The sequence below is a fragment of the Pauljensenia sp. OF14-1SRA genome (assembly GCF_027694595.1).
Taxonomy (GTDB): Bacteria; Actinomycetota; Actinomycetes; order Actinomycetales; family Actinomycetaceae; genus Pauljensenia; species Pauljensenia turicensis_B.
On the sequence record NZ_JAQEVQ010000009.1, the window covers coordinates 1 to 84,020 of the forward strand.

The following is an 84,020-nucleotide window of genomic DNA, read 5'->3' on the forward strand; positions in this document are numbered from 1 at the left end:
GCTTATAGGCCAAAACGTGTTGGTTTCGGTTTAGTAGGTTTCGTGCCAGGTTCCGCTGTGGTGGAAGTCGGTCCAGTTAACTGCAGTTCCCCACCTGTCGATCTCGGCTTGTGCTTGGGCGCGGTGGCTGGCCTTGTCGAATTGGTCAATGATCTGTTGGTCGGTGATCGTGGTCCTGAGGATGTGTGCTGGGGTGGCAGGGAACTCGGTGTGCAGGTAGCACCACCACAACACTGTCTTGACCTGGTGATTAAGACTCATGCCACGGTGGGCTCGTAGCACGCAGCGTAGTTGGGTATTAATCCCGCCCTCGATCAGGTTCGACGTCTTGGCAATGGGGTCACCTTCAAGGTCAAGGGCGGGATCGAGGTAGGTAAACAGCGTGCCTTGTTTGACCAGCGTGTTCAGGGAGCTCTTGGCCTGGATCAGCCGGGCATGGGTGGCAACCCAACGTCCGTCTGGTAGCCGGGTGCGCTGGGCTAGGAATTCCTTGTAGGTGGTGTTCCAGGTGGCGAGTTTGCTCATCCATGCCACTGCCTGGTCAAAGGTAGTGACCTCGAGCAAGGCCTGAGCAAGACTGTAGAGATCAACACCTGCCTGAGTGCGTGGCCGGGTGGTGGTCTTACGCTTGACCGCGCTATAGGCGTGAAAGACACAGCGTTGGATCCGGGTGGTAGGCCAGGTGGTCTTCACCGCGCTGGCGATGCCTTGCCCACCATCACACACGACAACATCTGGGGGCGCGATCCTAGACATCAGTGCTTGCCAGGCGCGGGTGGTCTCACCCTTGGCCACGTACCAGCCAAGCACATGGGTCTTGGTGCAGGCAATAAGAACCACCAGCTTGTGGGACAGGTAGATTCCGTCAACAAAGACCACATGGTTAACCTCGTCAACCAATGGAGAAACTGGCCATAGATGCCAAAATGGTTCGTTACGCCGTCGTATGGTGCGCCCCTTGGGCCCGTAATCGGCCAAGGTGTATTTGCCGGTGACGAAGTCTAAAAACGCACTGAAATGCCGGGCACGGGTATCGTTACGCCGAGACTGGCTTGCCCTACACGCAAGACAGCGGAACCTTGGCCTACCTGCTCGAGTTGAGCCCCATTTTTGCGTCGTGCCACCACAGATTTTGCATCGAGGATTTCCCATCCCCCAATCCAAGCCGATTCAAACCCCGACCTTACCGCGGAATATCAATCAAAAACCGGGATAAAACCAACACGACCTGGCCAACCAAGAACTCAAGTCACAACGAGTCCAACCCCCACTTTTCGGCTTTGTAGCAACAAAAGACAGCCCAAAAACCAACACAACCTGACCTATAAGCCGAGTTTGATGCTTCTCAGCACACCACGATCAGCGAAATGAAAAGTGCCACGGTAGTACGAAAACTACCGTGGCACACTTCGAAAGTACCCCGAGTGGGATTCGAACCCACAACAAGCCGGGTTTGAGCCGACCGCCTCTGCCAGTTGGGCTATCGGGGCGTCGCCGTAATTGGCGCCGTTTAAGTTTATGATAGAGCTAGCAAACCTACAAACCGAGGATCAATTATGACCACTGAAGTTCAAAACGAACCACGCCGCGTTCTTGTCGCAGAAGATGAGGGTCTGATTCGTCTGGATATCGTTGAAACCCTCACTTCTGCCGGGCTTGAGGTTGTTGGTGAGGCCGCAGACGGTGAAGAAGCCGTCCAGCTTGCACTTGAGCTCGAACCCGATCTCTGTGTCATGGACGTGAAGATGCCTCGCATGGATGGCATTACCGCCGCTGAAAAGATCCTTCAGGAGCTTTCGTGTGCTGTCGTCATGCTGACCGCGTTTAGCCAAACAGAGCTTGTTGAACGCGCACGCGATGCGGGGGCAATGGCGTATGTTGTCAAGCCCTTCAGCCCCGCTGATTTGATTCCTGCCATTGAGATTGCCCTTTCGCGTCATCAGGAAATCGAATCTCTTGAAGAGGAGATCGCCGATCTTTCTGACCGTTTCGAAACCCGTAAGCGCGTTGACCGCGCGAAGGGCCTGTTGCAGAAAAACATGGGCATGACCGAGCCCGAGGCCTTCCGCTGGATCCAAAAGACGTCAATGGATCGGCGTCTTTCAATGCGCGAGGTCGCTGACGCTGTTATCGATCAGGTTGACGACTAAATCCGCAGGATGACACAAACGGTGGCGGGCAGTTCGTAGGAACTGCCCGCCACCGTGAGTTTGTACTGGTCACAGCTTCATCATCATTTGAGTGAGGTCACTGCAACGTTCAGGTCATGCTGCTTCAATCAGCTCAAGGCCGAGGAAGTCAGCTGCGCGTCCGCGTGAACGCGGATTGGAAAGATCCGAAATTGCGCGAGCAATATTCGCATCATTCATTTCGTCAAACCAAGGCTTGACTGCATTGGCCAGCTGGTCGATTTCCAGGTTGTTTGCCTGACGATCCAGTGCCTGAGAATGGACTGACACAGTCCGGGTACGTTTATTCATTTTTCTTCTCCATCATTCATTCATCAGACCGTATGCAGGTATGCGCGTTGTTCGCGCAGGCAACCTCATACGGTAGGTCGTATGTGCCGAAAGCAATCTCAAATACCCTCATCGGCATTCTTACTCGCCGTGGCACTCTCACTACCCTACACGGTTTGACGTATTCCGCCACCTAAAACGCGTCTTCGTGTTGCACGCAATGAAGCCCCTAGTCCGTCAAGAACAATCAAAGTGTTTGTGTCACGAATAAAAATGGCCAGACTACCGAAGCAGTCTGGCCACCTTCACATGCTGGTGTCAGCGAAGTCCGCCACCGATTGAGTAGTCGATCTCATCGCCCACCTTGTGCAAGCGAAGCATGTTCGAGGAACCTGCGGTCCCCGGTGGCATACCTGCAACGATCACGAGTTCGTCACCAATTTCAGCGAGGTGCGACGACTGCGTAACCTGGTCGACCTGCCACACCATGTCATCGGTGTGACGGACCTCAGGAACGCGGTAGGTCTGAATACCCCACGTCAATGCCAGGCGACGACGCGTTGATTCCAACGGAGTAAATGCGAGCATTGGAATCGGGCGACGCAGACGCGACATCATGCGAGCCGAAGCACCGGACTGAGTGAAAGTCACCAGGTAGCGAGCATCAAGATGCTCGGCAATCTGAGCGGCAGCTTCACAGATAACGGCCGCACGGTCGTTGACGAAGAAACCGTTCAGTGCGGCGATCATTTCGCCACCGTTTTCTTCGGTGGACTCGATAATACGAGCCATCGTGCGAACAGCTTCGATCGGGAACGCCCCCACTGAAGTTTCGCCGGAAAGCATAACCGCATCGGCACCGTCAAGGATGGCGTTTGCACAGTCAGAAGCTTCAGCGCGGGTCGGGCGAGGATTCTTAATCATGGAATCCATGACCTGGGTTGCGACGATAACCGGCTTCGCAGCACGGCGAGCCAATTCAATGGCGCGCTTCTGAACCAGCGGAACGGACTCGAGTGGCATTTCAACGCCAAGGTCACCGCGGGCAACCATGATCGCGTCAAACGCATCGACGATTTCCTGGAGTGCTTCGACAGCCTGTGGCTTTTCGATCTTGGCGATCACCGGAAGACGACGACCGTATTCGTCCATGATCGCGTGGACATCGTTGATGTCCTTTGCATTGCGGACGAACGACAGAGCGATGAAGTCTGCGTCGTTTTCCATTGCCCAACGCAGGTCCTCTTTATCCTTCTCGGAAAGAGCAGGAACGGACACCGCGACGCCGGGAAGGTTCAAGCCCTTGTGGTCAGAAACCACGCCGGGGACCTCAACCTTGGTGATGACGTCGGTATCGGTGACCTCGACAACGCGGACTGCGACGTTTCCGTCGTCAATCAGCAGGCGATCGCCGGGAGCACAGTCACCGGGCAAACCTTTGAAGGTCGTACCAACGAGTTCCTTAGTTCCAGGCACGTCGCGGGTTGTGATGGTGAACGTGTCACCAACAGTGAGGACCTGGGGTCCTTCTTCGAACGTCTCCAGGCGAATCTTCGGCCCCTGCAGGTCGACAAGAATTGCAATGGCACGTCCTGAAGTCGCAGAAGCGCGACGGACCTTTTCAATGACAGCTTCGTGCTCTGCAGCCGTGCCGTGTGATCGATTGATTCGGGCGACGTCCATACCGGCGTCAACCAGTGCTTGGACTTGCTCCGAAGAATCAGTGGCAGGGCCGAGAGTACATACAATTTTTGCTCGGCGCATAGGCTAAGCCTACCGCGATTGGGCTTCAGAACTCTTATTCAGGGATTCAATTTCAAGGTGATCGTTCCCATGTTCAGCGATTTCCGAAACGTTTTCGTCGGTTTCAACAGGCACGAAACGTTCGTCGCCCTGCAAGATAGTGGATCGTCCCAGCTTGCCAGCAACGGAGTAGACGAGGAGGCCTAGCGCCAAAATGGCGAGCGATGTCCATACGTTCAAGCGCATTCCGAGGAAGGTGTGAGCCGTGTCGATGCGCATCATTTCAATCCAGCTTCGTCCAAGTGGATATGCGATCAGGTAGAGCGCGAACACCTGTCCAGAGGCGAAACGGAAACGACGATCGCACCACACGATGATTGCTGCCATCGTCAGATTCCACAGGCACTCGTAGAGGAATGTTGGGTGAAACAGGGTTCCCGAGGCAAAACCATCGGGCAGATGCGCGTCGTCGATCTGCAAACCCCACGGCAACGTCGTGGGGCCACCGAAAAGCTCTTGATTGAACCAGTTCCCCCAGCGACCAATGGCCTGGGCGACCAGTAATGCTGGTGCAAGCGAATCAGCAAGCGGGCCGAGGCGCTTCCCGGAACGTTTCACTGCAATCCAAGCGCCGAGCGCACCCAGAGCGACGCCGCCCCAGATGCCCAAGCCACCTTCCCAGATTCGGATGATTCGAGCCGGATCACCGTTTGGACCAAAGTAGGCTTCGGGGGATGTGATGACGTGGTACAGGCGAGCTCCGATAAGGCCGATCGGGATCGCCCAAAGGGCCACGTCATACATCAGTTCCGGGTCACCGCCACGTTTTGCGTAGCGTTTGGCCGTCCAGTAGACGGCGATAAACATGCCGATAACGATGATTAATCCGTAGGCGCGTAGCGGTAGCGGACCGATGTACCAGACGCCCTGCGACGGCGAAGGGATGGAGGCACTGATCACAATCGGGCTCCTTTCACTCCTGAAACCAAGTCTTGAGCACGTTCTTCAAGAAGACGAAGGCCGCGGTCAATTGGCTCGTTAAACAGTGTCTTCACCAGTGCGGAGCCCACGATAACGCCGTCGGCGTACGCACCGATTTCTTTTGCCTGCTGGCCGTTCGAAATACCAAGACCAACGCACACGCGCTGAGCCCCGGCATCTCGCGTGCGTTCAACGAGGTCTTTGACATGCTCGCCCACGGATGCGCGAGCACCGGTAACACCCATCGTCGAGGCAGCGTACACCCAACCTTCACTATGCGCACTGATCAGTTCCAACCGGTGCCTCGGAGACGAGGGGGCAACAAGGTATGTGCGCTCCAAGCCGTATTTTTCTGCGCTTGCTTCCCACTGCGCCCCTTCTTCTGGAGGAAGGTCGGGGGTAATCAGACCGGAACCACCCGCAGTGGCAAAATCACGGGCAAAGCGATCCACACCCCACCACTCGACAGGATTCCAGTAGGTCATCACCGCGGTGGTCAGCCCATAGCTGGTCAGTTCTTCAACAGCTCGAAACAGATCTTCAAGGTGAGTACCGCATTCAAGAGCAGCAACTGTTGCCTTCTGAATCGTGGGTCCATCCATTCCTGGATCGGAATAGGGGAAGCCCAGTTCTAGTACGTCAAGACCACAATCTGCAAGGACTTTGCCCGCTCGAATGGAATTATCCACCGACGGAAAACCAACGGGAAGGTATCCGATGAGAGCTGCGTCGCCTCGTGAATGAGCTTCGTCGATGCGACGCCCAGCTTTCAATTCTTTGCTCACTTGCCCGCCTCTTCGTCATCGTCAAACTGGGAAATGCCAGTCGAACCGGCACTAGGGTCAATCACTTGACGAGTCGCATGCCCCAAGTTGAACCATTTCGATGCCGTGTCCACGTCTTTATCTCCGCGTCCCGACACGGTGACAATGGCAATCGGACCTTCATCTTCAGCAAAGGGACCGCCGTTTTCGCGAACCTTCTGCGTGGCCCACTGGCGGATACCAGCAAGAGCATGGGAAGACTCAATTGCGGGAATAATACCCTCGGTGCGTGATAGCAACATGAAAGCATCCATCGCATCGGCATCGTTGATGGGAATGTAGCGAGCGCGACCGGTCGCAGCGAGCCACGAATGTTCGGGGCCAACACCCGGGTAGTCGAGACCCGCCGAAATCGAATGTGATTCCTTCGTTTGGCCGTCTCGTTCTTGAAGCAGGTACGTGCGGGCTCCGTGAAGAACCCCGGTTTCATTCGCGGTAATCGAGGCAGCATGACGACCGGTCTCAACCCCGTCTCCACCAGCTTCGCACCCGAGTAGTTCAACATCGGGATCATCGAGGAATGCGGTAAAAGTACCGATTGCGTTCGAACCACCACCGATACATGCGCAGACGATGTCCGGCAAACGGCCTTCCATTGCCAGAAGCTGTGCTCGAGCCTCATCACCAATCACTCGCTGTAAATCACGAACAAGTTCCGGGAATGGATGAGGACCAGCCGCGGTACCGAAGATGTAGTTGGTTGTAGCTTCGTTCGTCACCCAATCGCGGAATGCTTCATTGATTGCATCCTTCAGAGTCTTCGAACCGGATGTTACGGCGACAACTTCCGCCCCAAGCATCTGCATTCGAGCCACATTCAGTGCTTGACGTCGAGTGTCTTCTTCGCCCATGTAGACGGTGCACTCCAAGCCAAGAAGCGCCGCTGCAGTGGCGGTCGCAACACCGTGTTGCCCGGCGCCGGTTTCAGCGATGACTCGGGTTTTGCCCAGTTCCTTCGTCAAAAGAGCTTGGCCAAGCACGTTGTTGATCTTGTGTGAGCCCGTATGGTTCAAGTCTTCGCGCTTCAAAAAGACGCGCACTCCCCCAAGCTCGCGGGAGAAACGAGGTGCCTCGGTCAGCAAAGACGGACGACCCGCATACCCAACAAACAGGTCACGAAGACGCTTCTGAAACGCAGGATCGGGCCACAGGCGCTTCCACTCACGTTCAATAACCTCGAGTGGTCCCATCAACGATTCGGCGACAAACCGTCCACCGAATTGGCCAAAGTACGGCCCTTGAACGTTTGACAGTGCCACGTTACTTCTCCTCTAGAGCGGCGCGGACGCGCGCCTTACGGTCGGTCAGGAGAGCCGGATGAGAGCCGGCACATACCATGTCGCGAATGGATGACAACGGATCACCACTGGTCACCAGAGCCTCGCCGACGAGAACAGCATCAGCACCCCACTTGGCGTATTCGAAAACGTCGTGGGGGCCTCGTACGCCTGACTCTGCGACGGCGACAACGTCAGCTGGAATCACATCAATCACCTGGTTAACGGTGTCGCGGTCAACTTCAAGGGTCTTCAGATCCCGAGCATTGACCCCGATAATCCGTGCTCCTGCTTCGAGTGCTCGCAACGCCTCAAGACGCGAATGCGTTTCAACCAGAGCGTTCATCCCCAGCGAATGGACGCGTTCCAGAAGCGAGACAAGTGCCGGCTGTTCAAGTGCGGCGACGATCAAGAGGACGAGGTCCGCTCCATGTGCCCGCGCCTCGTGAATCTGATATGGAGTAACAATAAAATCCTTGCGGAGCACTGGAATATCCACTGCTGCACGCACTGCATCCAGGTCAGCGAGGGAACCAGAGAAACGACGTTTTTCCGTGAGAACAGAAATGGCGGTTGCGCCACCTTCTTCGTAGATCGACGCAAGACGCGCAGGATCAGGAATATCAGCAAGAGTGCCCTTTGACGGAGAGGAGCGCTTCACTTCGGAAATGATCGATACGGCGCCTTCGCGTTCCTTGAAGGCAGCGAATGCGTCATGGGCGTCGGGGGCACGCAGTGCACGTCGCTTGATTTCGTCCATGGGGACGTGGGCCTCGCGCAAGGCAAGATCTTCACGGACACCTGCGATGATGTCATCTAAGACTGTCATGATTGCGCTCCTTCGCCACTACCGTCGTCAATTCGATGCTAGTGGGTACTAGTAGAGATACGGAAATGGGCTCATCATGTGGGCTCATACGTCACCTCGCTGACCGATGACTGCACCAAGGTCACCGCCTTCTTCGAAACAGGAACGCTTCCCCGTGTGACAGGCAACCCCAACCTGGTCCACTTCGATGAGCAACGCATCGCCGTCACAATCAAGACTGACAGCCTTCACAAATTGGAGGTGTCCGGACGTATCACCTTTGCGCCAATACTCTTGGCGACTTCGCGACCAGAAGGTCACTCGCCCTGTCGTCAGCGTCCGATGAAGAGCCTCGTCATCCATCCACCCGAGCATTAAAACTTCACGGGTATCCCACTGCTGAACGACAGCAGCAACAAGACCGGCAGAATCACGCTTTAAACGCTGAGCAATCGAAGGATCTAAAGTCATTCATCTATCTTGACACGAACAGTTCAACACGACCTCTGCCGTTCATTCTCCGGCTATAACGCCATCGCACACATCGAAGTGACCGGCCTCGTACCCCCAAAAAGAATGCGGTCAACTGCGTAGGCGAAAGAACCGCCTACTGCCACTGAAGAATCGCACCCCAGCCGATATACCCACCGGCAGCACCAAGAATCAGCCACGGTCCAAGAGGTATCCGCGCCCCGGTCCCCGCATTGCCGACGACCAATCGCCACAACGCGGCGCCGCCGGCCAAAACGAAGGAAATGATCAAACCACCGTAGGCAGCTTGGATACCAACGCACCCAAGCAACGCTCCAAGGACAGGAGCAATCTTCACGTCGCCAAAACCGACACCGCCCGGGATTCTAGAAAGAATCCACAAGGGAACCGCCCAAATTGCCATCGACAGAGCAATACGCAAGATCACTTTCAAGGGCGTTTCCGAGTGGAAAATCATGCCGAGCGCACCGAAGGTCACCCCGATCGCCATCGTAGCCGTGTATGCGTTGGGAAGCTTGTGCGTTCGAGCATCAACCAAAGCAGAGAGCGCCCCGATCATCGCAACCGACACAATCGCCGGTGCCGACGGTTTCAGTTGCAGCGTCACAATCGTTGCAGCCCCAAACAAAGCGGAGGTCCACACGATACCCGTGCGCTTATACGGTGTCAGCGTCGCTTCAATGAAATATCGGCGTTGGACACGCCAGCCGTAGCGCCACAGCCAATAGATGATGATCAGCCATGTTGCGAGTGCTAACGCAAGCGACAAGTCCTGGACTGTTGTTGCTTCACGGACGCGCAGAAGACTTAAAAAATCGCTCATTGAGGAATCACCTGACGCATCGCCTCCACATCAGCGTTCTTCCCCGTCATTAGCTGAACCTGAAGATGCGCTTGATGAAGAAGCATCTCGACACCGTAGGCAACGCACGCGCCATTGGCTTCATACACCTGTACAAGCTGCGTGTCACGAGGCGAATAAATGACATCAAGCAGACACTGATCGGTGCTCGGGCTCAATTGCTTGGCAATATCATCGCCAATATGTGCGGGCAACGTAGAAATGAGGATGTCTGCCGAAGCGATCTCACGCATCACTCGTTCATGATCGGCGAAGAGAACCTGGTCAATCTCAACACCCAACCGCATTGCGGCCACAACAATCGAACCCGGTCCACCAAAACGACGCGCAATCACAGTTGTGCGAGTGATACCAAGCGTGCCCAAGGCTGCAAGGGACGAGGCCGCCGTCGCTCCACTGCCCAAGATCACTGCAGAATGCGGCGCATCACACCCCCTGCGCGCTCGAGCCTGATCGATAGCCATCACGATCCCATGCACATCGGTGTTAAAACCGGTCAACACGCCTGCCGATGGGACAACGGTATTCACACTTCCAACCGCTTGGGCCAAAGGATCGCAGACATCAATCAAAGACATGATGTCCTGTTTGCACGGCATGGTCACGGAAAGACCAAGACACCCTGAATCGAGCGAGGACAGGAAAGAAGGCAACGTTTCTTTCGTGACCTCGATTGTGCGATACGTCCAGTCAGAACCCACGCCGACAGAATCCCACGCTGCCCTATGCAAAAGAGGCGATAGTGAGTGCTCAATGGGTGAGCCGATTACGCCAGCCCAACTCATTGTGTCAGCACTTCCCGGGGTTAGCTTTGCAGTAGTCCTTGAATTTCTGCTGATTGGCTTCGTGATCGGCCAGCGTTGAAGCAAACACTGTCTCACCCGTATCCAAATCAATGGTCACGTAGTACAGCCAGTCGCCATCCGCAGGATGCATCACGGCCTTGATTGCTGCCTCACTGGGCTGAGCGATCGGGCTCGGAGGAATCCCCTTATGAAGGTATGTGTTGTACGGGTTCTCATCCAGCAGATCGGAAGCGGTTGGTACGCCACCGGTTTTACCAACTCCGTAAAGAACCGTTGAGTCCATTTGGAGCAAGCCACGAGTCTCGTTTTCAGTATCAGCAAGGCGATTTTCAATCACTCGAGCGACCTTGGGCAGGTACTCGTCGAGATTCACTTCACGTTCGAGAATTGAAGCCTTGTTCAAAACAATTTCGCGCTGGTCTTCAGCGACACCGGCACTATCGAGCGTGGAAATCGTAGTGGCAACCATCTGGGCAACCAGAGTCACCGGAGTATCCGAAGACGCCACTTCGTATGAACCCGGAGCAAGCCACCCCTCAACGTTTCCCCCAGCAACATCGGGCAAACCAATAGCGCTGGCATCTTCAAATGCTGCGGTGACATCATCAAAGCTGAAATCGGTGACAGATGAAATACGCTCGGCAATTTCTGCCTTGGTTTGACCCGGAGTGACAGTCACCGTGTTATCAGACCTATTAGCGTCATCAAGCAATGCGGCAACCGCATCAGACGCCCTCATCTGCATTTTCAGCGTGTATGTGCCCGGACGGATCATTACGGCTGCTTTATTCGCGTCATACGAGCGGATAAAGGCTGCAACGCTCTTGACGACGTCAGCATCAACCAGTGACTGACCGATTTCGGCACCTGTTTCGCCGACATCGATCGTCACTTCAACAGAGCCTGAACCCGGACCGGGATAGTCATCGTCCAATTGCGAGAAGGAAGATGAAGACGCGGTCAGTTGGCGTACGGCATACACTGCTGCACCGCCAAGAAGAGCAATAACGATTGCCAGGATAATGAACGCGCGGATACGACGATTACGCTTACGACGGCGGGCTCGACGACGTTCTACTTCTAGGCGTCGAGAACGCATGCCGGTCGTTTCACTACTCACGGTTTTAAAAAGAGGAAGACCATTCGACTGTGGCGTTGCGGGCGGTGTCTGCGCGCGCTGATGCGAAGCCTGAGTGCCTGCTCGTCCCTGTATATCTCGTCGTCGAGGAAATGGAGGGCGTTGCGAGTTGGGCGTCGTCACGAAAGATCCTTCCCTTCAATGATGATCTCGAGCCCTGGGGCTCGATCGCTCATTCGTTCCGCTTCAAGTGCTTGCTCAAGAATGATTTGAGCAGCCACCTGATCGACAACCGCTCGGTGTTCCCTCTCTGGAACGCCTGACTGTCGTAAGCGCGCATGCGCTTGATTTGAGGATAGCCTCTCATCAACCAATGCGACACGAACATGTGGCCTAGCTAGCTTAATTCGTCTGCCGTAGCGCCGAGCGCCTTTTGCTGAAATTCCTTCTCCACCTTTGAGATGTTTCGGCAGGCCTACGATGACTTCGAAGGCATCGTATTCGTCGATGATTGAGCAGATACGCTCAACGTCAGAACCGTCATCAGCTCGGATAACAGTTTCAACGGGCATTGTGAGTATGCCGTCCGGGTCGCAGCGACTCACTCCAACCCGGACAGTTCCAACATCAACACCGATGCGCGTTCCGCGACGAAGACTCACGAATGAGCAACCTCGCGACGGATCGCGTCAAGCGCTTCCTTGATCGCGTCGAGCTTGGTGCCACCGCCCTGTGCGATGTCATCACGGCCACCGCCGCCACCACCAAGGTGCTGGGCGACAGCGCGAACAAATGCGCCTGCCTTAGCCTTGCGCTCGCGCGCCTTCTCGTTTGTCACAACGACGATCGACGGCTTGTCGTTCACTCGGCCGATGAGAGCGACAACAACCGGATTCGCATCGCCAAGACGATCACGAACTTCAAGAGCCAGAGTGCGCAACGCGTCAGCGGACGGCATAACGCCTGCATCATTGGCGACTACAGCAATGCCATTGAGCGACTGTGCCGTATCAGCAAACGTCTGCGCCTGAGCCAGTGCTTGCTCAGTGCGCATGCGCTCGAGTTCCTTCTCAGATTCCTTCACTCGAGCAAGCAACGAAGCAATACGATCCGGAAGCTCTTCGCTACGGCCCCCCACCATGGTCGACAGCTGGGAAACTAAAGCGTGTTCCTTTGCTTGGAATGAATACGCGCCATTACCGACAAGTGCATCAATGCGTCGCACGCCCGAACCAATGGATCCTTCACCCAAGATCGCGATACGACCAATGTGGCCGGTCGTAGGAACGTGGGTGCCACCGCAGAGTTCCTTATCGAAACCGTCACCGATGGTGACAACTCGGACCTCGGCACCATACTTTTCGCCGAAAAGTGCAATCGCGCCGGAAAGCCGGGCCTCTTCGATCGACATCACGTCAGTCTTGACCACGAGGTCCTCGGCAAGCTTTTCATTGACGAGGGCTTCAATGTCGTTAATCTGCGAGCCCTCGAGAGCCGAGGAGTGACGGAAGTCGAAGCGTAGACGTGACGGTGAGTTCTCAGAACCAGCCTGATCGGCGTCTTCGGCAACGATTCGACGCAGACCCGCGTAGACCATGTGGGTTGCGGTGTGAGCGCGGGCAATCGCCAGACGACGCTCAGAGTCAACCTCCGCCCATGCCTTCGCACCAACCGTCACTAAGCCTTCAGTCAGCGTGCCACGGTGAACCGACAGCCCCTTAATCGGAGCTTGGACATCGTGGACCTCGATAATGCCTCCGTCTGCAAGGCGAATCTGGCCGTGGTCAGCGAGCTGGCCACCCATCTCAGCATAGAACGGAGTGCGGTCAAGGATGACCTCGACCTCAGCAGGCGCCTGCGCGACGGAAGCGGGAACGGAATCAACAAGAAGAGCGGTGATCGTCGCTTCGGAGCCAAGATCGGTGTAGCCGAGGAAGGTCGAACCACCACCCATCTGCTTCTCAATATCTTGAAAGAGGCGAACGTCGGTGTGGCCGGTCTTCTTTGCGCGAGCATCGGCGCGTGCACGGTCCTTCTGCTCCTGCATGAGAGTTTTGAAGGCATCCTCGTCAACCTTCAGGCCCTGCTCGCTTGCCATTTCAAGCGTCAAGTCAATCGGGAAGCCGTAGGTGTCATGCAGTGAGAATGCTGATTCACCGGACAGAACGTTAGATCCAGCCTTCTTCGCATCACGAACGGCGGTGTCAAGAATTGTGGTGCCGGCACTCAGCGTGCGACGGAATGCGTCCTCTTCGGCGTATGCAACGTCCTGAATGGTTGCCCAATTCTCGTTAAGTTCCGGGTAGGACAGGGACATGACGTTCTTCGAAGCTGTCAGCAGACTCGGCATCGTGGCCTCGTCGACGCCCAGAAGACGCATCGAACGCACCGCACGGCGGATTAGACGACGCAACACGTAGCCTCGTCCATCGTTGCCCGGGCGCACGCCATCATTGATCAGCATGAGCGCAGAACGCACGTGATCTGCGACAACGCGCATACGCACATCATCGTCATAAGCGACACCCGCGCTGGGGCCTGAGGCGCCCAAGCCGTACTCCTTGCCCGACATCTGCTGGGCGACATCAATGACCGGGAAGACTTCGTCGATCTCGTACATGTTCGGCTTGTCCTGCATGATGAACGCAAGACGCTCAAGGCCAGCACCCGTATCAATTGCGGTCTGGTCAAGCTTGCCAACGAGTTCGAAGTCGTGGCCTTCACCTTCGCCTCGAACAAATTCGTCGAAGACGAGGTTCCAGATTTCAAGGAAGCGGTCGCCAACAATGTCGGCGATGGGACCGCCATCAGGTCCAAACTCAGGACCACGGTCGTAGTGGATTTCACAGCATGCGCCAGCAGGACCCGGCTGACCGGTCGACCAGGAGATCTCTTCAAACGGAAGACGCTGGATGCGCTCTGCGGGCAGGCCGATCGTCTTCGTCCAGTAGTCGAAGGAGACCTCGTCCTTTTCCCAAATGGTCATCCACAACCGGTCGCCGTCGAGGCCGTAACCGCCCTTATCCTGCGGAGTTGTCAGCAGTTCCCACGCATGGCTGATAGCGCCTTCCTTGAAGTAATCACCAAAGGAGAAATTACCGTTCATCTGGAAGAACGTACCGTGCCGCGTGGTCTTACCAACGTTGTCAATATCGTTCGTACGAATGCACTTCTGCACCGATGCGGCCCTCGGCCACGGAGCCGGCTCTGTTCCCAGAATGTAGGGAATAAACGGCACCATGCCCGCGACGGTGAACAGAATGGAAGGCTCTGGAGAGATCAACGAAACCGAAGGCGAAATATGGTGGCCTTTCGATTCGAAGAAGTCGAGCCAACGTGAACGAATTTCAGAGGTGCGCATGGTTCCCTATCGTAATAGGTGAGGGCCAGATAAAGCACATCTGACCAACGGGGTGAAAGAAAACAACAGAGCCCCGAGAAAACTCTCGGGGCTCTGCGAAAGTATGATCAGCGCGAGTAGTGTTCGACGACCATCTGGACGTCACAGGTCACGGGGACCTCAGCGCGCTTCGGGCGACGAACCAAGGTGGCCTTGAGGCGCTCAAGCTCGACGTTCAGGTATTCGGGAACTGCCGGCAGAACGTCACGGTGAATGCCCTGAGCGGCAATTTCGAACGGAACGGTGGTCTGCGACTTCGGCTTGACCTGGATGGTCTGACCCGGCTTCACACGGAAAGACGGACGGTCAACGATCTTGCCATCAACCAGGATGTGACGGTGAACGACGACCTGACGTGCCTGCTGGATGGTGCGGGCGAAGCCGGCACGCAGAACCAGGGCGTCAAGACGCATTTCGAGAAGCTCAACCAGGTTTTCACCGGTCAGACCAGCGGTACGACGTGCTTCTTCGAAGGCGCGACGCATCTGGGATTCGCGGATGCCGTACTGAGCGCGCAGACGCTGCTTTTCCTTCAGACGAACGGCGTAGTCGGATTCCTGACGACGACGGGAGCGGCCGTGCTCGCCGGGGCCGTAGGGGCGCTTCTCGAAGTAGCGGACTGCCTTCGGGGTGAGTGCAATGCCGAGGGCGCGGGATTCGCGCACCTGCTTGCGGGAACGGTTCTGTGCCATTTCCTCTATCTTTCCTGTTTCTTGTGTCATGGCCACGGACTATCCGTTGGCCACGGGGTCAACTCCCAGAATTGCGTCTTTCGGCTAAGACCCCAGGTGTGCCATACAGGCAACCCGTTAAGACTACCGTAATTTCAGTAGTTTCCTAATCACGGACAGGCGTTCAGTGATGAGTTTCTCATGCCCGTTCGTGGTTGGCTCATAGTAGCGCGCGCCCTCAAGATTGTCGGGAAGATACTGCTGGGTAGCAACGTGATGCGGTTCGTCGTGCGCATAAATGTACTCTTGGCCGTGGCCTAGTCGTTTCGCTCCCCCGTAATGAGCATCGCGCAAATGCATGGGAACAGGTCCGCTCTTTCCAGCTCTCAAGTCCGCAATCGCCCTGTCAATACCAAGGTAGGCAGCGTTCGACTTCGGCGCGGTTGCGACAGCAATGACCGCTTCGGCCAAAATAATGCGCGCCTCCGGCATACCGATCATTGCCACTGCTTGAGCCGCAGCAACGGTTGTTGATAGGACCTCGGGAGCTGCCATACCCACATCTTCCGAGGCAGCGATCATGACGCGCCTCGCAATAAAACGAGGATCCTCCCCCGCTTCTAGCATTCGCGCCAGATAGTGCAACGCCGCATCAACGTCAGAGCCTCGCATCGATTTAATGAACGCCGAAGCAACGTCGTAGTGCTGATCCTGGTCCCAGCGGACAAGCGCTTGGTTCGCGGCGGTCTGCACGTGATCAAGGGTGATCGCTTGCGACTGTTGGTCGTCGGCTGCTCCAGCGGCAGCTTCCAGCAGAGTCAGTGACTTTCGCGCATCGCAACCAGCAAGGCGTACGAGGCCCCCCATCGCGTCATCATCCAATGTGTAAGCGCCATTCAGACCTCGTTCATCGTCTAGAGCACGACGGATTAAGAGCTCAATCGCCTCTTCTTCGAGTGGCTGGAGAACCAGCAAGATCGAACGTGAGAGCAACGGCGAGATCACCGAAAACGATGGATTCTCGGTTGTTGCAGCAACGAGGGTCACCCACTGATTTTCGACAGCTGGGAGAAGAGCATCCTGCTGAGACTTCGAGAAACGATGAACCTCATCGATGAAAAGAATGGTTCCTTCATCAGTTGCCGCGGTACGCCTCTTCGCGCTGACAACAACGTCTCGAATATCTTTTACACCAGCTGAGACCGCGGACAATTCTTCAAAATGACGACCGGATGATTGAGCAACAAGGTAGGCAAGTGTGGTTTTACCAGTGCCCGGTGGACCCCACAAGATCACGGAAGAAACCTGAGGAGCATCCGGTTTAACCGGAGCAAGCAACCGTCGAAGAGGCGAACCTTCTAAGAGAAGATGGCGTTGCCCAATGACTTCATCGAGAGATGTTGGGCGCATACGCACTGCAAGAGGAGCATGGGAGTTAAACTGCGGAACTCCGTCAGCAGTTAAAGAGTCGGAACTAAAAAGGTCCACGACGTTCACTGAGTGGGCGCTGAGGCGGACAGTAGATGTGCAACGACGCCACCAGCGATTAACACCATGCCACCACCGGCCGCGAATGCTGATGCGGACAGAGCGATCGCCGCGTTCATTGCGGCACCGTTGTCGACGCTAGCTTCATGCGCAGCAAGAATGGCTTCCGCCGACGGTGAAGACGCCGACGACTCGCTTGATTGGGAGGAAAGAAGCTTCACTGTTGGCTGGTCAGATTGGTCTTCCGCTGAGCTTGCTTCGCTTGGAATGGGAGAAGCAACTGGAACGGGAGAAACAACCGTCGTTTGCTGGGCAGGAGCCTGAACAGCTGGATTCGAAGCACGCCGGGCGGGCGCCCTGTTCGTCTGCGCAGAAATGGCATCAGGCAACGGTGTAGCCGGCGCTGAAGGAGTAACGGGCTCAGGAACAATCGGGACACTGGGGGTTACAGGCTTTTCAGGCTCACCGGGAGTTACGGGCTTTTCAGGCTCATCGGGACTCACCGGATCTACCGGTTGAACGGGAGTAACAGGTTCAACGGGATCGACTGGAGTAATCGGGATTGCCTTTTGCGTAATGCCGACCCAGCGTGTGAACTCGCAAGCCACTCCTGCACTGTGACCGTCCTTGTTCAGATAAGAGACAGTGAGTTGATGACCGATATTAGCTTTCCAAAGAGCGCCGTCAGCATTGTTCGTGCCGTTAGGGATCTCAACGGTTGCCACGAAACGCTCTTTCTGCGCGTCATAGGTACCAACTGCCCACACCTTCGCTTCAAGCTTTTCGCCGGTCAGCGGGTTTACCAACGGTTCACTACGCTGCAAAAGCATTCCGTCACCATCAAGGTAGACAGCAATAAAGTACGTTGCATCGGCACTACTACAACTTGAAAGAACCGTGAACGTGTCTAAGAGAGAATCCTTTAAAAAAGGGCTGTTCACGCTCTTTCCATCACCCTGCGCAAATGACGGGGCAACACAGGCTAAAACAAATCCAACCAGCACAAAAAGGAGTGCAAAAATACGCGCGAAATGCGCACGAACAGCACCAAGATGGCGTTGTAGCGCCATTCTTTCCTCCCCTTTACTCAATATGCTCCATTGAGCCTATCAGGAGAGAAGTGAGAAGATCACACGAAGTGTTTACTCAAAAAGTGAGGTATCCCCCGCGCCAGCACGTGCAACCACTCCACTGCCCTGAGTGAAGTCGATAACGGTTGTGGCCTCGTCACCACCGACGGGACCAACGATCACAAGGTCAATCAACTTACCGATGCGATCATCCACCTCAAACCCGTCGATCATCGGTTCGCTCTCACCGGGCAAAATCAATGTCGAACACAGAAGCGGTTCACCAAGCGCTGCAACGATCTCTTGGGTGATGACATGATCGGGAATGCGGACACCAACCGTGTGCTTCTTTTTATTCAGCGTCATGCGAGGAATCTCTTTAGTTCCAGGCAAAATGAAAGTGTAGGCACCCGGAGTCAAAGCTTTGATCGTACGGAACTGAGAGTTATCGACGATGACAAGTTCACCCAGTTGCGCAAAAGAATGGCACAAGAGCGAGAAGTTGTGTTTCTCGTCCAAACGACGAATCGAACGAATCGTATCCATGCCAGCCTTGTTGCCGAGCTTGCAGGCAATCGCGTATCCCGAATCAGTCGGAAGCGCGATCACGCCTTCGTTGTTCAAGATCTCGACAGCTTTGTTCACGAAACGAACTTGTGGATTCTCTGGGTGCATTTCTACGTACGACATACATACAGTGTGCCCCAAATCACGCACTAATGCAGGTGAAACAGACCAACCACCTGACGAATCTGCCATGCAAGAAGTCTGGTGACGCAGATGAAATCCACGGGATAAAGCAGGGGGCGGTACCGAAGACCTCAATCTTCAGTACCGCCCTCTGTGCTCAGTTGTTCACCGGAGATGAAATCTCCACGGGAACGATAGGGTGCGTCATTGAACGCGCACTATCACTGTGCTTCACCGGCCTCTTCTTTGGAGGGTTCCTCTTCGCCACGCTTCTTCGGCTGGACATCAACACCAGCTTCCTTACGCTGGAGAGGCGTAATCGGAGCGGGAGCTTCGGTCAGCGGATCGTAGCCACCACCCGACTTCGGGAAGGCGATGACATCGCGGATCGACTCGGACTTGGTGAGCAACGAAACGATGCGGTCCCAACCAAATGCAATGCCACCGTGCGGCGGAGCGCCGAACTTGAAGGCATCCAGCAGGAAGCCAAACTGCTCCTGGGCTTCTTCGTCGTCAATACCCATGACGTTGAAGACGCGGTTCTGGATGTCACGGCGGTGGATACGGATTGAGCCGCCACCAATTTCGTTGCCGTTGCAGACGATGTCGTAGGCGTAGGCAAGTGCATTGCCCGGGTCCTTGTCGAAGGAGTCCAGCCATTCGGGCTTTGGGGAGGTAAATGCGTGGTGCACAGCGGTCCATGCGGAGTGGCCAAGTGCAACGTCGCCTTCTGCTTCTGCGTCGCCGGTGGGCTTGAAGAGCGGAGCATCAACCACCCAGGTGAATGCCCATGCGTCGGGGTCAATCAGATCGCAACGCTTGCCAATTTCGAGGCGCGCCGCGCCAAGCAATTCACGCGAGGCGGTCGGTTTACCCGCACCGAAGAAGATGCAGTCGCCGGGCTGAGCACCGGTTGCTTCCGCCAGTCCTTCGCGCTCAGCATCGGTGATGTTCTTGGCAACGGGACCACCGAGGGTGCCGTCTTCACCAATGGTGACGTAAGCGAGGCCCTTTGCACCGCGTGCCTTCGCCCATTCCTGCCACTTGTCAAAGGTGCGACGCGGCTGGGAAGCACCGCCGGGCATGACGACTGCGCCGACGTAGGGAGCTTGGAAGACACGGAACGTGGTGTCTTTGAAGTATTCGGTCAGGTCAACCAGCTCAAGGCCGAAACGAAGGTCGGGCTTGTCAGAGCCATACTTTTCCATCGCGTCCTTGTAGGTCATTCGAGGAAGCGGGGTCGGCAGGTCGTAGCCGATGAGTTTCCAGACGTTCGTCATGACATCTTCGGCAACGGCAATGACGTCATCCTGGTCAACGAAGCTCATTTCAATGTCAAGCTGGGTGAATTCCGGCTGACGGTCAGCGCGGAAGTCCTCGTCACGGTAGCAACGTGCGATCTGGAAGTAGCGTTCCATACCGGCAACCATGAGCATCTGCTTAAACAGCTGCGGGGACTGCGGAAGTGCGTACCAAGAGCCGGGCGACAAACGAGCCGGGACGATGAAGTCGCGAGCACCTTCGGGGGTCGAACGCGTCAGGGTCGGGGTTTCGATTTCGACAAAGTCGTGCGTGTAGAGAGTGTCACGAGCGGCGCGCGACACCTTGGAACGAAGACGCAGCGCGTACTGTTCCGGTTCGCGACGAAGGTCGAGGTAACGGTACTTCAGGCGAGTTTCTTCGCCAACGTTGCCGGAGTCTTCTGCGTGCGCAGAGACTTGGAAAGGAAGAGGTGCGGACGTATTGAGGATTTCAATGTCGTCGCCCATCACTTCGATGGCGCCGGTGGGCAAGTTAGGGTTCTCGTTACCCTCGGGGCGAGCACACACCTCGCCGGTGACTTTGAGGACGAATTCGGAGCGGAGCTCGTGGGCGACGGATTCGTCGCGAACGACAACCTGTGCAATACCGGATGCATCGCGGAGATCGACGAATGCAACGCCGCCGTGATCACGGCGACGATCCACCCAACCGGTCAGAGTAACGGTCTGACCGACAAGGTCGGTATTGAGGGTGCCAATATTATGAGTGCGCAGCACGTGTCTTCCTTTCATTGTGGCCATCCGCGAGACGGGCGGCGGCACCGCGATTTTACTCCCCTTTATGCGCTCTTGTTCACTTGCTTTGCTTGCTGGGCTCTAGGAGTGGGAAGATTCGCAGGTGACTGCTGAAGATTCCACACGCCTCACATGGCAACCTATTGAGATTTCTTTGCTCGTAGGCTCAGTTCTTTTGATTACCCTTGCAGCGTTTGAGGGGCTTGCCACAACGACGATCATGCCGAATGTTGTTGCGGATCTGGATTCCGAAGCGTGGTTCTCAGTCGCTTCTGGCGCAGCTCTTTCAGCTCAGCTCAGTGCGACCGTCATCGCAGGAGCGCTGGCGGATTCAAAAGGGCCTCGGACGGTTCTTCTTGCCGGCTTTATCTGTTTTATCGCCGGTCTGCTCACGTCAGCATTCGCTCCTCACATTGCAGTTTTCGTTGTCGGTCGTCTGATCCAGGGCTTGGGTGGCGGACTCATTATTGTTCCGCTGTATGTCTTCATTGGTTCGATTGCCCACGTTAATCATCGACCTTTCTTCTTCGCCGCGTTCTCTCTGTCGTGGGTTTTGCCGGGCCTCGTTGGTCCTGCGATTGCTGGGTATGTTGCGCAGTACTTCGGCTGGCGCCCGGTCTTTTGGGCGGTTCCGTTCTTGGCTCTTCTTGCCGTTCTTCCCCTGATTTCTGTTCTTCGCCAGCTCGGTTCGTCCAAAACGCACCCGGTGAAGAATCTGAAGCACTTGGGATTGCTTGCTTTGATCGCGGGCACCGGTGTTCTGATGCTTCAGCTGTCGGGGGCTCTCGGTGGCATTGAACTGATCATTTTGATCATTGTGGGGCTTGTGCTAACCGGGTGGGCTCTCCCCCAGCTTCTCCCCAAGGGCGCGATGCGTTTGAAGCGTGGGATGCCCGCGGCGATTATGACGCGCCTGCTTGCCATGGGCGCGCAGGCCGGTGTGGCGGCGTTCCTGCCACTTGTCTTGCAACGCGTTCACATGTGGGATGCAGATCAGGCCGCTCTCGCTGTCACCATCGGTACGATCTCGTGGTCTGCCGGTGCGACTTACCAGGCTCGAGTCCACGACCCTGACCGTCGTATGCAGTTGCCCGCGATTGGCATGGCTCTGCTGACGCTTGGTCTTGTCCCGATTCTGTTCCTTGTGATTGCGTCGTGGCCCGTGTGGCCAGCCCTCATCGGCTGGTTTGTTGCCGGGTTTGGCACGGGACTCATGCACTCGACACTCTCAGTGCTGACGCTGGGGCTTACCGATACTTCGGAGCACGGTAAAGTTGCATCGTGGCTTCAGGTCGCCGACGCCGCAGGTGCATCAATCGAACTCGCGTTAGTGTCGATTGCCTTCGCTCTCTTCGCGCTGGTCATGCCAGTAGGGTCCCTCTCCTACTTGGCCTCCCCCGTTATCACCGTGATCGTCACTGTGGTCGCTCTTGTAGCATCATTGCGAATCAAGGGTGGCGATGCCCCTTCGGCTTCGTAGTTATTTCGCCATTTAACGAGGCTCATCACGAGCCCGTAGGCAGATACACCAAAGGGATGGCAGATGATTTCATCCGCCATCCCTTTGCGTTTAAGCGCTTCATTCTGGGCCTTGTCAACACCCTGTGTCAGATCGCGCCACCGTTACATTCAGCGTGAGTGACGGTGAGAACCAAAGGACCTCGTACCCTTTGAACCTGACTTGCCACCGCGGTCGAAACGATCGGCGGACTTGCCACGGCCACTCGCGCGAAAACGATCAGAAGAGCCGGAACGCTTTGTGGCCCGTAGCGATGAGCGACGGTCGGACGACTCGTGGTGCGCATGACGATCAAAGCGGTCGTTGCGGTCCTTGTGCGCACGACGCGGCTTGTCATCGCGGTGTTCGTAACGACGCGCATATTCGCGTTCGCCACGGTCACCTTCGGGGCGTCCTGAACGATCGAACTTCTTAGCCTTGTCGAAGCTACGTTCGCGGTCAGAGCGATGCCCGCCCTTACCGGGGCCCTGGTCCACGCGAATGCGCAGCGGACGGCCCTGAACGTAGCCCTTGCCAATGCGGTGCAACTGATCGTCGGTCAGGTCGCCGGAAATTTCGACCAGCGAGAAGGTCGGGAAGATTTCAATATTGCCAATGTCGCGACCGTCAACGCCACCTTCACCAGCAATCGCTCCGACAATCGAACCGGGCTTCACGCGGTCTTTCTTGCCAACCTCAACGCGGTATCGGGTACCGGCACCAAAGGATGCCTTGCGACCACGACCGCGTTGGTGGCCTGGCTTCAGCGGACGATCCTTATCACGACCGCCCTCGAATGAAGCACCAACGAATTCTCCGGACTCGTCGATTTCTTCTTCGTTACGGACCCTGCCCTTGCCACGGCGGTCCTTTTCAACGCGCGGAGCCGGCCCCTCGTCACCAACAGCGTTCGCCATGAGCGCGGCAGCGATGTCCATAATGTCGGTTTCAGACGTTTCTTGGACCTCGGTCAGCAGATTCTTGTACATTTCAAGACGACCGCGTTCGATGCGAGCGTTGAGGCCTTCGAGCATGCGACGCGAACGGAACTCGGAGACTGCTGCGGGCGATGGAATCTGAATCTCTTCCATCGGGGTGCCGGTCAGCTTCTCGATGCGGCGCAGGCGACCGTGTTCACGTGGAGTAAAGAAAGTAAGCGAGCGACCTTCGCGACCGGCGCGACCGGTACGACCGATGCGGTGCACGTAGGCTTCCGGTTCACGAGGAACATCGAAGTTCACGACCAGTGAGATGCGCTCAACGTCGAGGCCACGAGCCGCAACGTCGGTTGCGATCAGCACGTCGAGCGTGCCGGCACGCAGACGTGCAACCATGCGTTCACGTTCAGTCTGCGCGACGTCACCGGAAATACCGGCTGCGCGGAAACCTCGTGCTGACATTTCGAGGGAAACCTCTTCAACGTCGGCGCGGGTACGCACGAACACAATCGCAGCATCGGCGTCTTCCTGACCGGCAGTGATGTGCTGGGCACGCGTCGCGAGCACGCGAGACAAAGCGCCAATCTTGTGCTTGAACGGCACGACAGCGTAGGTCTGGTGGATCGTGTCAACAGTCGAAGATTCTTCCGAGACAGCGATCTTCACGGGGTTAAACAGGTGAGTGTTCGCAATGCGTTCAATCGCCTGGGGCATCGTGGCGGAAAACAGTGCGGTCAGGCGGTCTTGAGGCACGGACGAGGTAATCGTTTCGACGTCTTCAGCGAAGCCCATGCGTAGCATTTCGTCGGCCTCGTCGAGGACGAGCATGCGCACACCGGACAGATCCAGCGCACCTTTTTCAATAAGGTCGATGACACGCCCAGGGGTGCCGACAACGACCTGCGCCCCCTTCTTCAGAGCGTTGATCTGCGGGCCATAGGGTGAACCACCGTAGACAGGAACAACATCAAGGCCACGTGTACGGGCTGCGAAATCCTCAATGGCCTGCGCGGACTGCATGGCAAGTTCGCGGGTTGGAGCAAGCACGAGGGACTGGACGAGCTTCTCATCAGCATCCACGATCGCGAGCATAGGCAGACCGAAAGCGGCAGTCTTACCGGTACCGGTCTGGGCAATACCGACAACGTCATTCAATTCGAGCAGGGAAGGGATCGCCTTTTCCTGAATCGGAGTCGGTGTCACAAACCCCATCTGGGTGACAGCATCGAGGATCTCATCGGGAAGACCAAGGTCAGCAAAGGTGACGGAAGGCTCTTCTTCTGCTTCCTCTTCCTCGATCTCTTCTTCGTCGTCTTCACGTTCGCCGCCATCTTCGGCGTTCTCGAGTTCATCATCGACGAGGCCGGATTCTAAGTCCAGGTTGTCGTTTTCTTCGGCCGGAAGCTCTTCAACGGCACCAGTCGTTTCGGCAGGTTCGTTCAATTCGTCGAAGGTGTTGAGGTTCATTTCCTGTTTTTCAGGCACAGTATTCCTATCGGATTGTGTGTTTCATTCGAGGCTGATTTCTATCAAGCCGGGCCACTGTGGGGCCTTCGGCGCAACCTCATCCCACAACATCCACCGCTTAGCGGTGCCCATCACTTTCATTCAAGGCGCGCCTCATCGCTCAAACAAGCCTACGTTGCTCCCTCACGAAACGATGCTTTTGGGGGCGGTGAGATCACTCACCGCCCCCAAAAGCATCAGCCACGACCCGTTTCGACAATCATGCTCCGACCGAGATGACACGCGGGTTCAAGTCCTTGGCAGGCGGAGTCCACGTCGAAGCATCAGCTTCGATTTGTTCTCCGCTTCGAATATCTTTGACCGTGTCGGCTTCACCTTCCATTCCCGGGAACCAGACGAATGGAATACCTCGTTTATCAGCGAACTTAATCTGCTTGCCGAACTTGGCCGCGCTCGGTGCAACATCGGTGCTAATTCCACGGCTACGCAACTGCATTGCGATATCTTCCGAGCGAGCGCGATCTGTCTCGTCGATGACAGCAACAACGACCGCGGCAGGAACCTTGCGGGTAGTTTGAACCATCGGTGCTGAAATCATGCGGGAGACCAGACGCGAGACGCCAATCGAGAGACCAACGCCCGGGTAGGTGCGTTTCCCATCCTTTGCCAGCGAATCGTAACGCCCACCGGAGCAAATGGAGCCGAGGTCCTCGTGGCCTTCAATCACCGATTCGTAAACGGAGCCGGTGTAGTAGTCCAGGCCACGCGCGATCTTCAGATCAGCGATGACAGCGCCGGGCATACGACGATGCGCTTCCTCGAGGAGCGCACACAGCTGATCCACACCCTCGGCAAGAAGCTCGCCATCGCAACCGAGTTCAGCAATTCTAGAACGGATATCATCGGGATCATTACTACGGATCTGGGCCATCTTGAGAAGCGTCTCGGCCTGCTCACCGTTGATATTCGACCATGCGAGTTCTGCGGTAACGCCCTCGGGACCAATCTTGTCCAGTTTGTCGAGGCCACGCAATGCAGCCTCAACGTCGGTAACACCGAGAGATTCGCACACACCCTGAACAACCTTGCGGTTGTTCACGAGCACGTGCACTGTCGGGATCGGAAGCGTTGCAAGAGCCTCGGCCATCACAAGAGGAAGATCGACCTCGAAGTGGAAGGGAAGATCACCGTTGCCAACAACATCAATGTCAGCTTGAGTGAACTCACGGAAACGCCCTTCCTGCGGGCGCTCACCACGCCAGACCTTCTGGATCTGGTAGCGCTTGAATGGGAAATCAAGCTCGTTCGCATTCTCGATGACGTACCGAGCAAAAGGAACCGTCAGGTCAAAGTGCAGACCCATCTTGCGTTCCTTAGATGAATGACGACCAGCTTCTCTGTCCTTCATCGCTTGCAGGCGGTCAAGGACATAAACCTCTTTCGAGGTCTCCCCTTTTGCTTCAAGCTGCTCAAGCGTTTCAACCGCACGAGTCTCAATCCCAGAGAAACCATGCAGCTCAAAGACCTGACGAATATGGTCAAGAACAAACTGTTCGATGATTCGACCTTCGGGGAGCCATTCGGGGAAACCGGAAAGAGATGTACGTGCCATGGCTCTATTGTTCCACGCCTAGGCGTATTGCCTAAAACGGGCAACGATATTCGGGCTCTGATCCCCGTTAAGGTCGAGCCCAGGCAGACACTCGAAAAACCACTAGCCGAAAAACACGTTGCACCTTGGGAATCCCCAAGGCGCAACGCCAGTTCTTGATAGGTATCAGCCGAGTGTACGAGCCCGCCTCAAATACGGATTTGTCTCAATCTCATGCGACAAAACCGTCGTTGGACCGTGCCCCGGAATCAAGAGGGTTGCAGGATCCAAAGCATGTGAAATAGTGCGTAGCGAATGGCGCATCTGAGTCTCATCGCCACCGGCAAGATCCGTACGACCAACCGAACCCGCAAAAAGCACATCAGCAGATAGAGCCCACGGAACCGGGGTTGAAGACGAGAAGACAGTCTGTCCCTTCATCTCAACCTCAATATCGCAGTGACCGATAAACACGGCAGAACCTTCAGAGTGACCTGGAGCTGGAACCATCTTCATCCAGATACCGGGAAGCACCTCAACGCTACCACCCGGAAAATCGCGGAGATCGGTGGGCTTCACCCACGGGCCGATGCTCGGGGGCACGGGCATCGGAATATGCGATGCCGGATCATCCATTCGGTATCGATCAGGAGCCGGGATCCACGTAGGGGCAGGAGCCTCAGGCGCCCACGAGGCAACCTCGGCACAATCCCAGACATGATCAGGATGACCGTGAGTTGCAAGAACAGCTCCGACATGAGCTTCAGACGCGACCAAGACCTCGCGAATCTTATCCTGCACTCCCGCTGACGGATCGACGACCAGCGCCGCCGGCTCGCCATCGGCAACCAGCACCACGCAGTTGGCTGCGTAGTACGGCGTGGGAATAATAGTGATTTTCACCGATCACTCCATAGAGGTGCGAATCTGAGCAAGCCAGGTGCGCTTTGTCTCCAGAGCCTCAGTAAGGGACTTGACCTTCTTTTCGTCGCCCTTCGCCTTGGCAACGCCAAGATCCGATTCGAGGGACTCAACCTGAGCCTCGAGCTGGCCGAGCATACCCTGAGCACGTGCACGTGTTTCAGGGTTGGTACGACGCCATTCGTTTTCTTCTGCCTCGCGGATTGCAGATTCAACCGCGCGCAGACGACCTTCGATGCGATGCAAGTCAGAGGAAGGAACTCGACCGATTTCTTCCCAGCGATCCTGGACCGAACGCAGGGCGGTCTTCGCAGCCTCAAGATCCTCCACAGGCAGGATCTTCTCTGCTTCGTCGGCAAGCGCTTCCTTGGCAGCAAGATTCTCGCGGTACTCAGAATCAGTGGCCTCGTCCTTCGCGCGACGTGCGTCGAAGAAGACCTGCTGTGCCGCACGGAAGCGTGCCCACAGAGCATCATCTTCCTTGCGGGATGCGCGAGGAGCTGCCTTCCAACGATTCATCAGCTCACGGTATGCACCCGAAGTGGCGCCCCAATCGGTCGAAGTCTGCAAAGCTTCAGCCTCGGCGATAATGGCTTCCTTCACTCGCTTCGCCTCAGACTGTGCCTGATCGAGAGCAGAGAAGTACTGGCGACGCTGACGATCAAACTGAGTACGCGCCGAAGAGAAGCGCTTCCAGAGCTCATCTTCAACAGTCTTTTCGATGCGCGGTCCCTTGCGCTGCAACGACTTCCATTCGTCGAGCAGATCACGGAGCTTCTGACCAGACTGCTTCCAGTGAATACGCTCAGGAGCCTGAGCGATGATGGCTTCAGCGGCCTCAACGACTGCCCTACGAGCTTTCAAAGCTTCCTCACGAGCAGCTTGGCGTTCAATCTTTGCTACTTCTTTACGCTCTTCAGCGCGCACCTTCACGCTCTCAACACGTTCGCGCAACGCAGCAAGGTTACCCAGAGCATTCGGAGATTCAAGAGCTTCGGTGATCGTCGCAAGAGTCAGATCAATATCTTTGGGAGCCAAAGTTGCAAGACGATGTTCGAACAGCTTGATGGTTGCCTCAATATCCGCAAAACGACGCTCGTAAAGGGCGAAAGGCTCTGCAGGCACCCCTTCGGGGTAGCCACCAATAACACGCTCAGTGCCGTTATCGACAACGTACACGGTGCCATTTTCATCGATACGACCGAACTCGTGAGTGAGTGGCGTACTCGACGCGGACACGGGAGTTTCCTTGGCCGGAGCCGAAGGGGTGATGTTCTGCTCGTCAGAAGAGGGAGCAGGGGTGGGGGTCGGCGTCGTTGTCACAATAATTGCCTTTCATGGCGAGGGCGCTATGCGCCGATGCGTGGAAGAGTCTCCACGGAGCGTGGTTCTCAGTGCGCCGATGTGGTGCACCTCTGTCAGTCTACGACCTTGGCCCCCATTTCATAAACTGGTGTTTACGACATGGACGATTACGGCTGTTTTGCCCCGATTGTCCCGTCCTTTAACGCGCAGAGATGTCACACGCGAACGGCCTCGAACACCCCATCGACGCGACGCAGAGCGGAAAGAACCGCATTCAAATGCGCCATATCTGCCAACTCAAACGAGAATCGAGCAAGCGAAACCTGATCGGACGTCGTATTCGTTGACGCAGACACAATGTTGACGCGATAGTCCGACATCACCTTCGTCAGATCCGACAGTAATCCCGCACGATCCAAAGCCTTGACCTGGATCTGAACACGGAACACCTGTCCGCTGACTCCCTGTGCCCAAGAAACGTCGACAAAGCGCTCAGGTTGCAATTCCTTCAGTCGAACAGCGTTATGGCACGAAGCAATGTGGACGGACACGCCCTGGCCACGAGTAATAAAACCAACAACATCATCGCCCGGAACCGGGGTACAGCACTTTGCCAGCTTCACCCAAATATCTTTGGACTCCATACCGGCAACGGTGATACCCGCATCGGACGAACCCGATTGAGTGCGAATCCGGTTCGCACCCGGAGTCACTCCTTCGGACAGAGTTTCTTCGGTGCCGTCTCCCCCACCTAGGTTCTCGACAAGTTTTGACACAACGTTCTGAGGCGAAACCTGGCTCTCACCGACAGCCGCATACAGGCTGGACACATCGGAATAGCCCAACGACGTTGCCACCGACAGGATCGTCTCATGACTCATCAAGCGTTGAAGAGGAAGATTCTGCTTACGCATTGCCTTCGCAAGCGCTTCCTTGCCCTCTTCAATCGCTTCTTCGCGACGTTCTTTAGAGAACCACGTTTTAATTTTCGAACGCGCACGCGGAGATGCCACAAAAGCAAGCCAGTCACGTGACGGACCAGCCTTGTCGGACTTCGAGGTCACAACCTCAACCGTTTCGCCAGACTCAAGCTGAGTATCAAGCGAAACGAGGCGCCCATTCACTTTCGCACCAACCGTATGGTGCCCAACCTCAGTGTGCACCGCATAGGCGAAATCAACGGGTGTTGCATGCGCTGGCAGAACAACAACCTGCCCCTTCGGTGTAAAAACATAAACTTCGTCACCGGCGATCTCATAGCGCAAAGAATCGAGGAACTCTTCAGGGTCACCCGTTTCACGTTCCATCTCGACAAGGGAGCGAAGCCAGTTGGCTTGTTCATCGTGGCTCATTCGATCTGTATCGACGCCAGTCGCATTCGGATTCTGCTTGTACTTCCAGTGCGCGGCAACGCCGTGTTCGGCACGCTCGTGCATTTCAAAAGTACGAATCTGGATTTCGACAGGCTTACCACCGGGTCCAATTACCGTCGTGTGCAACGACTGGTACAGATTGAACTTCGGCATGGCGATATAGTCCTTGAAACGCCCAGGAATCGGATTCCACCGAGCATGCAAAGAACCCAGAACGCCGTAGCAATCCTTCACTGACTCTACGAGGACGCGAACGGCCACCAGATCGAAGATCTCATCGAATGCTTTACCACGGACGATCATCTTCTGATAGATCGAATAATGGTTCTTGGGACGACCAGAGACAGTGCCCTTCGTCCCTGAATGACGAAGATCCTCTTCAATCTGGCCAATCACATCTCGCAGATACACATCGCGCTGGGGAGCGCGCTCTGCAACCAAGTGATCGATCTCTTCATAAATCTCTGGGTACAGCGTCTTAAAGGAGAGCTCTTCGAGTTCCCACTTCACCATGTTCATGCCCAGACGATGAGCAAGAGGCGCATAAATCTCAAGCGTTTCGCGCGCCTTGTTCTTCGCTGACGATGAGGGGACGAAACGCCACGTGCGCGCATTATGAAGACGGTCAGCAAGCTTAATGAGAAGAACTCGAATATCGCGGCTCATCGCAACAAGCATCTTGCGCAGTGTTTCAGATTGAGCAAATTCGCCGTAGCGCACCTTGTCCAGCTTCGTCACACCGTCAACGAGCGCCGCAATTGGCTCACCATATTCCGCTGCTAGCTCTTCAACCGTGTAGTCCGTATCTTCAACCGTGTCATGCAGAAGAGCAGCCACCAGTGTCGGGGTGGTCATACCCATTTCAGCAAGAATCGTTGACACCGCAACTGGGTGAGTAATATACGGCTCACCCGATTTACGAACCTGCCCCCGGTGATGCAATTCGGCCGTGCGATAGGCGCGCTCGATCACGCTCACATCGGCTTTCGGATGGTTCGCACGCAGTGCTCGAACCAACGGTTCGATCTCAGGAATCGTCGGGCGCGTGCGTGCGCCAAACCATACGAGGCCGGACCTCACACGAGATCCGGCCACGCCTGGTTTTGAGTTAGCGGAGTTAGCCTGGTCAGTCATGCTCCTATGATACGCACCTGTGACGTGTCAAACATATTTGACCACAACTAAACGAGGAACTGCAGGTCAGACTACCAATGCAGATTCAGTGACGACATCATGTTCGGCAAGCTTTTCGCGCCCGTCGAAAGCCTCAAGCTCCAAAAGAACAGCAACGGTGCTCACTTGCGCTCCGCACTGACGGAGCAGATCAACCGACGCAGCAGCAGTGCCTCCTGTTGCAAGAACGTCATCGATGACCAGCACACGCGACCCTGGAGTCACCGACTCGGGTCGGATCTCCATGCGAGCACTACCGTATTCAAGGTCATAGTCGACACCGATAACGTGACCGGGAAGCTTGCCTGCTTTGCGGATGGTCAGCATACCGACACCGAGTTCAGCGGCAAGTGGCGCTCCAAGAATGAAGCCACGCGACTCCAGACCTGCAATTGCGTCGACACTGCCCTTATAGCGCTCGGCGAGCATCTCAATGAGCTCTTTAAACGCCGGACCGTTTGCAATCAGCGGAGTGATATCGCGAAACAGAACACCGGGCTCTGGGAAATCTTGAACAAGACCTAGATTCGAGTCAACAAGTTCACCGATATGCGCGCCAAGTTCACCACTCATCGATGCTCCTTCTTCCTCTTCGGCTGGTGAGCATTCGAGAGGCGTTGCCCCGGACGAACAGGAGCAACCTTCACAGTGGAGGCAGCCTCGTCACCCTTACCCAAAGCCACATGACGCGCACGATCCTTTTCAACCGACTCCGTGTGCTCCTTCGTCTTCTTCAAACGCTCTTGAAGCAGAACAAGAAGCGGGGACGCAATAAAGATCGACGAATAGGTGCCGGCGATCATACCGACGAACAGCGCCAGCGAAATATCAGTCAGAGTACCGGTACCAAGAAGCAAAGCACCAATAATCAGAATCGAACCGACCGGAAGCAATGCAACAACCGACGTATTAATCGAACGGACCATGGTCTGGTTGACAGCCAAGTTCACGTATTCGGCAAAAGTGAACCGCTTCTGGTCGTAGATGTCCTTCGTCAACTCGCGGACCTTGTCGAATACAACGACCGTGTCGTACAGCGAGTACCCAAGAATCGTCAGGAAGCCGATGACCGTTGCAGGCGAAACCTCAACCTGGGTGATAACGAAAACACCAAGCGTCACGGCAATATCGTGGACAAGTGCCAGCAGAGCGGCCAGTGCCATAGTCCATGACCTGAAGTACAGGGTCATTAAGATCGCGACGAGCAACATGAAGATGACAAGCGACTGAGCAGCCTTCGAAGTCACCGAAGCGCCCCAGGACGGGCCGATCGTTGACGACTGAACATCGGCCGAATCAACACCGTACGCGCTGGTCAGCGCATCACGAATCGTCGCTGCCTGCTGCGAATCAACAGATTCAGTCTGAATACGAACAGAATCCGTACCAACCTTCGTCACCTTCGCGTTGGAAACAATTCCGGTGCCAGTCACAATATCCGAGGCCTTTTCCTCAGACTGATCGCTGACTCGGGTCACATCAAACTGCGCACCGCCTGTGAACTCAATGGAAGCATTGAGGCCGATGGCTGCTGAAAGAACAAAAGCAACGCCAATCAAGGCTGCAGCAACACCGACAAAAACCTTGCGCTTGGGGACAACCGGGTAGGACTTATCCCCCGAGTACAGAGCATTACCCCACTGGGCGAACGACATCATTTCGCGTCCCCTTTCTGCTCGGTAGCCTCACCATCGACTGCGCTACCCTCAGCCTTCGTCGCTTCACTATCCGCAGACGCGCGAGCTTCTTTCAGTTGCGCTTCAGCTTCAGCAAGACGCTGCGCGCGACGACGCTGAGCAAGGCTCATACCTTTGCCTTCAGCCACAGGCTGAGCCGTCGCACCCTTTTCCTGCTTTTGCTTCGGCATAACAACACGGCCACGACCGGCGTAAATCAGCGAGTTCTTTGCACCGAGGTGCTCGGGATCAAGACCGGAAAGACGATGTCCCTCGCCAAAGAATTTGGTACGAATCAGCAGTTCCATCATCGGGTGAGTGAACAAGAAGATGACAGCAATATCGATCACGGTTGTCACACCGAGAGTGAACGCGAAGCCCTGCACGCCACCGACTGCCAGCAGGTAGAGGACGATAGCTGCAACCAAGTTCACGGCATCGGAGACGAGGATCGTGCGCTTAGCGCGATCCCAGCCTTCGTCGACTGCGGCAGCAAGCGGACGACCGTCACGGACCTCGTCACGCACGCGTTCGAAGTAGACAATGAACGAGTCAGCGGTGACGCCAACCGCCATAATCAAGCCTGCAACGCCTGCGAGCGACAAACGATATCCCATCGTCGCCGACAGAAGCGCGATCACGATGTAGGTGAGTGCTGCTGCGACAAATAGCGAACCGGCAGAAATAAGCGCCAGACCACGGTATTGCCAGATCAGGTACAAGATGACCAGTAGGAAGCCGATGGCGCCAGCCACCATGCCCTTCTGCAGGTGGTCAGAACCCAGTGTGGCGGAAATACGCTGTTCGGACTGAACTTCAAAGTTCAGAGGAAGCGAACCGAAGCTGAGCTGGTTTGCTAGCGCGGTGGCTGACTTTGCGGTGAAGTTACCGGTGATCTGAGCACGACCATCAGAGATGACAGCATTCATTGAAGGAGCAGTAATCACCGAGCCGTCAAGAACAACGGCAAAGTGGTTGCGGTCCGGCGAATCGAAGAAGCTCTTTCCTTCGGCGTCAGAGTCCTTGTAGGAGTAGAGCAGTTTGGAAGAATCTGCGAATGCCTTCGTACCTTCAGAATCAAACTGCAGGTCGACGCCCCACTGGCCAGTTGCCTGACCGGTTGAGTTGGTGACTTGGCCGGCAGTTGCATTCGAAAGGTTCGAACCGGCAACCGAAACTGGACCAAGAATGTACTTCAGCTGGCCATCGCTATCGCAGGCAGCGTAGGGCTTGTCTGCAGCCCCTTCGGTCTGCTGGCGAGCTTCGGGGTTGGTGCAATCAAGCACGGAGAAGTCGTAGAGAACCTGCTCTGTGATCCATGCAAGATCCGTTCCATTAGCAGGAGTCGAATTCGGCTGGTCTGAGAGAACACCGTCCTGATTCAGATCAGCGACCCGCATCGCAGATTCTTCATCCAGTGCGGTCGACACCTGCTGAACCGACTGAGCGCCATCTGCTGACTGGGCTCCATCATCCGAGGCCTGTTCTGTCGCTGACTGAGTATCATCGCCGGACTGAGCTGACTGTGCAGAATCTTTGCCTGAAGCTTCGGCGGTTGAGGCGGTCGCAACATTCCGGGAAGCCAGACCGATACGCAGAACAGGTCGGAAGTTCATCTGCGAGGACGAACGAATCAGGTCGAGAGTTTCCTGCGAGGGCGTACCTGGGATTGAAACAACAATGTTGTCCGAGCCCATCGAAGTGATCTCTGATTCGGCAACACCGGAGGCATCAATACGATTACGAATAATTGAAATCGCCTGCGTGATGTCGTCTTCAGTGATCGCTCGGTCGCCTTCTTCGGTCGACTTCGGCGTCAAGATCAGTTGGGTGCCACCCTGAAGGTCGAGGGCGAGCGAGGGAACCAACGAGGTCCCCTTGGTGACGTTGCCAATCACCAGTGTGGCCGCTGCCATCACCATTGCAACAATGAGGGTGACAAGTGAACGCACAGGTCGGCGTTTACGTGTAGACACTTTTAACTACTCCCAGTCCCTAGCTCGGGATACTCAGTTCTTTTCGTCGGTCGATGCATCATCCGTAGCGGGATCATCGAGGCCAAGAATCGGTTCTTTCGGTTCTTCTTCGGTCAGTTCGACAGCGGGCTCATCTGAAGCGAAAGGGGGTTCGTCCCCAACGGAACGGATCATCTGACGATCCCAGTACATCTCTGTACCATCAATCGTCTCGAGTACGACGATGTCGCCGTCCTGATCGACAAAGCGACCCCAGAATCCAACAGCGGTCTTCACCCAAGCGCCGGGAACGAGTTTCTCGTTCATATCTCGTTCCATTTGAGCCTGACGCTCAGCCATCTTCTTGCGACCACGGCTTGAATACCACATCATCGCGATCAGGATGAGCGCAAGCAGTACAAAGGTCATGTTGCCGCCCTGGAGGAAGTTACCCACGGATTGCCTCTTTCTAGTCATGAACGCGCGTAGAGCGCACCTTGGTCAGTCTAATGCGAAGAAGGCTCTCTTAGCGAAAAAGGCAGTCAAATCAGGCGAATAACACTGTGATTCAGCTAAACAGCATAGATTCGGCGGGCGGTGTCAGCCCCAAATGGTGGAAAGCTTTGGGCGTAGCGGCACGTCCGCGGTTGGTTCTGACAAGGAATCCTTCACGAACCAAGTAGGGCTCAGCGACGGTTTCGACCGTCTCTGCTTCTTCACCTACCGTGACCGCAAGAGTGGTCAATCCAACCGGTCCCCCAGCAAAACGCTGACAGACTGCGTCGAGTACTGCTCTGTCAAGACGATCTAGACCGTAGCGGTCAACTTCGAACAGGGTGAGTGCGCCCTGGGCAGCTTCAAGATCCAAAGCGCCGCTTCCACGTACTTGGGCATAGTCGACGACGCGACGAAGAAGGCGATTGGCGATACGCGGGGTGCCTCTTGATCGGGAGGCGATTTCGTGAGCCGCCTGAGCGTCCAAGGGAGCGCCAAGAAGGTCAGCGGAACGCGTGACGACTGCTTCAAGTTCGTGTGTCTCGTAGAACTCAAGATGAGCGGTAAAACCGAAACGGTCACGCAGAGGAGCCGGTAGCAGGCCCGTGCGCGTAGTCGCACCGACAACGGTAAAAGGTGGAAGCGTCAGCGGGATCGAGGTTGCGCCGGGCCCCTTACCCACGACAACGTCGACGCGGAAGTCTTCCATTGCCAGATACAGCATTTCTTCTGCGGTGCGAGCAAGACGGTGAATTTCGTCAATAAAAAGAATGTCGCCTTCTTGAAGCCCTGAAAGGATTGCAGCGAGGTCACCCGAATGCTGGATTGCCGGACCGGAGGTCAGGCGGAGCGCTGTCCCCATTTCGGCGGCAATAATCATTGCCAAAGTGGTCTTACCCAACCCGGGAGGACCGGCAAGAAGAACATGGTCGGGGCTCACGCCACGGCCACGTGCCGCATCGAGAACAAGCTGAAGTTGTTCACGAACAGTTTCTTGTCCGACGAATTCAGTGAGGCGCTTGGGACGCAAAGCTGCTTCTGCGGCACGTTCAAGCTCACCGGCATCAGGAGCAACAATACGCATTGCCTCTGCGGGAGAATCGAAAGAATCAGCCACGAGAGCCTCCCAACTTCAGCAAAGCGGCACGGAGCAAATCAGACGCGCCCAAGCCCTGTCCGCCCAGCGTATCGATTGCCGCTTGCGCTTGGGATTGCTTCCAGCCCATCGAAACCAAAGCTGCCACAACATCTTCTTCGACAGCGCCCATGTTGAGAGTGGCTCCGGTTCCTTCCTTTCCAAGATGTGCGGGCTGACCGAGCTTCTCTCCTAGCTCTAACACCATGCGTTGCGCTGATTTCTTTCCAACACCGGGGATCTTGCCCAAGGTTGAAAGATCATGATCGCGAACGGCACGACGAAGATCATCGGGGCTAAGAACGCCAAGCGCACCAAGGGCAATACGAGGTCCAATACCGGACACGGTCTGCAAGATGGTGAATACATCACGCTGATCAGCCGTTTCAAAGCCCATGAGTGTCAGGGAATCCTCGCGCACAATAAGCGATGTCGCAACAGTGACCTCGTCGCCGACGCGCACCTGCTGAGCGTATGTGGGCACAACCTTCACATTGAAACCAACGCCGGAGACAACCACGACAATTGAATCCAAGCCAACTGAGGCCACTGTTCCATTCAACTGTGCGATCAATTGTTCTCCTGTATTGGATCGATAGCGCCCACACCCAATGCGAACACCTGTTCTATTTTACTTGCGACGCAGTCGCGGATCAACAGCACCTGTCCGGCGTTGCGCAGCTTGAGCTTCCGCCCACGCACGTTGCGCGGGTGTCATTGCCCCTTTGGAAGTCAAGCGGCCAGAGATAGAAACAGAAACTGACGAATCATCGCCGACACCCAGCAGACCTGTCCCCCGCCACGCATGACAAATTGCGATTGCAAGCGCATCTGCAGCATCGGCGGGCTTCGGAGGCTTCGACAAGCGAAGAATACGCGACACCATTGCCTGAACCTGCGCTTTATCCGCATTGCCGTTTCCGGAAACAGCAGACTTCACTTCTGACGGGGTATGAACCGCCATCGGCAGACCAGCACGCGCCACGCACGTCATGGCAGCACCCATGACTTGCATCGTCGTCGTCACTGACTGCAAGTTGTCTTGGGCGAAGACTCGCTCAATCGCCACAACTTCAGGCTGATACTGCGCGATCACATTATCAATCGCATCTGCAATCGTCCGAAGCCTGAAATGCGTCGCAATGTCTTTGTTGGAACGAGCAACCCCGACATACACGAGCGTGGCACGCCTTGACTCATCAACGTCAACAACACCCAAACCGCATCGTGTAATGCCGGGGTCAATTCCCATGACTCGCATGGGTCAGCGGTTCTCCACCATTGAAACGAACAGTTCATGCAGGCGGTCATCGCCACCAACCTCAGGGTGGAAGCTAGTTGCCATGACGTTACCTTGACGTACGGCCACGATCGGACCGTCTTCAGCGTTTCCGGCGCGCGCGATCACAGACACGGTGTCGCCAACGGACTCAACCCACGGTGCGCGGATAAAGACAGCGCGGAAATCGTCGCCTTCGATACCGTCAATCACGAGGTCTTCTTCGTAGGAATCAACCTGACGCCCAAAGGCATTACGTCGAACAACCATGTCGAGGGTGGCGAAGCACTTCTGATCATCGCGACCATCTAGGATCGTAGATGAAAGCATAATCATGCCAGCGCATGTGCCCCACGCGGGAAGTCCAGCATCGAGACGGCCTTTCAAAGGTTCAAACATGTCGAAGGAGACCAACAGATTCGACATGGTCGTTGACTCGCCACCGGGGATAATCAGACCATCCACTTTCGCCAATTCGCAGGGACGACGCACCTTAACGGCGCGGGCGCCAGAATTCTCTAGCGCCCGCACATGTTCGTCAACGTCACCCTGAAGGGCGAGAACGCCGATCATCACCATCCGCGCTCCGCGAGACGGTGAGAAACCGGAAGGTCATCAACGTTGATACCGACCATTGCTTCACCGAGGCCACGCGAGACCTCAGCAATGACGGACGGATCATCGTAGAAGGTGGTTGCCTTGACGATGGCAGCTGCACGCTTCGCCGGATCGCCGGACTTGAAGATACCGGATCCAACGAAAACGCCCTCAGCGCCGAGCTGCATCATCATTGCAGCGTCCGCCGGGGTGGCAATGCCACCGGCGGTGAACAGAACGACAGGAAGCTTACCTTCGCGAGCGACCTCGGCGACCAGCTCGTAGGGAGCCTGGAGTTCCTTGGCGGCAACGTAGAGCTCGTCTTCGGGAAGCGAGGTGAGGTGACGGATCTGGTCGCGGATCTTACGCATGTGCGTCGTCGCGTTGGAAACGTCGCCGGTACCAGCTTCACCCTTGGAGCGAATCATTGCTGCACCTTCGGTGATGCGACGAAGTGCTTCACCTAGGTTGGTTGCACCGCAAACGAAGGGAACGGTGAAGTTCCACTTGTCGATGTGGTTGGTGTAATCGGCCGGGGTGAGAACCTCGGATTCGTCGATGTAGTCGACGCCGAGGGACTGCAGGACCTGAGCTTCAACGAAGTGGCCGATGCGAGCCTTTGCCATGACCGGGATAGAGACAGCGTTGATGATGCCATCGATCAGATCCGGGTCAGACATACGTGCAACGCCACCCTGTGCGCGAATGTCAGCAGGAACGCGCTCAAGCGCCATGACGGCAACTGCGCCCGCATCTTCAGCGATCTTTGCTTGCTCGGGAGTAACGACGTCCATGATGACGCCACCCTTGAGCATCTGAGCCATACCGCGCTTAACCTGCGGGGTACCAACTTCGCGAGTCGACGTGGAGTCAGCCATCGTCACTCCTCTTCTTCCAGCTGCGCACGGACCTCATCCGAGTACGTCATGTTGTTGTAGATGTTCTGAACGTCGTCAGATTCTTCCAGAGCGTCGATCAGTTTCTGAACCTTCAGTGCGCCTTCAAGGTCGACCTCAACGTCGGTTGATGCGACGAACTGAACTTCAGCGGAATCGTAATCGATACCTGCTGACTGGAGTGCCTTACGGACCTCGACAACATCAGAGGCTGCGGATTCGATGACGAATCCATCACCGGTGTCGGTCACTTCTTCAGCACCCGCATCCAGAACGGCTTCCATGATCGTGTCCTCGTCAACGCCGTCTGCTGCGCCGACCTCGACGATGCCACGACGGGAGAAGAGGTAGGAAACCGAACCCGGATCTGCCAGCGAACCACCCTGACGGGTAAAGCCAAGGCGGACGTCGGAAGCTGCACGGTTACGGTTGTCGGTCAAACATTCGACAAGGAATGCAACACCGTTCGGGCCGTAGCCTTCGTACATGATGGTTTCGTAGTTCGCGCCACCGGCTTCTGCACCGGAGCCACGCTTGACAGCACGATCAATGTTGTCAGCGGGAACGGAGTTCTTCTTTGCCTTCTGGATGGCGTCATACAGGGTCGGGTTACCTGCGGGATCGCCACCGCCAGTGCGTGCTGCAACTTCAATATTCTTGATCAGACGAGCGAAGAGCTTTCCGCGCTTCGCGTCAATGGCGGCCTTCTTGTGCTTGGTGGTCGCCCATTTAGAGTGTCCCGACATTACTGCTCCCTTGAAGGGTGGATTGCGTACCCGTATATCTTAGCGGGATTAGTAAAAGGTCACCGTCTTCAAAGGTGGGCTATGGGACACAGTAAACGTTCGATGCCAATGCCCGTCAGCCTTGAGCTGAGCGATTACAGCAGGCGCGAGACGGTGACAATCCGTACTGGTAAGTTCGCACCGGGACGAAAATCAGCGAAACTTCCTTCGCTTTGAATGATCAGAGCAGTCGCTTTACCGACCCCAGTGCCAAGATCGGCTTTCGCACTATCGTCTCCGATCAGGTATCCAACATGGCCGATTGTTGGCTGATGTCCGACAATCAGTGCAGATTCTCCAGGCAGGGAGTGAATCGTTTCGATGAGTGACTCTGCCCCGGCAGAGTAGATTGAGCGATCCTTATACGTGGTCCTCATTGGCAGGTTCTTCGCGATCTCGTCGAAGGTCTGCCATGCACGCACTGCTGTTGAACTGACCCCTAGTTCGATGTCTCCAACTTCGGCCCGCAGTTTGATACCAAGCTCGTGCGCCCGACGGAGACCAAGATCGGTCAACGGGCGCGAGTGATCCGACATTGCGAAATACTCCGGGTCAGAGTGGCGAACAAGGATCAGCGTGCATTGACTCATGCGAAAAGATTACAGTGTGAGGGATCGAGGAGGTTCAATGGCATTGGGACGAGGCAGCGCTGACGGTGTGTGTCAGGCGCGCGAGTGTAATGCGCAGGCGGTGTGGACCATCACCTGGTCAAACCCGAAAATCCCGTGGGCGGATTCCAAGACGTGGCTGTCATGCGACGAACACCGCGAATTCCTGTCCGATTACATGAAATACCGGGGTTTCCCCTGTGAGATCAATCCTCTAGATCCCACTGATCAACCGGACGGCTATTCCACGTCAGACCAGTGAATGCACCTCGCAGGTCATCGAGGTTGTAAGGAACGGAGGTACCGAATCGTTCGGTAGGCCACTGCAAGATGACGGTTCCCGTATTCGACATGAAGTGAGTCATCACAAGAGTGCCGGAGATGTTGTGCGCAAGCGTTGATGCCAGCAGGCGCAGTAGGGCTCCGTGGGCGACGATCACACCCACACCGTCCGGATCTTCCTCAAGTACGAGGCCAGCCACTTCGGCGATAACAGGCAACGCACGAGCAAGTGCGTCCTCCCCCGTTTCACCGCCAGACATACGGATGTGAGTTGCACCGTGCGACCAGTTTCCCGTTCCTTCAACGTAAACGGAGTCTGAGAACGGGTCAGCGTTCATCTCAACGTCACCTGAGCGTAATTCACGAATTCCTGGTCTGACCAGCGGAGTCAGGGCGTACTTAGCGCATAGGGGTGCGCAGGTTTGACGAGTGCGGAAAAGAGGTGAAACAGCAACCACTGTTGGAGCCTGCCCGACTTCAGATTCCCAGCGCGAAGCAAGATCAGCGGCTTGAGCCAACCCACCGGCGGTTAACGGTAGTCCAGGCCTGGAGGTGTCAAGAGCGTGTGCTTCATTGGCGTAGGTCTGTCCGTGACGCACGAGGACGATTTTCACCTGTGTTTCCGTTTCTTCTTCATGCCCTGGTGTGCAAGGCAGTATTCAGTTCCAAAAGTAGGTATCCATCAATGCGCGTGCTTTGCGCGATCGACGAAGCCATTCTTCTTCCAGCTCAAACTCGCTTGCCACACCATATCCAAGAACGCGTGCCAGCGGGATAAGGTCCTTGAAGTCTCTGGGAACGGTATCGAGTTTAACTCCCGACATTCGCCCGGTTGTCAGCACGTTCGCCGCCCGGATTTGTGATGCGAGGCTCCATGCATTTTCCAACGTCTTCGCATCATCAGGAGCAATCCATCCCGAACGAGTTAATGCGTGGAGTGCATCAATCGTTGACGAGGTGCGTAAAGAGTCATCGGCATGAGCATGTTTCAGCTGAAGAAGCTGAACAATCCATTCGACGTCTGACAGGCCACCCGGCCCCAATTTCACGTGACGTGTGGGTTCGATGCCACGAGGCAGGCGTTCGCTTTCCATTCTTGCTTTGAGCAGACGAATGTCTCTGATCTGGGCCTCGTCAATCGCGCTACCATAGCGCACGCGGTCGATTAACTCCCCCATTGAAAGCATCAGATCATCGGGGCCGGCGAATACGCGCGCCCGAAGGAGCGCTTGGCGTTCCCAGGTCGATGCCCACTTGTCGTAATACTCCGCGTACGATTCGACGGTTCTGGACATCGGTCCGTTGCGTCCTTCTGGGCGTAGGTCTAGGTCAACGCTGACACTCATCTGCGCTGTGACCGTCCCCAGCAATGCTTTCACGCGGTTGATGATTGCCGTTGCAGCGTTCGCAGCGTCGCTATCGCTCACACCATTGGCCGCGCGATGAAAAGCCATGACATCAGCGTCGGAGGCATAGTTTGATTCGCGTCCTCCGTAACGTCCCATCGCCACGAACCCAACGTCGACACGGTGACCGTTCTTGAGTTCTTCTTCGCGCGTTGCAATCGCTAATGCGCCGACAACTGCTGCGTCCGTAGCATCGGAGATTGCCTGCCGCCTGGCTCCGATTCCAGCCACCAAATCGCTCATCGCAGCACGAGTAAGTTCACGCGAACGCATGGCTCGCACGCGATATGCGGCCTTATCCGAATCTCCGTGGCGGTCAATCAACGAGGCCGCCTCGACTTTCAAAGCCTCAGCTTCACGAGGGGCGAGGTCTTTATCAAGATCCAGCCAGGCGACTGCTTCGGGGCGATGTGACAGAGCCTCAGCGATCCACTTCGAGTTCGGGAGCATCTCGCAGAGCCTGGATGCGGCAACTCCGGAATCACGCAGGAGAGCCAAATACCAGTGAGAATCACCGATTTGCTCCGATAGAGCTCTAAAGTTCAGCAGACCAAGGTCTGGATCGGCACCGTTGGAAAGCCACGAAATAAAAACGGGCAGAAGATGACGCTGGATCTTCGCACGCCTGCTTGTGCCCTGCGAGAGCGCCGTAATGTGGGCAAGAGCTCCTCGTGGATCGCGATAGCCGATGGCGTGAAGACGAGCCTGAGCACCATCGGAGTCCAGCGTAGCTTCATCAGGGCTCAGGCCCGCAGTTGCCTGAACAATCGGACGATAGAACACATCCTCATGGAGCATTCGAACGCGATCTCGGATGCGTTTCAGTTCCTTCGCCAGAGCCTCGGAACTACCGCAATGCTCAAGATCAACTCCCCTGCCCACCGCTCGAAGTTCGTTCGCTGACGTAGGGATCAGGTGGGTGCGACGCATGCGTTGAAGCTGAATACGGTGTTCAACAGCACGCAGGAAGCAGTAGCATTCACGCAGTTCTTGAGCATCACTACGCGCCACATAACCACCGTCGCCAAGGCGAGACAGCGCATCCAACGTTGATCTGACGTGAAGCGAATCATCGGTACGACCGTGGACCAGTTGCAACAGCTGCACGGTGAACTCGACATCACGCAGGCCACCTCGCCCGAGCTTCAGTTCACGGTCAGCTTCACGACGGGGAATCGTGTTTTCAACGCGACGTCGCATTGCTCGAGCATTTTCAACAAAGCCATCACGCCCCGTAGCATTCCAAATGTACGGGGAAGCAACACGGAAAAAGGCCTGACCAAGCTCCGTATCACCAGCTGCCGGGCGAGCTTTAAGAAGAGCCTGGAACTCCCACGTTTCAGCCCACTTATCCCAATACTGTTTGAACGAGTCAAGTGTTCGCACAAGCGCGCCATGACGCCCCTCGGGACGCAGATTCGCATCCACGCTCCAGAGTGGCTGTTCATTACCCGGACCTGAGCATGCCTGAGCCGAAAGCGCCGCCATGCGCGTACCCAGTTCGATGGCACTACGCTCATCAACACCCTCAGCCGGGGCAACAACGTACATTACGTCAACGTCGGAAATGTAGTTGAGTTCTTGAGCGCCCGTTTTTCCCATCGCAATAATCGAAAGACGAACATTACCCTGCGGATCAATATCTCGTCGCGCCAGTGCGAGGGCAGCTTCGAGTGCAGCGTCAGCAAGCGCTGCAAGGCGCACACCGACTTCCGGCATATATTCGGGCGGGTTCGGGTGCGTAGCATCGTCAGCAACGAGGTCCAACAAAACTCTGCGATACGCCCTACGCACATCGTCGCCATTGTAGCCGGGAGACGCAACGGGCATCTGCGACGCTGGATCAGCCCCCACTGCGTGAAGGAGCTCCGTCAACGGTTCGTCGGGTTCAACAAGCAAACCCTCAATGCGTGAAGGGTCAGAAATCAGGTAGTCGCCCCACCAGGAAGATGCACCAAAAACCGCGACCAGGCGCCGAAGCCCATCGCCCCCTTGTTCAGCGACTGTGGCTAATTGAGTGGGGGCGGCCTCGTGAAAACGCAGGCAGCTTACCAACGCGGAATCTGGATCGGCGCAGGCGTTGAACAGCGGTAGCCACTCGCCTAGCTCGCCAGGCAGGTCAGCGAAAAATGACGCTGCTCGCACCGGATCCAAGAAACCGCTACCGCGGAGGTCCTTAGGGGCGACCTCCATCAGTAGACCTTCAGGAACTGGCGAATCTCCTGAGGCGTCACCTGCTGGCGGTACTCACGCCATTCCTTTTCCTTGTTGCGCACAACGTAGTCGAAGACCTCTTCACCAAGAGCACCGGCAACCAAGTCAGATTCACGCATCAAACGAACCGCGGAAGCCAATGAGGTCGGCAGAGCCTCGATCCCCATCACCTGACGTTCGCGATCCGTCAGATCCCACACATTGTCCTCAGCTTCGTCGACAAGTTCGAGACGACGTTCAATGCCGTCAAGACCTGCAGTGATCAGAACGGCGAGTGCAAGATAGGGGTTCGCAGCCGGATCCAAGGCACGGTATTCAATGCGCGCTGCCGTACGCTTTTCAGGCTTGTACAGCGGGACTCGAACCAACGCGGAGCGATTGTTATGACCCCAGCACACGTAAGACGGAGCCTCGCCCCCACCCCAGAGACGCTTATAGGAGTTCACGTGCTGATTGGTGACAGCAGCGATCTCGCAAGCATGTTCCAAGAGCCCAGCAATGAAGTGGCGTCCCGTGCGTGACAGCTGATACTCACCTGACGGATCGTAGAAAGCGTTTTCTTCACCTTCGAGCAGCGAAAGGTGCGTATGCATACCCGAACCCGGGTGGTCAATGAAGGGCTTGGGCATAAACAGTGCGGCGAGGTTCTCGCGCAACGCGACCTCTTCGATGACGGTTCGAGCGGTCATGATGTTGTCGGCAGCACTCACCGCATCGACTGCACGCAGGTCGATTTCGTTTTGACCGGGGCCACCTTCGTGGTGGGAGAACTCGACCGCAATGCCCATATCTTCAAGCATGCGAACCGCGCGACGACGGAAATCATTCGAATGCCCGCGCGCAACATGATCGAAATAACCCGCAGAATCAACAGGCTTCAAGTTGTCGACACTGATCGGCTGTTGGAGCAGATAGAACTCAATCTCAGGGTGAACCATCACAGTGAAGCCGCGCTCTTGGGCTCGTTCAACAACGCGTTCCAACACGCCGCGCGGGTCGCTACGTGAAGCCTGACCATCGGGGGTCAACACGTCGCAGAACATTCGAGCAACGGGATCTTCTTCCCCTCGCCACGGCAACATCTGGAACGTCGAAGCATCCGGACGCAATAACATGTCGGACTCGTGTACGCGGGTCATGCCCTCAATCGCCGAACCGTCGAAACCGATACCCTCAGTGAAGGCATCTTCCAACTCGCCCGGATCAATTGCTACAGACTTCAAGACACCAGCGACGTCTGTAAACCACAGGCGAATAAAGCGAATGTCGCGGGCAGCAACCTCGCGCAGAACCTTTTCCTGGATGGGGTCCATGAGTCTCTTCTTTCAATCAGGGGCGATGGTGAGGGGGCGGCGGCCAAGAACACGTGGTCCACACCGGACAGTTTTACTTGTTCGGCTTAAAACCCTTCGCAATGGAATCCAGAGCAGCCGTCAGTTCGGTGGGAACAACCCACACCTTCGACGAATCCCCCTTGGCAAGTTCCGGAAGCATCTGCAAGTACTGGTAGCTCAGCAGATCAGGCGTTGGATTGCCCTCGTGGATCGACTGGAAGACGGTACCGATAGCCTCTGCTTGACCGCGGGCGCGAGTGACAGCCGCCTGAGCTTGTCCTTCAGCCTTCAAGATGGCGGACTGCTTTTCACCCTCAGCCTGAAGGATCTGCGACTGACGGACACCTTCAGCAGTCAGAATCGCTGCACGCTTATCACGTTCGGCTCGCAACTGCTGTTCCATTGCCTGCTGAATCGACGGTGGCGGATCAATTGCCTTCAACTCAACGCGATTCACCCGGATACCCCAGCGTCCCGTTGCTTCATCAAGAACACCACGAAGCTGAGTGTTGATCGAGTCGCGACTCGTCAGCGTCTGCTCGAGGTCGAGCGAGCCAATGACATTACGGAGCGTCGTCACCGTCAGCTGTTCGATTGCCTGAATGAAGTTCGCAATCTCGTAGGTCGCGTGCATTGGATCCGTAACCTGGTAGTAAATCACCGAGTCGATGGAAACCACGACGTTATCGGCGGTAATCACCGGCTGTGGAGGAAAGCTGGTGACCTGTTCACGCAGGTCAACGCGTGCTGCAATACGGTCAAAGAACGGAATCAGCACATGCAAACCACCGTACATCACCGTGTGAAAACGACCGAGGCGCTCGATCACCAACGCGCGAGGCTGGGGAACAATCTGGACGCTCTTGGCAAGGATGACCACAACAAGGATCAGCAGGAGCCCAGCAACGAAGGGACCAATACTAATGTCCACGGCGACACTCAACCTTTCTGTTCTTCGAATGATTTACTACGGTTCTCGACGGAGGTAACAACCGCCGTAGCACCGTCGATCTCGCACACATACGCATGTTCACCCACAAGAAGGGGCTTTTCGTCGATTGTGCGGGCAGACCAGACTTCGCCTTCAAGTTTCACGCGACCACTGCTGGCGTTCACGGTTTCAATCACATCGACCTGTCGCCCAATCAAGGCGTGCACATTGGTTTTCACGTTCGTTTGCGACCAGAGCATACGCATTTTCAGCCACGGACGAAGCGCACAAAGAAAGACCAGCGAGCAGACCACAAAAACGCCGACTTCGGGCCAGAGCCCAGGAACCACAAGAGAGGTTAACGCCGCTGCCAAAGCACCGATGGCGAGCATGAGGAACACAAGGTCAACCGTTGCCATCTCAATCAGTCCAAGAACGATGGCAACAATCACCCACCACAAAGCGTGCGTCATACACACTCCCCTTCACTCGACGTGTCCACGGTGATACCTATTAAGAGACTTACCTGACGGCGCGAGCCCACCAGCGTCCGTTGTCGTTACCGGCGCTCAGAGGCAGACAATACGTCGCTGACAGATTCACTCCGGTGATGACGGAATCAATTGCGCCCGACTGGACGACCTTTGCTCCATCCATCAAGACCGCGTGCGTCATTCCGCTGGGAATTTCTTCCACCTGGTGTGTAACCAAAATGACCTGCGGAGCATGCGGACCGGAAATGATCTCTTCAAGAGCTCCGATCAATAGTTCGCGGGCGCCAAGATCCAAGCCAGCGGTAGGCTCATCAAGAATCAGGATCTCCGGGTCTGTCATCAGGCTTCGAGCAAGCAACACGCGTTGCGCTTCGCCCTCAGAGAGAGTTCCAAACTGACGATCCGCCAAATGGTCAATACCGAACGCGACAAGCAGATTGTCGCAACGCGCATCATCTTGAGCTTCGTATTCTTCGTCGCGATGAATTGCGATACCCCACGCTGCCGTGCGAACAAGGTCGCGAACAGTTTGGTGTGCACGAATGGAGGGGGCAAGAGACTTCGAAACAAGTGCAACGCGGGAAGCAAGTTCTTGACGGTCGAGAGCAGAAACGTCTTCGCCATCAAGTGTCACCCTGCCCTGCGCCAATGCTTCACGACCGGCTAGCGCTCGGATAAGAGTTGTCTTACCCGCGCCATTCGGGCCAAGAATCACCCAATGCTGGCCGTGTTCGGTGCTAAAAGACACCGAATCAAGAATCGCAGTTCCACGTTTCCTTACAGTTGCATCCACACATTCAAGGACATAAGTCATACCTATAAGCCTACCTTTGTCGCCGAAATATAATCGGCTGACTCACACCAGTGTGCGATACAGAGCCGCGGTCTTCTGGCCGATGGCATCCCAAGAGAAGTGGTCGCGAGCACGCGTCAGGCCTGCCACTCCCATCGTCTTGGCGCCCTGAGGGTTATCGAGGACTGCGATCAGGCGCTCGGCCATATCATGAACGAAGGTATCGGGCTTCAGAGGAGTGCCGGTGCCGTCATCCATTTGTTCGATCGGAACCAGATACCCGGTCTCGCCGTCGACGATGACATCGGGAATACCGCCCGTTGCCGTACCAACAACGGGCAGACTCAGCGCCATCGCTTCGAGGTTCACAATACCGAGTGGCTCGTAGACCGACGGGGTGATGAACACGGTCGATGCATCCAGAATTGCTGCAATGTCAGGTTGCGGGAGCATCTCAGAGATGAGGATGACGCCCTGACGCTTCGCCTGCAGATCCTTCACAAGCGCATCAACTTCGGCTGCAATCTGCGGAGTATCGGGAGCACCCGCACACAAAACAATCTGAACGTCATCGGGAAGCAGGTTCGCTGCGCGCAGAAAATGGGGCAGACCCTTTTGACGCGTAATGCGTCCAACGAACACAACGGTTCGCTTGGTCGGATCAATCGAATACGTCTTCAGAACGCGTTCTTGGTTCTCGCGTTCAGCGTCGGTAGACGGAGCACGCCACTTCGCCAGATCAATGCCGTTGTGAATGACGTGAACCTTCGCGTCGTCAACGTTCGGGTAGCAGCGCAGAATGTCGGCCTTCATACCGTTCGAAACTGCAACAATGCCGGCAGAGGCCTCGTACGACGTCTTCTCGATGTAGGAAGAAATGCGGTAGCCACCACCCAGCTGCTCGGCTTTCCAGGGGCGCAAGGGCTCCAGAGAGTGTGCTGAAATGACGTGCGGAATATCGTTAAGCAGAGCCGAAAGATGGCCGGCAAAGTTTGCGTACCAGGTGTGCGAGTGAACCAGGTCTGCGCCTTCGGTCTGGGCAGCGATGGAAAGATCTACGCCGAGCGTTTTCAGTGCCGCGTTCGCTCCTGCCAGTTCCGCTAGGTCAGCGTGGCCGACAACTCCAGTTTCGGCTCCTTCGGTTCCGGGTTCACGAGGCCCGTCAAACGCGTGAACGCGAACCTCGTCGAGGCGGGGACGCAGAACTTTAGCAAGTTCGGTAACGTGAACACCTGCACCTCCATAAACAAAGGGCGGATACTCGCGGGTCAGCAGGTCAACGCGCATGATGGTCCTTTCAGGGAAGGCACAAACTTCTTGGGCTAGCCTACCGCGAGCACAGAGCACTCACCGGCGAACCCCCACATGCGTGCACATAGTTACGAATTCAATGACCATATGTGATGGGCGCCACACAGTGGAATGTGCGTGCAAGATCACACTGACTCTCATAGGCTTAGTCCATGGCCAAAAATCATGTTCTCGCAATTGTTCTTGCGGGTGGTGAGGGAAAGCGACTGATGCCGCTGACCGACGACCGCGCTAAGCCCGCTGTTCCCTTCGGTGGACACTATCGTTTGATCGACTTTGCTCTGTCCAACATCGTGAACTCCGGTTATCTGAAGATCATCGTGTTGACCCAGTACAAGTCCCACTCGCTTGACCGCCATGTCACCAAGACCTGGTACACGTCTCCTCTTCTCGGTAACTTCATCGCCCCTGTTCCGGCTCAGCAGCGTCGCGGGCCTCACTGGTACTTGGGTAGCGCTGACGCTATCTACCAGTCCCTGAACATCGTCGATGATGAGCAACCCGACTACATCGTCATCATTGGTGCCGACAACATCTACCGTATGGACTTCTCTCAGATGGTTCAGCACCACATCGATTCCGGACTCCCGGCCACGGTCGCAGGTATCCGTCAGCCGATCGAACTTGCTTCCGCTCTCGGCGTGATCGACTCGGCAGACGGCAAGATCAACCAGTTCCTCGAAAAGCCGAAGAACGCTGTCGGCCTTGCCGATGATCCCACCAAGGTGCTCGCTTCCATGGGCAACTACGTGTTCACCACGAAGGACCTGATCAAGGCTCTCCGCGAGGACGCACACAACCCCGAGTCCAAGCACGATATGGGTGGCAACATCATCCCGTGGTTCGTCGAGCGTGGTGAGTGCGGTGTATACGACTTCCAAGACAACGACGTCCCGGGTTCGACCGACCGCGACCGTAACTACTGGCGCGACGTTGGTACCCTCGACGCCTACTATGACGCCAACATGGACCTGATTTCAGTCCACCCCGTGTTCAATCTGTACAACCACAAGTGGCCGACGATGACGATGATCGACGGTTCCCTGCCACCGGCTAAATTCGTGTACGGCGAAGAGCACTCGCGAATGGGTCACGCGGTTGACTCCTTCGTCTCCCCCGGCGTCATCATTTCCGGTGGCGAGGTCTACCACTCGGTTATCTCCCCCGGTTGCTACATCCACTCCTGGGCTCAAGTCACTGACTCGGTTGTGATGGATGGGTGCCGTATTGGTCGCCACGCAGTGGTATCCAAGGCAATCCTCGACAAGAACGTTGTTCTCGAAGAAGGTGCTGTGATTGGTCTTGACCACACGCACGACCGTGAACGTGGCTTCACGGTCACAGATTCCGGTATTACCGTTGTCCCCAAGGGAACGGTTGTTACCCGTTGAGTAATACACCCTGTTCTCTCCCGGACGCTTCGGCGTTCGGGAGAGACGCATTTTCACCCCTGCCTCGCCTGATCGTCACCGATGTTGATTCAACTTTGATCGCCCAAGAAGTCATCGAAGAGTTGGCGCATTTCGCTGGGACGCGCGGGCAGGTTGCTGACATCACCGCGCGGGCAATGAACGGCGAGATAGACTTCGCCGAATCTTTGCGCCTCCGTGTCTCCACCTTGGCGGGTGTTCCCGCTACGGTGTTCGACGAGGTTCTTCATTCGATCACTCCTACGCCCGGTGTTCGCGATCTGATTGATGCGGTTCATGCCCACGGCGGTTTTTTCGGTGTGGTCTCAGGTGGCTTCGAGGAAGTTGTTTCTCCTCTTTGTCACCAGCTGAACATCGATCATTACTTGGCTAACCGACTTGAGGTCACCAACGGCTTCTTGACGGGTAAGGTCCTGGGGGCAATCGTGACCGCGGACGCCAAGGTTCAGGCGTTGGAAGAGTGGCGTCTATTGCACGGACTGGATGTTAACCAGACAGTCGCCATCGGAGATGGAGCAAACGATATTCCAATGCTCCAACGGGCAGGTGTGGGAATCGCTTTCTGCGCAAAGCCCACAGTTCGTGAGCAAGTAAAGTATTCACTGAACGTTGCACAACTGGATCTCTTGATTGAGCCATTGGGACTATCGGGGGTTCCTCGCACCTAAGCGCACACTGAGTACCAACAGATTCTCAATTGTCAGAGCTTCTGATTAAAGGCGTATCGGATCGGAAATGTTCATCCGATCTGATACGTTCACTCTTCGCCGCTTCCTGAGCAGGCACTTGATTCGCGAATACGGTGAAGCTGACCGTCCCAACCGTTCACCCATGATTGGGCAAGAGTCGCAAGATTGAGGGGGTAGACCTCACCGTTCAGTGCCCGTTGAGCAAGCTCATCTAGATCCCACCAGCGCTGTTCGTCAATCACGTCGCGTTCTAGGTCGGTCCACCCATCATCGTTCAGCGTGACACATTGAGTGTGAGCGATGAAGAACCACTCGTCCTGTTTGGCGGTGATGGATAAAAAGTCGAAGGTTGCTTCACGATAGATCACGGGGCCAACAAGAGTATCGGGTTCTAAGACAATCCCCGTTTCTTCAAAGAGCTCTCGACATGCTGCTTCTGCGGGATTCTCCCCCTCCATAATTCCGCCACCGATGGTGAACCACCACTGGCGTTCCGGCTGATCGCGATCGTGTCCTTTGGCAAGGAGCAATCTGCCATTCTCATCAAAAAGGATCACGCGAGCCGCTTGTCGGTGCGGGTAGCCGTCTGCATCTACAGGCCATTCGTTTTCATCAAGACCAGACATGGATTACCTCGCCTTATTCAATGTCGTCTGCGTCATCGCATTGAGGAAGAACTGACGATCTTGAGTGACCTGAGCAACCAATTGTCGGTCGAATTCGATGCGAGAATCATCGGCACCCAAACGTTCTTGGAGCTTTTGATCAAGCCCCAGGGCGGCAAGATTAGAAAGGAATCGTCTCATTGCTTTTTGCGCGTCCTTGCCCGCAGGCTTCACCCAGTTCATCGCGGTTCTGCGACCGGCTTTCTCACTGACCATGACCACCTCGGCGGGAAGGACCCATCCGGCTTGGACGTAGGGAATGAGCCCTTCACGAACGGTCTTCAATTCGCGTCGTGAAATCCAGGTCAGCACAATCATCCAGCCGACGAACAGTGGAATCTCGACAAAAAGATAGTTGGTAATAAAACTGGCAGCTTCTGAGGTTCCCGCATAGTTCCACAATCCGTGAACGTACATTGCGATGGTTAATCCCAGAAGACTGACGATGGTACGGGGTAGCCAGGAGCGTATGCGAATCAGCGCAAAAGCGAGAGCAAGGCCGGTGAATGATGTGGCCATCGGGTGCAGGAATGGGCTGAAAACCCCACGAAGGATGACAGTGACGGTCAGGGCCGCTGATCCTTCTTGGCTTGCCTGCAGGAAGTATTGAATGTTCTCGATGAAAGCGAAGCCTGCGCCGGAAAAGCCGGCATAGACAATACCGTCAATCAGGGAGTGAATGGTGCTTCTACGGGCGAGGATGATGAACAGAACACCGAGTGCTTTGAGTGTTTCTTCGACCGGAGGGGCAACATATACGGCTGTCCACCGCATTGCTTCCATTTCATCGCCAAGTACCAGCGTGGCGTTGAGGAGCAGTGCAGAGTTCAATACGGATGCCCCAACAATGGCGACGCCCGCACCCCAGACGAAAGCAACACTTTTCGTCCACAAGGGTTCTGGCTCGTGACGATCCAAGTGAATGAAGAACCCCAGAACAACGACCAGAGGGAAGGAAGCAAGGAATGCTAAGTAGGCGGTGGTTGATGCGTCGCTCAGCGAAATGTATCCGTAAATGCTCAGCGCGATACAGATCGCTGAGACAGTAATGATTGACGTTTCGAAACGCGGAAGGCGAAAATGTTGAGGCTGGGGTACGTTCCACATTGGCGCTGAATAATGCGTCGTCGGAGAAACCATGTTTGCTCTGGGCACGTCGGGGCGAATACGCGAAAGCCGGAACTGTTCTCCAGGACCGGATGATGCACTTTCGTATGTCACTGATTCTCCGTTAATTGCCTACGTAGACGCGGGGCTTCTCAGATATGGCCGTCGATCTTCTTCAGTGCACCAGCAGTAAATGCGATTCGCTGGCCGACGGTGAATAGGGAGGCGAAGGCGACCCAGATGAGGCCTGCGACGGCCCACCACTGTCCACATCCCCAGTCGGTCAAAGCAGCCCCGACGAGGACAACGATCAACCGGTCGGTTCGTTCCGCGATACCAACTTTGGCCAGAACTCCGATGGATTCGGCGCGTGCTCGAGCGTAGGGAACGGCTCCGGTGCCGACGATGGCGATGAGTCCTCCAACCAGTCCAACCGTGCGTGCGGTTGAGGGCTCCCATCCGAAGATCAACCACGCGCACACGGATGCGAATACTGCGCCGTCGGAAATACGGTCCAGCGTTGAGTCAAGGAAGGCGCCGAAGCGCGACCCACCTGTCGTCATACGTGCCAGTGTGCCGTCAACTGAGTCTGCGAAAAGAACGAGGCCCAGCGCAATGCCACCTTGCCAGACGTAGCCGAATGGAATAGTCGTGCACGCTACACCAACGCTGGCAATTGTTCCGATGATCGTCACCGCATTCGCACTGACCCCAAGTTTGGCTAGGAGGCGTGCAAGCGGTGTAAAGATCGTCTTCGTCAGTGAACGACCGTGATTTCCAAGCATCAGGATTCCTTCGGCCAAGCGTCAGCGAGCATTTGGCGCGCATCTGATAAAAGCTGGGGAACAGCTTTCGTCTGAGCAATAATCGGCAGGAAGTTAGCATCCCCAAGCCAGCGCGGAACGATGTGTTGATGCAGGTGAGCAGCAATTCCCGCTCCAGCGACATCACCCTGATTCATCCCCAGGTTAAAGCCCTGCGGCCCACTGGTAGCGCGAAGAACTCGCATAGAGGTAGCCGTCAGCTCCCCCACTTCAACGCGCTCTTCATCGGTTAAATCCGTGTAGTCAGCGACGTGACGGTACGGACAGACCAGAAGGTGCCCAGAATTGTAAGGGAACAGGTTCATCAGCACGAACGCACGGCGACCGCGATAGACGATCAAAGCGGCCTCATCGCTCTTCGATGGAGCTACGCAGAACGGGCAGGTGTGATCCGTTGAGTCTGATGGTTTGCCTTCGCCATTGATATATGCCATGCGGTACGGCGTCCAGAAACGTTTGAAGGCATCCGGAGTGCCCGCTATTTCACGGGAATCTTCAACCAGTGGCTCAACGTCACTCATGATGTTCAGTCCTGTTCGGCAAAAAGGTCCGAGTTGTTGCGCCTACGGACGTGGTTCACGATACGCGCAACAGCATCGTCGATAGCCACGCCGTTGTCCTGCGAGCCGTCACGGAAACGGAAGGACACCGCACCGGCTTCAACATCTTCGCCACCAGCAATCAGGGTAAAGGGGACCTTTTCCTTCGATGCGTTTCGGATCTTCTTACCGAAACGATCGTCGGAGTGGTCAACCTCTACGCGGATGCCTTCGGCCTTGAGCTTGGCAGCGACCTGGTCGACATAGTCAGCAAACGCCTCGGCAACCGGGACAATCTTCACCTGGACTGGAGCAAGCCATGCTGGGAATGCACCCGCGTAGTGCTCGGTCAGAACACCGATGAAGCGTTCGACGGAGCCAAGCTTCGCCGAGTGAATCATGACCGGGCGCTGGCGTGAGCCGTCAGCAGCCGTGTATTCGAGGTCGAAACGCTCGGGCTGGTTGAAGTCGTACTGAATGGTCGACATCTGCCACGTACGGCCGATAGCATCCTTGACCTGCACGGAAACCTTCGGACCGTAGAATGCTGCGCCACCCGGATCTGGAACCAGTTGCAGACCGGTTGCCGCACAAGCGTCTTCAAGAGCCTTCGTGGCGTTCGCCCAGTCTTCATCGGAACCGATGAACTTGTCCTTCTTCTTGCCGTCTTCGTCGCGCGTCGACAGTTCAAGGTAGAAGTCATTCAGGCCAAATGCTTCCAAGATGGACAGGAAGAAGTTGATCTGTGAGCGAATTTCTTCGCCTGCCTGCTCGGGCGTGCAGTACGTGTGCGAGTCATCCTGAGTGAAGCCACGCATACGGGTCAGGCCGTGGACAACACCGCTCTTCTCGTAGCGGTAATCGTGGCCCATCTCGAAGAATCGTGCGGGAAGTTCACGGTAGGAACGACCGCGTGAGCGGAAGATCAGGTTGTGCATCGGGCAGTTCATGGCCTTGAGGTAGTACTCCTGGCCAGCCTTCGTGATGTTGCCTTCTTCGTCGCGTTCCTCGTCAACCTGCATGGGTGGGAACATCGTGTCCGCGTAGTACGGCAGGTGGCCGGAAGTGTGGAACAGACCGCCCTTAGAGATCTCGGGGGTGTGAACGAAGTCGAAGCCAAACTGCTCGTGGCGTTCGATCACATACTTCTCAATCTCGTGACGCAGGATGCCCCCCTTGGGGTGGAAGACGACAAGGCCGGGGCCAATTTCCTCCGGGAAGGAGAACAGATCAAGTTCTGCGCCCAGGCGACGGTGATCGCGACGTTCGGCTTCCTTGATACGCTCCTGGTAGGCGACGAGGTCGTCCTTCGAGGCCCACGCAGTGCCGTAGATACGCTGCAGGTGATCTCCGGACTGGTCGCCCTTCCAATAGGCGGCTGATGCCTTGGTGAGTGCAAAGCCGTTGCCGATCAGGCGGGTGTTCGGCAGGTGCGGTCCTCGACAGAGGTCTTTCCATGCAACGGTGCCGTCTCTGCGAACGTTGTCGTATATGGTGAGCTCGTGGCCACCGACCTCAACTGAAGCGCCTTCTGCACCCGAGCCCTTCGTGGTGACAAGTTCCAGCTTGTACGGCTGGTCTGCGAGCTCAACACGGGCCTCGTCCTCGGAAATGACGCGACGGACGAACGACTGGCCTTCCTTCACGATGCGCTTCATCTTCTTTTCGAGTTCACGCATCAGTTCGGGGGTCACCGAATCGATATTGCCGAAGTCGTAATAGAAGCCATCGGTAATGAACGGACCAATACCAAGGTTGACATCCGGGAAGGTGTCCTGAACTGCCTGAGCCAGCACGTGAGTGGCGCTGTGGCGAAGAATGTCCAAGCCAGCGGGCGAATCAATAGTGATTGCCTCGACTGTCATTCCCTCTTCAAATTCAGTGAACAGGTCGCGAGGAGTGCCGTCAATCATGAGGGCAACGACCTCACGACGCTGCTCATACCAAGTAGTACCCGTGGTTCCACTTTCCACGGTCTGCTTCTCTTGGTCAATGACGAGGTCGATGCTGGACACGAATGTCTCCTTGATCAAACGATGAATATACCGCTGACAGTCTACTCGCCCGGTCGCCTCATCACCGCACCCGAACACCTCAGTGAACCGACCAACGGACAAATCTTGACGCACGTGTGTACAACTGACGGAAACGAAAGAGGTGACTAACGGGAAACTCGACGCAACTTTCGCTTCGCATTCAGCAACGAACGCACCATGGTGTACTGCGGGCGCGATACCGGCAGATCCCAAGCGCCAGCAACATCCGTGTACGAAGTCGCGAAAGCAAGCTTGTAACGGCCAACGTGGAACAGCGTTGAATTACGCGGAGAATGAATGCCTCGAAGGTCGAATCCTTTAAATCCTTCACTGCCAAGGAGGATTGCAACCTCAACGTCCAAGAGCGCAGGACTTCCCAAGCGGCGACCGTGATCCGAAGAAGCACCGTACTCAGCTTGAGCATTCTTACCGTTAAGCAACACCAGATCCCAACAGAGGATCTCGTTGTCTTGCGTGCGAGCAGTGAACACGCGAGCGTGCTGCGACCCTAGGATGCGCAACAGCGACTGGTAATAGCCGATGGGGTGCGGACGGAATCCATCACGTTCAGCTGTTTGCTTCAGGACCTCGTAGTACGGTGAAAAATCAGCTGAGGCAGCCTCGGTTTCCTCGTGGATCTGAACGCCGGACTCATCGGCTTTCTTCGTTGAACGACGAAGCGTGCGCCTGCCATCAGAAGTCAATGATTCGAGCACTGCATCGCGATCCCCGCGTCCGGTTTCGATAATGACGGTGCGGTCATATGTCACGATCTGCAACGGTTCTTCAAGATCCTTGGCAGCAAACCACGAATGCAGACGGATGAAGACAATTCCGCGATCGCGACTGCGAACAAACTTCAGTAGGTCCTTGCGCAGGCGTTCCTCGCGTTCAGGAGTAGCCTCACGAATCCAGACGGGACCTGATTTTGCCCACAAGTAGCGCAACGCGCGAAGCTTGTATTCAAACAGCGCGATGACGGCGATGCATTTGTCGTTCTCATACCAAGCAAGGCGACCAAGTTCCCCTGCCCAGAGAGGATGTCCTTGTGAAGCTGAAAACTCTTCCCACTGCTGCGACTGTTCGATAGGAAGTCCGCCCACGCCGGAAACAGCATGTTGCATGTCGCGTGCACTAATCGGTCGCAGACTCGTGGAAGTCATGTAAAGCCTTTCGTCTTTATTAATCCAGCACGTAGTCACTGGCTCAGAATGAACGGTCAGTCGGTCGAGGATAGTAGCGAGCAAATTTTCTCAAGTGGTTCAAACGTTGCAAGCGAACAATCATGTTCCGCTTTGCATTGTCCTCGTGCGGATTGATCAGCGGATCAAAGCGACGATGGTTCTTGATTAACGATTTCACGCGCTTCTTCAAAGGTTCATCTCGCAAGTATCGCAACAGCAGTCGGTCTGGAACCATCGAATAGAGAATTTCACGCGAAATGCGCTTTTGTTCCATGCGCTGACCATCAATCAAATCGCCCACCATGACGAGCATCGGATTGGCTCCGCCTGCGGTCATGTACCAATTGTTGCGTCCAATTCGAGGATTCACTTCGAAGAATACGGCGCGGTTATCACGTGGATCGATCTTCACGTCAAAGTTGGCAAAACCGCGATATCCGGCACGTGTCAGCAGGCGTTCAGCTTGTTGCCACAGTTCAGGGAATTCTTCGGTGATCATGGCAACCGGATTACCGATCATGGTCGGTGCATGATCTTCAAGAAGTACTCGCGCCGAGCCGATCAACGTTACGTCGCCGTGGCTATCGACGTATGCGGTAATGGAACGCATCGCGGTGTTATCGCCAGGGATCAGTTCCTGGACAAGAAAAAGATCGCGGAATCCGGCTTCTCCGAGCATTCTCCACATCTGTGCCAATTCGGCCTCATCTTCGAGGAACCAAATCTTACGTTTGCCTTCAAAGTGCAGACGATCATAGGCATCTGCTCTGGCAGCCTTGGCAACAATCGGGAAGTCGAAGGGAATCGAAGGGGCAACCCACTGATCGGAATAGTCAGACATGTCGACGCCGATACCTCGAGGTGCATCAATGCCAGCGTCTTCACATGCCTGCGCAAAAGCGACTTTGTCTGTAAGAACCTCAATCGTTTCCAGGGATGGGAACGGGAGCGCGTAGTATTCGCCGAGCTGGTCGTAGTTGCGAGCGATGAAGGTTGAATGCAGGTCGTGGTTTGCCATCAAAATCAATGCTTTATCAGCGTTTTCTTTGGCAATTGCACGAAGTTCGTGAAGAAGAACGTCGTCAGATGCGTCTGCTTCGATGTGATGAACGTCGAAGAAGTTCGAGCCTGTGATGGACACGGTGGGCTCATTTGATACGCACAGGCATCGACATCCAAAGGCCTCGTTGAAAGAGCGACCGATTCCGTAAACACCAAAATCGCCACCCAAGATCACGGGAAGAATCACTCGTGAGCGAGAAGAGACCATGAATTCAAACCACCTTTGTGTGTGTCCGATCAGCCTACCTGTTTTGCTCTTTCAAGGATATAAGGGGAAACCCTCATTACTGGGTGACCTGCCACGAGGAAATAAAAAACGCCTTTCCCACAGGAAAGACGAAATCATTGAGTGGGCGATACTGGGATCGAACCAGTGACCTCTTCCGTGTGAAGGAAGCGCGCTACCCCTGCGCCAATCGCCCGAGGTGGGTACGGGATTCGAACCCGTGTATACGGCTTTGCAGGCCGCTGCCTCGCCTCTCGGCCAACCCACCACGCTTTACCCATCGGAAAGGTTGAATCCGGGGCTCAACGAGCGGATGACGGGACTCGAACCCGCGACCCTCACCTTGGCAAGGTGATGCTCTACCAACTGAGCCACATCCGCGAACTTGTCCCAACTGATCTGGAACTGGGATTTACCCGTCGTGTCCCAAAAAGAATTGAGAGACAATGAGTGGGCGATACTGGGATCGAACCAGTGACCTCTTCCGTGTCAGGGAAGCGCGCTCCCGCTGCGCCAATCGCCCGAGCGGATGACGGGACTCGAACCCGCGACCCTCACCTTGGCAAGGTGATGCTCTACCAACTGAGCCACATCCGCGTATCTCTTCGAACACTTACGCGTTCATTTCGAACAGGGAAAACACTAACAGGGAATCACAGAAAAAGCGAAATCAAACGAACGTTGCGCGCATCACAGCCACCGTTTTCCGCAGTATTTTGCGAAAAGATTACTCAGAGCCTCGGTGAGCGTACACGCTTCCTTGCGCGACGCACCAAGTGATACAACCCACGGACGAACGATAATCTCGTAGGGCGATGGCGTGGAAGTAGCAGTTTTCGCGAACTTCGTCTTGAACTCGGCCAAGCCCTTCAGCCCGCAGACAGATCCGACCCTATTCCCATGAGGTCACATTCAGTAACACTCAATCGTGCACACTGACAGCATTCAAATGAAGACAAGACAGTCTGTCGCACGAAGAGGCATTGCTTGAATTTCAGAAGCTGCGTAGTAGCGCCACGCTCGTTTGCCTAAGACACACGATGGACCAGGCAACGAGTTCCCCATCGATACGCCCCGCAAAGAAGTGGCCAGTATCTTTTCCGAATGTGCGTGTTTTTACTCTATAAGTTAGCGAACTGCTACCGGATGCGATGGTTAAGAAAAACAACGTCATTGCTCAGTGTGACGTGGATCGTGGCGGGTCATTTTCGCGGTGGACGGCGCGCCCAGCAAAGGGCTTGCTTTAACTCACTTAGCCTAAGTGCGTGGATAATCGCGCTGGTATGGAAGAGTTCGCTGAATCGTTGGCAACTCTGCGTAGCGCTATCGATAGTCCTCTTCTGGAGTTCGAAGAAGTTCCCCCACCTTCACGCATGGCGCCTTTCACCGCAGCTCTTGTCATGCGAACGGTGGCCAACGATGGCAGAGAACCTCTTGCTCAGGGACGTTTTGTCATCCTGCATGATCCCGACGAGCAAGCTGGCTGGAATGGAACATACCGCCTGGTTGCGCAGTTGCGTTCGCAAGTTGACCCTGAAATGGGGCATGACCCGTTGCTCACCGAAGCTCTCTGGGCGTGGACAGATGATTGCCTGGTTGAAGAAGGCGCGGTGTATCACGACCTGACGGGAACAGTCACCCGGGAGTTTTCAGAATCATTTGGTGGTCTTTCATTGCGAGGCTCCACTCTCAACGTTGAAATCCGAGCCTCGTGGACGCCTTCGACTACTGACTTGGGAGCTCACCTGCGAGCTTGGACAGATCTGATGCTTCGTACCAGTGGTGTGGCATCCCAGCGATTCCTTGAGGGAGTCTAAGAGTGCGCATTCACCACACCGGCGGTTTACCTGACGGCGATACTGATTCTCCGGAGCTGATCGTTACCCCGCGCGAAGGCGTGCCTAGTGTCATCGATACTGCTGATGCGCTTAATCACGCTAGGCGCAACCTAGAGCAAGGACTCACTCCCATCGCGCTGGATGTTGAGCGCGCCCAGGGCTTCCGTTACGGCAACGACCCGTACTTGGTTCAGATTCGACGCGAAGATGTTGGTACCTTCCTGATCGATACAGCCGCATTGCCTGACCTGTCGTCGCTTCAAGCGGGCGTGAACGACGTATGGCTTTTGCACGATGCGTTGCAGGATCTGCCGAATTTACGACAGGTGGGGCTCAATCCCCCGTCGTTGTTTGATACTGAGGTCGGCGCGCGTCTTCTGGGGTTAAAGAAGTTCGGTCTTGCTGCCGTATGCGAGCAGGTGCTCGGTCTGGGCCTCGTGAAAGACCACCAGGCATCTAACTGGTCGGTTCGTCCGCTATCGAAGGATTGGCTTCGCTATGCGGCCCTCGATGTCGAATTGTTGACGGAACTTTACCGTCGCTTGTCCATCCAGCTGAACGACGCGGGTCGCTGGGAGTGGATGGAAGAAGAATGCGACTACCTGGCTCACCTGGATCCGCCTGCGCCCAAGAGGGACCGCTGGCGAAATCTTCCCGGCGCAGGAAAGATACGAGGCCGGCGCAACCTGGGAGTCCTCAAGGCTTTGTGGGAGGCGCGCGAAGAAATCGCTCAGGAACTTGATAAGGCACCCGGTCGTTTAGTGCGCAATGCTGCTCTGGTGCAGGCTGCGCTGAATCCTCCGCGGAATAAGCGCATGTTGCTGTCGATTTCTGAGTTCCGCTCCCCTGTTGCCAGGCAGTACGCTGAACGTTGGTTACGCGCGATCCGACTGGCCGAAACGGCAAATGAGGACGACTTGCCACCGCTACGTCTTCCTCATCGTCCAGGTTCAGTTCCCGAAGCGCGAAACTGGGGTCGTATCGATCCTGACGCTGCAGCGCGATTGGCTGCTGTTCGCGGGGCAATGACCGAGCTTTCTGAAGAAATTGGTATTGCTCCCGAGGTCATTCTTGAACCTCGTATTCAGCGTTACTTGGCGTGGGCGCCTCTTGATCCGAAGCGTCCCAGTGGCGACGAGATTGAACAGAGGATGTTTGACAAGGGTGCTAGGGATTGGCAGATGGACCTTTGTCTTGACCCGATCGCGGATGTCTTGGAGTGACTCTTTAGGATTCAAGCTTCTCTTGAGAGGGTACGTGAAATACGTTCCGCAATCTGGTGAGCCGTCAAACCGCACTGTTCCAGCAGGGACTCGCGCTCGGCGTGCTGCAGGAATACCTTCGGCACACCCAGCGTGATGACGGTAGTTTCCACGGACTCGTTGGCAAGAAGATCGCGCACTCCCCAACCAAAACCGCCGTCAACGATGCCGTCTTCCAGAGTCACCACATGTTGCGCCTGCTTGGCAAAACTGGCAAGTTCAGGGTTGATCGGTAGAAGCCACACAGGATCCACAACACGAACACGCTTACCCTGTCCAGTCAGAATGCGTGCTGTTTCAAGACCCTCGGGACCAAAAGCGCCCGCTACTACGAGGAGCACATCAACATCGTCAGTGTCGGGTTCAAAGAGAACATCCACACCGTTCACTGAGCGAATTGCGTTCATCGGCGCTGGTAGAGAGCCTTTACGGTAGCGGAGAACGGTCGGCCGATCCTTCACTCCCACCGCGCGACGCAAGCTGGTGCGAAGAGTTGCCTCATCACGCGGGGCAGCGAGCTCAAGTGAGGGGATGATCGAGCACATCGCGATATCCCAGACACCATTGTGCGAGGCGCCATCCGTGCCGGTGATACCTGCACGGTCAAGAACAACCGTCACGCCAGCCTTGTGCAATGCCACGTCCATTAACAGCTGGTCAAAAGCACGATTAAGGAAGGTTGCGTACAGCGCAACAACCGGATGAGCGCCCGCATAGGCCATGCCAGCAGCGCTAGCAATCGCTTCCTGTTCAGCAATACCCACATCGACAACGCGGTCCGGGAATTCCTCGTGGAATGGTTTCAAACCGACGGGAGCCATCATCGCTGCGGTGACACCGACAACAGTGTCGTCTTCGCGCGCAATTTTGACAATCTCGTCGGCAAATACGCTGGTCCAACCGAAACGTGCCGGAGCAACGGGGAGTCCCGTTTCGGGGTGAATCGGTCCAACGGCGTGGAAGCGATCAGCGATGTCTTCTTCGGCGGGAGTAAAACCGCGTCCCTTTTGGGTGATGACGTGGACAAGAACGGGATACTTTAAAGTCCGTGCGAGCTGTAGCGCGGTTTCAAGCTCGGTCTCATTGTGTCCGTTGACGGGACCTAAGTATTTGAAGCCCAGGTCTTCGAACATTGCCTGAGGAGCAATAACGTCTTTGATGCCGGTCTTCAGACCGTGTAGTGCGTCGTATGCCGCTTTACCGGGATCCCCCAGAGCAAGCAGATGACGCTTACCCCAAGCAAGAGCACGTTCGTAGCCTTCCGAGGTGCGAAGCGCATCGAGATGATGGGCAACACCGCCGATTGTTGGCGCGTAGGAACGTCCATTGTCGTTGACGACTACAACAACACGACGATCAGTTGATTCGGCGATGGTGTTCAACGCTTCCCAAGCCATACCACCGGTCAGAGCACCGTCACCGATGATGGCGACCGTTGAAGATGCGTCGCCCCGGCGTTTCTTCTCGCGGGAAATACCATCGGCCCATGCCAGTGAGCTTGAAGCGTGCGACGACTCAATAACGTCGTGATCTGATTCTGAGCGGGAGGGATAGCCAGACAGTCCGCCTTCTTGGCGCAGGCCGGAAAAGTCCTGGCGACCCGTCAGAAGCTTGTGGACGTACGCCTGGTGACCGGTGTCAAAAAGAATCGTGTCTTTGGGTGAACGAAATACTCGGTGCAGGGCAATCGTCAGTTCAACAACGCCCAAATTGGGACCCAGGTGTCCACCGGTTTTCGACACGTTGGTAATCAGGAAGCTACGAATTTCCTTGGAAAGTTGGACAAGTTGAGGCTCTGAAAGGGTACGTAAATCCGACGGGGAATGGATGCTGGTGAGCAGTGGCATATCCACGTCTGATGAATTCATAGCCCTCATACTAGTTGCCACACATGTTCCTAGCGACCTTCGCCCTCGAAAAGCACATCGTGAGCGGGCTAGCATAGAGCTAACGTGCTTCTTTAATCAACCGAAATGCCTGTGTGCAAGGAGGAACAATGAGCGTTACCGTCGCCCCCTACGGTGAATGGACATCCCCAATTTCCGGCGATTCTTTTACTGCTCGGTCAGTCACTCTCTCGCAGGTTCGTGTTGATGGTTCTGCTACCTATTGGGTTGAAGGACATCCGAAAGAAAACGGACGAGGTACCCTGTTGCGTCGTACCGGTGCTGGCGTTACTTCAGAGGTCCTCCCCCTGATCGACGGTGTTCGCCTTCCCGATATTCGCACTCGCGTTCACGAATACGGTGGTCGCGCCTACGCGGTGCTCGATGGTTTCATCGTGTTCTCCGACGGCTTTGATAACCGCGTCTACCGTTTCGACACCAACGACCCGCACCGTACGATTTCTCCGCTTACCACGCTGTCGAAGTCGCGCTACGGCGACTTCGAGATTGATGATGTTCGCGGCCTCGTCTATGCGGTCAGGGAAGATCACTCGGGCGACGGCGAACCGACGAACACGCTGGTCGCAATCCCGATCGACGGTAGTGCTGCACGCAACGACGCTGCGATCATCACGATTTTTGAAGGCACTGACTTTGTTGCTGCACCCGCAGTTTCTCCTGATGGCACGAAGCTTGCATGGCTGTCGTGGAACCACCCGCATATGCCGTGGACACAGAGCGCACTGCACGTGGGCGCACTCGATTTCGAAGGTCGTATTGAGGTTTCGAAGACGATCGTCGACAAGGAAGACGTGTGTGTCTACGAGCCTCGGTGGACTCTTGACGGTGACCTCATCCACGTCGATGACACGACCGGTTGGGCCAACCTGTTCCGCACGGAAGGCTTTACGTGGAAGGATGACGAGCCCTCAGACGCGTGGACAACGCGCCTTCGCACTCGTGCCATGCACCCGGGAACTCAGGCGTTCTCGCACCCGCACTGGCAGCTCGGTCTGCACTCCTATGATAATTACGATAACGACCTGCTGATCTGCTCGTGGGCTGAGGACCTGACGTGGCACATCGGTACCGTGCGCGTCGACAACGGAATGGCTGAAGAATGGGCAACCGGCTGGTGGCCGATCGGTAACGTGGCATCCAACGATGGTCGCGTAGTCTTCCTTGCTGACTCCCCCACGCACACGCCGGCAATTATTCAGATCAAGGGTGGTGCCACGACGATTATTCGTCCGTCATCCGAAGCTGAAATCAGCCCGAAGCTGGTTTCTTCAGCGCAGATTATCTCCTGGCCAACCTCAGATGGCGAGACCGCGCACGGCTTCTACTACGCACCAAAGAACCCCGACTTTTCAGGCCCGGAGGATGCTCTTCCCCCACTGATCGTCAACGTTCACGGTGGCCCGACTTCTTCGACCCGCCCCGGCTTGTCGATTCCATTGCAGTACTGGACCAGCCGCGGCTTCGCGGTGCTCGACGTTAACTACCGTGGTTCAACCGGATTCGGTCGCGCATACCGCGAGCGTCTCAACGGTCACTGGGGCGTTATGGATGTGAATGACTGCGTTGATGGCGTGCGTTGCCTGGTTGACCGCGGTTTCGTTGATCCGAAGCGTGTTGCTATCCGTGGCGGATCCGCCGGTGGCTTCACCGCCTTGAACGCACTGGCAAACACCGATGTGTTCACCGCGGGAACGTCACTCTATGGCATCGCTGATCTGCGCCTTCTGTCTGCAGAAACCCACAAGTTCGAGTCTCGTTACGACGCTCGCTTGATCGGTACTGAAGATCCGAACAGCGAACTGTGGGCCACACGCTCGCCGATTACTCACATTCACCAGATCAATGCTCCTCTTCTGCTGTTGCAAGGCGAAGATGACAAGGTGGTTCCTCCCTCACAGGCACGCCTCATGTTTGATGCGCTGAAGGATCGCGGAAACGCTGTTGCGATGAAGATCTACCCGGGTGAAGCTCACGGCTTCCGTCGCGCAGAGACGATTCGTGATGCGTGGAGCTCCGAGCTCGCGTTCTACGGGCGTGTCTGGGACATGGACGTCGACGTTGAATCCGATATCGATATCGCCAACCTCTGATGCGGGCTTCTGTTTCTTCCTTTGCACAACTGGGTGAAAAAGCAGGTCAGCACCGTTCTTTCGTCGGTCTATTAGCGGCGATAGTCGGCATTATCGTCGGTGGCGCAGCGGTCCTTTTTAACCTGATGATTCAGGGATGGACGTGGGTCACCACCGGTTACAACGACTACTCGACGCACGCTGGTGACAACCACGGAGTCTTCGGTTGGTCCCCCTGGGTGTTCTTGCTTCTGGCTCCCGTTGTCTCAGCGTTGATCTATGGGCCCCTGGTTCAGAGGTTCGCTCCCACTGCACGTGGCCACGGTATTCCCGAAGTGATGCTGGCCGTTCGACGCAAGGGTGGGAAGATTCCCGGGCGCGTCGCAGTGGTGAAACTGATTGCTTCTTCTTTGACGATTGGCGCAGGTGGTTCAGCGGGGCGAGAAGGTCCGATTGTCCAGGTCGGAGCGTCGCTCGGTTCCTCGTTGGCGTCCTCTCTTCGTTTGCCCCCACAACGCGTGATTCTTTTAGCGTCCTGCGGCGCAGCGGGTGGCATCGCCGCAACTTTTCATGCTCCGCTTGCTGGCGCAGTCTTTGCTCTCGAAGTGATTCTGACGCAGTTCAGTGCCGAAACCTTCGGCTATGTCGTTATTTCTTCAGTGATGGCATCCGTTGTTGCACGCGCGTTGCAGGGTGACGAAACGATCGTGAATCTTGGTCATGATCTGTCTTTCTCGCATCTGACGGACATGTGGTGGGTTGCGCTCCTTGGTGTTTTTGCTGGTCTTTCGGGTCTAGGTTTCTCGAAGCTCCTTTATTGGCTTGAAGATGTGATCGACGCTTTCTGGAAACGTCTTAGCCTTCCCGAATGGTCGCGTCCGGCTGTTCTCGGCATCCTTTTAGGCGCGGGTATTGTGACCTTCCCGCAGATGTTCGGCTCGGGATACCCGATCGAAGAAGACGCTCTAGCAGGCAAATACACGATTGGCTTCCTGCTGGTTTTGATGGTGGGACGCGCCCTGTACACGTCCTACACGATCGGTATCGGTGGCTCCGGTGGCGTTTTTGCCCCGACCCTTTTTATCGGCGCAATGGCCGGAACCGCATTCGGGCAAATCCTTTCCTCCATTACTGACACTCCCGCCGGAGTCTTCGGTGTGATTGGTATGGGCGCGGCATTCGCTGGAGCTGCACGCGCTCCGATGACCGCCGTTTTGATCATCGTCGAAATGACGGGGCAGTATTCGCTGATTATGCCGATGATGCTTGCCGTCGTTCTGGCCACCGGCGTCTCGAGGTTCCTGACACGCGCCACCATCTACACCGAGAAGCTTCGTCGTCGAGGCGATGTTCTGGATGACCCTGTGGATGCAACACTGCTCGGCGCTCACCCGGTTTCACGCTGGATGGAGGACGCTCCCGGTACTTTGGCGCCCTCGACCACGCTCGATCAGGCGATTAAGAAGATGCGTGTCCTTGGTGCCCAGTCTCTTCCCGTTGTCGACGATGCTGGAACCTACGTTGGGCTTGCAAGCGCCATTGATCTTGCTCTGGCACGCCAAAGTGAAACAGACATGGCCTCGTCGCTGGATTCTTTGAAGCTGCCCACCGTGCACGTCACGCCCACCGCACTACCGTCGAAGGTGCTCGAAGTACTGCAGACATCAGGGCTGCCGGGGATCCCCGTTGTCGATGATTCGTTGCATGTGGTGGGCTGGGTGTCGCAGCAGTCCTTAATCGAACGCCTGTATCGCGATCAGCGTCGTGCCATCGCTGCTCGCGCGCAGTCGTCGTGGGGTTCGAGGTTCCAAGAGAAGCATCCACGCCGACACAAGAGTTAACGGAGCGTAAGCGTAGAATCGCATAGATCAGCGAAAACCCGACGTATAGGGACGGATGAGTCGGTCTGTACGCCGGGTTTTGTCCCGCACAAGCGGTGGCGACCATCTATCTAGGACGTTTGTTGCCAAACGCCTCAAGCAACCTACCCGCAGGCGTCGGGCGGGCCACCCATACCTGCTGCTCGGTCTTGCTCTGGGTGGGGTTTACCAAGCCGGCTCGGTCACCCAAACCGCTGGTGAGCTCTTACCTCACCTTTTCACCCTTACCGCTTGCGCGGCGGTTTATTTTCTGTGGCACTATCCCTCGGGTCACCCCGGGTGGCTGTTAGCCATCACCCTGCCCTGTAGAGCCCGGACGTTCCTCGAGAACCGTGTGGTCCGCGCGGTCGCCCAACCGACTCATCCGCGCCCATAGTCTAACGCACCCGCTAGGCTTCACCTATGTTCATCTGGTTACCCCCGTCCGAATCCAAAACACCACCAGCACGTGGGCCTCGCTTTGACGTGGCCCAGCTTGCACGCCCTGAGCTTGCATCCTGGCGAGAAAACTTGATCCGCGACGTTCAGGCGCTCAGCGTTCGCGACGACGCTGCTCAGTTGTTCGGTCTTGGCCCGGCTTCTGCTGCTGATTTACAGGCGAATATCGACTTATATTCTGCACCATGTGACGTGGCTGAAAACCTGTTTACAGGCGTTCTCTATGACGCTGTCTCATTCCCGACACTGCCGAAGCAACACCATGCGGTCGCGTGTGAAACAACGCGTGTCTTCTCTGGGCTTTTTGGTGTGGTGAACCTCGACGATGTCCTGCCCAACCACCGTCTTGCGATGGGCACGAAACTGCCGGGGGTTGGCCCATTGCCGACCTATTGGAAGAAGCCCCTTGATGCATCGCTCAAAGCAGAAGCTGAAGGAGCTCCGATTGTTGATGCTCGTTCTGGCCCGTATCGCAGTGCCTGCCTCGCCCCTTGGGCGCATCGCATCGAGATCGGCGTGGTTCGTCAGGCGAATGGGAAGCGTTCGGTGATTTCCCACGATGCGAAGCGGTGGCGAGGCCTTGCGTGCGCTCACCTCTACGCGTCAATTTCGGCTGATGCGGATTTCGACGCCATCGTTGAGGCTCTGTGTTCAGCCACAACCTTGGATCCGATCATGGACGCTCAGGGTGGTGCTCATGCGGTTACCGACGTGGAAGTACCTGAGGCGAAACCGACAAAGCAGGGCGGGTCACTCACTCAACTGGTGTTGGTCACCGACTGATCGGACTATGGGAGCAGATGCTGGCCGTCGTAGAGTAGTGCTGTCATACGAGGCGACACAACCCGCCACCGGGGCACGATCCCAAGCGATCGGTTTCAGGCTTGAGTCGTCCTCACAACGATCGCGCCGGTATCTTCAGTCCAGTAGAGCTGGTCTTCGGGGGTGAGGCGAATCTGTTCAAGTTCGGCCGGGGATAGCTCCGCTGCCATTCCAATACCAACACCGTTGCGTACTTCGAAGATCGCGAGCGCACCTAGGTTTGCGCGAACACGTTCATACTCGCCCACGAGGTCTTCTGGAAGCGATTCAGCAAGCGCACGACGCTTGGCGATCACATCGCGAAGTTCATCATCGCTTTCTTTCACGTCGGCAGCGAATTCCTGCTTGGTCTTTTCAATGTCGGCAGCGATCGCTTTCGCTTCGTCAATCATTGCTTGACGAGCATTCTTAGCTGCCTCAAGACGTTCTTCACCGTCGAGCTGTTCGTCTTCCAAAGCGGACAAGCGCTTATCCATTTGAGCGATTTCATGTTCCATCGCGTTGATGTCGCGAAGAGGAACCTGGTTGCTGTCGATTCGACTCTGTTGCTTAGCTCGTCTGGCGCTCACACGTTCGATCTCGCCGGCGCTACGTTGGACGTCTCGTTCAATATCTGCGATTGCTGCGCCTTGGGTGACGGCTGCGCGCTTCAGGTCGTCGAGGCGTCCTGCGAGCTCGCGGACAACGCCGTGCGCCGGATGGGAGTCGCGGGCGTGTCGAAGCGCGGATTCGCGCTGGTCGAAGGATTTGAGTTCGAGCAGGCTGAGCTGATTCAGATATGTTGCTTTCACTTGCGTCCTCCTAATGTTGGGCGGTGGCTGGTCCACGGCTCCGTGATAATCGTAGAGACTTTTACTCTCACTTCCACATTTGCAGTTGATGCAGCCTGCACTAACTTGCGTTCAAGGATCGGGAGCCACGGCCATTCGGTGGCGTAGTGACTGCCGCAAATCAGGGCAGGCGCCCCGCCTTCAAGGTGTTCGGATGCCGGGTGATGTCGCAGGTCAGCGGTTAAAAAGACGTCCGCTCCGCCTTCACGTGCTGCCTCAAGGAAAGAGTCTCCCGCTCCCCCGGATACTGCGACGCGTTCGATGATTTTGCCGGGGTCTCCGGATCCGAAGATTCCGTGAGGTCCTGCGGGCAATCGCTCGGCGACCAGGTCAAGGAAGTCGCCTAAACGAGTGGGCGTAATCGAACCAATACGTCCGTGCCCAATGGGACGCCCGGCCTGGTCAATTCCGGTGGGAACCAGCGGTGATGGAGAGTTGATTCCCACCAACTGTGCGAGTGCGTCGCCGACGCCATCTGCGCTGACGTCAGCGTTTGTGTGCGCGTTGAACAGGGCGATATCGTTTTTAATGAGGCGAGTGATGGACGCGCCCTTGGGGTCAGATGTCGGCAGGAAACTCGTTCCGCGAAGGTACAGCGGGTGGTGAGTGATGACGAGGCCGGCATCCTCGTCAATCGCTTCATCAACGACAGCCGAAACGGGGTCGACGGCCAGCAGGATTGAGGTGACGTGAGCGGATGGGTCGCCTGCGACCAATCCGACTCGGTCCCACGACTCGGCACGGGAGGCGGGATACCACGCTTCCATCAGCGCCATGACATCTGAAATAGTCCATTGGTTACTCACGCTTTAAAGGATAGCCAATCGAAAGATGCTGGCGAGCGCGGATAAACGTGAGGAAACACTGAAGAAATACGTGTTTTCAATGGTTTTTCGTTATCTGTCGGAGCCTCATACCCCGATTGGCGTGATAGCGCGGAAAAAATGCATTACTTTCGAGAACACGTGCGCAAAGGGCCATTTCAATTAAGAAACGAAAGGTCTGGCGTTCTATCATTCCTACGTGCACGTCATCGACCTTATTGATGCGGGAACGTCGGACTACATGGAAGTAGACCGACTGCAGCGTCAACTCCACGACCAGGCAGCCGCTGGTGACGGCGATTCGATCATTGTCACCCAATTCGCCCCCACCTGGACCGCTGGCCGCCACACGAAACCCGAAGATATTCCGGATTCCACTGTTCGGGTACTCCATGTGGACCGCGCCGGTTCCGCGACGTGGCACGGACCAGGACAAGTTGTTGTCTACCCAAATGTCAGGCTCAAGGAGCCCGTCGACCTGTACGCATGGATCCGTAGCGTTGAAGCGGGTGTTATTGAAACAGTGCGCGAAGAATGGGGGCTACCCGTTCACCGCATCGACGGGCGCGCAGGAGTGTGGCTGACCGAAGAGGGACGTCGCGACCGCAAGATTTGCGCCATCGGACTGAAAGTTGCACGAGGCGCCACATTGCACGGCGTCGCCCTGAACGTCGATATTGACCCGATGGAAGCGTTCGCGGGAATCATCCCGTGCGGCCTCTTCGACGCTGATGTTGCCTGCCTGTCATGGGAAGGCGTGAACGTCCCGTTGCGCACTGCTGCTGACGCACTTGTTTCGCACCTTATTTCTTCAATCCGCCCTCAGCTGGCTGACCCCAACCAAGAGATCACCTATTCGAAGGGAAACGCCTGTGAGTACCTTGCCTGATCCCGAAGGACGCAAACTGCTTCGAGTGGAAGTTCGCAACTCGCGCACTCCTATCGAAAACAAGCCCGAGTGGATTCGCACGACAGCGAACACCGGCGCGAACTATCACGATATGCGTTCCATGTCGCACGCCAAGGGACTGCACACTGTCTGCGCCGAAGCGGGTTGCCCGAATATTTACGAGTGCTGGCAAGACCGTGAGGCGACGTTCCTTTTAGGTGGAGCGCTCTGCACACGTCGTTGCGACTTCTGCGATATCGCGACCGGTAAGCCCACCGAATATGACCAGGACGAGCCTCGTCGAATCGCCGAGTCTGTTGGCGAACTGGAACTGCGCTACGCGACGATCACCGGCGTCACCCGCGACGATCTGCCCGACGGCGCAGCGTGGTTGTACGCCGAAACCTGCCGTTTGATCCACGAGAAAAGCCCATCAACCGGCGTTGAACTGTTGGTTGACGACTTCCGCGGTCAGGACGAGTCAATCGACATGGTCATTGAAGCCGGCCCGCAGGTGTTCGCGCACAACTTGGAGACGGTGCCTCGTATCTTTAAGAAGATCCGCCCCGCGTTCCGCTATGCCCGTTCGCTTGCGATGATTCAGCGTGCACACAACGGTGGCATGGTGACGAAGTCGAACTTGATCCTCGGTATGGGTGAGACGCGTGAAGAAATCAGCGAAGCGATGCACGACCTGCACGATTCGGGCTGTGATTTGCTGACCATCACGCAATACTTGCGTCCTTCTGCCCTGCACCACCCGATTGATCGCTGGGTTCACCCCGAAGAATTCCTTGAGATCGCAGCCGAAGCTGAAGAAATGGGCTTCGCTGGCGTCATGGCTGGCCCGCTTGTGCGCTCGTCGTACCGCGCGGGATTGCTGTGGGCGAAGGGCATGCGCGCTCGCGGGTTTGAGATTCCTGAGCAGTTGAAGCACCTAGATAATTCCGGTTCCACTCTGCAGGAAGCGAGTACAGTTCTGGCGAATATGCGTGAGCGTCGCGCACGGCGTGAGGCGCGCGAAGCCACGACACAGCCCGGGGTTCCCGTTGCCTGAGGCCCTGGCGACTCCGGATTATTCACCGGCCCGTGTTTTGGTACGTGCTGGGCGTCAGCACCCGAACCGCATGTCGATCATTTGGCCGGATAACAGCGTGTGGAACGTCGCCGAAAGTGCCGACGCGGTGCGCCGTGTGGCAACATATTTGCGCTCGCTCGGCATTGGCGAGGGTAACCGTGTCGTGTTTGCTGGCCGTAACAACGCTTGGGTTTTCGTTCTACACGTTGCGTGCTCGTGGCTTCACGCGGTGACCGTTCCACTTTCGGAACGCCTACCGCTCACCGTCACGCAGTCGATTGTGGATTCGCTCGATCCAGCTCTCGTTTTGATCGACGAGGTCGCGCCCGCTTTGCAACGTTCGGTCAGTGTAGGCGCGGAGTTTATGACGGTCGACGCCTTTGCTTCGAGCGCGCTGGACTCCACGCCGATCGAAGGTGAACCTCCGGCCTGCGCACACGAGACGGGTGCGATTGTCTTTACTTCGGGGTCAACAGGACGTACCCGAGGAGTTGAACTCACTCACGCCCACATGTGGTGGGGTTCGATGTGTTTCCGCGACGGCTTCGAATATCTACCGGCACGCGATGTCGTGGGGGTGTGCGCGCCAATTTCGCATATCGGTGGCTTCAATGGCACGTCGATGGATGTCTTCAGCCACGGTGGAACGATCATCGTCTTCCCGACGTTCAACCCGGCCGATATCCTGCGTGCAATCGAAAAACACCGCATCTCGATGATGTTTGCTGTCCCAGTCATGTGCCACATGTTGCTCGACACGAATGAGTCCGTCGGCGCAGATATTTCATCATGGGAACGCCCGCTGATCGGCGGAGATGCGATGGGACCGGCTTTGGCTGAGCGTCTGCGGAGCGCCGGCTTGCGACCGATCCACGTGTGGGGAATGACGGAGACTTCCGGGGCGGGAATGATGACCTCCCCCGATGCCGACGCTCCAGCGGGAGCATTGGGCCAACCTTTCCCTTACGTGGATGCGCGTCTGATGAACGCTGACGGCCATCTAGCCGGCGTGGGTGAGTTGGGCGAAATCGAGGTACGAGGCCCCGGCGTTTCAACCTCCTTCGTGACCAACGGGGAACGAGGTCTCGCAAGCATGCATGACGATTGGCTGCGCACAGGCGACCTCGCCACGCGCGATGAAAACGGCTGGTATCACATCATTGGTCGTGCCTCGCGAATGATTAACACGGGTGGCGAGCTTGTGGCTCCCGGGCGCATCGAAGAACTGCTACGCGGACTACCTCATATCGCAAACGCCTGCGTTGTGGGTGTGAAGGATAATCGGTGGGGTCAGGTTGTTGCAGCGGCAATCGTTCGCGGACCGATCTCAGAAGAATTGCTTGATGTCGCCGACTTCGATGCATTGGAGATCGCTGACCTGATTAGTGATCAGTGTGCGCCGTGGGAACGAGTACGCCGAGCGATCTGGGTTGATACTCTCCCTCAATTGCCGAACGGGAAACCGGATATTCAGGCGACGCAACGTCTTTTTGACTAAACGATTGCTTTGCTCCGCGCCTTTGCGAGGCATCGTTGATCTGGTGATCGTGGCCTCGTACATGAGTGAAGAGGACGTGGGTACTCTCACTCCCTCAAAGACGGATGGGGACTGTCAACTCCACCGACTCAATTGGTAAGGTAAGCCTTACTTAATTTATGAGGAGGATCTGGTGCACCGCATCGTCATCATCGGCTCAGGTTTTGCTGGACTTGAAGCCGCGAAGAAGCTGAAGCACGCGAACGCTGAAATCACGATTCTAGCCAAGACCGGTCACCACCTATTCCAGCCCCTGCTCTATCAGGTCGCAACTGGCATCCTCTCCGAAGGCGACATTGCGCCAACGACACGTGAGATCCTCAAGAAGCAGAAGAATGTTCGCGTTCTGCAGGCGCTCGTTGAAGACATCGACATTGAAAACAAAGTCGTTATTTGGCGTAATCACAATGAAGAGCAGACGACTCCCTACGACACGCTGATCCTTGCTGCCGGCGCCGGCCAGTCGTACTTCGGCAACGATCACTTCGCCGTGTTTGCTCCCGGCCTGAAGACAATCGACGACGCGCTCGAACTCCGTGCCCGCATCTTCGACTCGTTCGAGAAGGCTGAAATCGAATCCGATCACAACGAGATCGACCGTCTACTCACGTTCGTTGTCGTTGGCGCAGGTCCGACCGGTGTTGAGATGGCTGGTCAGATTCGCGAAATGGCATCACACACGCTGGCAAAGGAGTTCCGCGCAATCGATCCGACGAAGGCTCGCGTCATCCTCGTTGACGGTGCTGATCGTCCTCTCCCCGTGTTTGGCGAGAAGCTCGGTGACGTGACGCGCCACGAGCTTGAAAAGCTCGGCGTCGAGGTGAAGACCCAAGCATTTGTCACTGACCTTGACCACGACACCGTCACTCTGAAGTTCAAGGACGGCTCAACCGAAACGATTCGTTCAAACTGCAAGGTGTGGGCTGCCGGCGTCCAGGCGTCCGAGCTTGGCGCTGTTCTTCGTGACAAGGCCGGTGCGGAGCTTGACCGTGCGGGTCGCGTCATTGTAGGAAAGAACCTCACTGTTCCCGGCCACCCGGAGATTTTTGTCCTCGGTGACATGATGAGCTTCCCGGACGTGCCAGGCGTTGCCCAGGGAGCGATCCAGTCTGCTCGCTATGCAGCAAAGATTGTGGCAGCGCGTCTTGCTGGCAAGCCGGAAACAACCGAGTCTTTCACGTACTTCGACAAGGGGTCAATGGCGACGATCGCCCGCTTCAAGGCGGTCGTGAAGATCGGCAAGATGCGCCTGACCGGCTTTATCGCTTGGGCGGCTTGGTGTTTCCTCCACCTGCTGTACATCGTTGGCTTCAAGTCGCAGATCGGCACCTTGGTTCACTGGTTCTTCTCATTCCTGTCGGGCGCACGTTCGCAACGCACGACCACAAACCAGCAGCTGGTTGGCCGCCTCGCCCTGGAACGTCTGGGCACCGGTTCGTCCGGCAAGCTCGTCGCCGGCGAGGATCCCGTTCAGGAGATCATCGATGATGAAATGATCTCATCACACAACGAAGAATCGGCACATTGATACCGTCCGACTCAGCTGTGTCCTCCGCGCACCAAACGAGAACCTCGTCCCAGTGGAAAGACGCATCGGCGCATTGGTGCATTGGTGCATTGGTCAGCACCGTATCGTGGACGCCGATGCCTTTCATCACCTGGTAGCCGTCGAGTTGAACTCAGTATCGTTCAACCACCCAATAGATAGAGGTGATAACACCTACGCCGATGTCGGCGGATTGGCGATGCACCCACACGTAGATGAGGAACCGGTTCGGGTAGTAGCCCGCCGTCCGCAATGCCGTCCTGGTTCAGGCGCGTAGCTGGGCCTGATGATGGTGAGATCTCGCCGGTGATGATGATGTGCCTGCCGTGGCCATCACCTCCACCGCCACACGCACAGACATTGCGAAGTGGATTTACCATTGGGCTGACTTTGAAACCTAGGTGATGTCTCACTACGAGAAACGTCTGTCTCAAGACATCTTCACATAACTATCCCCGGAATGAACTGGATCCATTGGATCACTCGGGGGTAGTGAGTCAGTGGTATACATACGACACCGAATATGCCACATATCTTTTTAACTCTTGACTCTGGACGAATCAACCCTTTTCTTGATAGCGTCACTACTGTTTTCCCATCTTCACTACAGGAGGATTCATGAAGAATTGGTTGCGCGCCACAACTGCTTTCGCAGGCGCGGCAGCACTGACACTGGGGGGGGCAGTTGCCGCTGTAGCAGCACCCAGTGTTGACGACGGTAGCAATGTCAAGACCTTCGAGGTTACTTGGAGTGACAAAGTAAAACGGTATGACCCGGCGCTTGAAGGCACCACAATCAACGTGCTTCTATACTGTCCGGTCTACGAATTCAAAGCCGGTAAAGAAACCGGTGGCCTGCTTGGCTACGAGTGGCCAATGCTCACACTAACCGTTGGCAAAGATGAGCAGATTCCACTCGACGTGAACCTCAAGGACCCCAAGTACGCGGGTGTTGACAAGATCGGTATTCGAGACTGCTACCAATATCGCTTAGGGAAACACGGACCCAGCCAGTTCTCTTTTGGAACCGGATATAACAATGGCGTGAAACAAGTGGCTATGTACCAGCAGGCCAATACCGATTTCAAGTTTGAGTTGGTTAAAGGCGAGTGGGATGGGGAAACCTATCTAGGTGAGGTTCCCGCCGGCAAGGCACCCACAATCACAATTGGGGTATCGCAACATAAGGCCGGAGACGAAGTTACAGAAGACGGCGAAAAAGTTTACAAGCCCCTTATCACCAAGGGTGGCGACCCTGCTGCAAACAAGTATGTTTTCGCCGACGGAGATTCTCGTAGGCCCTCTGCCGATAACGTAGGTAATCAAGACAGCCCAATTACTCGCGCTTCAATTGGCAATAGCCTGGACATCTTCTCTGGATACACGGGTCGTTACAAGTGGTACCAGTTAACAGCATCGATTGATGATCCAGAAGAGGCTAAGCTCTTCCGCGTTGAAAGCGTTGAAGGAAATGACCTTGACGGCTGGACTGTAAAGGTAAGCTCTGCTGTCCGCAAGATTACCCCCGAGGCTCCGACCGTTGTAGATTCCGATAAGTGCGGAGTTAACGGCACGGTCAAGATTCCTGAATCCAAGTACTTTGACTACGAGCAGGTTCAGACAGGCACCACTGTCTCGGTAGCGGCGCTACTGAAACAGGATTTCAAGGACAAGTTCGTAGTTGAGGGTGACACGAAGTGGGAGCTCAGCGTCGCTTCTAAGCCGTGCACACTAGATCCAGCTGAAGAGTTGGCAACTCCGGCTGCCCCAAAGCTGGTCAAACCTTCCGCTGCTGATCCTTCCTCTTGCACCGTCGAGCCTCATGTGACGATCCAGAAGACCGAGGGCGTGGCTTACACCGTTACTGCAAACGGCGTTGAGCTGAAAGCTAACAAGGATGGTAACTACATCTATCCATACAACTCGAAGGTAGTAGTTAAGGCCTCCGCGCTGGACGGTTACTTCTTCGCTGACGATGCTGTGACCGAGTGGACCTGGGACAGCCACGATACTGCAATGGACCCCGCATGTAAGGCCACGCCTAGCACGCCCGAGGCCACAAAGCCTAAGAAGAAGCTCGCTAAAACTGGTGCTGAGGTCGCTTCCCTCGTCGGCCTTTCCGCCCTACTACTCCTTGCAGGTGGCGCGCTAACCGCACGCAGGTTCATGTAACCAACGAGCAACACGCAACCTGCCTACAAGCACAGTAGTTACAAAGAACCCCCGGAAGACAACTGAGATCACTCAGCTGCCTTCCTGGGGTTTGCTTTACCCACCTAGCCTAGGCTTATTCGCACCTACTCATCGTCATCGTCGAGCTCAAGCTCCGGAGTTTCTGCACGAGCTTGCTCAAACACTTCTGCCGCAGCCGAGAGGTTGATGAAGCCGATAACAAGACCAACCGCGATGTCTGGCCAGGGGCTGAACCAGAACACCATGACAACGCCAGCGGCAAGGATCAAAAGGTTTGCGAGCACATCATTGCGGGCGGCCAGCCAGGCACCTCGCACTAACGCTGTATCGTGCTTACGCAGTTGCAGTAGTAGTAGCGCGCTGGCGAGGTTGATTAGCATTGCGATGATGGCGGTTACCGACAAGGTGAGTGGCTCCGGCGCCTCCCCGGAGATCATTTTCCATATCGCGGTGCCAAATGCCGCAACTGCGGGAATGAGGATGAGGCCGGCCAGGCCGTAACTGGCTTTCCTCCTGCTTGCTACCGACCAGCCCAGGGCGGTGAGCACAAGCATGTTAATGAGGAAGTCTTCAAGGAAGTCGGCGGCATCTGCAAAGAGTGCGGCTGAGCCAATGATTGAGGCGATCACTAACTCAATGATGAAGCCGATGAGGTTTAGGATGGCAACCCAGGCAACGATTCGCCGAGCACGAGTGTCAAGATTCTTAGCGGTATACACGAGCACCGATTCTAGCTAATATCTTCAGATGCTTCGCGGGTCATCCTTGCCGCCGTGGTGGTTCTTACTGGTGCGCGTTGGTTCTTTCTGACGGGGCACTAATCGAACAGAGTTAATGTGACCGGATAGCAATAACAAAACACCTCCCAGGGATTAGCCGGAAGGTGAAATGTTGTGCGTGAAGCTCACTAAATAATGAGGAAGCCAGTTACTGTGAGCCGGGTGGGCCCCCGCCGTTTAGCGGGGCCCACCTGCACTTGCTTATGCGCGACGACGACGCTTGGATACAGCCCAGGTTCCCGCAGCAAGCAGGACCACGCCCACTACTATCAGGCCTTGAACTGCCGAGCCGGTGCGAGCCAACGGAGGTGGGGTGTCCTTGGTGTTAGTAACCACGTACCCCTCGGCTGCGCTACCACTAATAGAAGGAGTGTAGCCAGGAACCTCTACCTCAACCACCGTGTAGACAATCTCGGTCTTCTCACCATCAACCGTCACATACTTAGGTAGATCGGTAAACGTACCCTTCCAGCCATTTTCGGCAGTCAGTTCCAAAGACTTATCCGTCTGTTTACCATCAGCCAACAAGTTGATAGTCACAGAACCCGGACGATCAGCCTCCACATCACCAGACCACCGCTTCTCAACAGGTACCGAGGTAACTGGTGGAGCTTCCTTGGTGTTAGTAACCACGTACCCCTCGGCTGCACTACCACTAATGGAAGGAGTGTAGCCAGGAACCTCTACCTCAACCACCGTGTAGACAATCTCGGTCTTCTCACCATCAACCGTCACATACTTCGGCAAGTCAGCAAACGTGCCCTTCCAGCCATTCTCGGCAGTCAGTTCCAAAGACTTATCCGTCTGCTGACCATCAGCCAACAAGTTGATAGTCACAGAACCCGGACGATCAGCCTCCACATCACCAGACCACCGCTTCTCAACATCGACCGACGTGGGAGGTTCGTTAACGATCGCGACCTCGATCGTCTTTGTGTCTTTGTTTTCCGTCACTACTGCGTCGTGAGATATGTAGCCATCGACTTCATGCTCGACGAAGGTTAGCGGGATAGTCTCGCCCGTCTTGGCATCAATGAGCGTGCTTGGATCGGGATAGTTGGTGAGCTCAGCCTTCCAACCGTTCTCCTTTGTGAGCTCGATGGTCTGTAGCGTCTTGTCACCAAGTTTCACGTCCACCAAAATGCTCTCGGGGCGATTTTCTGGATCATCATTAGCCCACTTCTTTTCCAGCTTCAGTTTCCACGGTTCAGGATCGCCGAAGGTCAAAGTACCGTTGTTCGCGATGCCAGCTCCGGAAATACCAGTGCCGGTGGCTACGTTATTGGTGATCTTTACAGTCGCAAGAGTCTCCGCGATAGCCTTAGCGTCCTCAGTTGGGACAGACTTGAAGGCAATGTCTTGGGAAATTTCTTCGTTTGGCTTGATAGCCGTGTTCGGCCCCTCCACTGAGTAGCGCGGAACCTTTCCCTCAGCGGACCAGTTACCGTGAATACCATAAATCGAACCGTCCTGGTACCAAGCGCGCGGGCTTCCACCAAGCATACGTTCAGCAACAACAACCGAATGACCTGCTACCGGCTTACCGAATTCATGTGTGATAATGCTGGCGAAATCATCACCGGCACCAGCGTTTTGCCCCTTGAAGACATTGGGTGCCACATTGTCAAAAATCGCCACGCCACGAGTTACGTGCATGATTGTGGAGCCCGTGGGACAGTTCCAGACACCACCACCTTGAGCGCTCACAGGGTGGTTGCCGGCTTGAATGAGAAAACCAGACTTAATGACGTTGTCACGAATAAGACCGTTGTAAATCGTGACCTCGGCTTTGCCGTCGATGTACATCGCTCCGCCACCCCAGAAGCCTTCCGAGGTGTTACCGTTCAAAACTGCGGCGTGGATCACCGCCTTCGTAGTTCCATCGAAAGCGACGCCTCCACCAGACCTCGCAGCGCTGTTAGAAGTTATCTCGGCGCCGGCAATATCGACCTTTGTATCGCCCTCTGTGTAGATCGCACCGCCGGCACCAGTGGACACGTTCCCTGTAAACGTTGCATCGCTGACGTTCAGCGTGCCTCCGTCTTGATACAGGCCGCCGCCAACGCCTTCATACTCCCCGTTGTCATTGCCTTGAACAACAACCCCACCTGATAGAGACACGTCACTATTGATAAAGGCAAGACCCGCACCGATCTCCGTGGTGTTCTCCTGCACGGTGCCTCCGGAGATATTCACCAAGGTTCCCTCGCCGTACACTGCACCGCCACGGCCTCTGTATTTGGGGTGACTAATAACGTTTCCAGTTAACGTTCCACCCGTCATTTCAAAGGTTGGCTGTCCACCGTCTCTGGCCCATAGGCCAATCGCGCCACCGCGTAGCAGCCCCGTGTTTTTGCTCAGCGTTCCGCCTTCTACTCGCACGGTGCCGTTGTAGGCCGTAATTGGAGAGTATTTTTCTTTTTCAACCCCTGCCGGGAGAAGTTCGCCGGACTCATCTGAAACGTTGTTTCCCGAGAACTCGGCTTCTCCACCAATGGTCAGGGTTCCTCCGTTAACAAAAACGACCGGGCCCGTTACCGCAGTGTCGCGGATCGCGCCACTCACCAGGCTCATATCTCCCGCAACGCTAAACTGCGCGTTGGTGAAAGTCGGACCGGATAGAGTGAGCGCTCCGCCCTCTTCGACCGTGAACAGCGGGGATCCATTACCGCTGATCTTTCCACTACCCGTGAAGGTGACCTGTTTCCCCGCAGGCACAACCAGCGGTTGAGCACCGTCCTCTACGGTGATTTCTGATGTGATTGACAGTTCTGTTGACTCACCGTCACCAAGACCATTAACCGTAGCAATAACGTCGTCCCAGGAAGTAATATCGGCTGCCTGAGCTACTCCCCCAGACATCCCGACTGTCGCCAACACTGTGACCAGCAAAATTCCCAACGACCGAACCCAACGGGCCATCATTATTAACTCCTCTTATAAGAGCGACCTCTGGTCTGCTAAACAACGGGCCAGATTACGCGCAATGTTACTTCGAGTCTTTCACATTTGGGACTCAATTCCCAAGTCTTTTCGCGATCATTTGGCTTCACCTATTGCGTTGTGTGACCGACCACTTTTGACGTCGCGCAACACGTCGGATCGTATCCGACGATCCCGCTAGGTGTTGGCTCGCATTATGATTATTTTGTCTATACAAAGCAGTATCTTGTTTCTTCCCGATTCCTCTGGCAACATGTCTTTAGTCCTATAAGCTCTCCGGCCATTTTCCGAGGCTCTTCTTGCACTCTAAAGAAAGCGGAAAAGTGAAAAGCACAAAGCGCTACAGTTTTCTCCCCGCCTTGTGGGCGACATGTCTAACGGTATTTCTAGTGGTGATGGGCACTGGCCTGCCTCCGATTGCCGAAGCCGCGCCAGAATCCCCGGACCGGCAGGTTCTCAAGTGCTATGAAGAGGGACGTGTTCTGTACTGTGAGCCGGACCGTCTAGAAGAACTCATCGCACAGGCTGGAACTACCCCGACCAGGATTGAAATTGGTAACGGTACCGAGACTCTGCTGACGAAGACTATTGTTATTCCCGCTGGCGCAGATATTGAGCTAGTGGACGCAGACATATCTCCGTGGTCATCAGAAAGCAAGATCATTCGTGATGACGGTAACTTCACCGGCAGCCTATTGCAGGTTGAGAAGGGCGCAAAACTCACACTCTCTGATGGCACCGGAAAAGGCGAGGGCATCACTATCGACTCGCGCGCACAATACGACAATGTTGTGACGGGCTCCAGCTTCTCCCCCACGATTCTCGTGGAAGGCGAACTGGTGATGAACGCCGGCACCATTACTGGTGCGCGGAAGCTGAGTGGCTTCTATCAAGGTGCTGTCACGGCGCAGGGCGAAGAATCTAAATTCACTATGAATGGTGGAACGATCACCGATAACCATCGCAAGAAAGACTCTGCCACCAGCGTGCAACGTGGCGCAGGTAACGTTGCATTGACTGACGGCGCCACGATGGTGATGAACGGCGGCGAGATCTCCAAGGGCGAAACAGATACATCGGCGGGCGCTTACGGTGAAGTAGGCGGAATCGGCGTCTTTAACGGCGCCCACCTGGAAATCAATGGTGGCAAAGTCACGCAAAACACCGGCTGGGTTGGCAATATCAATGTATTCTCCTGGATTTGGAATTGTCCAGCGCGTGATGAAGACACGACGTCAAGGCGGGCAACGTTCGAATTCAATGACGGCGAGATCTCAGAAGGTGATGCAAGCTTTGGAGGCGGTGGCATAAACATCTTTGGAAATGCCGACGTCACGATGAACGGTGGCACCATCGAAAACAACCATGCGAGCAACGGTGGCGGTGTAAATGCTATGGATCTGTTCGTGTGGGGCGCGGCTGGCACTTGGCAGGAAGTTGCCGGGGACGGTTTCAAGTGCACCCAGGCTGAATACGGCGAACCGAATACGGAAGCGTGGACCAAACTTTCCCCCGGTGGCTTCACTATGAATGGCGGTAGCATTATTGGCAACAGTGCTTCCCGCACAGGTGGCGGCGTCAACGTGGTTTCCAACGGTGTACACCTTAACGCAGGTATGATCGAGAGAAATACTGCTACCCAACAGGGTGGTGGCATGTACGTTGCCACCCAGTCGTATACCGCCCATTTCAAGGACACTCTCATCACCGAGAACAGCACAACCGATGGAGGCGTTGTTGCAGTCGGCGGCGGTGTTTGGCTCTGCCCAACAGGGAGCATGCTGATACACGTCACGAACGGCGTGGCGATATTCGATAACCAATCCCCAACGACTGCTACCGATCACCACTGGGGCGATGACATTGCGCATGATGCCTATGGAGGGTCCACTTCCGCACGCATGCTTATCGATTCGCTCATGCTAGGTGGTGGCGAGCCTACCTTCTACAAGGATGGCGGATACAATCAACCTCGTTTCGATACCGAGAATCCTGGTAAGAAGCAGGTGTTCGATGGTAAGGAGAGGGAATCCGACGAAACCAGTGATTATCGGACCTCGCTTCACAACGCGGGCCTAAAGACAATTATGGATCAGGACGCGAAGGACCGCGCGAAGTCCTGGGCAAGGTTGATTATCACGAAGAACCAGTCTCCGCGCGGTGGCGGTATTGGCTCAAACGGTGGCGTTGAGTTTGGAACTCCAGAAAAGACCGAGGTGAAGGTATCGAAGGTGTGGAAGGACGCAGAGGGCAAGGACCT

General features: G+C 55.9%; 67 protein-coding genes, 6 tRNA genes, 1 other RNA gene and 1 pseudogene. 15 read left to right on the plus strand and 60 right to left on the minus strand.

Translation table 11 applies throughout. From position 1 onward, the window contains the following. Positions 1 to 30: 30 nt before the first annotated feature. Positions 31 to 1,152 carry an IS1249 family transposase gene (locus PG731_RS05845; protein WP_270772756.1) on the minus strand — a complete coding sequence of 374 codons (1,122 nt, stop codon included), beginning with the start codon at positions 1,150 to 1,152 and terminating at the stop codon, positions 31 to 33. Positions 1,153 to 1,416: 264 nt separating this feature from the next. Continuing rightward, a tRNA-Leu gene (locus PG731_RS05850) sits at positions 1,417 to 1,490 on the minus strand. Between the two features lie 66 nt (positions 1,491 to 1,556). On the opposite strand from PG731_RS05850, the gene PG731_RS05855 reads away from it, so the two are divergent. Next, a complete protein-coding gene (locus PG731_RS05855; RefSeq protein WP_270772758.1) occupies positions 1,557 to 2,150 on the plus strand; it encodes an ANTAR domain-containing response regulator in 594 nt (197 codons plus the stop codon). Between the two features lie 114 nt (positions 2,151 to 2,264). On the opposite strand, the gene PG731_RS05860 is transcribed toward PG731_RS05855, so the two are convergent. From PG731_RS05860 to aspS, 17 genes are all read right to left on the minus strand, one after another. After that, positions 2,265 to 2,480, minus strand: a complete 216-nt coding sequence (locus PG731_RS05860) for a hypothetical protein (RefSeq protein WP_270772759.1) — start codon at positions 2,478 to 2,480, stop codon at positions 2,265 to 2,267. 297 nt (positions 2,481 to 2,777) lie between these two features. Continuing rightward, the gene (gene pyk / locus PG731_RS05865; RefSeq protein ID WP_101627764.1) at positions 2,778 to 4,223 is read right to left on the minus strand and encodes a pyruvate kinase; all 1,446 of its coding nucleotides are present in this window, start codon (positions 4,221 to 4,223) and stop codon (positions 2,778 to 2,780) included. 9 nt (positions 4,224 to 4,232) lie between these two features. Further along, complete coding sequence (lgt, locus tag PG731_RS05870) at positions 4,233 to 5,162, minus strand: prolipoprotein diacylglyceryl transferase (protein ID WP_270772760.1); 930 nt, start codon at positions 5,160 to 5,162, stop codon at positions 4,233 to 4,235. Next, complete coding sequence (gene trpA / locus PG731_RS05875) at positions 5,159 to 5,968, minus strand: tryptophan synthase subunit alpha (RefSeq protein WP_270772761.1); 810 nt, start codon at positions 5,966 to 5,968, stop codon at positions 5,159 to 5,161. Before trpA ends, lgt begins: the two co-directional genes overlap by 4 nt. After that, positions 5,965 to 7,266 (minus strand): tryptophan synthase subunit beta, encoded by a 1,302-nt coding sequence (gene trpB, locus PG731_RS05880; protein ID WP_270772762.1) that lies wholly within the window; start codon positions 7,264 to 7,266, stop codon positions 5,965 to 5,967. Before trpB ends, trpA begins: the two co-directional genes overlap by 4 nt. Position 7,267: 1 nt before the next feature. After that, entirely contained in the window at positions 7,268 to 8,113 is an 846-nt protein-coding gene (gene trpC / locus PG731_RS05885; protein WP_270772763.1) for an indole-3-glycerol phosphate synthase TrpC, read from the minus strand. An 84-nt stretch (positions 8,114 to 8,197) separates the two neighbouring features. After that, positions 8,198 to 8,563 (minus strand): phosphoribosyl-AMP cyclohydrolase, encoded by a 366-nt coding sequence (gene hisI, locus PG731_RS05890; protein ID WP_006681083.1) that lies wholly within the window; start codon positions 8,561 to 8,563, stop codon positions 8,198 to 8,200. Positions 8,564 to 8,699: 136 nt separating this feature from the next. After that, a complete protein-coding gene (locus tag PG731_RS05895; RefSeq protein WP_101627769.1) occupies positions 8,700 to 9,407 on the minus strand; it encodes a prepilin peptidase in 708 nt (235 codons plus the stop codon). Next, complete coding sequence (locus PG731_RS05900; protein WP_270772767.1) at positions 9,404 to 10,231, minus strand: shikimate dehydrogenase; 828 nt, start codon at positions 10,229 to 10,231, stop codon at positions 9,404 to 9,406. Before PG731_RS05900 ends, PG731_RS05895 begins: the two co-directional genes overlap by 4 nt. A gap of 4 nt (positions 10,232 to 10,235) precedes the next feature. Beyond that, positions 10,236 to 11,372: an endolytic transglycosylase MltG gene (gene mltG / locus PG731_RS05905; RefSeq protein WP_270772768.1), complete on the minus strand. Its 1,137-nt coding sequence runs from the start codon at positions 11,370 to 11,372 to the stop codon at positions 10,236 to 10,238. A 137-nt stretch (positions 11,373 to 11,509) separates the two neighbouring features. Continuing rightward, positions 11,510 to 11,992, minus strand: coding sequence for a Holliday junction resolvase RuvX (gene ruvX / locus PG731_RS05910; RefSeq protein ID WP_270772769.1), 483 nt, complete (start codon positions 11,990 to 11,992; stop codon positions 11,510 to 11,512). After that, positions 11,989 to 14,691: an alanine--tRNA ligase gene (gene alaS, locus PG731_RS05915; RefSeq protein ID WP_270772770.1), complete on the minus strand. Its 2,703-nt coding sequence runs from the start codon at positions 14,689 to 14,691 to the stop codon at positions 11,989 to 11,991. Before alaS ends, ruvX begins: the two co-directional genes overlap by 4 nt. 107 nt (positions 14,692 to 14,798) lie before the next feature. After that, positions 14,799 to 15,422, minus strand: coding sequence for a 30S ribosomal protein S4 (gene rpsD / locus PG731_RS05920; protein WP_270772772.1), 624 nt, complete (start codon positions 15,420 to 15,422; stop codon positions 14,799 to 14,801). Positions 15,423 to 15,545: 123 nt separating this feature from the next. Next, the gene (locus PG731_RS05925) at positions 15,546 to 16,889 is read right to left on the minus strand and encodes a replication-associated recombination protein A (RefSeq protein WP_270772774.1); all 1,344 of its coding nucleotides are present in this window, start codon (positions 16,887 to 16,889) and stop codon (positions 15,546 to 15,548) included. Between the two features lie 5 nt (positions 16,890 to 16,894). Then, positions 16,895 to 17,830, minus strand: coding sequence for a hypothetical protein (locus tag PG731_RS05930; protein WP_270772775.1), 936 nt, complete (start codon positions 17,828 to 17,830; stop codon positions 16,895 to 16,897). Between the two features lie 201 nt (positions 17,831 to 18,031). Next, positions 18,032 to 18,649 carry an L-threonylcarbamoyladenylate synthase gene (locus PG731_RS05935; RefSeq protein ID WP_270772776.1) on the minus strand — a complete coding sequence of 206 codons (618 nt, stop codon included), beginning with the start codon at positions 18,647 to 18,649 and terminating at the stop codon, positions 18,032 to 18,034. A 221-nt stretch (positions 18,650 to 18,870) separates the two neighbouring features. Further along, complete coding sequence (gene aspS / locus PG731_RS05940; RefSeq protein WP_270772777.1) at positions 18,871 to 20,688, minus strand: aspartate--tRNA ligase; 1,818 nt, start codon at positions 20,686 to 20,688, stop codon at positions 18,871 to 18,873. Positions 20,689 to 20,809: 121 nt separating this feature from the next. On the opposite strand from aspS, the gene PG731_RS05945 reads away from it, so the two are divergent. Further along, positions 20,810 to 22,186, plus strand: a complete 1,377-nt coding sequence (locus PG731_RS05945; protein WP_270772780.1) for an MFS transporter — start codon at positions 20,810 to 20,812, stop codon at positions 22,184 to 22,186. Positions 22,187 to 22,335: 149 nt separating this feature from the next. On the opposite strand, the gene PG731_RS05950 is transcribed toward PG731_RS05945, so the two are convergent. The 23 genes from PG731_RS05950 to glgA all read right to left on the minus strand — a co-directional run bounded on the left by PG731_RS05950 (position 22,336) and on the right by glgA (position 49,139). Next, entirely contained in the window at positions 22,336 to 24,627 is a 2,292-nt protein-coding gene (locus PG731_RS05950) for a DEAD/DEAH box helicase (protein ID WP_270772782.1), read from the minus strand. A 241-nt stretch (positions 24,628 to 24,868) separates the two neighbouring features. Then, positions 24,869 to 26,221, minus strand: coding sequence for a histidine--tRNA ligase (hisS, locus tag PG731_RS05955; protein WP_270772784.1), 1,353 nt, complete (start codon positions 26,219 to 26,221; stop codon positions 24,869 to 24,871). 165 nt (positions 26,222 to 26,386) lie between these two features. Then, a complete protein-coding gene (locus tag PG731_RS05960; RefSeq protein ID WP_270772785.1) occupies positions 26,387 to 27,103 on the minus strand; it encodes an MBL fold metallo-hydrolase in 717 nt (238 codons plus the stop codon). 3 nt (positions 27,104 to 27,106) lie between these two features. Continuing rightward, complete coding sequence (locus PG731_RS05965; RefSeq protein WP_442952657.1) at positions 27,107 to 28,444, minus strand: DUF349 domain-containing protein; 1,338 nt, start codon at positions 28,442 to 28,444, stop codon at positions 27,107 to 27,109. Between the two features lie 197 nt (positions 28,445 to 28,641). Beyond that, the gene (locus PG731_RS05970) at positions 28,642 to 30,933 is read right to left on the minus strand and encodes a RelA/SpoT family protein (RefSeq protein ID WP_270772787.1); all 2,292 of its coding nucleotides are present in this window, start codon (positions 30,931 to 30,933) and stop codon (positions 28,642 to 28,644) included. 66 nt (positions 30,934 to 30,999) lie between these two features. Further along, positions 31,000 to 31,545, minus strand: coding sequence for an adenine phosphoribosyltransferase (locus PG731_RS05975; protein ID WP_270772789.1), 546 nt, complete (start codon positions 31,543 to 31,545; stop codon positions 31,000 to 31,002). Further along, complete coding sequence (gene secF, locus PG731_RS05980) at positions 31,542 to 32,630, minus strand: protein translocase subunit SecF (RefSeq protein WP_270772790.1); 1,089 nt, start codon at positions 32,628 to 32,630, stop codon at positions 31,542 to 31,544. The genes PG731_RS05975 and secF overlap by 4 nt, the downstream gene beginning before the upstream one ends. Continuing rightward, positions 32,627 to 34,624: a protein translocase subunit SecD gene (secD, locus tag PG731_RS05985; protein WP_270772792.1), complete on the minus strand. Its 1,998-nt coding sequence runs from the start codon at positions 34,622 to 34,624 to the stop codon at positions 32,627 to 32,629. The genes secF and secD overlap by 4 nt, the downstream gene beginning before the upstream one ends. A 33-nt stretch (positions 34,625 to 34,657) precedes the next feature. Next, on the minus strand, positions 34,658 to 35,059 hold the full coding sequence (gene yajC, locus PG731_RS05990) for a preprotein translocase subunit YajC (protein ID WP_101627787.1): 402 nt from the start codon (positions 35,057 to 35,059) through the stop codon (positions 34,658 to 34,660). Positions 35,060 to 35,171: 112 nt separating this feature from the next. Next, a complete protein-coding gene (gene ruvB, locus PG731_RS05995) occupies positions 35,172 to 36,182 on the minus strand; it encodes a Holliday junction branch migration DNA helicase RuvB (RefSeq protein WP_270772833.1) in 1,011 nt (336 codons plus the stop codon). Positions 36,183 to 36,207: 25 nt separating this feature from the next. Next, on the minus strand, positions 36,208 to 36,807 hold the full coding sequence (gene ruvA, locus PG731_RS06000) for a Holliday junction branch migration protein RuvA (protein ID WP_270772795.1): 600 nt from the start codon (positions 36,805 to 36,807) through the stop codon (positions 36,208 to 36,210). Positions 36,808 to 36,864: 57 nt separating this feature from the next. After that, a complete protein-coding gene (gene ruvC, locus PG731_RS06005) occupies positions 36,865 to 37,494 on the minus strand; it encodes a crossover junction endodeoxyribonuclease RuvC (protein WP_101627789.1) in 630 nt (209 codons plus the stop codon). A gap of 3 nt (positions 37,495 to 37,497) precedes the next feature. After that, positions 37,498 to 38,091: a pyridoxal 5'-phosphate synthase glutaminase subunit PdxT gene (pdxT, locus tag PG731_RS06010; protein ID WP_270772797.1), complete on the minus strand. Its 594-nt coding sequence runs from the start codon at positions 38,089 to 38,091 to the stop codon at positions 37,498 to 37,500. After that, positions 38,085 to 38,987, minus strand: coding sequence for a pyridoxal 5'-phosphate synthase lyase subunit PdxS (gene pdxS / locus PG731_RS06015; protein WP_101627791.1), 903 nt, complete (start codon positions 38,985 to 38,987; stop codon positions 38,085 to 38,087). Before pdxS ends, pdxT begins: the two co-directional genes overlap by 7 nt. Positions 38,988 to 38,989: 2 nt before the next feature. After that, the gene (locus PG731_RS06020; RefSeq protein WP_101627792.1) at positions 38,990 to 39,751 is read right to left on the minus strand and encodes a YebC/PmpR family DNA-binding transcriptional regulator; all 762 of its coding nucleotides are present in this window, start codon (positions 39,749 to 39,751) and stop codon (positions 38,990 to 38,992) included. Between the two features lie 134 nt (positions 39,752 to 39,885). Next, the gene (locus tag PG731_RS06025) at positions 39,886 to 40,380 is read right to left on the minus strand and encodes a SixA phosphatase family protein (protein ID WP_270772800.1); all 495 of its coding nucleotides are present in this window, start codon (positions 40,378 to 40,380) and stop codon (positions 39,886 to 39,888) included. Positions 40,381 to 40,604: 224 nt separating this feature from the next. After that, the gene (locus tag PG731_RS06035; protein WP_270772803.1) at positions 40,605 to 41,294 is read right to left on the minus strand and encodes a histidine phosphatase family protein; all 690 of its coding nucleotides are present in this window, start codon (positions 41,292 to 41,294) and stop codon (positions 40,605 to 40,607) included. 45 nt (positions 41,295 to 41,339) lie between these two features. Beyond that, positions 41,340 to 44,279, minus strand: a complete 2,940-nt coding sequence (locus tag PG731_RS06040) for a bifunctional [glutamine synthetase] adenylyltransferase/[glutamine synthetase]-adenylyl-L-tyrosine phosphorylase (protein ID WP_270772804.1) — start codon at positions 44,277 to 44,279, stop codon at positions 41,340 to 41,342. Further along, the gene (locus PG731_RS06045) at positions 44,279 to 45,613 is read right to left on the minus strand and encodes a glutamine synthetase family protein (protein ID WP_101627797.1); all 1,335 of its coding nucleotides are present in this window, start codon (positions 45,611 to 45,613) and stop codon (positions 44,279 to 44,281) included. Before PG731_RS06045 ends, PG731_RS06040 begins: the two co-directional genes overlap by 1 nt. Positions 45,614 to 45,686: 73 nt before the next feature. Then, complete coding sequence (locus PG731_RS06050; RefSeq protein ID WP_101627798.1) at positions 45,687 to 46,565, minus strand: SPFH domain-containing protein; 879 nt, start codon at positions 46,563 to 46,565, stop codon at positions 45,687 to 45,689. 8 nt (positions 46,566 to 46,573) lie between these two features. Beyond that, entirely contained in the window at positions 46,574 to 47,038 is a 465-nt protein-coding gene (locus PG731_RS06055) for an NfeD family protein (protein WP_270772805.1), read from the minus strand. A gap of 49 nt (positions 47,039 to 47,087) precedes the next feature. Further along, on the minus strand, positions 47,088 to 47,873 hold the full coding sequence (locus tag PG731_RS06060) for an ABC transporter ATP-binding protein (RefSeq protein ID WP_270772806.1): 786 nt from the start codon (positions 47,871 to 47,873) through the stop codon (positions 47,088 to 47,090). A gap of 42 nt (positions 47,874 to 47,915) precedes the next feature. Further along, positions 47,916 to 49,139: a glycogen synthase gene (glgA, locus tag PG731_RS06065; protein ID WP_270772807.1), complete on the minus strand. Its 1,224-nt coding sequence runs from the start codon at positions 49,137 to 49,139 to the stop codon at positions 47,916 to 47,918. A 176-nt stretch (positions 49,140 to 49,315) separates the two neighbouring features. On the opposite strand from glgA, the gene glgC reads away from it, so the two are divergent. Together glgC and serB are read left to right on the plus strand one after the other, a co-directional pair. Beyond that, the gene (gene glgC, locus PG731_RS06070) at positions 49,316 to 50,554 is read left to right on the plus strand and encodes a glucose-1-phosphate adenylyltransferase (RefSeq protein ID WP_270772808.1); all 1,239 of its coding nucleotides are present in this window, start codon (positions 49,316 to 49,318) and stop codon (positions 50,552 to 50,554) included. Further along, positions 50,551 to 51,261: a phosphoserine phosphatase SerB gene (gene serB, locus PG731_RS06075; RefSeq protein WP_442952658.1), complete on the plus strand. Its 711-nt coding sequence runs from the start codon at positions 50,551 to 50,553 to the stop codon at positions 51,259 to 51,261. The genes glgC and serB overlap by 4 nt, the downstream gene beginning before the upstream one ends. An 89-nt stretch (positions 51,262 to 51,350) precedes the next feature. On the opposite strand, the gene PG731_RS06080 is transcribed toward serB, so the two are convergent. From PG731_RS06080 to PG731_RS06135, 12 genes are all read right to left on the minus strand, one after another. Further along, entirely contained in the window at positions 51,351 to 51,908 is a 558-nt protein-coding gene (locus tag PG731_RS06080) for an NUDIX hydrolase (protein ID WP_270772809.1), read from the minus strand. Between the two features lie 3 nt (positions 51,909 to 51,911). Then, positions 51,912 to 53,168, minus strand: a complete 1,257-nt coding sequence (locus PG731_RS06085) for a PrsW family intramembrane metalloprotease (RefSeq protein WP_270772810.1) — start codon at positions 53,166 to 53,168, stop codon at positions 51,912 to 51,914. 38 nt (positions 53,169 to 53,206) lie between these two features. After that, positions 53,207 to 53,839 carry a phosphatidylinositol phosphate synthase gene (pgsA, locus tag PG731_RS06090; RefSeq protein WP_270772811.1) on the minus strand — a complete coding sequence of 211 codons (633 nt, stop codon included), beginning with the start codon at positions 53,837 to 53,839 and terminating at the stop codon, positions 53,207 to 53,209. Further along, positions 53,839 to 54,399 (minus strand): HIT family protein, encoded by a 561-nt coding sequence (locus tag PG731_RS06095; protein ID WP_101627806.1) that lies wholly within the window; start codon positions 54,397 to 54,399, stop codon positions 53,839 to 53,841. The genes pgsA and PG731_RS06095 overlap by 1 nt, the downstream gene beginning before the upstream one ends. A gap of 5 nt (positions 54,400 to 54,404) precedes the next feature. Beyond that, a complete protein-coding gene (gene thrS, locus PG731_RS06100; RefSeq protein ID WP_270772814.1) occupies positions 54,405 to 56,432 on the minus strand; it encodes a threonine--tRNA ligase in 2,028 nt (675 codons plus the stop codon). 146 nt (positions 56,433 to 56,578) lie between these two features. Then, a complete protein-coding gene (locus PG731_RS06105) occupies positions 56,579 to 57,616 on the minus strand; it encodes a lipid II:glycine glycyltransferase FemX (protein ID WP_270772815.1) in 1,038 nt (345 codons plus the stop codon). A gap of 43 nt (positions 57,617 to 57,659) precedes the next feature. Beyond that, on the minus strand, positions 57,660 to 58,907 hold the full coding sequence (locus tag PG731_RS06110; protein ID WP_270772816.1) for a carboxylate--amine ligase: 1,248 nt from the start codon (positions 58,905 to 58,907) through the stop codon (positions 57,660 to 57,662). A gap of 142 nt (positions 58,908 to 59,049) precedes the next feature. Next, positions 59,050 to 59,121, minus strand: a tRNA-Val gene (locus PG731_RS06115). A 1-nt stretch (position 59,122) separates the two neighbouring features. Further along, positions 59,123 to 59,193 (minus strand) — tRNA-Cys (locus tag PG731_RS06120). Between the two features lie 40 nt (positions 59,194 to 59,233). Further along, positions 59,234 to 59,306: transfer RNA gene (locus PG731_RS06125), tRNA-Gly, on the minus strand. 70 nt (positions 59,307 to 59,376) lie between these two features. Continuing rightward, a tRNA-Val gene (locus PG731_RS06130) sits at positions 59,377 to 59,448 on the minus strand. Position 59,449: 1 nt separating this feature from the next. Continuing rightward, positions 59,450 to 59,522 (minus strand) — tRNA-Gly (locus tag PG731_RS06135). Positions 59,523 to 60,208: 686 nt separating this feature from the next. On the opposite strand from PG731_RS06135, the gene PG731_RS06140 reads away from it, so the two are divergent. Together PG731_RS06140 and PG731_RS06145 are read left to right on the plus strand one after the other, a co-directional pair. Next, on the plus strand, positions 60,209 to 60,742 hold the full coding sequence (locus PG731_RS06140) for a DUF3000 domain-containing protein (protein WP_270772836.1): 534 nt from the start codon (positions 60,209 to 60,211) through the stop codon (positions 60,740 to 60,742). 2 nt (positions 60,743 to 60,744) lie between these two features. Then, positions 60,745 to 61,986, plus strand: coding sequence for an HRDC domain-containing protein (locus PG731_RS06145; RefSeq protein WP_270772817.1), 1,242 nt, complete (start codon positions 60,745 to 60,747; stop codon positions 61,984 to 61,986). An 11-nt stretch (positions 61,987 to 61,997) separates the two neighbouring features. On the opposite strand, the gene dxs is transcribed toward PG731_RS06145, so the two are convergent. Next, complete coding sequence (gene dxs / locus PG731_RS06150; RefSeq protein ID WP_270772818.1) at positions 61,998 to 63,893, minus strand: 1-deoxy-D-xylulose-5-phosphate synthase; 1,896 nt, start codon at positions 63,891 to 63,893, stop codon at positions 61,998 to 62,000. Positions 63,894 to 64,021: 128 nt separating this feature from the next. Here dxs and PG731_RS06155 point away from each other — a divergent pair, with 128 nt between their 5' ends. Together PG731_RS06155 and PG731_RS06160 are read left to right on the plus strand one after the other, a co-directional pair. After that, the gene (locus PG731_RS06155; protein WP_270772819.1) at positions 64,022 to 66,022 is read left to right on the plus strand and encodes an alpha/beta hydrolase family protein; all 2,001 of its coding nucleotides are present in this window, start codon (positions 64,022 to 64,024) and stop codon (positions 66,020 to 66,022) included. Further along, complete coding sequence (locus PG731_RS06160; RefSeq protein WP_270772820.1) at positions 66,022 to 67,842, plus strand: chloride channel protein; 1,821 nt, start codon at positions 66,022 to 66,024, stop codon at positions 67,840 to 67,842. Before PG731_RS06155 ends, PG731_RS06160 begins: the two co-directional genes overlap by 1 nt. Before the next feature lie 52 nt (positions 67,843 to 67,894). Here the strand turns inward: PG731_RS06160 and rnpB are convergent. Then, positions 67,895 to 68,244: RNase P RNA component class A (rnpB, locus tag PG731_RS06165), an RNA gene on the minus strand. Positions 68,245 to 68,283: 39 nt separating this feature from the next. Here rnpB and PG731_RS06170 point away from each other — a divergent pair. Beyond that, entirely contained in the window at positions 68,284 to 69,102 is an 819-nt protein-coding gene (locus tag PG731_RS06170) for a YaaA family protein (protein WP_270772821.1), read from the plus strand. A 95-nt stretch (positions 69,103 to 69,197) separates the two neighbouring features. Here PG731_RS06170 and PG731_RS06175 read toward each other — a convergent pair whose 3' ends face one another. Then, a complete protein-coding gene (locus PG731_RS06175) occupies positions 69,198 to 69,932 on the minus strand; it encodes a zinc ribbon domain-containing protein (protein ID WP_270772822.1) in 735 nt (244 codons plus the stop codon). Beyond that, positions 69,929 to 70,777 (minus strand): Nif3-like dinuclear metal center hexameric protein, encoded by an 849-nt coding sequence (locus tag PG731_RS06180; protein ID WP_442952659.1) that lies wholly within the window; start codon positions 70,775 to 70,777, stop codon positions 69,929 to 69,931. The genes PG731_RS06175 and PG731_RS06180 overlap by 4 nt, the downstream gene beginning before the upstream one ends. Positions 70,778 to 70,994: 217 nt before the next feature. Between PG731_RS06180 and lipB the strand changes: the two genes are divergently transcribed. From lipB to PG731_RS06205, 5 genes are all read left to right on the plus strand, one after another. Then, positions 70,995 to 71,684, plus strand: coding sequence for a lipoyl(octanoyl) transferase LipB (lipB, locus tag PG731_RS06185; RefSeq protein ID WP_270772824.1), 690 nt, complete (start codon positions 70,995 to 70,997; stop codon positions 71,682 to 71,684). Next, positions 71,668 to 72,741, plus strand: a complete 1,074-nt coding sequence (lipA, locus tag PG731_RS06190; RefSeq protein ID WP_270772826.1) for a lipoyl synthase — start codon at positions 71,668 to 71,670, stop codon at positions 72,739 to 72,741. Before lipB ends, lipA begins: the two co-directional genes overlap by 17 nt. After that, entirely contained in the window at positions 72,677 to 74,260 is a 1,584-nt protein-coding gene (locus PG731_RS06195; RefSeq protein WP_333558943.1) for a class I adenylate-forming enzyme family protein, read from the plus strand. Before lipA ends, PG731_RS06195 begins: the two co-directional genes overlap by 65 nt. Before the next feature lie 172 nt (positions 74,261 to 74,432). Beyond that, on the plus strand, positions 74,433 to 75,827 hold the full coding sequence (locus PG731_RS06200; RefSeq protein ID WP_270772827.1) for an NAD(P)/FAD-dependent oxidoreductase: 1,395 nt from the start codon (positions 74,433 to 74,435) through the stop codon (positions 75,825 to 75,827). A 636-nt stretch (positions 75,828 to 76,463) separates the two neighbouring features. After that, positions 76,464 to 78,017, plus strand: coding sequence for a hypothetical protein (locus PG731_RS06205; RefSeq protein WP_270772828.1), 1,554 nt, complete (start codon positions 76,464 to 76,466; stop codon positions 78,015 to 78,017). A gap of 125 nt (positions 78,018 to 78,142) precedes the next feature. On the opposite strand, the gene PG731_RS06210 is transcribed toward PG731_RS06205, so the two are convergent. Both PG731_RS06210 and PG731_RS06215 read right to left on the minus strand, forming a co-directional pair. After that, a complete protein-coding gene (locus PG731_RS06210) occupies positions 78,143 to 78,757 on the minus strand; it encodes a cation transporter (protein ID WP_270772830.1) in 615 nt (204 codons plus the stop codon). A 261-nt stretch (positions 78,758 to 79,018) separates the two neighbouring features. Next, positions 79,019 to 81,742, minus strand: coding sequence for a Cna B-type domain-containing protein (locus PG731_RS06215; protein ID WP_270772831.1), 2,724 nt, complete (start codon positions 81,740 to 81,742; stop codon positions 79,019 to 79,021). Between the two features lie 413 nt (positions 81,743 to 82,155). Here PG731_RS06215 and PG731_RS06220 point away from each other — a divergent pair. Then, positions 82,156 to 84,020: pseudogene (locus PG731_RS06220) on the plus strand (Cna B-type domain-containing protein); the annotation flags it as partial.

Bases quoted from the DNA above. Each gene is read 5' to 3' on its own strand.
- secF (WP_270772790.1), bottom strand. From the start codon at position 32,630: ATGATGTCGTTCGCCCAGTGGGGTAATGCTCTGTACTCGGGGGATAAG.
- PG731_RS06040 (WP_270772804.1), bottom strand. From the start codon at position 44,279: ATGGAGGTCGCCCCTAAGGACCTCCGCGGTAGCGGTTTCTTGGATCCG.
- ruvB (WP_270772833.1), bottom strand. From the start codon at position 36,182: ATGCGTATTGTTGCTCCTGATGCCGGTGAGCTTGAACGTGCCGCAGAA.
- hisI (WP_006681083.1), bottom strand. From the start codon at position 8,563: ATGACTTTAGATCCTTCGATTGCTCAGCGTTTAAAGCGTGATTCTGCC.
- trpC (WP_270772763.1), bottom strand. From the start codon at position 8,113: ATGACAGTCTTAGATGACATCATCGCAGGTGTCCGTGAAGATCTTGCC.
- rpsD (WP_270772772.1), bottom strand. From the start codon at position 15,422: ATGGCACAGAACCGTTCCCGCAAGCAGGTGCGCGAATCCCGCGCCCTC.
- pdxT (WP_270772797.1), bottom strand. From the start codon at position 38,091: ATGGTGATGATCGGCGTTCTCGCCCTTCAGGGTGACGTTGACGAACAT.
- PG731_RS06045 (WP_101627797.1), bottom strand. From the start codon at position 45,613: ATGGACCCCATCCAGGAAAAGGTTCTGCGCGAGGTTGCTGCCCGCGAC.
- PG731_RS06080 (WP_270772809.1), bottom strand. From the start codon at position 51,908: ATGTCTGGTCTTGATGAAAACGAATGGCCTGTAGATGCAGACGGCTAC.
- PG731_RS05860 (WP_270772759.1), bottom strand. From the start codon at position 2,480: ATGAATAAACGTACCCGGACTGTGTCAGTCCATTCTCAGGCACTGGAT.
- glgC (WP_270772808.1), top strand. From the start codon at position 49,316: ATGGCCAAAAATCATGTTCTCGCAATTGTTCTTGCGGGTGGTGAGGGA.
- PG731_RS06110 (WP_270772816.1), bottom strand. From the start codon at position 58,907: ATGGTCTCTTCTCGCTCACGAGTGATTCTTCCCGTGATCTTGGGTGGC.
- PG731_RS06160 (WP_270772820.1), top strand. From the start codon at position 66,022: ATGCGGGCTTCTGTTTCTTCCTTTGCACAACTGGGTGAAAAAGCAGGT.
- pyk (WP_101627764.1), bottom strand. From the start codon at position 4,223: ATGCGCCGAGCAAAAATTGTATGTACTCTCGGCCCTGCCACTGATTCT.
- PG731_RS05900 (WP_270772767.1), bottom strand. From the start codon at position 10,231: ATGAGTTGGGCTGGCGTAATCGGCTCACCCATTGAGCACTCACTATCG.
- PG731_RS05895 (WP_101627769.1), bottom strand. From the start codon at position 9,407: ATGAGCGATTTTTTAAGTCTTCTGCGCGTCCGTGAAGCAACAACAGTC.
- pgsA (WP_270772811.1), bottom strand. From the start codon at position 53,839: ATGCTTGGAAATCACGGTCGTTCACTGACGAAGACGATCTTTACACCG.
- PG731_RS05855 (WP_270772758.1), top strand. From the start codon at position 1,557: ATGACCACTGAAGTTCAAAACGAACCACGCCGCGTTCTTGTCGCAGAA.
- PG731_RS06025 (WP_270772800.1), bottom strand. From the start codon at position 40,380: ATGAGTCAATGCACGCTGATCCTTGTTCGCCACTCTGACCCGGAGTAT.
- glgA (WP_270772807.1), bottom strand. From the start codon at position 49,139: ATGCGCGTTGACCTGCTGACCCGCGAGTATCCGCCCTTTGTTTATGGA.
- alaS (WP_270772770.1), bottom strand. From the start codon at position 14,691: ATGCGCACCTCTGAAATTCGTTCACGTTGGCTCGACTTCTTCGAATCG.
- hisS (WP_270772784.1), bottom strand. From the start codon at position 26,221: ATGGCACGTACATCTCTTTCCGGTTTCCCCGAATGGCTCCCCGAAGGT.
- PG731_RS06155 (WP_270772819.1), top strand. From the start codon at position 64,022: ATGAGCGTTACCGTCGCCCCCTACGGTGAATGGACATCCCCAATTTCC.
- PG731_RS06095 (WP_101627806.1), bottom strand. From the start codon at position 54,399: ATGAGTGACGTTGAGCCACTGGTTGAAGATTCCCGTGAAATAGCGGGC.
- PG731_RS05975 (WP_270772789.1), bottom strand. From the start codon at position 31,545: ATGAGTGGTGAACTTGGCGCGCATATCGGTGAACTTGTTGACTCGAAT.
- PG731_RS06140 (WP_270772836.1), top strand. From the start codon at position 60,209: ATGGAAGAGTTCGCTGAATCGTTGGCAACTCTGCGTAGCGCTATCGAT.
- pdxS (WP_101627791.1), bottom strand. From the start codon at position 38,987: ATGGCTGACTCCACGTCGACTCGCGAAGTTGGTACCCCGCAGGTTAAG.
- dxs (WP_270772818.1), bottom strand. From the start codon at position 63,893: ATGAATTCATCAGACGTGGATATGCCACTGCTCACCAGCATCCATTCC.
- ruvC (WP_101627789.1), bottom strand. From the start codon at position 37,494: ATGCGAGTCATGGGAATTGACCCCGGCATTACACGATGCGGTTTGGGT.
- PG731_RS06205 (WP_270772828.1), top strand. From the start codon at position 76,464: ATGAAGAATTGGTTGCGCGCCACAACTGCTTTCGCAGGCGCGGCAGCA.
- PG731_RS06020 (WP_101627792.1), bottom strand. From the start codon at position 39,751: ATGTCGGGACACTCTAAATGGGCGACCACCAAGCACAAGAAGGCCGCC.
- PG731_RS06170 (WP_270772821.1), top strand. From the start codon at position 68,284: ATGTTCATCTGGTTACCCCCGTCCGAATCCAAAACACCACCAGCACGT.
- PG731_RS06055 (WP_270772805.1), bottom strand. From the start codon at position 47,038: ATGACGCACGCTTTGTGGTGGGTGATTGTTGCCATCGTTCTTGGACTG.
- PG731_RS06215 (WP_270772831.1), bottom strand. From the start codon at position 81,742: ATGATGGCCCGTTGGGTTCGGTCGTTGGGAATTTTGCTGGTCACAGTG.
- PG731_RS06105 (WP_270772815.1), bottom strand. From the start codon at position 57,616: ATGACTTCCACGAGTCTGCGACCGATTAGTGCACGCGACATGCAACAT.
- PG731_RS05970 (WP_270772787.1), bottom strand. From the start codon at position 30,933: ATGACTGACCAGGCTAACTCCGCTAACTCAAAACCAGGCGTGGCCGGA.
- PG731_RS05845 (WP_270772756.1), bottom strand. From the start codon at position 1,152: ATGGGAAATCCTCGATGCAAAATCTGTGGTGGCACGACGCAAAAATGG.
- PG731_RS06060 (WP_270772806.1), bottom strand. From the start codon at position 47,873: ATGACTTATGTCCTTGAATGTGTGGATGCAACTGTAAGGAAACGTGGA.
- PG731_RS05935 (WP_270772776.1), bottom strand. From the start codon at position 18,649: ATGTCGTACGTAGAAATGCACCCAGAGAATCCACAAGTTCGTTTCGTG.